This is a genomic window from Flavobacterium sp. WG21 (assembly GCF_000335775.1).
In the GTDB taxonomy this organism is placed as follows: domain Bacteria; phylum Bacteroidota; class Bacteroidia; order Flavobacteriales; family Flavobacteriaceae; genus Flavobacterium; species Flavobacterium tructae.
In genome coordinates this window covers 1-115,343 of sequence record NZ_AMYW01000002.1, presented here as the reverse complement: position 1 = coordinate 115,343, position 115,343 = coordinate 1, and the positions used below count along the sequence as shown (strand labels likewise).

At 36.2% G+C, this 115,343-nt stretch carries 95 protein-coding genes and 3 tRNA genes (1 of these 98 running past the window's edge); 53 read left to right on the top strand and 45 right to left on the bottom strand.

Features of this window, described 5'->3' with window-relative positions; all coding sequences use genetic code 11:
• Positions 1-790 carry the 5' portion of a DUF4105 domain-containing protein gene (locus tag C245_RS0102045; RefSeq protein ID WP_017494923.1) on the bottom strand. 347 nt of this gene lie to the left of the window's left edge, so only the first 790 of its 1,137 coding nucleotides appear in the window; the start codon lies at positions 788-790; its stop codon lies beyond the left edge, outside the window.
• Positions 791-827: 37 nt separating this feature from the next.
• On the bottom strand, positions 828-1,811 hold the full coding sequence (locus C245_RS0102040) for a PorV/PorQ family protein (RefSeq protein ID WP_017494922.1): 984 nt from the start codon (positions 1,809-1,811) through the stop codon (positions 828-830).
• Positions 1,812-2,107: 296 nt separating this feature from the next.
• Here C245_RS0102040 and C245_RS0102035 point away from each other — a divergent pair, with 296 nt between their 5' ends.
• Both C245_RS0102035 and C245_RS0102030 read left to right on the top strand, forming a co-directional pair.
• Entirely contained in the window at positions 2,108-2,824 is a 717-nt protein-coding gene (locus C245_RS0102035) for a phosphatidylcholine/phosphatidylserine synthase (RefSeq protein ID WP_017494921.1), read from the top strand.
• An 11-nt stretch (positions 2,825-2,835) separates the two neighbouring features.
• Complete coding sequence (locus C245_RS0102030) at positions 2,836-3,696, top strand: glycoside hydrolase family 25 protein (protein WP_017494920.1); 861 nt, start codon at positions 2,836-2,838, stop codon at positions 3,694-3,696.
• A 56-nt stretch (positions 3,697-3,752) separates the two neighbouring features.
• Here C245_RS0102030 and lptB read toward each other — a convergent pair whose 3' ends face one another.
• From lptB to C245_RS0102010, 4 genes are all read right to left on the bottom strand, one after another.
• Positions 3,753-4,493 (bottom strand): LPS export ABC transporter ATP-binding protein, encoded by a 741-nt coding sequence (gene lptB, locus C245_RS0102025; protein ID WP_017494919.1) that lies wholly within the window; start codon positions 4,491-4,493, stop codon positions 3,753-3,755.
• Between the two features lie 87 nt (positions 4,494-4,580).
• Positions 4,581-4,934: a carboxymuconolactone decarboxylase family protein gene (locus tag C245_RS0102020; protein WP_017494918.1), complete on the bottom strand. Its 354-nt coding sequence runs from the start codon at positions 4,932-4,934 to the stop codon at positions 4,581-4,583.
• On the bottom strand, positions 4,927-5,742 hold the full coding sequence (tatC, locus tag C245_RS0102015) for a twin-arginine translocase subunit TatC (protein WP_017494917.1): 816 nt from the start codon (positions 5,740-5,742) through the stop codon (positions 4,927-4,929). Before tatC ends, C245_RS0102020 begins: the two co-directional genes overlap by 8 nt.
• Entirely contained in the window at positions 5,742-6,707 is a 966-nt protein-coding gene (locus C245_RS0102010) for an SIS domain-containing protein (protein ID WP_017494916.1), read from the bottom strand. Before C245_RS0102010 ends, tatC begins: the two co-directional genes overlap by 1 nt.
• An 87-nt stretch (positions 6,708-6,794) precedes the next feature.
• Between C245_RS0102010 and recQ the strand changes: the two genes are divergently transcribed.
• Complete coding sequence (gene recQ / locus C245_RS0102005) at positions 6,795-8,990, top strand: DNA helicase RecQ (RefSeq protein WP_017494915.1); 2,196 nt, start codon at positions 6,795-6,797, stop codon at positions 8,988-8,990.
• A gap of 115 nt (positions 8,991-9,105) precedes the next feature.
• Here recQ and C245_RS0102000 read toward each other — a convergent pair whose 3' ends face one another.
• On the bottom strand, positions 9,106-9,345 hold the full coding sequence (locus tag C245_RS0102000; protein WP_017494914.1) for a hypothetical protein: 240 nt from the start codon (positions 9,343-9,345) through the stop codon (positions 9,106-9,108).
• 333 nt (positions 9,346-9,678) lie between these two features.
• Here C245_RS0102000 and C245_RS0101995 point away from each other — a divergent pair, with 333 nt between their 5' ends.
• The gene (locus C245_RS0101995) at positions 9,679-11,238 is read left to right on the top strand and encodes an NAD(P)/FAD-dependent oxidoreductase (protein WP_017494913.1); all 1,560 of its coding nucleotides are present in this window, start codon (positions 9,679-9,681) and stop codon (positions 11,236-11,238) included.
• A 68-nt stretch (positions 11,239-11,306) separates the two neighbouring features.
• A complete protein-coding gene (locus C245_RS0101990; RefSeq protein WP_017494912.1) occupies positions 11,307-12,389 on the top strand; it encodes a hypothetical protein in 1,083 nt (360 codons plus the stop codon).
• Between the two features lie 91 nt (positions 12,390-12,480).
• Here the strand turns inward: C245_RS0101990 and C245_RS0101985 are convergent, their stop codons facing one another.
• From C245_RS0101985 to msrB, 3 genes are all read right to left on the bottom strand, one after another.
• Positions 12,481-13,440, bottom strand: a complete 960-nt coding sequence (locus C245_RS0101985) for a quinone oxidoreductase (protein WP_017494911.1) — start codon at positions 13,438-13,440, stop codon at positions 12,481-12,483.
• 148 nt (positions 13,441-13,588) lie between these two features.
• On the bottom strand, positions 13,589-14,206 hold the full coding sequence (gene msrA, locus C245_RS0101980) for a peptide-methionine (S)-S-oxide reductase MsrA (RefSeq protein ID WP_026109810.1): 618 nt from the start codon (positions 14,204-14,206) through the stop codon (positions 13,589-13,591).
• A gap of 8 nt (positions 14,207-14,214) precedes the next feature.
• Complete coding sequence (gene msrB / locus C245_RS0101975; RefSeq protein WP_017494909.1) at positions 14,215-14,769, bottom strand: peptide-methionine (R)-S-oxide reductase MsrB; 555 nt, start codon at positions 14,767-14,769, stop codon at positions 14,215-14,217.
• A gap of 292 nt (positions 14,770-15,061) precedes the next feature.
• On the opposite strand from msrB, the gene idi reads away from it, so the two are divergent.
• The 7 genes from idi (at position 15,062) to C245_RS0101940 (ending at position 18,006) form a co-directional block, all read left to right on the top strand.
• Positions 15,062-15,589: an isopentenyl-diphosphate Delta-isomerase gene (gene idi, locus C245_RS0101970; RefSeq protein WP_017494908.1), complete on the top strand. Its 528-nt coding sequence runs from the start codon at positions 15,062-15,064 to the stop codon at positions 15,587-15,589.
• A 22-nt stretch (positions 15,590-15,611) separates the two neighbouring features.
• The gene (locus C245_RS0101965) at positions 15,612-16,025 is read left to right on the top strand and encodes a 6-carboxytetrahydropterin synthase (RefSeq protein WP_017494907.1); all 414 of its coding nucleotides are present in this window, start codon (positions 15,612-15,614) and stop codon (positions 16,023-16,025) included.
• Positions 16,026-16,484 carry a peroxiredoxin gene (locus C245_RS0101960; protein WP_017494906.1) on the top strand — a complete coding sequence of 153 codons (459 nt, stop codon included), beginning with the start codon at positions 16,026-16,028 and terminating at the stop codon, positions 16,482-16,484. It abuts the gene before it with no gap.
• 143 nt (positions 16,485-16,627) lie between these two features.
• Positions 16,628-16,894, top strand: coding sequence for a hypothetical protein (locus tag C245_RS0101955; RefSeq protein WP_017494905.1), 267 nt, complete (start codon positions 16,628-16,630; stop codon positions 16,892-16,894).
• A gap of 76 nt (positions 16,895-16,970) precedes the next feature.
• A tRNA-Thr gene (locus C245_RS0101950) sits at positions 16,971-17,044 on the top strand.
• Positions 17,045-17,146: 102 nt separating this feature from the next.
• Positions 17,147-17,220: transfer RNA gene (locus C245_RS0101945), tRNA-Thr, on the top strand.
• A 327-nt stretch (positions 17,221-17,547) separates the two neighbouring features.
• Entirely contained in the window at positions 17,548-18,006 is a 459-nt protein-coding gene (locus tag C245_RS0101940; protein WP_017494904.1) for a hypothetical protein, read from the top strand.
• 66 nt (positions 18,007-18,072) lie between these two features.
• Here the strand turns inward: C245_RS0101940 and C245_RS0101935 are convergent, their stop codons facing one another.
• The 3 genes from C245_RS0101935 to htpG form a co-directional block, all read right to left on the bottom strand.
• Positions 18,073-18,789, bottom strand: a complete 717-nt coding sequence (locus C245_RS0101935; protein WP_017494903.1) for a DUF4369 domain-containing protein — start codon at positions 18,787-18,789, stop codon at positions 18,073-18,075.
• A gap of 130 nt (positions 18,790-18,919) precedes the next feature.
• Positions 18,920-19,750 (bottom strand): hypothetical protein, encoded by an 831-nt coding sequence (locus C245_RS0101930; RefSeq protein WP_017494902.1) that lies wholly within the window; start codon positions 19,748-19,750, stop codon positions 18,920-18,922.
• 185 nt (positions 19,751-19,935) lie between these two features.
• A complete protein-coding gene (gene htpG / locus C245_RS0101925; RefSeq protein WP_017494901.1) occupies positions 19,936-21,819 on the bottom strand; it encodes a molecular chaperone HtpG in 1,884 nt (627 codons plus the stop codon).
• Positions 21,820-22,023: 204 nt separating this feature from the next.
• On the opposite strand from htpG, the gene C245_RS0101920 reads away from it, so the two are divergent.
• From C245_RS0101920 to C245_RS0101910, 3 genes are all read left to right on the top strand, one after another.
• Positions 22,024-22,527: a lipocalin family protein gene (locus C245_RS0101920; RefSeq protein WP_026109809.1), complete on the top strand. Its 504-nt coding sequence runs from the start codon at positions 22,024-22,026 to the stop codon at positions 22,525-22,527.
• 18 nt (positions 22,528-22,545) lie between these two features.
• A complete protein-coding gene (locus C245_RS0101915; protein WP_017494899.1) occupies positions 22,546-23,241 on the top strand; it encodes an OmpA family protein in 696 nt (231 codons plus the stop codon).
• Positions 23,242-23,346: 105 nt separating this feature from the next.
• Entirely contained in the window at positions 23,347-24,297 is a 951-nt protein-coding gene (locus tag C245_RS0101910; RefSeq protein ID WP_017494898.1) for an ABC transporter ATP-binding protein, read from the top strand.
• Between the two features lie 97 nt (positions 24,298-24,394).
• Here the strand turns inward: C245_RS0101910 and C245_RS0101905 are convergent, their stop codons facing one another.
• Positions 24,395-26,806: a prolyl oligopeptidase family serine peptidase gene (locus tag C245_RS0101905; RefSeq protein WP_017494897.1), complete on the bottom strand. Its 2,412-nt coding sequence runs from the start codon at positions 26,804-26,806 to the stop codon at positions 24,395-24,397.
• A gap of 264 nt (positions 26,807-27,070) precedes the next feature.
• Between C245_RS0101905 and C245_RS0101900 the strand changes: the two genes are divergently transcribed.
• From C245_RS0101900 to C245_RS22590, 3 genes are all read left to right on the top strand, one after another.
• A complete protein-coding gene (locus C245_RS0101900; RefSeq protein ID WP_017494896.1) occupies positions 27,071-28,078 on the top strand; it encodes a 3-oxoacyl-ACP synthase III family protein in 1,008 nt (335 codons plus the stop codon).
• Positions 28,079-28,371: 293 nt separating this feature from the next.
• Positions 28,372-29,043, top strand: a complete 672-nt coding sequence (locus C245_RS0101895) for a copper homeostasis protein CutC (protein ID WP_017494895.1) — start codon at positions 28,372-28,374, stop codon at positions 29,041-29,043.
• A gap of 296 nt (positions 29,044-29,339) precedes the next feature.
• The gene (locus tag C245_RS22590) at positions 29,340-29,552 is read left to right on the top strand and encodes a SymE family type I addiction module toxin (RefSeq protein WP_017494894.1); all 213 of its coding nucleotides are present in this window, start codon (positions 29,340-29,342) and stop codon (positions 29,550-29,552) included.
• A 120-nt stretch (positions 29,553-29,672) separates the two neighbouring features.
• On the opposite strand, the gene C245_RS0101885 is transcribed toward C245_RS22590, so the two are convergent.
• Together C245_RS0101885 and C245_RS0101880 are read right to left on the bottom strand one after the other, a co-directional pair.
• Entirely contained in the window at positions 29,673-32,087 is a 2,415-nt protein-coding gene (locus C245_RS0101885; protein ID WP_026109808.1) for a TonB-dependent receptor domain-containing protein, read from the bottom strand.
• Positions 32,088-32,474: 387 nt separating this feature from the next.
• Positions 32,475-34,889, bottom strand: coding sequence for an outer membrane beta-barrel family protein (locus tag C245_RS0101880; RefSeq protein ID WP_017494892.1), 2,415 nt, complete (start codon positions 34,887-34,889; stop codon positions 32,475-32,477).
• Positions 34,890-35,201: 312 nt separating this feature from the next.
• Here C245_RS0101880 and argS point away from each other — a divergent pair, with 312 nt between their 5' ends.
• Entirely contained in the window at positions 35,202-36,980 is a 1,779-nt protein-coding gene (gene argS, locus C245_RS0101870; RefSeq protein WP_017494890.1) for an arginine--tRNA ligase, read from the top strand.
• 401 nt (positions 36,981-37,381) lie between these two features.
• A complete protein-coding gene (locus C245_RS0101865; RefSeq protein WP_123923463.1) occupies positions 37,382-38,092 on the top strand; it encodes a hypothetical protein in 711 nt (236 codons plus the stop codon).
• 509 nt (positions 38,093-38,601) lie between these two features.
• On the opposite strand, the gene C245_RS0101860 is transcribed toward C245_RS0101865, so the two are convergent.
• On the bottom strand, positions 38,602-39,504 hold the full coding sequence (locus C245_RS0101860) for a DUF6607 family protein (RefSeq protein WP_017494888.1): 903 nt from the start codon (positions 39,502-39,504) through the stop codon (positions 38,602-38,604).
• Positions 39,505-39,608: 104 nt separating this feature from the next.
• On the opposite strand from C245_RS0101860, the gene C245_RS0101855 reads away from it, so the two are divergent.
• The 11 genes from C245_RS0101855 to C245_RS0101805 all read left to right on the top strand — a co-directional run bounded on the left by C245_RS0101855 (position 39,609) and on the right by C245_RS0101805 (position 54,611).
• On the top strand, positions 39,609-41,720 hold the full coding sequence (locus C245_RS0101855; RefSeq protein ID WP_017494887.1) for a TonB-dependent siderophore receptor: 2,112 nt from the start codon (positions 39,609-39,611) through the stop codon (positions 41,718-41,720).
• 20 nt (positions 41,721-41,740) lie between these two features.
• The gene (locus C245_RS0101850; protein ID WP_017494886.1) at positions 41,741-42,823 is read left to right on the top strand and encodes an HmuY family protein; all 1,083 of its coding nucleotides are present in this window, start codon (positions 41,741-41,743) and stop codon (positions 42,821-42,823) included.
• Positions 42,824-43,115: 292 nt separating this feature from the next.
• Complete coding sequence (locus C245_RS0101845; RefSeq protein ID WP_017494885.1) at positions 43,116-44,600, top strand: SGNH/GDSL hydrolase family protein; 1,485 nt, start codon at positions 43,116-43,118, stop codon at positions 44,598-44,600.
• 82 nt (positions 44,601-44,682) lie between these two features.
• Positions 44,683-46,014 (top strand): GDSL-type esterase/lipase family protein, encoded by a 1,332-nt coding sequence (locus C245_RS0101840; RefSeq protein WP_232424316.1) that lies wholly within the window; start codon positions 44,683-44,685, stop codon positions 46,012-46,014.
• 1 nt (position 46,015) lies between these two features.
• Positions 46,016-47,701, top strand: coding sequence for an MBOAT family protein (locus C245_RS0101835; protein WP_017494883.1), 1,686 nt, complete (start codon positions 46,016-46,018; stop codon positions 47,699-47,701).
• A gap of 322 nt (positions 47,702-48,023) precedes the next feature.
• Positions 48,024-49,376, top strand: a complete 1,353-nt coding sequence (gene ffh, locus C245_RS0101830) for a signal recognition particle protein (protein ID WP_017494882.1) — start codon at positions 48,024-48,026, stop codon at positions 49,374-49,376.
• Positions 49,377-49,506: 130 nt separating this feature from the next.
• On the top strand, positions 49,507-50,391 hold the full coding sequence (locus C245_RS0101825) for a bifunctional 5,10-methylenetetrahydrofolate dehydrogenase/5,10-methenyltetrahydrofolate cyclohydrolase (protein WP_017494881.1): 885 nt from the start codon (positions 49,507-49,509) through the stop codon (positions 50,389-50,391).
• Between the two features lie 638 nt (positions 50,392-51,029).
• On the top strand, positions 51,030-51,647 hold the full coding sequence (locus tag C245_RS0101820) for a hypothetical protein (protein WP_017494880.1): 618 nt from the start codon (positions 51,030-51,032) through the stop codon (positions 51,645-51,647).
• Positions 51,648-51,655: 8 nt separating this feature from the next.
• Entirely contained in the window at positions 51,656-51,946 is a 291-nt protein-coding gene (locus C245_RS0101815) for a transcriptional regulator (protein ID WP_017494879.1), read from the top strand.
• A 142-nt stretch (positions 51,947-52,088) separates the two neighbouring features.
• Positions 52,089-53,474, top strand: a complete 1,386-nt coding sequence (locus tag C245_RS0101810) for a DUF4173 domain-containing protein (RefSeq protein ID WP_017494878.1) — start codon at positions 52,089-52,091, stop codon at positions 53,472-53,474.
• Between the two features lie 210 nt (positions 53,475-53,684).
• Positions 53,685-54,611, top strand: coding sequence for a magnesium transporter CorA family protein (locus tag C245_RS0101805; protein WP_017494877.1), 927 nt, complete (start codon positions 53,685-53,687; stop codon positions 54,609-54,611).
• 73 nt (positions 54,612-54,684) lie between these two features.
• Here the strand turns inward: C245_RS0101805 and rluF are convergent, their stop codons facing one another.
• The 5 genes from rluF to C245_RS0101780 form a co-directional block, all read right to left on the bottom strand.
• Positions 54,685-55,497: a 23S rRNA pseudouridine(2604) synthase RluF gene (gene rluF / locus C245_RS0101800; protein WP_017494876.1), complete on the bottom strand. Its 813-nt coding sequence runs from the start codon at positions 55,495-55,497 to the stop codon at positions 54,685-54,687.
• Between the two features lie 133 nt (positions 55,498-55,630).
• On the bottom strand, positions 55,631-55,978 hold the full coding sequence (locus C245_RS0101795; protein WP_017494875.1) for an antibiotic biosynthesis monooxygenase: 348 nt from the start codon (positions 55,976-55,978) through the stop codon (positions 55,631-55,633).
• A 457-nt stretch (positions 55,979-56,435) separates the two neighbouring features.
• Positions 56,436-57,287, bottom strand: coding sequence for an alpha/beta fold hydrolase (locus C245_RS0101790; protein ID WP_017494874.1), 852 nt, complete (start codon positions 57,285-57,287; stop codon positions 56,436-56,438).
• A gap of 192 nt (positions 57,288-57,479) precedes the next feature.
• Positions 57,480-58,259: a zinc ribbon domain-containing protein gene (locus tag C245_RS0101785; RefSeq protein ID WP_026109806.1), complete on the bottom strand. Its 780-nt coding sequence runs from the start codon at positions 58,257-58,259 to the stop codon at positions 57,480-57,482.
• Between the two features lie 4 nt (positions 58,260-58,263).
• A complete protein-coding gene (locus C245_RS0101780; protein WP_017494872.1) occupies positions 58,264-59,358 on the bottom strand; it encodes a Nif3-like dinuclear metal center hexameric protein in 1,095 nt (364 codons plus the stop codon).
• 84 nt (positions 59,359-59,442) lie between these two features.
• On the opposite strand from C245_RS0101780, the gene lpxK reads away from it, so the two are divergent.
• Positions 59,443-60,465 carry a tetraacyldisaccharide 4'-kinase gene (gene lpxK, locus C245_RS0101775; RefSeq protein WP_017494871.1) on the top strand — a complete coding sequence of 341 codons (1,023 nt, stop codon included), beginning with the start codon at positions 59,443-59,445 and terminating at the stop codon, positions 60,463-60,465.
• Positions 60,466-60,487: 22 nt separating this feature from the next.
• On the opposite strand, the gene C245_RS0101770 is transcribed toward lpxK, so the two are convergent.
• The 3 genes from C245_RS0101770 to lipA all read right to left on the bottom strand — a co-directional run bounded on the left by C245_RS0101770 (position 60,488) and on the right by lipA (position 64,639).
• Positions 60,488-62,656, bottom strand: coding sequence for an ATP-binding protein (locus C245_RS0101770; RefSeq protein ID WP_017494870.1), 2,169 nt, complete (start codon positions 62,654-62,656; stop codon positions 60,488-60,490).
• A gap of 26 nt (positions 62,657-62,682) precedes the next feature.
• On the bottom strand, positions 62,683-63,681 hold the full coding sequence (gene gap / locus C245_RS0101765) for a type I glyceraldehyde-3-phosphate dehydrogenase (protein ID WP_017494869.1): 999 nt from the start codon (positions 63,679-63,681) through the stop codon (positions 62,683-62,685).
• 91 nt (positions 63,682-63,772) lie between these two features.
• Positions 63,773-64,639 carry a lipoyl synthase gene (gene lipA, locus C245_RS0101760; protein WP_017494868.1) on the bottom strand — a complete coding sequence of 289 codons (867 nt, stop codon included), beginning with the start codon at positions 64,637-64,639 and terminating at the stop codon, positions 63,773-63,775.
• Between the two features lie 331 nt (positions 64,640-64,970).
• Here lipA and C245_RS0101755 point away from each other — a divergent pair, with 331 nt between their 5' ends.
• Positions 64,971-65,834: a M48 family metalloprotease gene (locus tag C245_RS0101755; protein ID WP_017494867.1), complete on the top strand. Its 864-nt coding sequence runs from the start codon at positions 64,971-64,973 to the stop codon at positions 65,832-65,834.
• Between the two features lie 68 nt (positions 65,835-65,902).
• Here C245_RS0101755 and C245_RS0101750 read toward each other — a convergent pair whose 3' ends face one another.
• From C245_RS0101750 to C245_RS0101700, 11 genes are all read right to left on the bottom strand, one after another.
• Positions 65,903-66,283 (bottom strand): PH domain-containing protein, encoded by a 381-nt coding sequence (locus tag C245_RS0101750; protein WP_017494866.1) that lies wholly within the window; start codon positions 66,281-66,283, stop codon positions 65,903-65,905.
• A gap of 169 nt (positions 66,284-66,452) precedes the next feature.
• On the bottom strand, positions 66,453-67,277 hold the full coding sequence (locus tag C245_RS0101745; protein ID WP_017494865.1) for an energy transducer TonB: 825 nt from the start codon (positions 67,275-67,277) through the stop codon (positions 66,453-66,455).
• A gap of 155 nt (positions 67,278-67,432) precedes the next feature.
• On the bottom strand, positions 67,433-67,984 hold the full coding sequence (locus tag C245_RS0101740) for an RNA polymerase sigma factor (RefSeq protein ID WP_017494864.1): 552 nt from the start codon (positions 67,982-67,984) through the stop codon (positions 67,433-67,435).
• Positions 67,975-69,081: a glycosyltransferase gene (locus C245_RS0101735; protein WP_017494863.1), complete on the bottom strand. Its 1,107-nt coding sequence runs from the start codon at positions 69,079-69,081 to the stop codon at positions 67,975-67,977. The genes C245_RS0101740 and C245_RS0101735 overlap by 10 nt, the downstream gene beginning before the upstream one ends.
• A gap of 83 nt (positions 69,082-69,164) precedes the next feature.
• Positions 69,165-69,779 carry an FMN-binding negative transcriptional regulator gene (locus tag C245_RS0101730; RefSeq protein WP_017494862.1) on the bottom strand — a complete coding sequence of 205 codons (615 nt, stop codon included), beginning with the start codon at positions 69,777-69,779 and terminating at the stop codon, positions 69,165-69,167.
• 146 nt (positions 69,780-69,925) lie between these two features.
• On the bottom strand, positions 69,926-70,939 hold the full coding sequence (gene murB, locus C245_RS0101725) for a UDP-N-acetylmuramate dehydrogenase (RefSeq protein WP_017494861.1): 1,014 nt from the start codon (positions 70,937-70,939) through the stop codon (positions 69,926-69,928).
• A gap of 129 nt (positions 70,940-71,068) precedes the next feature.
• On the bottom strand, positions 71,069-72,169 hold the full coding sequence (gene hisC, locus C245_RS0101720; RefSeq protein ID WP_017494860.1) for a histidinol-phosphate transaminase: 1,101 nt from the start codon (positions 72,167-72,169) through the stop codon (positions 71,069-71,071).
• A gap of 107 nt (positions 72,170-72,276) precedes the next feature.
• A complete protein-coding gene (locus C245_RS0101715; protein WP_017494859.1) occupies positions 72,277-73,338 on the bottom strand; it encodes a glycosyltransferase in 1,062 nt (353 codons plus the stop codon).
• A 191-nt stretch (positions 73,339-73,529) separates the two neighbouring features.
• On the bottom strand, positions 73,530-74,207 hold the full coding sequence (locus C245_RS0101710) for a DUF2461 domain-containing protein (RefSeq protein ID WP_017494858.1): 678 nt from the start codon (positions 74,205-74,207) through the stop codon (positions 73,530-73,532).
• Positions 74,208-74,217: 10 nt separating this feature from the next.
• Positions 74,218-74,916: a thioredoxin domain-containing protein gene (locus C245_RS0101705; protein ID WP_017494857.1), complete on the bottom strand. Its 699-nt coding sequence runs from the start codon at positions 74,914-74,916 to the stop codon at positions 74,218-74,220.
• A gap of 107 nt (positions 74,917-75,023) precedes the next feature.
• Complete coding sequence (locus C245_RS0101700) at positions 75,024-76,118, bottom strand: DNA replication/repair protein RecF (protein ID WP_017494856.1); 1,095 nt, start codon at positions 76,116-76,118, stop codon at positions 75,024-75,026.
• A gap of 399 nt (positions 76,119-76,517) precedes the next feature.
• Between C245_RS0101700 and C245_RS0101690 the strand changes: the two genes are divergently transcribed.
• The 6 genes from C245_RS0101690 (at position 76,518) to C245_RS0101665 (ending at position 82,907) form a co-directional block, all read left to right on the top strand.
• Positions 76,518-77,297: a tetratricopeptide repeat protein gene (locus C245_RS0101690; RefSeq protein WP_017494854.1), complete on the top strand. Its 780-nt coding sequence runs from the start codon at positions 76,518-76,520 to the stop codon at positions 77,295-77,297.
• Between the two features lie 76 nt (positions 77,298-77,373).
• Positions 77,374-77,946, top strand: a complete 573-nt coding sequence (gene ribH / locus C245_RS0101685) for a 6,7-dimethyl-8-ribityllumazine synthase (protein WP_017494853.1) — start codon at positions 77,374-77,376, stop codon at positions 77,944-77,946.
• 218 nt (positions 77,947-78,164) lie between these two features.
• Complete coding sequence (gene mutL / locus C245_RS0101680) at positions 78,165-80,123, top strand: DNA mismatch repair endonuclease MutL (protein ID WP_017494852.1); 1,959 nt, start codon at positions 78,165-78,167, stop codon at positions 80,121-80,123.
• Complete coding sequence (locus C245_RS0101675; protein WP_026109805.1) at positions 80,123-80,935, top strand: rhomboid family intramembrane serine protease; 813 nt, start codon at positions 80,123-80,125, stop codon at positions 80,933-80,935. The genes mutL and C245_RS0101675 overlap by 1 nt, the downstream gene beginning before the upstream one ends.
• 43 nt (positions 80,936-80,978) lie before the next feature.
• Positions 80,979-81,842, top strand: coding sequence for a rhomboid family intramembrane serine protease (locus C245_RS0101670; protein ID WP_017494850.1), 864 nt, complete (start codon positions 80,979-80,981; stop codon positions 81,840-81,842).
• 48 nt (positions 81,843-81,890) lie between these two features.
• On the top strand, positions 81,891-82,907 hold the full coding sequence (locus C245_RS0101665; RefSeq protein WP_085950927.1) for an endonuclease/exonuclease/phosphatase family protein: 1,017 nt from the start codon (positions 81,891-81,893) through the stop codon (positions 82,905-82,907).
• A 190-nt stretch (positions 82,908-83,097) separates the two neighbouring features.
• On the opposite strand, the gene C245_RS0101660 is transcribed toward C245_RS0101665, so the two are convergent.
• Positions 83,098-83,943 (bottom strand): AraC family transcriptional regulator, encoded by an 846-nt coding sequence (locus C245_RS0101660; protein WP_017494848.1) that lies wholly within the window; start codon positions 83,941-83,943, stop codon positions 83,098-83,100.
• Positions 83,944-84,121: 178 nt separating this feature from the next.
• Between C245_RS0101660 and C245_RS0101655 the strand changes: the two genes are divergently transcribed.
• The 10 genes from C245_RS0101655 (at position 84,122) to C245_RS0101605 (ending at position 101,726) form a co-directional block, all read left to right on the top strand.
• Positions 84,122-85,036, top strand: coding sequence for a dihydrodipicolinate synthase family protein (locus C245_RS0101655; RefSeq protein ID WP_026109803.1), 915 nt, complete (start codon positions 84,122-84,124; stop codon positions 85,034-85,036).
• A gap of 85 nt (positions 85,037-85,121) precedes the next feature.
• Positions 85,122-86,708, top strand: a complete 1,587-nt coding sequence (locus C245_RS0101650) for an aldehyde dehydrogenase (NADP(+)) (RefSeq protein ID WP_017494846.1) — start codon at positions 85,122-85,124, stop codon at positions 86,706-86,708.
• Positions 86,709-87,719, top strand: a complete 1,011-nt coding sequence (locus C245_RS0101645) for a 4-hydroxyproline epimerase (RefSeq protein WP_017494845.1) — start codon at positions 86,709-86,711, stop codon at positions 87,717-87,719.
• 72 nt (positions 87,720-87,791) lie between these two features.
• The gene (locus C245_RS0101640) at positions 87,792-89,027 is read left to right on the top strand and encodes an FAD-binding oxidoreductase (RefSeq protein WP_017494844.1); all 1,236 of its coding nucleotides are present in this window, start codon (positions 87,792-87,794) and stop codon (positions 89,025-89,027) included.
• A gap of 3 nt (positions 89,028-89,030) precedes the next feature.
• Complete coding sequence (locus C245_RS0101635) at positions 89,031-90,326, top strand: aminopeptidase P family protein (RefSeq protein WP_017494843.1); 1,296 nt, start codon at positions 89,031-89,033, stop codon at positions 90,324-90,326.
• 3 nt (positions 90,327-90,329) lie between these two features.
• Positions 90,330-92,492, top strand: coding sequence for a DPP IV N-terminal domain-containing protein (locus C245_RS0101630; protein ID WP_017494842.1), 2,163 nt, complete (start codon positions 90,330-90,332; stop codon positions 92,490-92,492).
• A gap of 262 nt (positions 92,493-92,754) precedes the next feature.
• Positions 92,755-95,961 (top strand): SusC/RagA family TonB-linked outer membrane protein, encoded by a 3,207-nt coding sequence (locus C245_RS0101620; protein ID WP_017494840.1) that lies wholly within the window; start codon positions 92,755-92,757, stop codon positions 95,959-95,961.
• An 11-nt stretch (positions 95,962-95,972) separates the two neighbouring features.
• Positions 95,973-97,430 carry a SusD/RagB family nutrient-binding outer membrane lipoprotein gene (locus C245_RS0101615; RefSeq protein WP_017494839.1) on the top strand — a complete coding sequence of 486 codons (1,458 nt, stop codon included), beginning with the start codon at positions 95,973-95,975 and terminating at the stop codon, positions 97,428-97,430.
• A gap of 448 nt (positions 97,431-97,878) precedes the next feature.
• The gene (locus tag C245_RS22585; RefSeq protein ID WP_017494838.1) at positions 97,879-99,207 is read left to right on the top strand and encodes a M43 family zinc metalloprotease; all 1,329 of its coding nucleotides are present in this window, start codon (positions 97,879-97,881) and stop codon (positions 99,205-99,207) included.
• Positions 99,177-101,726, top strand: a complete 2,550-nt coding sequence (locus C245_RS0101605; RefSeq protein ID WP_198288035.1) for a GEVED domain-containing protein — start codon at positions 99,177-99,179, stop codon at positions 101,724-101,726. The genes C245_RS22585 and C245_RS0101605 overlap by 31 nt, the downstream gene beginning before the upstream one ends.
• Before the next feature lie 76 nt (positions 101,727-101,802).
• On the opposite strand, the gene C245_RS0101600 is transcribed toward C245_RS0101605, so the two are convergent.
• Positions 101,803-103,023 (bottom strand): Xaa-Pro peptidase family protein, encoded by a 1,221-nt coding sequence (locus tag C245_RS0101600; protein WP_017494836.1) that lies wholly within the window; start codon positions 103,021-103,023, stop codon positions 101,803-101,805.
• A 178-nt stretch (positions 103,024-103,201) separates the two neighbouring features.
• Here C245_RS0101600 and C245_RS0101595 point away from each other — a divergent pair, with 178 nt between their 5' ends.
• Positions 103,202-104,512, top strand: a complete 1,311-nt coding sequence (locus tag C245_RS0101595; RefSeq protein ID WP_017494835.1) for a S28 family serine protease — start codon at positions 103,202-103,204, stop codon at positions 104,510-104,512.
• Between the two features lie 154 nt (positions 104,513-104,666).
• Here the strand turns inward: C245_RS0101595 and C245_RS0101590 are convergent, their stop codons facing one another.
• The 6 genes from C245_RS0101590 to C245_RS0101565 all read right to left on the bottom strand — a co-directional run bounded on the left by C245_RS0101590 (position 104,667) and on the right by C245_RS0101565 (position 109,971).
• Positions 104,667-105,284, bottom strand: a complete 618-nt coding sequence (locus tag C245_RS0101590) for a WbqC family protein (protein WP_026109802.1) — start codon at positions 105,282-105,284, stop codon at positions 104,667-104,669.
• A gap of 90 nt (positions 105,285-105,374) precedes the next feature.
• Positions 105,375-106,928, bottom strand: a complete 1,554-nt coding sequence (gene lepB / locus C245_RS0101585; protein WP_017494833.1) for a signal peptidase I — start codon at positions 106,926-106,928, stop codon at positions 105,375-105,377.
• 66 nt (positions 106,929-106,994) lie between these two features.
• A complete protein-coding gene (dapB, locus tag C245_RS0101580; RefSeq protein WP_017494832.1) occupies positions 106,995-107,696 on the bottom strand; it encodes a 4-hydroxy-tetrahydrodipicolinate reductase in 702 nt (233 codons plus the stop codon).
• 39 nt (positions 107,697-107,735) lie between these two features.
• Complete coding sequence (locus tag C245_RS0101575) at positions 107,736-108,296, bottom strand: DUF5683 domain-containing protein (RefSeq protein ID WP_051041425.1); 561 nt, start codon at positions 108,294-108,296, stop codon at positions 107,736-107,738.
• On the bottom strand, positions 108,296-109,198 hold the full coding sequence (locus C245_RS0101570; RefSeq protein WP_017494830.1) for a ParB/RepB/Spo0J family partition protein: 903 nt from the start codon (positions 109,196-109,198) through the stop codon (positions 108,296-108,298). The genes C245_RS0101575 and C245_RS0101570 overlap by 1 nt, the downstream gene beginning before the upstream one ends.
• 5 nt (positions 109,199-109,203) lie before the next feature.
• A complete protein-coding gene (locus tag C245_RS0101565) occupies positions 109,204-109,971 on the bottom strand; it encodes a ParA family protein (RefSeq protein WP_017494829.1) in 768 nt (255 codons plus the stop codon).
• 609 nt (positions 109,972-110,580) lie between these two features.
• Here C245_RS0101565 and C245_RS0101560 point away from each other — a divergent pair.
• Positions 110,581-110,655 (top strand) — tRNA-Pro (locus C245_RS0101560).
• A 422-nt stretch (positions 110,656-111,077) separates the two neighbouring features.
• A complete protein-coding gene (locus tag C245_RS0101555; RefSeq protein ID WP_017494828.1) occupies positions 111,078-112,019 on the top strand; it encodes a pentapeptide repeat-containing protein in 942 nt (313 codons plus the stop codon).
• A 64-nt stretch (positions 112,020-112,083) separates the two neighbouring features.
• On the opposite strand, the gene C245_RS0101550 is transcribed toward C245_RS0101555, so the two are convergent.
• On the bottom strand, positions 112,084-113,973 hold the full coding sequence (locus C245_RS0101550; RefSeq protein ID WP_081603499.1) for a prolyl oligopeptidase family serine peptidase: 1,890 nt from the start codon (positions 113,971-113,973) through the stop codon (positions 112,084-112,086).
• A gap of 326 nt (positions 113,974-114,299) precedes the next feature.
• On the opposite strand from C245_RS0101550, the gene trxB reads away from it, so the two are divergent.
• Positions 114,300-115,247, top strand: a complete 948-nt coding sequence (trxB, locus tag C245_RS0101545; RefSeq protein WP_017494826.1) for a thioredoxin-disulfide reductase — start codon at positions 114,300-114,302, stop codon at positions 115,245-115,247.
• The last annotated feature ends 96 nt before the right edge of the window (positions 115,248-115,343 follow it).

Sequence of the window (115,343 nt, the reverse complement as noted above, 5' to 3'; positions counted from 1 at the left end):
AAACTACAAAGCCCAATAGCAGGAGGTAAGTGTAAATATTATTCCACCATGAACTTGGAATCTCTTTTTCAAAATTTAGGAGCGTTTTGCTTTTACTTACTAAAGGCTGATTCTGAAAAGTAGTCTTTTCTAAACTGTTTTTTAATTCGAAGGGTAAAAAGATCTTCGTACCTGCCTGGTCTACTTTTGTTCCGAAAATAATACTGGTTCCCAGCTGCTCATAAAAATGATCTTTGAAGTAAGGAAACAAAATAGATCGATAGGTTTCAGTTGTATCTCCTTTTTTAGTTACAATATTTGCCTTTAAAGATTTATTGATGACATCTACAACCATCGAAGTACAGTTTTTGTCGATAAATTTATAGGTGTAATATCGTTCCTCAGAGAATGCGGCCGCATTTAAATTGTCAAAAAGTTTTTGTTTTAAATCTGGAGAGATCAAAAGTTCCTGCTCGAAAACACTTCTTTTTTCGTTAGTATAATCGTTTATAAACTCAGGAAATGATCGTACACTGACAAAATACTGTAAATCCCCCTTCGCGAACTTAGCGACAAAATTAGGTGTTCTAAAATCAAAATTACCGTAATTGTAGACAACATCGATATTGTTCGCCAGATCAGTAACACGAATGGCGGTGTGGCCAAAATAACTATAACTTTCGTTACCCAATCCGCAGGTAATAACGCTTATTTTAGCCTCTTTTGATAAGGGTACATTTTGGCTATAACCTAAAAAACCTAGTAATAATAGTAAACTAAAAAGTGTTTTTTTGAAAAGGACATTTTTCATAATTTAAAATTTTAAGAAGTTTAACGGTTAACAAATATTATCTAAAGATACCTAAATCTACTTTTAATGAAAAAATATTAGAGTATAAAGCGGTGCTTTGATTTCCTAAATCAGTCAGAGCATAATCCACCTGAATGCCTTTGTATTTAAAACCAAGGCCAATGTTGGGTTGAAAATTTAACTTTTCAGTATTATCCAGCTGAGTTACGTTTTGAAAATTTCCTGCTCCTGCTCTTAAAAATACAAGATTAGTATAGCCAAATTCAAATCCCAAAGCAGGATCTATACTAACCACTTTTGAGGAAATAATATCATTGGTTTGCTCGAAACGCATGTTTAAATTGGTAGCGACCAAAAGACTATAATCGCCGTGAAACTCAATTTTTTTAGAAACTCCCAGTTGAGCTTTTGGTAAAGTAATCTCAGTACTTTCTGGTAATTCGTTGTTTTCTCCCGGAATGGCATTGGCAATTTTCTTGTATTCCTCTTCATTAATATTCCATACATTATAAGTAGTGGTAATATCTCGAAGCATCAAACCAAAATTCCATCCATTTCTTTCAAATTGAAGGCCAAAGTCAAAGCCAAAGCCCCAGGAATTGGCAAATTTTCCAATAACCCTTCTGATTACTTTTGCATTTACACCATACTGAAAACCATCTACAGGTAATTTTCTCGCGTAAGAAAAAGTAAAACCATAATCGGCAGTAGAGAACAATCTGATTCGATTGTAGTCTATATTTCCCTGATTGTCGATCAATTGAGTGGTGTCCATGATATCATCAACTCCAAAACGAATCATCGAAATTCCCCAGGCACTTCTGTCATCAATCGGGCTGGCATATCCAATGTAGTCGTATTGTGCAATATTGGCAAAGTAATTGGCGTGCATCAATGAAATTTGATGATCCTCAAGATGAGTAAGACCAGCCGGATTCCAATAAACAGAATTGACATCATTGGTAGAAGCGACAACAGCACCCGACATTCCTAAGGCGGCTGCATCAACACCAATATTCATAAACTCATTCGAATATTTTCGAACGGTTTGTGCATACTGTAAGGTGCAACTCCACAATAATAAAAATACAAAGATTTTCTTCAACGGATATATTTTAGCAAACCGGAGTCTGTTTTAATTTTCATCAAAAATATAATATTTTACTCATCTAATTGAAATTATTGTAAAACTTAAATTTTTCAGGAGAAAATGTTTATAAAGCTTTTGAAAGAAGAGAATTTTAATAGAAATTTTTGCTACTAATGTCGCTTATTTATACGAAATTTGCCCTTCACCATTTGTTAAAAATATAAATCATGAACATTAAAAAACACATTCCTAATTTAATCACATTAATCAACTTGTTCTGCGGCTGTATTGCTGTTGTTTTTGTTTCTCAAGAGAACTTTTTAATGGCTTTTTGCATGGTTTCCTTAGGGATCTTTTTTGATTTTTTTGATGGTTTTTTTGCCCGATTGTTCAAAGTTTCAAGTCCGCTTGGATTACAGTTGGATTCGTTAGCAGATATGGTAACCAGTGGTGTTGTTCCGGGTTATGTAATGTACAGTTTGTTCTTAAAAAGTGCTGACCCGAACAATGAAGTTGCTTTAACAATCGTTCCTTTTCTTGGATTTATTGTAACATTAGGTTCTTGTTACCGATTGGCTAATTTCAATATTGATACACGTCAGACTGATTCGTTTATAGGTTTGCCAACTCCGGCGAATGCGCTTTTTATTTTAAGCCTTCCATTAGTTATCGATTTCTCGGATTCATTATTTATATTTGAAATGTTAACCAATCATTGGGTTCTTTTGGGAATTACTTTATGCAGTGCTTATATTTTAAATGCCGAAATTCCATTGTTCGCTTTAAAGATTAAAAAGTTTACTGTAAAAGATAATGTCCTGCAAATTGTATTTTTATTGATTTGTTTGGTTTTGGTGGTGTTATTGCAGTATATGGCAATTCCGTTAATTATTATCATTTATGTATTGCTTTCAGTAGTGAATAATATCTTTTTGAAAAAGTAGTTTTATTTGGAATGGCAAGAAAAACGACCACCCGAAGAGCTTCTTACTCCCGAAAATCGAAACCTCAGAGGTCAATTTTAGCGAGCGGACTTCGTTTTATTATTTACTCTTTTTTAGTATTACTTTTTTTTGCGACAGTTTATCATTATCGTGATGGACTGGCTTATTATCTAGGCTTTAAATCAAATAAAGTTCTGGAAGAGGATGCTGTAGAGAAACATCTTTCTGATGTTAGAAATGTCCAGGTTCTGGAAAATCACAAAGGAAAAGTAATCGGTATTGACGTTTCTGAATTTCAGGGAACCGTACATTGGAGTGATGTTGAGGTTTTGGAAGAAAAATATCCGGTCCAGTTTGTTTTTATCCGGGCTACGGCAGGAAATAATAAAGTCGACAGGCAGTTTATGCACAATTGGTTAGGCGCGAAAAAGCATAAAATTATTCGTGGGGCTTATCACTATTATCGTCCCAACGAAAATTCGATAGAACAGGCAGATTTGTTTATTAAAACAGTAAAATTACAAAAAGGGGATCTGCCTCCGGTTTTAGATATCGAAAGATTGCCTAAAAATCAGTCATTAGACAGTTTGAAGAAAGGATTAAAACGCTGGTTGAATAAGGTTGAGGCGCATTATCAGGTACGTCCGATTATTTATACCGGAGAGCGTTATTATGGTGATTTTCTTAAAGAAGAATTTGGAGAATATTTATTCTGGATTGCTAATTATAATTTCTACAGAGAGAAGATTGAAGAAGATTGGTTATTCTGGCAATTTACTGAAAAAGCAACTTTACCGGGAATCAAGCGTACCGTAGATGTGAATATTTACAACGGAGATTTAGAACAATTGCAGTTTATTACTGTGGAATAGTTTTCAGTCGCAGTTTTCAGTTTTCCTGAGACTGAAAACTGCGACCGTATACTTTCTTAAAATTCAAGTTTCTTTTTACGAAGTTCAAAATTTTGCCCCAGGTAAACACGACGAACCATTTCATCTTCCACTAATTCTTCAGGTACTCCCGCTTTTAAAATTCCACCCTCAAACATTAAGTATGTTTTATCGGTGATGGCTAAAGTTTCCTGAACGTTGTGGTCGGTAATTAAAATTCCGATGTTCTTATTTTTCAACTGTGCTACAATTCTCTGAATGTCTTCAACCGCAACCGGGTCAACTCCTGCAAAAGGTTCATCTAGTAAAATGAATTTTGGATCTGTTGCCAGAGCACGTGCAATCTCAGTACGACGACGTTCTCCACCCGAAAGCAAATCTCCACGGTTGGTACGAATGTGTTCTAAGCTGAATTCTTCAATTAAACTTTCCATTTTGGCGATCTGAGCTTCTTTCGATAGTTTAGTCAATTGTAAAACACTCAGAATATTGTCTTCGATGCTTAATTTTCTAAAAACAGAAGCTTCCTGTGCTAAATAGCCAATTCCTTGTTGAGCACGTTTGTACATAGGATAATCGGTAATATTCAGATCGTCCAGATAAATATTTCCTGAGTTAGGTTTAACCAATCCTACAATCATGTAAAACGAAGTCGTTTTTCCGGCACCGTTAGGTCCCAAAAGACCTACAATTTCCCCTTGATTAACTTCAACGGAAATTCCTTTTACAACACTGCGTCCTTTATAGGTTTTTATTAAATTATCGGCTCTTAATTTCATTTTTTAAGTTTAATCGTTTAAACGTGTGAATCGTTTATTCGCTACAAATTAACAAATAAACGATTCAACAAATAAACGTATTAACAATTATTTAGTTTCAGCTTCTTCTAAAGCTTCCCAAAATTCGTATGCTCTTCTCAAATGTGGAATTACGATGGTTCCGCCAACTAAAGTTGCAATCCCCATAGCTTCCATCATTTCTTCTTTCGTAACACCTTCTTTATGGCTGGTTTCAAGATGGTATTTTACACAATCATCACAACGCAAAACAGCTGAGGCTACTAATCCTAAAAGCTCTTTTGTTTTAACATCAAGAGCTCCGGGAGCATAAGCATTGGTGTCAAGATTGAAAATTCTTTTTACAATTTTATTATTGTCAGCCAACAATTTTTCGTTCATTTTAGAACGGTAATCATTAAATTCTTTTATGATATCAGACATTTTCTTTCATTTTATTTCGATAAACAATCTTAGAAATCAGGATACTCACTTCGTAGATAAGCAACATTGGTATCGCTACAATAGTTTGGCTCACTACATCAGGAGGTGTTACAATCGCTGCGATAATCAAGATGATAATGACGGCGTATTTCCAATATTTTCTTAAGAATTCAGGAGTTACTAATCCTAATTTAGTTAAAAAGTAGATGGCAATTGGCAGTTCAAAAAAGATGGCACTTCCCAGTATACTTGTTTTCACCATTCCCATATAAGAGTCTAATGTGAATTGATTTTTTACAACATCACTCACAGAAAAAGTGGCAACGAAATTTACCGACATTGGGATCACGACGAAATATCCGAACAGTACCCCTAAAAAGAAAAGTAAAGAAGAGGTGAAAATAAATACTCTGGCATTTTTTCGCTCTTTTTCATATAAAGCAGGGCTGATAAATTTCCAGATTTCCCATAAAATATATGGAAAACTCAGAATAAAACCAGCTAAAAGACACATCCATACAAAGATATTTACCTGACCTTCCATTTCTGTATTTTGGATAATGAAATTCAGCTGTGTGATACAGATGCTGTCAGCAAAGCCTAGTTGGTGTGATAAATCGCAGAACCAAACATAAGTAAAAAAAGTAGGTCGGGTTGGGCCAAGAATAATTTCGTCAAATAAATAGTCACTTATAAAATAGGTTACAAATGCCATTATCATAGTTGCAATTGTACTTCTAACCAGCAACCATCTTAATTCTTCAAGATGATCCAGAAATGACATCTCGCCAAGGTTTTTTTTTGCCATTATACGATTCCTTCTTTTAAAATGTCATGTAAATGTAATACTCCTTTGTACTCTCCATTATCTGCAACAATAAGCTGCGTTATCGAAAAATCTTCTAAGATATTCAAAGCGTCAACCGCCATTGTTTCTGAAGATACGAATTTAGGATTTTTAGACATAATATCTTTTGCAGTTAAATCAGCAATAGTATCTACGTCATTTAGCATTCTTCGGATGTCTCCGTCGGTAATGATTCCGATAATTTTGTCGTTTTCGATTACCGCAGTTACACCCAGTCTTTTTTCAGAGATCTCAAAAATTGCTTTTTTGATAGAGGTATCAGGAGTAACCATTGGTTTTAACGAATGTTCAATCATGTCTTTAACACGAAGTAATAGTTTTTTTCCTAAAGCTCCGCCAGGATGATAAACTGCAAAATCTTCGGGTTTAAAATCGCGCATTTCCATCAGACAAACCGCTAAGGCATCTCCCATAACAAGTTGAGCAGTGGTACTGTTGGTTGGTGCCAGATTGATCGGGCAGGCTTCTGTTTCGACAGTGGTGTCTAATACATAGTCAGAGCCTTTAGCTAAAAATGAAGTTACATTCCCGGTCATCCCAATCAGGATGTTTCCGAAACGTTTTAACAAAGGAACCAATACTTTTATTTCAGGACTGTTTCCGCTTTTTGAAATGCAGATTATGATGTCTTCGTTTTGTATCATACCCAAATCACCGTGTATGGCTTCTGAGGCATGAAGGAACATAGAAGGTGTACCGGTTGAGTTAAAAGTAGCGACCATTTTTTGAGCAATAATGGCGCTTTTTCCGATGCCTGTAACGATCAATCGGCCTTTAGTTTCGTAAATACGTTGGACAGCTTCGTAGAAATTTTCGTCTAAAAAATCAATTAGCTTTGTAATTGCTTCGCTTTCAGATAGTATGGTTTTTTTGGCGATAGCCAATATATTTTCTTTTGTGATCAAAACAGAATATTTAAAATTTGTATGTATAAAAGAAAGTTGTATCTTTATGTGTTGCAAATTTATACAAAATATCCATTAATATAAAGAATGAATTCAAACGAAATTGAAATACACAAGGAATTAAAGAAGTATTTCGGCTTTAGCCAATTTAAGGGCTTGCAGGAGCAAGTCATTACGAGTATTTTAGAGAAGAAGAATACTTTTGTAATTATGCCAACTGGCGGTGGAAAGTCTCTTTGTTATCAATTACCCGCTTTAATTCAGGACGGAACGGCCATAGTTGTTTCTCCTTTGATAGCTTTGATGAAAAATCAGGTTGATGCTATTCGAAGCCTTTCCTCAGAAAACGGAATTGCCCATGTGTTAAATTCCTCTCTCACCAAAACAGAAATTGCCCAGGTTAAAAAAGACATCACTTCAGGTTTGACTAAGCTTTTGTATGTAGCGCCTGAATCGTTAACAAAAGAAGAGTATGTGGCTTTTTTACAAAGTGTATCCATTTCCTTTGTAGCGATTGACGAAGCGCATTGTATTTCAGAGTGGGGTCATGATTTCAGACCGGAATACCGTAATCTGAAAAATATAATCAAACAATTAGGGAAAGTACCTATTATTGGACTTACCGCCACTGCAACCCCAAAAGTTCAGGAGGATATATTGAAAAATCTTGAAATGGCCGATGCGAATACTTTCAAAGCATCGTTCAACAGGCCGAACTTGTACTACGAAGTTCGAACAAAAACAAAAAATATAGAGTCGGATATTATTCGATTTATCAAGCAACATAAAGGCAAATCCGGAATTATTTACTGCCTAAGCCGTAAAAAAGTAGAGTCTATTGCCGAAGTTTTACAAGTTAACGGGATCAGTGCTGTGCCGTATCATGCAGGTTTAGATGCTAAAACCCGTGCCAAACATCAGGATATGTTCCTGATGGAAGACGTTGATGTGGTAGTGGCAACTATTGCATTTGGAATGGGAATTGACAAACCGGACGTTCGTTTTGTAATTCATCATGATATTCCAAAATCACTGGAGAGTTATTATCAGGAAACAGGTCGTGCCGGTCGTGATGGAGGAGAAGGACATTGTCTGGCTTACTACTCCTATAAAGATGTAGAGAAGTTGGAGAAATTCATGTCCGGGAAGCCAGTAGCGGAACAAGAGATTGGATTTGCTCTTTTGCAGGAAGTAGTAGCGTATGCCGAAACTTCAATGTCACGCAGAAAGTTTCTATTGCATTATTTTGGTGAAGAATTCGACAGCGAGACTGGTGAAGGTGCAGATATGGACGACAACGTTCGTAATCCTAAAACAAGAATTGAAGCCAAAGATCAGGTGGTTAAATTGTTGGAAATCGTTCGCGATACCAAGCATATTTATAAGTCAAAAGAAATTGTGTTTACCTTAATTGGCCGGATAAATGCCGTAATTAAGGCACACAAAACAGATACCCAGTCGTTTTTTGGATCGGGCTCTGACCACGATGAGAAATATTGGATGGCCTTGCTCCGACAAGTTTTGGTAGCAGGTTATTTGTCAAAAGATATTGAAACTTATGGTGTAGTGAAAATCACAAAAGAAGGTTTGAGCTTCATTAAAAAACCGGTTTCATTTATGATGTCTGAAGATCATGAGTACAGTGAATCTGAAGATGAAGCAATTGTAACCGCAGGAAAATCGTCAGGAACAGCCGATGAGGTTTTAATGGGCATGCTGCGTGAATTGCGTAAAAAAGTAGCTAAAAAATTAGGAGTTCCTCCGTTTGTGGTTTTTCAGGATCCTTCACTTGAGGATATGGCTCTGAAATACCCAATTACTTTAACGGAACTATTTAATATTCATGGTGTAGGTGAGGGGAAAGCTAAAAAATATGGTGGTGATTTCGTTTCTTTAATCAGCAGATATGTTGAGGATAATGATATCATTCGTCCGGATGATTTAGTAGTCAAATCTACAGGAGTCAACTCCGCTAATAAATTATATATCATTCAAAACATCGACAGAAAATTGCCATTAAGTGATATCGCTTCTGCAAAAGGACTTTCGATGGACGCTTTGATCAAAGAAATGGAACAAATCGTTTATTCGGGTACCAAGCTAAATATCAAATACTGGGTTGATGACATGCTGGATGACGATCAGCAAGAAGAAATTCATGATTATTTCATGGAATCGGAATCTGATAAAATCGAAGACGCATTAAAAGAATTCGATGGAGATTATGATATTGATGAACTACGTTTGATGAGAATTAAGTTTATCAGCGAAGTCGCAAACTAAAGTTAAATTCCAAAATAAAGAAAATATAAAAACCAAATTCCAAGCTAGTTAAGCAATTGGAATTTGGTTTTTTTTTATTGAAATTTGAAATTTGAAATTTGAAAAAATTAGAATTTTATCCTTCAAATACTTCCCCCCGATGCGGCTTCAAAGCATCTCTTACGGGAATCATATTTTCATCGGTAACTACCATAAAAGCAATCGCGTGCATATCGTTTATTATTGAAAACCCCGTAATGTTCAACGGTAGTTTTTCTATGGCGATATATTCTTTTAAATGAATTTCATGATGCTCGGCTGTTTTAGCAGAAGCTGGCCCACGGAAATCCCAAATTAGTTTTATTTTTCTGGACATTATTTATAGGTGCAAAGGTTTAGAGTGGCAAAGGTACAAAGGTTAGTTTGAAGTTTCACTTTGAAATTGTCTTATTGTCCGTTCGAGCGGAGTCGAGACCCTATGTCCGTTCGGACGAAGTCGAGACCCTATGTCAGTTCGAGCGAAGTCGTGAACCTTTGTCCGTTCGAGCGGAGTCGAGAACCTTTGCTATATTTTGACTTCACTCAATGTGAAAGAACGTTATCATCCTAGTTCAGATAAAATTTTCAATTGATGTATTTTCATTTCAAAATAGTACTTTTGCATGTTCTTTTCATAGAAAGAAAAGCTAATTTGAATAAATAAAATACAATGCCAAGAGAACTTTTACTTCAGGTAACACCGGAAATAGCAGCAAACGAATTGTTGCTGAAAGACCATTTGTCTAAACAAATAAAAGTTTCTCCCAAAGAAATTCAGCACGTTTCGATCTTGAAACGATCCATTGATGCGCGTCAAAAAGCGATCAAAATCAATTTAAAAGTTATTATCTATTTGCAGGGCGAACCTTTTCAGGAAACAAAAATAGAGTTGCCAGTATATAAGGATGTTTCGTCTGCGCAGGAAGTAATTGTGGTTGGAGCAGGTCCGGCAGGGCTTTTTGCGGCGCTTCAATTAATAGAGTTAGGTTTAAAACCAATTGTACTGGAGCGCGGAAAGGATGTACGCGGACGTCGTCGTGATTTAAAAGCAATAAATCGTGAACATATCGTTAACGAAGATTCTAATTATTGTTTTGGTGAAGGCGGAGCAGGAACCTATTCAGATGGAAAATTATACACACGTTCTAAAAAACGTGGAGATGTAACCCGAATTTTAGAATTGCTTGTTGCTTTTGGAGCTTCTGAAGATATTCTCATAGAAGCACATCCACACATTGGAACCAATAAATTGCCAAAAATTATTGAAGATATTCGAAATAAAATCATAGAGTTTGGTGGTCAGGTTTTGTTTGATACACGCGTTACCGATATTCTGGTAAAGAATAATGAAGTTGAGGGTGTCGTTATTCAAAACGGCGACAAGATTCTGGCCAATAAATTAATCCTGGCAACAGGACATTCAGCACGTGATATTTTTGAGTTATTAGACAAAAAGAAAATTTTTATAGAAGCAAAACCTTTTGCTTTAGGAGTTCGTGCAGAACATTCTCAGCAATTAATTGATAGTATTCAGTACAGTTGTGATTATCGAGGGGAGCATCTGCCTCCTGCGCCATATTCTATTGTAAAACAGGTCAACGGTCGCGGAATGTATTCGTTTTGTATGTGCCCGGGTGGTGTAATTGCACCTTGCGCAACGAGCCCGGGTGAGGTGGTTACTAATGGTTGGTCGCCTTCGAAACGAGATCAGGTTACGGCAAATTCAGGAATTGTAATCGAATTAAAGTTGGAAGATTTTAAGCCTTTTGCAAAGTTTGGAGCTTTGGCCGGAATGGAATTTCAAAAAAGTATTGAACAAAAAGCATGGCATTTGGCTGGAGAAACTCAAAAGGTTCCTGCTCAGCGAATGATCGACTTTACACAGAATAAAGTTTCAGCTGATATTCCGAAAACTTCTTATGTTCCCGGAACAACATCGGTTGAGATGGGGCAGGTTTTTCCGGGATTTTTGTCGCAAATTCTACGTGAAGGGTTTAAAGAATTTGGGAAATCAATGCGCGGTTATTTAACCAATGAAGCTATTTTACATGCTCCGGAAAGTCGTACGTCATCACCAGTTCGAATCCCTAGAGATCCTATGACTTATGAGCATTTGCAAATTAAAGGCTTGTATCCGTGTGGAGAAGGTGCCGGATATGCCGGAGGTATTATTTCTGCAGCCATTGATGGAGAAAAATGTGCTTTAATGATTGCCGAGGCCTTGAAATAGAGTGTTTTTTATAGTAAAAGTAGTATGTTTGTAAAGTGTATTCTTGACTTTATACTTTAGTGTTTTTTATGAAAAACTTCTTTTCTAACTTCTTTGGAAGAAATAACAATCCGGAATCAATTGTTTCTTTTGATGTTTTGGATTCTATCTATGCTTATCTGCAAAATGAGTCAAGTCGCATAGATTTTAAAATGAAAGGAATTCACGACACAGTTTCTGCGACGATGTATTCTTTTCCGGGTTCATTTGATCATGAAGAAGGCAGGACTGAGATAAAAAAGAGCGGATTTAAAAATTCGTATGAAGTTTTAAACGAATTGTACAAAAAGGTGAATATTACCCCGCTTTCTGATGAAGAAATGTTGGAGGGGCCAATATACAATTACCTTCATATTGAATTTTATTCAGAGCCTTCATTAGAGATGAAAAAACATCTGAAGCACGTTTTACAAAACTTTATTGTTGTCTTTTGTTGTACCAATAGCATAGAGTCAAATGATTTTAAGCTGCTGTATTCAAGTAGTTATTTCTTTGATTATACAAAGGGGCTTTTGGAAGTTGAGCCAATTGATATCGAAGCGCCAAAGAATAAACTTGAAGAAATAGGGTTTAATGATTTCAAAATAGTACTTCAGGGAATTTGCGAATACATGGGGATTGAATTGTCATCGACAATTATTCGGCCTTCTGCCGAAAGTTTAATGCCAGATGAGGTTTCAGTAGAACATTTTAGAGAATTCCTGCAATTGCTTTCACGAGGAGATATTGAAGAAGGTCTACTGGAAGATCAATCTCAAGTGCTTTTTGATAATTTTGGATTAGAGGAAGGGGATGAAGAATATGATTACGAATTTGACTTTTTTGAAGGAATAAACTCTTGGCACAGCGACTGGAAATTTGATCCCGAAGATATAGAATATTTCATCTCAGAAATGATTGGTGAAACTTTTACTTTTGAATATCCTGAAGAAACGTACAGTCATGATTTGTTTCCGTATATTCAAAAAGAACTGACAAAACAAGATTTAGAATTAATGAGCTACGACACCCAAGGAGATAGCTATTTGTTTTTTGTAGCTAATAAAAAGGATGTAACCCGAATACTAGAATTGTCTGAAATAACCGAAATGGGAATTGACAGGTTGATTTAAGAGGAATCTTTAGGGTTTTTCGTTTAAAAAAAAATGCTACGAATTCACGAATTTTATTTTATATGATTCGTGAATTCGTGGCAAAAAAAAATCAAGGAATCAGAATGATTTTACCGGTGCTTTTTCGGCTTTCCAGATAGTCATGTGCTAGTTTTCCTTCTGATAATTTGAAAGAAGTTGGTTCGGAAAGTTTGATTTTTCCGTCAGAAATCCAGCGGAATAATTGCGTTGCTCTTTTGATTCTCTCCTCTTTGGAATTCAGGTAGCTCCATAAATCTCCTCCTGTGAGCGTTTTAGAACCGTCCATTAACATTCGCGGATCTACCGGTTCCGGATCACCGCCAGCCATTCCGAAGAAAACTACTTGTCCGCATTCTTTTGTAACTTCAAAGCTTTCGTTTAAAGTGCTTCCTATACTGTCGTAAACAACATCGACGCCTTTTGGGGTCATTTTGAAGACTTGTGATTTCCAGTCTTCGTTATAAAGAAAAACATGATCAGCTCCTTGCTCAAATGCTACTTTTGATTTCTCTGAAGATGAGGTCAGACCAATCACTTTTGCACCTAAAAGTTTGCTGATTTGTGTTAGAATCTGTCCAACTCCACCAGCTACAGCATGAATTAATACCGTTTCATCTTTTTGAGTTTTATGGCTGTCAGTCGCTAAGTAATGCGCTGTTAAACCCTGTAGTAAAACTGAGGCAGCGGTTTCAAAAGAAATCGTATCGGGTAAAGGTAAAACGTGGTTTGTGTTTACTGCGACTAATTCTGCATTTGCAAAAGGGACATCGGCGAAAGCTACACGATCGCCAACTTTATATTCGGGATGATTGTTGGCGTCGACTATAATTCCGGCGCCTTCGTAACCGGCAATAAAAGGAGGGTTTCCTTTTAAATGATAGTTCCCTTTTCGTCTGTAAACATCGGCAAAGTTTAATCCGATGGCTTTCGTTTCGACTAAAATCTCATCGCTTTTTAATTGTGGATTCGGAATTTCAATATATTCCAAAACATCAGAATTTCCGAAAGAAGAAAAGGTAAGTGCTTTCATTTTTACATTATTTTGAGAATACAAATTACGGTAAAATTAGTTTGTAGTTTTAAAAGAGTTCTTAAAGATGTGTTTTGGGGAGAAAAGATAATAAAAAAACCGTCCACGATAGTGAACGGCAACTTGTGTTAACCTTTATAAACAAGTACTATTTCTTTTTTAGTTTGTCTTTAAAAACTTTTTCAAATTTTTCAATTTTAGGCAGGATCACCATTTTACAATACGGTTGGTTTTTGTTGTTGGCATAATAATTTTGGTGATAATCTTCGGCTTTGTAAAAAGCTCTAAAAGGCTCTATTTTTGTTACAATCGGATTGCTGTAGACTTTTGCTTTGTTCAGTTCGGCAATAATACTTTCTGCGGCCTTTTTTTGTTCGTCATTTTTGTAAAAAATAACAGATCGATATTGTGTGCCAACATCAGCGCCTTGTCTGTTTAAGGTTGTTGGGTCATGAACGGTAAAGAAAACTTTGAAAATTTCATTGATATCCGTTATGTTTTTGTCGTAAGTAATCTGGACTACTTCGGCATGACCCGTTGTTCCTGTACAAACCTCTTCATAGGTTGGATTAGCTACTTTTCCTCCTGAAAAACCGGAGACTACAGATTTTACCCCTGCCAGATTTTCGTAAACGGCTTCAACGCACCAATAACAGCCTCCGCCAAGTGTAATTGTTTCCAGATTTGAGGAGCTTTTTGTTTTGCTGTTTTGTGCAAATCCATTTAAGGACAATGCAAATAGGCTAATTAAGAATAAGTTCTTCATTTTTAGTTTTATTTAGTATCGGGAATAAAGTCAAGTGCAATCGAATTCATACAGTAGCGTTTTCCGGTTGGTGGAGGTCCGTCATCAAATAAATGACCTAAGTGTCCGCCGCAACGTCCGCATAGTGCTTCAATTCTTTCCATGCCAAGGGAGTTGTCATTTTTGTAAACAACACTTTTCTTGTTGTCTTGTTCGAAGAAACTGGGCCATCCGCAACTGCTGGCAAATTTAGCTCCCGAGCGAAAAAGTTTATTGCCACATGAAGCGCAATAATAAGTTCCTTTTTCATCTGTTTTCCAGTATTTTCCGGTGAAAGGCCTTTCAGTATCCGCTTCACGCATTACAGCATAGACATCTTCAGGGAGTACTTTTTTCCATTCGGCATTACTAACATTGAGTTTAGTTGTATCGGTATTGGAATAATAAGGATTTCCGGGCTTGCTGATTTTGTTTTCCATGGCCGTCGTTGTTGTATTTTGTTTTTTTGCATTTTGTCCGCATGCTTGTAGAATAAAGAGCGGAATTAAAAAGCAAAGGCTGAGAAATTGAGTTTTTGTTTTCATTGTTAGGAGTGCTTTAATTCTGTATTTCAAAGATACGGCTAGATTTCGCCTAGAAATGTCGCGTAGTTTACAATTCAGATTTTTTTAAGTATGTTTTAACTTTTATTATTTACGTAAAACAAAGGAATTCAGTTTTAAGGCTTGTATTTAAAGAGTTTTGAAGATTAATTGGTTTGTATTTTATTGATAGCTAGTTTTTTGTGTGATTGTAAGCTCGTTAAACTTTTCACAATCTCTTTCAGGATTTTCAAGCCATTTCTTTTTTCGTATTTTTGTTTGATCAATAAGCCCTATGACAGAAGAAAACGTAATACTAGTAAACCAACAGGATGAACAAATTGGCTTAATGCCAAAATTGGAAGCACATGAAAAAGCGATGTTGCATCGTGCTTTTTCGGTTTTTGTCTTAAATGATAAGAATGAAATAATGTTACAGCAACGTGCTCATCAAAAATATCACTCACCTTTACTCTGGACAAATACATGCTGCAGTCATCAGCGTGAAGGAGAGACAAATGTCCAGGCCGGAAGCAGGAGACTTTTTGAGGAAATGGGGTTTAAGACAGACTTAAAGGAACTCTTTCATTTTATTTATAAAGCTCCTTTTGATAATGGCTTGACAGAACATGAGCTCGATCACGTTATGATTGGGTATTTTAATGATGATCCGGCTATCAATACAGACGAAGTGGAGGATTGGAAATGGATGAAAATAGAAGATATAAAAGAAGATATTCAACAACAGCCCGAAATTTATACCGTATGGTTTAAAATAATATTTGATGAATTTTATCATTATTTAGAAGACCACAAACTTTAAACTAAACCAACCACCAACCAAAATGAAAGTAACCATATCAAGAAAAGCACATTTTAATGCTGCACATCGATTGTACAGGAAAGATTGGACATTTGAAAAAAACGATGCCGTTTTTGGAAAATGCAATAACCCCAATTTTCATGGTCATAATTATGGTTTAACAGTAAGTGTTACAGGAAAAATTGACCCCGAAACCGGTTTTGTTCTGGATGTGAAAGTATTAGCGGATATCATACGTGAAGAAGTAGAGATTCCGTTCGATCACAAAAACCTGAATCTGGATGTTCCGGAATTTCAGGATTTGAATCCAACAGCGGAGCATATTGCTGTTGTGATATGGAATAAAATTAAAAAGAGAATTCAACCCGATTTTGATTTAGAAATTGTTTTGAATGAAACCGACCGCAATTTTGTAACTTATAAAGGAGAAGAATAAATGTCATTAAAAATAGGAGATATAGTTCCGAATTTTACTGCTAAAGATAATCATGGAGAAGTTTTTGAAAGCCAAAGTGTTTTGGGACGAAAGCCGCTCGTGATTTATTTTTACCCAAAAGACAATACACCAGGATGTACGACAGAAGCTTGTAGTTTTAGAGATCAATACGAAGATTTCAAGGACTTGGGTGCTGAAGTTATTGGTATAAGCAGCGATACTGTAAAATCGCATCATAAATTTGCCAATAAACATCAATTGCCTTTTATATTGTTGTCTGATCAGGATAAAAAATTGCGACATCTTTTTGGGGTGCGTAATACACTATTTGGTCTTTTGCCGGGAAGAGTTACTTATATTATCGATAAGAATGGAGTAGTTATTCTGATTTTTGATAGTATGAATGCAGAAAAACACATTCAGAAAGCAATGGAAACGATTAAAGAGCTGGTATTGTAGAGTAGAAAAGGTATTAGTTTCGAACTGAGACAAATGCATTTCTTTTAAATGGAAATGCTTCAATTTTAGAAATTTACATTTCATAGCGCGTAATAAAAAGATTATATGTACTTTTGCAGTCGCAAATTTAAATTAAAATAAAAATGGCAAACGTTAAAAACTTAAAGAAAGATATCAATTTCGTATTAGGAGATATTATTGAGGCAATTTACTTATTTGAAATGTCAACAACAGGAAATCCTACCCCTGAAACGAATGCTTTGGTTGATCAGGCTATCGCTGCATTTGATACTTTGATCACAAAAGTAAACGCTAAGAATGTTGAAAACAAAAAAGCGCACTTCAAACAAATCAATGTTGAGTTGGAAGAAACTGCTAATCAATTGATTGCTAAAATCAACGAATTGTAAGCAAAAAAAGTATAAAAAAAGTGCAAATTTATTTTGGGAAAACGAAAAACCGCTCTATATTTGCACCCGTATTGAGGCCGATGTAGCTCAGCTGGCTAGAGCAGCTGATTTGTAATCAGCAGGTCGTGGGTTCGAGTCCCTCTATCGGCTCAACATAAAACCACCTACTTTGTGGGTGGTTTTTTACCAAAAAAGTTGTAAAATTATTTTGGAAAATATAAAAAACTATTGTAGTTTTGCACGCGTTAAAAGGCCGATGTAGCTCAGCTGGCTAGAGCAGCTGATTTGTAATCAGCAGGTCGTGGGTTCGAGTCCCTCTATCGGCTCAAAAACCATTCACATTTTGTGAGTGGTTTTTTTTTGCTCCAAAGTGAAATCTGTCCGGATATATGTTTTCGAGAAATAGAATCTCTATGATCTGTGTGTGTTTTTTAACCGCGAAGAGCGCAAGGCTTTACGCAAAGCGCGCGGATGTATTAATGGAGGTATCTGTAGAAAATCTGTGCGATCTGCGAAATCTGTGTGAAACAAGCTTGGGGTCAAATGAAATGTAATTGAAGTTGTCTTTTTTTTGTATCTGACTTATTTTTCATGGATGTATTTGTAATGCTATTTTTCTTATGTTTGTTGCTTAACTAAAAAACATATTAATAATGGAAGAAACATCAGTTTTTGAAAAATTTGAGTTACAGCTTGACCAAACTGCTAAAGACTTTTTAAAGGAAACCGCCAAATGGGCTTATTTCCTGTCTATTTTAGGATTCGTAGGAATTGGGTTGATGGTTTTAATTGCCGTTTTTGCAGGAACTATCTTTTCGGCTATGGGAAATAGCATGGCGGGAATGGGAGGTCTTGGAGGTTCTTTTGGAGCGTTAATGGGGTTCTTTTATGTTTTTATTGCTGCGATCTATTTCTTTCCGGTTTATTATCTGTACAAGTTTGCGGTAAATACAAAGAGAGCTTTTAGAGAGAACGATTCAGAGTTGTTGACCAGTTCTCTGGGGTATCTTAAATCACATTATAAATTCATAGGCATTTTCATGCTGGCTATTCTTGCTTTATACGGACTTATATTTGTATTTGGAATTTTGGGTGCTCTGCTTGGAAGATAGGAGGTAAAAAGATGAAATTTTATATAAAAAAAATGTCCTGATTATTCAGGACATTTTTGTTGGATTCTATTTTTGTTGCTCTTTCTTGATGTCGGCAACGTATTTTGTTAGTTTCTTACCGTATAGTGAATTGGCTACTTTTGGCGTCATTGATTTCTGAATCGTGTCTAAAAATTTAACGTTGATATCGTAAATCTCAGCTAAAGCAATATAAGGTGCTATTTCGTGATCTTTATTGTTTAGAGCAAAGTTAGTAGCGTATAAATACTTTCTTTTGATGTTAGATTCCTGTTTGATGTTAATACTGTCAATGGCTTTCTGATCTTTTCTTTTTACAGCCTTAAATCTCGATTCTACCATAGCAAGGCTTTCTTCATTGAAACGAGAATTTATCTTTTTATACTCATCGTATAATTCCTGATTTTTAGATCCTGTAATTTTTGCACCATAAATAAAGTTATCCAGGTTCGTGTCGATGTTGATGTTTCCGGGTTCTGCGAAAAACATAACATTGTTGTCCAGTGAGTTGGTTACTCCGCGATCCAGGAATAAATATAACATTTCAGGAGATTCTAGTTTTATATTTGTTTCAAATGCAGAATTTCCGTCTATTTTAATGCTGTCAATAGCAACAAGTGATGTGTCAACGATTTTCTGAATATATAAAGTTCCGTTTTTTAATCCTTTTATATTTCCTGTAAGGTGCAAACCGTCAGTTGATTCTTTTTTGCTGCATGATGCCAATAGGGCAAGAGTAACAAAAGCAATAATTGATTTTTTCATTGGTTTTTTAGATTTTGCTGCAAAATAAAGAAAATAGTTTGAATGTACGTAGTGGCATTTAAATTTTGCGAAAAAATAAATCCCAATCTATTTCTAAATTGGGATTTGATATTTTTGGGAATAAAGAGTATTACATGGAGAGATTAAATGTAGTTCCGTTTTGGTTTGTGAACGTAAATTTTTTGTCGCAATCATTGTTGCCATAATCAACTACTCCGTTTAGTAAATTACTCTGAACTTTCAGTTTTCCTTTGGAAATAAAATCACATGAATATTTTTTAATCAATGATTCCTGAACGGTTAAGGTCAATACAGCTCCGTTTGAACTGGTAATGGTGTGGTTTCCTTCAGTCATTTCATATGTATTGTCTTCCAGAACATAAGGAGTGTCGACACCTGCAGTTTGTTTTACAGTCCAGCTTCCGGAGTTAAGATAAACTCTGCCTTCTAAATCAGTGAACTTTCCGTTGGTCACTTTTCGGCTCCATTGTGGTACAGTTGCCACAGTTGTTGTGTTGGTGTATTCTATTGTTCCTTCCAATTTTATGCCATTAAAAGAATAATCGATTCTTTCGATGGTTATTTTGCTTCCGGTAGTAATTATTGGTCCGGAAAGCGTGATTTTTAATTTTCCTTTTCTGTTGATCAGATTGTCGGTACATCCGGTTCCGTAATCAACTGTGAAAACTTTAGGATAAGAGGTTGGGCTTTGTTGTGTAATTGTAATTGCACCACAGATTCCTGGTGTTGTCTCGTCTGATTTTGCTGAGGAGGTGTTTTTTGTTGTAACAATTAACCCGGTTTTGATGTCCATATCATTTATGGCATCGATGGTAAGAGAAGCTCCAACTGAAGTGACGTCAGATTCAGATTGGTTTTTTGTGTCATCATTGCTCGAACAGGAAACTTGTGTTAGTGTTGTTGCGCAAATGGTTAGTAGTAAAAATACTGTCTTTTTCATAGTAGTTTTTGTTTTTTGATTAGATTAAAAGGCAATCAAATGTAACAAAAAAAATGAAATGCAATAAAAAAATCAATTGGATTCAAAGGGGCTTGATTGAGGGCTGTTTTTCTAAAAGTAAAAAGCCCTGCAAGTAAATTTGCAGGGCTTAATTGTAATATTGAAAACTTGTATTGCCAAAAAAATTATTTGATCATTTCAAAACTTCTTTTTACGAAAGCGGTTAAAGCTTCTCCTTTTAATAAGTTTTGTGACAATTTAGCTAAGTCTAAAGCTTGTTTAACCAAATGTTCCTGATGTGTTTTGTCTTCTGTGTTCAGGATGCTTGACGCTAAGTCCGAATTGGTGTTTACAATCAAATTGTACATTTCCGGCATATTACCCATTCCGAACATTCCGCCACCACCTGACTGACTCATTTCTTTCATTCTTCGCATGAATTCAGGTTGCGTGATGATAAACGGAGCCGCCTGACTGTCCATTGCTTCCAATTGTACAGAGTATGCTTTAGGGATGTAAGTTTCTAAAGAAGTTTTTAATGTTTCTTTTTCTTCATCCGATAATTTAGAAATAGTATTTTCTTCTTTCTTGATTAAATTATCAATGTGATCAGAGTCTACACGCACAAAAGTTAAACCGCTATTGTCGCCTTCAATTTTTTGAATTAAATGTGAGATAATAGGTGAGTCTAAAAGTAATACTTCATATCCTTTTTCTTTTGCTGTTTCAATATAAGAATGCTGTGCATCTTTGTTTCCGGCATAAAGAACGATTAGTTTTCCGTCTTTGTCGGTTTGATTTTCTTTTAATTTTTCTTTTAATTCTTCCAGCGTAAAGTAGGTATCGTCAACTGTTGGGTACAACACAAACGCACCGGCTTTTTCGTAGAATTTATCTTCAGAAAGCATTCCGTATTCTAAAACGATTTTAATGTCGTTCCATTTTTGTTCAAAATCAGCACGATTTTCATTGAACAAAGCTTTTAGTTTATCGGCTACTTTACGAGTGATATAGTTTGAGATCTTTTTAACCGCACCATCAGCTTGTAATCCTGAACGGGAAACGTTCAATGGAATATCCGGTGAATCAATAACACCTTTTAACATCGTTAAAAATTCAGGTACAATTCCTTCTACGTTATCTGTAACGTAAACCTGGTTTTGGTACAATTGAATTTTGTCTTTTTGAATCTGCATGTCCGAACCTAACTTAGGGAAATACAAGATTCCGGTTAAGTTAAAAGGATAGTCTACATTTAAGTGAATGTTGAACAACGGCTCCTCAAACTGCATTGGGTATAATTCTCTGTAGAAGTTTTTGTAGTCTTCGTCAGATAATTCAGTTGGTTGTTTCGTCCATGCCGGATTTGGATTGTTGATGATGTTGTCGATTTCAACAGTTTCATTTACATAATCTTCAGGAGCATCTTCCGGTTTTGGAAGTGTTTCTGTTCTGGTTCCAAATTTAATTGGCACAGGCATAAACTTGTTGTACTTATTCAATAATCCACTGATTTTTGAATCTTCTAAAAATTCAAGAGAATCTTCAGCAATGTGCAGGATGATTTCAGTACCACGTGAAGTTTTATCAGCTGGCTCTAAAGTAAATTCAGGGCTTCCGTCACATGTCCAGTGTGCTGCAGGTTCGTCTTTGTATGATTTTGTAATGATTTCTACTTTTTCTGCAACCATAAAGGCAGAATAAAAACCAAGACCAAAGTGACCAATAATTCCTGAATCTTTAGCAGAATCTTTGTATTTGTCAAGGAATTCTTCCGCTCCTGAAAAAGCAACCTGATTGATGTATTTTTCCACTTCGTCAGCAGTCATTCCAAGACCCTGATCGATAATGTGGATTTTTTTTCCTTCTTTGTCTACTTTGATTTCGATAACCGGATTTCCGTATTCTACTTTAGCTTCGCCAATACTAATAAGATGTTTTAGTTTTAAAGTAGCGTCAGTTCCGTTGGAAACAAGCTCACGTAAGAAAATTTCGTGATCGCTGTATAAGAATTTTTTGATTAAGGGAAAGATGTTTTCAACCGAAACATTAATTTTACCTGTTGTCATATTTTTTTATTTTTTAGTTTAATGTGATGATTTTCATTTCTTCAAATAGAATACCAATTGTTTTTTGGGTGACAAAATGGCGTAAGTGTTAATTTTGAAAGAAAATAATTAGATTCTGAAACCCGAGATATCCCTATGAATTGTATCTTTGTGGTATAATAATTGTTAAACGTGTCAGTATTAACTCTAAAAAAAATGTACAAAATGAAGAAAATTATTTTCATTTGCATGATGGCCGCGATGTTTTTTGCGTGTAAATCAGCTTCGTCTACAACAGCTTCAAATGGAGCACCCACACTATCGACTAAACTTGACAGACCTACTCAGGTAGCTATTAAAGGAAATTGGGTTTTAACCAATGTTTCTTATCCCGGTTCTGAATATATCAAGGTAAATTCTTTTGATCTTGCAGATTCTAAATGCTTCATCGGAAGTACGTGGAATTTCATTTCAAATAACAACAAAGGGTCAATGGCTTTGACAGCAGCAAGCTGCACCGGATTTAATTCACCAATTGTTTGGAGTGTTAATAATCAGGGAATGTTTGTTCTTAAAATTTTGGATGCTGGGATAAAAGCTAAAAAGGTAAGAGATGGATACCTATTAAAAGTTGCAGGTTTGACTGATAATTCATTTCAGTTGATTGATAACATTAACGTAGGTGGACAAACAAAAGATGTAGTGTACCAATTTCAAAGAGCCAATTAAAAATAAAAATATAGAAAGATGAGAAAGATAACCGTTTTAAGTTTGAGTTGTTTGCTAGTATTAGCAAGTTTTTTTACAAGCTGCGATTCAGTAAAAAATGCAAATAACACACAAAAAGGTGCCGGAATTGGAGTAGTTGCGGGTGGTATCATAGGTGCTGTTTTAGGTAATAACCTAGGAAAAGGCGGAAATGCTGCTTTGGGAGCTGCAATTGGAGCTGCTGTAGGTGGAGGAACCGGTGCTCTTATTGGAAACAAAATGGATAAACAAGCCCGTGAAATTGATCAGGCTTTACCAGGTGCAAACGTAGAAAGAGTAGGAGAAGGAATTCACTTAACTTTAAATGAAAATGCAGTGCGTTTTGATACTAATAAATCTACTTTGACACCTCAGGCTAAAGCAAATTTAGATAAATTGGTACCAGTATTTAACGAGTATGGAGATACTGATATTCAAATTTTTGGATATACTGATAATACAGGAAGACCGGAATACAATTTGACACTTTCAGGACAAAGAGCTGCTTCGGTACAGGCTTATTTAGTTTCAAAAGGATTAAAATCAAGCCGTTTCAAAACTTCAGGTTTAGGTATTGTTGATCCAATTGCGACAAACGACACACCGGAAGGAAGAGCACAAAACCGTCGTGTAGAGTTTTCTATCACTGCAAACGACAAAATGGTAAATGATGCTAAAGCTCAGGCTGGAAAATAATTTCAAACTACAATAAAATTTCTTAAAAGCTGTTTCATAATTGAAGCAGCTTTTTTTTGACTTTAGAAATTAAACATTGTAAATTTGGACTTTCAAATATAACCCATGCTCGACATTCAAAATATTTCTTTTTCGTACACCGAAAACCCTGTTATAAAAAACGTTTCTTTTACCATAAATAAAGGTGAGAATATTGCCATTATTGGTGAAAGCGGCTGCGGGAAAAGTACACTTTTAAAACTTATGTACGGCTTGTACAACCTGGATGAAGGCAAGATTTTTTATAATGAGAAGCCTATTTTAGGACCAAAGTACAATTTGATTCCCGGAATGCCATTTATGAAATATCTGGCTCAGGATTTTGATTTGTCTCCTTATGAAACAGTTGCGGAGAATGTTGGGAAGTTTCTTTCGAATGGTTTTGCAAATATGAAAAAACTGCGTGTCCAGGAATTATTGGAGATGGTCGAAATGGAGCAGTTTTCGAACGTGAAAGCTAAATTTTTGAGTGGTGGTCAGCAGCAGAGAGTGGCGCTGGTGAGAGTTTTAGCTTTAGAGCCTGAGGTGATTTTACTGGATGAACCCTTCAGTCAAATTGATGCTTTTAGAAAAAATGCATTACGCCGAAACTTATTTCGCTATTTGAAACAAAAAGGAATTACCTGTATTATTGCTACACACGATAGTACAGATGCTTTGTCATTTGCCGATGAAGCCATTGTGATGCGTAACGGAGAAGTTATTATTAAGGACAATCCAACAAAAATTTATGAAGATCCTGAAACGAAATATGTAGCCTCACTTTTTGGAGAGGTCAACGAAGTTCCTACACATTTGTTGGTTCCGTATGAAGATCAAATGCATAAAACTTTGGTGTATCCGCATCAGTTTAAAATGGTTACCGAGTCTAATTTGCCGGTAAAAATCAGAAGAACTTATTTTAGAGGGAATCACTATCTCATCGAAACGGTTTATAAAAGACAATTAATCTTTTTTGAAAGTGAAATTGACCTTCCGCTTGAACAGGAAATATTTTTAGGTTTGAACTATCTATAAAATAAAAGCCATAAACTAATCGATTAAGTTTATGGCTTTTTTTATTATTAAACCGGACAGGTTTTTAAAATCTGTCCGGTTTGCTTTTTGTAGTGATTTAGTTTTTCAGATATTTTTCTAAAAACTGATCTTGTTCCCAAAGCAAGTGTAAAATGTTTTCTTTGGCAACATAACTATGTGCTTCTTTCGGCAGGATAACCATTCTTGCAGTCGCTCCTAAGCCTTTCAAAGCCTGGTAGTAACGCTCTGTTTGTAAAGTAAAAGTTCCCGGATTATTGTCGGCCTCACCATGAACTAACAAAAGAGGTGTTTTCATTTTGTCGGCATTCATAAAAGGAGACATTTTAGTATACACTTCCGGAACCTCCCAGTAATTACGTTGTTCTGTCTGGAATCCAAAAGGAGTCAGCGTTCTGTTATAAGCACCGCTTCGGGCGATTCCACAAGCAAAAAGGTTGGAGTGAGTCAGTAAGTTGGCAGTCATAAAAGCACCATACGAGTGACCTCCAATTGCTACTTTTTTACGGTTAATATATCCCAAAGCATCAACAGCATCAATTGCAGCTTCTGCATTGGCTACCAATTGTGGCATAAAATTATCATTAGGCTCAGTCGTTCCTTCACCAATGATAGGGAAAGCGGCATCATCAAGAACAACATATCCTTTAGTTACCCAATACACAAACGATCCGTAATAAGGAGTTGTGAATTCATTTGAATTTTGAGTCGATTGTCCGGCACTGTTTCTGTCTTTGTATTCAGCTGGATAAGCCCAGATTAATAAAGGTAACTTTTCTTTTTTTGCTTTGTCGTAACCGGCTGGTAAATATAAAGTTCCTGAAAGTTCAAGACCATCTTTACGCTTGTATTTGATAACTTCCTTACTCACATTTTTAATGCTTTCAAACGGATTTTTGAAAGAAGTAATTGGTGTTAAGCTGTTTTGTTTTTTGATATTTCTAAAGTAATAATTCGGATATTCACTCTTAGACTGAATTTGTACCAAAACTTTCCCCGATTTAAAATCTTCAATTTCAAGTAAATCTTCTTTTTTGTCTTTGTATGGAGAAGTATAAATACGTTTAGATTGTAATGTTTTTAGATTGAATTCATCAATAAAAGGAAATTGTCCTTCTTTGGTGTATCCATCTCCAATACGGTAAGCGTTGTCTTTTTCAATCGCCAGAACATACTTGTTGTATTCGTTCTTTCTGGTTTCGAAAACTCCCGGATCTGAGTAAACATCCTGTTGATTTCTGTCTGTAATTACTTTTGGCTGTTGAGCCGGGTTCGCAGGATTGATCAGGTAGGTTTTGGTGTTACGAGTGTCGTACCATTGATCTGTTAGAAAAGCCACATTGTCATTACCCCAGGTAATATCGGCGTAACGCTGCGGTACTTTTACTAAAGAAGTCGCGTCACTTGTAAAAGGAGCGTTCCAAAGAAAAACTTCGTCTCTAAAATCAACCTTATTGGCAGGATCACCTTCATCTAAAGCTACAACATAAGATAAGGTTGCAGGTTTATCATTTCTCCATGCCATTTCTCTTTTTCCTTTTCGAACAGCCATAAAACCTTTTGGCATTATTTCGCTTAACGGAACTTCATTAACTATTTTGATCTCTTTTCCTCTCGCATCATAAACAATCGTTCTGGATGGGAATCGGTATAAAGGAACTACGTAAGAAAATGGTTTTTGAATCGTGGTCAGCATGATAAAATTACCGTCTGGCGAAATTCTTTCTCCGTAATACATTGCAGCTTCTTTAAACAATGTAGCATTTCCGTTAAGATTAACTTTGTACAGTTCAGAAGTGGTGATGTTTTCAAAATTAATTTCGTCACTTTGATTTTTCAACATATCAGGAAACGTTCTGTTTTGAGATTTTGTTCCTGCTGTATTAGAGATAATTGGACCAGTTGGTAAATCATTTTTAGGATCCAATAATGGTTTTCTGTTTTTTGGAAGCATTTTTACCAAAATAGTCTCATTGTCTAAGAACCAGCTAAACGGATTTCCTAAATTGGCATTAACAGTTGCCTCGGTAAGTTTCGTTGCTTTTGCAGTTTCAACATCCAGAAACCAAAGTTCTACACCAGAACTTGTGGTGTGAGAGAATAATATTTTTTTATCATTCGGAGACCAAAGGATGTTACTTATTTTTGGATTTTGAGGTAATCCTGAAACCTGAACCTCTTCTTTACCGCTAATTTTTCTTAGCTTTAAATTCGTGGTATAAGTTATAGAGCTGGAAATATTTGTTACCGGATTAATTCTTAAACCTCCTAAGCGAAGTTCATCCTGGTTTAAATCATCGAGTGTTTTATATGTACTTCTGTACATTAATAGCATATTCTCCTTTTTTGTATCCATTGATACTGTAGGAGCTTTTTCGTAATCGGCTAAATCTAAGATAGATTTTGATGGTTTTTGGTAAGTGAGATTTTCTTGTGCAAAGGCAAAAAAGCCAATGTTAAGAAATAACAGTAATGTAACCTTTAATTTCATAATGTGAATTTTAGGAGTTTAGAGTTTGGTATTCCTATATGTTTGACTAAAATACTTCAAACTTGTTACATTTTAGGTGTTATTTTTGATACTTTTCACATTTTTCAGGCAAAAAATGTTTTTTCAGAATATAAACTGTCAGAATCCTATTTATAATTAAAGTATATTGAATTGCCAATTACGAAAAAAACACTAATTTGGACGTTAATGTTTTAAAGTATACTTAAATTTGCATTACAATTTTTTAACAAATAATAAAACAATATGTATCATTCAAAAATAGCGGGCTTAGGATATTATGTCCCTTCAAATGTTGTGACCAACGATGATTTGTCTAAGATAATTGATACCAATGACGAATGGATTCAGGAGAGAACTGGAATTCAGGAGCGTAGACATATTATTCGTGGGGAAGATACCACAACTACAATGGGTGTAAAAGCAGCTAAAATTGCTATAGAACGTTCTGGCGTCGCCAAAGAAGATATTGATTTTGTAGTTTTTGCTACCTTAAGTCCGGATTATTATTTTCCAGGACCTGGAGTTTTGGTACAGCGTGATTTAGGATTACGTACCGTAGGAGCACTGGATGTTAGAAATCAATGTTCTGGTTTTGTTTATGCATTGTCGGTTGCCGATCAGTACATCAAAACCGGAATGTATAAAAATATTCTGGTAATTGGGTCAGAAGTACATTCGACAGGATTGGATATGACTACTCGTGGCCGTGGAGTTTCGGTAATTTTTGGAGATGGAGCAGGAGCGGCAGTTGTAAGCCGTGAAGAAGATTTGACAAAAGGAATCTTATCAACGCATTTGCATTCTGAAGGACAACATGCCGAAGAATTAGCTCTGCAGGCACCAGGAATGGGAGCACGCTGGGTAACCGATATTATAGCAGATAATGACCCTAACGATGAGAGTTATTATCCGTACATGAATGGACAGTTTGTATTTAAAAATGCTGTGGTTCGTTTTGCTGAAGTAATCAATGAAGGATTAGAAGCAAATGGTTTACAGGTTTCAGATATTGATATGTTGATTCCTCATCAGGCGAATTTAAGAATTTCACAATTCATTCAAAACAAATTCAAATTGAGTGACGATCAGGTACACAATAATATTCAGAAATACGGAAACACTACTGCAGCCTCTATTCCGATTGCTTTGACTGAAGCTTGGGAACAAGGAAAAATCAAATCAGGAGATACAGTTGTTTTGGCTGCTTTTGGTAGTGGTTTTACCTGGGCAAGTGCGATCATTAAGTGGTAAATTAATTCATCTTGCATTATATTTCATAGCCTGCTCCTTTTTAGAGCAGGTTTTTTTGTGCCTTGTATTGTCCGGCTGAGCGGATGAAGGTTTTGCAGTTTGTGAGCCTTCGACTTCGCTCAGGATGACACCCGGATCTATTTATAGCCTTTTACCTTCTACAATTACTGTCCGGCTGAGCGAAGCCGAAGCCTTTATCGTTGCTCTAACCTTTGATTTGCTTTGATCGTTCAGTTTTTAATTTATATTTTTGTTTGGCGTCATCAAGCTGGTGCCACTTTTAAATCAATCTAATGAAAAAAAATCAACTGGAGATAGCCTGTTTCAATTACGAATCGGCGATAATTGCGCAAGACAATGGAGCAGACAGAATCGAATTATGCGATGATATGCGACTTGGCGGGACAACGCCAAATCTGATAACAGCAGAAAGAGTTCGGGAAAAACTAACCATCAAAATGCACGTTATTATCCGGCCTCGTGGTGGTGATTTTGTTTATACGGAAGAAGAGTTTCTGGAGATGAAACAAGACATTAAACAATTGAAAGAACTTGGAGTTGATGGTTTTGTTTTCGGGATTTTAAATCAGGATGGCAGTATAAACAAAGAACAGAATCTGGAACTGGTGCAATTAGCCAGTCCGCTTTCCTGTACTTTCCATCGTGCTTTTGATGTTGTAAATTCGATAGAACAAGGATTGGAAAAGGTGATTGCATGTGGTTTTCAAACGATACTGACTTCAGGACGTGGAAAGAATGTTGAAGAAGGAATTTTTGATTTAGAAGTGATTCAGAAATTAGCGAATGACCGAATTGAAATTATGCCCGGAGGAGGTTTGCGCTCTTCAAACATTAAATTACTTCAGGAAAAATTGCAGCCTACTTCTTATCATTCGTCTGCGATTACAGATCAGACAGAAACGGCAAATCCTGAAGAAATAAAAGAATTGAAAAACTTCCTGTAAACGGAAGCTATAAAATAAAGGTCGGGTTTTAAAGGCAGGGTTACGTTCGGACAAATGTTATGTTTTTTAAAGCCACAGATTAGATAGATTAAAATGATTTTTTAAATAGTGTTTTTTTTGAAAGAAATATCTTATATTTGAAACGCGAATCAATATAAGAGAAATTTCATGATTAATTTATCAATTTTAAAAATCAAAGATAAAGCCTGGTGGAGAGCGGGTGCAAGTCCCGTGCTATACAAGTTCTCTTGTTGGTTCGCAGCATCGTCAGGCCTCTTTTTAAAAAACTCAATGTTATGCGAACCAACAAGAGACAAACAATCAGACGCCCGGATGTGCGTAGTCTGAAAATTCAACCCAAAATGAGATTTAATGAATACAGTCAGAAAAAAGTTCCTGAGATCAAACTCTGCGGAAACTGGATGCAGAAACTTGGCTTCGAATTTGGAGAAAGAGTAATTGTGACTTGTATGCCTAATCTGCTGATTATTCGACCGATCGAACAGTAAAATCGAAAGGGATCAATTAAGTTAATAGAAAATAGAATTCAACAAAAAAAGTCCGGAGTTTAAAAATTCCGGACTTTTTATTTTTAAATAAATAATTAAACTTTAGTGATGAATGCGGTATTAAAGAACTCCACCACTACTGCCAATATTGTTCTCTTCTCTATTTTTACGGTTCATACCGTTGATTTTTGCTCCTCCAAAATTGTAGGTCAGGCCTAAATAAACCGTTTGACTTTCCCAAGTGCTGAGCCCTGAGTGCGGGTAAGGATATTGTGTGTCAAAAGAATATTTCATCGTATCGAAAACATCATTAAAACGAAGGCTTATATTCATTTTATCGTTCAATAAAGTATAACGCGTGCCTATGTCCATTTTGTACATTTGGTGGCTGTTGCCCTGAAGACCGTCACTTGGCCCATTGTAAAGACCAAATAGTAAAAAGCTCATGCGTTTGTTGACTTTAAAATTAGAGCTTATTCTACTGGTTAAAGCAGAAACTGTAATTTTTCGATCGATTGGCGTTCCTGTGTTTGTGATTGGGTTTAATGAAAAAACAATTCCTCGCTGATTGATACTTGAGTAGTCAATCGATGGCGAGATATCCCACCATTTTGTGATTTTATAATTAAAAGAAGCTTCAAATCCATAAGCCGTATTATGATCAAAATTGGTATAAGATACGATTAGTTTATTGCCCACTGCCTCATTATAATCCGTATCTATGACTCTGCTGATCTGATCGTTGATACCTCTGGCATAAATTCCCAAATTTAAACTCCCTTTTTCTAAGGTCTTCGTGTAATTTATCTCTACAGAATTCGTGAACTGAGGTCTTAATTCAGGATTCCCCAATGTCGTTACCATTGGTGTCGAAAATTCACGAATAGGTCTTGTTTGTTCTAAACTCGGGCGATCTACGCGACGGCTGTAGCTCAATTGCAGGGTATTTTTTTCATTTAGATTATAAGTAAAATGAGCAGATGGATATAATGTGATATAATCGTCATTAAACTTATCCTGACCATGATTAAAACTGGCAGCTGCTTTGTAGCTTTCAAAACGCGCACCTAATTGATAACTGAATTTTTTGAATTTCTGACCGAATGTTACATAAGCCGAGTAGATATCTGTATCGTAAGTGTAATAGAGCAGCTGATCCTCGGTTGGGTTAGCTGGGTTTATACTGGTATAATCATTTGCTGATTTTGTGATTCTGGCTTCGGCACCTAGTTCGAGAGTTGTTTTTTCGTCCAACGGATTAACATAGTCCAGATTGACTGTATTTAGTTTACGATGACTTTTGTTTAAATCTGTATAATTTACATTTTTGACAGTGTTGTCAGGAGCGTTGTTTTGGGTGTCAAAATGGGCTTGTTGCGAGGCATTGTATTTGCTGAAGTTTCCTTCAATATCTAAGGTGTGGCCTTCTTTTTTAAAGAGATGTTTGTAAGCCAGATTGTAAGTTTCCATTTTTTGAGGGCCGAAGTATCTGGAATTTTGCAAGATGTTGCTGATTTCAGGATTATTGTTGTAGTTGATATTAGCGTCAACAAATACATCCTGATTGGATTTACTTTGATTCGTGTAAAAAGAAATAGTATTCTGCGCGTCAATGAAATAATCCATTCCGATTTTATACAGATGAGAGTCGGCAATCGATTTAAAGTCTATTTTTTGATAAAGATCCTGATCGAATCTTTGAAGAGAACTGTCGAAAAAATAGGTTCCTAAATTTTGACCGGCATTTCCATAAAAATTTACTTTTCCGTTTTTATAATTCAAATTCAGGGATTGATTGTGTTTGGTAGCTTCCCCAAAAGTGATTCCTCCGCTGTAACTTCCGTTAAAACCTATATTGGTATTTTTAAGTAAAACGATGTTGATGATTCCGGACATTCCTTCCGGATTGTATTTGGCACTTGGATTGGTGATCAGCTCAATTTTTTTAATAGAGGTTGACGGGATTTGTTTTAGCAATTGAGCCGGATCAATATTACTGGGTCTTCCGTCAATCAATACTCGGACATTATCATTTCCGCGAAGCGAAATCTTTCCGTTTTGATCTACATTGACAGATGGAATATTATTCATAATCTCAGAAGCTGTAGCTCCGGCAGTAGTCAGGTCTTTACCGACTGTGATTACTTTTCGATCCAGTTTTTGTTCAATGGTTGAGCGTTCGCTAATAACATTAACCCCTTTAAGTTGTGTTGCTTCTTCTTCAAGAGCAATTTTAATACTAGTCTCTTTTTGATTTTCACTTAAAACAACAGATCCCGTGTATTTCTTAAATCCGATATATTGAATTTCGATCGTGTAATTTTTTAAAGCCAGATTTTTAATGGTAAAATCTCCATTATCATCAGTGTTAACTCCTGAGACAATTTTTCCATTGTCTTTAAGTGAAACCATAGCATAAGAAATAGGGGCATGGTTTGATTTTTCGGTAACTTTTCCGGAAACAGTTCCGGAAGTTTGTGCCTGAAGAGTTGTCATTGTAGTCAGTAAGACTAGTAAGAGTAATTTTAATTTCATGAACATGTGATTGATTTGATTGATGATTGTTTCATTTTGAAATACTTCAAAATGTATCACTAGAGACCGTCTTTCCAATCCGATGTTACAGTAAAAATTAAAATCAAAATTGTCTTTTTTGTGATGTGCTGTTTTAGAGTAAATTAGTTTTTGAATTTTTGATAATTTTAACAATTTGTAGAGTTGAATTCCGGAAAGATTTTCATTTTCTTCAATAGAATTAGGAGGTAACACAGAATGCGTGTCTTATTATTATGGTAAGTATGGCAGGAATAAAAACAGCGATTCAATTTTAACTAAAGTTGCCAAATATCCATAAAAAAAGCCCGAAGTTGGCAAACTCCGGGCTTTTTAAAAAACTATTAAAATCGATTAGCAAAAGTTGGATTAGAACAATCCGCCTCCACCTTTATTGGTATTGTCTTCTCTTTGTTTACGTTGCAGGTTTTTGATTTTAGCACCTCCAAAGTTGTAAGTTAAACCTAGGTAAACCGTTTGGCTCTCCCATGTAAATTGCCCTGAGTGTGAATAAGGATACTGAGAATCAAAAGCGTATTTCATTGTATTGAACACATCGTTAAAACGTAAACTGATGTTCATTTTATTGTTTAACAAAGTATAACGGGATCCCATATCCATTTTATACATGGCATGGCTGTTATTTTGAAGACCTTCAACTTCACCTCTGTAAAATCCGAATAATAAAAAGCTTAAACGTTTGTTTACTTTGAAGTTAGAATTCATACGTCCGTTGAAAGCACCAACAGTAATTTTTCTTTCCAGAGGACTACTTTTTTGAGTTAGAGGATCGTATACAAACACAATACCTTGTTGGTTAATGCTTGAAAAGTCAATAGATGGTGAAATGTCCCACCATTTTGCAATTTTATAAGTGAACGAAGCTTCGAAACCATAAGAAGTATTACGGTCAAAGTTAGCATAGGTCAGGATTTGTTTGTTACCACTTGGATCTGTATCGTCCGGAAGTAAAACTCTGCTGATTTGGTCGTTGATGCTTCTCACAAAAACACCTGTAGTAAAGCTTCCTTTTTCGAAAGTTTTAGTATAATTTACTTCAACAGAATTCGTAAACTGAGGTCTTAATTCAGGATTTCCTAATGCTGTAATTAAAGGAGTAGAAAACTCACGAATAGGTTTTGTTTGTTCTAAACTCGGACGGTCTACACGACGGCTATAGCTAAACTGTAACGTGTTTTTCTCATTCAGATTGTAAGTCAAATATGCCGATGGGTATAACGTAATGTAATCGTCATTGAATTTGTCAAGACCATGATTTAAATTCGCAACCACTTTATAACTTTCGAAACGAGCTCCTAATTGATAACTGAATTTTTTGAACTTCTGTCCGAATGTTACATAAGCAGAATAAATATCAGTATCATAAGTATAATTAGAAACTGGAAGTGCTGCTAACGGATTTCCAGTGATATAATCGTTATCTGTTTTTGTAATTCTGGCTTCGGCACCTGCTTCAAGAGTCGTTTTGTCGTTTAATGGATTTACGTAATCAATGTTTAAAGTACTTAGTTTACGTGTACCGGCAATATAATCGTTATAAGACTGATTGTTTAAAGTATTGTCTTTCTTTCTTATTTGAGTATCAAAACCAGCATTTTGGGTTTCTTTATTGTCACTATAGTTTCCTTCAATATCTAAGGTATGACCTTCTTTTTTAAAGATGTGTTTGTAAGCTAAATTATAAGTTCCTACGTTATCCGGACCAGTATATTTTGATTTCTGTAGCATATTGTTAATATCAGAACTGCTTACATTGCTGTAATCAATATTGGTGTCTACAAAAAACTTACCGTTTGATTTATTCTGGTTGGTATAAAAAGAGATCGTATTGTGATCATTGATGAAATAATCCATCCCGATTTTATACAAGTAAGAATCATTTTCGTTCACAACATCAATTTTCTGACGAATGTCCTGATCGTATCTGTTGATGAAACCATCATTGTAATAAGTCCCAAAATTTTGTCCTACGTTTCCAAAGAAATTTACTTTTCCTGTCTTGTAGTTCAAATCTAAAGACTGATTGTACTTCGCTACTTCTCCAAAAGTAATTCCGCCACTGTAACTTCCGTTGAAACCGGTATTGGTGTTTTTGTGTAAGATGATGTTGATGATACCAGACATTCCTTCCGGATTGTACTTGGCACTTGGGTTGGTAATCAACTCAATTTTTTTGATTGACGTTGATGGAATTTGTTTCAACAACTGAGCAGGATCAATGTTTGAAGGTCTTCCGTCGATCAATACACGAACGTTATCATTTCCGCGAAGCGAAAGTTTTCCGTCCTGATCTACGTTTACAGATGGAATGTTGTTCATGATGTCAGAGGCAGAAGCACCGGCAGTAGTCAAATCTTTTCCGACAGTAATTACTTTTCGGTCAATTTTTTGCTCGATTGTCGAACGCTCACTTACAATGTTCACTCCTTTAAGCTGGGTAGCTTCTTCTTCAAGCGATACATTAATGGTCGCTGTTTTTTTGTTATCACTTAAAAGTAAAGAGCCTACATATTTTCGGAATCCAATATATTGAATTTCGATAGTATAACTTTTTAAAGCCAGATTTTTGATAGAGAAATCTCCGTGATCATCAGAATTAACTCCTGCGACTACTTTTCCGTTCTCTTTAACCGAGATGGTCGCGTAAGAAATAGGAGCGCTGTTTGATTTTTCAGTAATTTTTCCGGAAACACTTCCTGAATTCTGTGCATTTGCTGTTGTTATTACACCCAGTAATACGAACAGAAAGAATTTTAGTTTCATAATGTAATAATGATTTTTTGATGGATTGATGATGATTGTTTCTTGTTTTTGTTTTTTGTCTCCAAACTATTTTGAAGTCTCTATTAAGACTCGTTTGCTAAGGATATGTTACAGAAAAAAGTGAAAAAAAATATTTCTTTGGTGAGAACGTCTGTTTTATAACAGGTTAGCATTTTGGTTTTTGCATAATTTTAACACTTGAAGACATAATTTTTTTAAGAAATGAGAACTGTTTTATTCGATTTAATATGTTTTTGATTTTCTGTAATTGATGAATAAGCAGTATATTTGCACACTTTAAAATAAGTTTACATGTCATTATCACAAATTCTTACACCTTCTATACAAAAAGCAATACAAGCATTATTTGATGTTACTGTTGAGAAAATCGAATTTCAAACCACCCGAAAGGAATTTGAAGGCGATATCACAATGGTGATTTTTCCTTTATTGAAAGTGATCAAAAGTAATCCTGTCGAATTGGGAAATAAAATTGGAAATTATCTGGTAGAGAACGTTTCTGAAGTAGCGCGCTTTAATGTGGTTTCGGGATTTTTGAATATTGTCATTGCAGACAGTTATTATTTGAATTTCTTCAATGAAATAAAAGACAATACCAAGTTCGGATATGTAACACCAAATCCGGAAGATAAAGCAATCATGGTTGAATATTCTTCGCCAAACACCAATAAACCTTTACACTTAGGTCACGTACGTAACAATTTGTTAGGATATTCTGTAGCTGAAATTATCAAAGCATCAGGGAAAAAAGTATACAAAACACAGATTATCAACGATCGTGGAATTCATATTTGCAAATCGATGCTGGCCTGGCAGAAGTTTGGAAATGGTGAAACTCCCGAAAGTTCAAATTTAAAAGGAGATAAATTAGTAGGGAAGTACTATGTTGAGTTTGATAAAGCTTACAAGGCAGAGATCTCTCAGCTAATGGAAGCCGGAAAAACAGAGGAAGAAGCAAAAAAACAGTCTCCAATTATTATTGAAGCACAAGAGATGCTTAAAAAATGGGAGTCAGGAGATGAAGCGGTAATTTCGCTTTGGAAAATGATGAACCAATGGGTTTACGATGGTTTTGCTATCACTTATAAAAATCTGGGTGTTAATTTTGATAAATACTATTACGAGAGCAATACCTATTTATTAGGAAAAGATGTCGTTCAGGTAGGTTTGGACAAAGGGGTTTTTGAAAAAGATCCAGACGGTTCCGTTTGGATTGATCTTACTGATGAAGGTTTAGATCGTAAAATTGTTTTGCGTTCAGATGGAACTGCTGTATATATGACACAGGATATCGGAACAGCAATTCAACGTGTAAAAGACATGCCGGATGTGGGCGGAATGGTATATACAGTAGGTAACGAACAGGATTACCATTTTAAAGTACTGTTTCTTATTCTGAAAAAACTAGGTTTTGATTGGGCTTCAAGCTTGTATCATTTATCATACGGAATGGTTGATTTGCCTTCAGGAAAAATGAAAAGCCGTGAAGGAACCGTTGTAGATGCCGATGATTTGATGCAGGATATGACCGATACAGCGAAACAAATTTCTGAAGATTTAGGAAAACTGGACAGTTATTCAACCGAAGAAAAAGCCAAATTGTACCAAATCATTGGTCTTGGGGCATTGAAATATTATATCTTAAAAGTAGATCCAAAAAAACGTATTTTGTTTAATCCTGAAGAATCTGTTGATTTTGCCGGAAATACAGGGCCGTTTATTCAATACACTTATGCTAGAATCCAATCGATAATCCGTAAAGCTGATTTTGATTTTTCTGTAAAGACAAATACTGAAGAATTACACGAAAAAGAAAAAGAGTTGGTAAAACAAATTGAGCTTTTCCCGGAAGTAATTCAAAATGCGGCACACAATCATAGTCCGGCTTTGATTGCTAATTATACTTACGATTTGGTAAAAGAATATAATTCTTTTTATCAGTCGGTACACATATTAGGAGAAGTAGATTTAACTAAAAAAGTATTCAGAGTGCAGCTTTCGCAAAAAGTAGCTGAGGTTATCAAAGCCGCTTTTAGTTTGCTGGGAATCGAAGTTCCGGAGCGCATGTAATTGCTGTACAAAAGATAAAATACAAAGGGTCGATAATTATGAATGTAATTATCGACCCTTTTTTTTTGTCCACCAGAAATCAAAAAATCTATTGTTTTTCGAGAGTAGAAAGGGAAAGTTTCTAAAGAGTTACGATCGAAGAGAATTGTATTTTATTAGAAAATATAAGGTAATTAATACGAAAAACAGGTAAAGGTTTTTGGGGCGAATTTTCGTGTAAAAAACACAATTTAACATTTGTAAATCTCGTTTTTATAACTATGTTTACGGTAAGAAAATAATTTATAAAAAAAGTTGGTGAAATCAATAAATACAGGCTGTTAGCTAAAAATTTCCTGTTAAAATAATAATCGAGGAAGCCGAAAATCGCAAGAGTAGGCAAAAAATTAACCAAAAAACAAATGATTAAAAATTCCTTTTTACTACTAGTGTTTCTAGTAGTGTGTTGTTCTGCAAATGCGCAAGATTTGATTTCTCCTTCTTATGGATTTTCTCACAGTAAAACTGCTTACATTACTTTAGCTGATGGTACCGAAATAAATGGTACTATTAAAGATATCGACAGAGACAAAGGTTTAATTGAGTTCATCAAATTACAAGATGGAACGGGTAAAAAACACAAACTAAAACCGGAAGATATTAAATTCATGTACTTGCCACCAAGTGGATTGGATAATTTAGGGAAAAGATTAAATTTTCTTGAAGACTTTAAAAAATGGAATGACGATAAGTTAAACCAGGATTTCTTAAACCAAGGATACGCTTATTTTGAAACTGCTGATGTAAAAATCAAAAAAAGAAACAGTAAATTGTTAATGCAATTACTTAATCCATCATTCAGTAAAGAATTTAAAGTGTATTGTGATCCTTATGCAAAAGAAACAACTTCATTAGGAGTTGGAGGAGTTAAATTTATCGGAGGTGATGCAAAATCTTATTATGTTGCTAAAAAAGATTCTCCTGCATTTTTATTGAAGAAGAAAGATTATAAAAAAGAATTTGTGCCATTATGGGGAAGCTGTGAAAAAGTAATTGCTGCAAATCCGGAGCCTAAATGGACAGATTTAACAAAACATATTGTTTCTTATTCTGAGTGTACAGAAGCTAAATAATAGTTCATGTAAAACGTATTTTTTATACATAGCATAAATCAAAGGGCTGATAGTTATAAAACTATCAGCCCTTTTTGTTTTTTCTCGATTCTTATTATACGGTCTTGTATGATATAGTCAAAATACTGGATTTTAGTCTTCTAGAAAAAAGTAAAAAAATAGTCTGTTATTTGCTTGTGTGTTATAAAATAATATATTAATTTTCCTACTTTAATAAAGGAAGTACGACAGGGTACTAATATCCTTATTTACAGACTCTAATATCACTTCAAGAGTTTTTTTTAGCATTTCCGCGAGGAATATTCCAAAATATCTATCATAGAGATTAAAAATACCAACCTTTTATTAATTTTAATTTTATGCTGTTTTGAATTAGTAAGCTAATAGCCTAATTAAACATAGAAGGTAGTAGACCGTTTGAATTCATTTTCAGACGGTTTTTTTTATGCATAAAAAAGCCGATAGTGACAAACTATCGGCTTTTAGAATATAAGTAGAAAAAGAATTTCTTATTTTACGAACTTGTTGATTATTGCATCAGTTTCTGCTTTTGTAGCAGTTGGTTTCAAATCAAACAGAAGTGAGTAAAGTGCTTTTCTGTCTACTTTAGCTTCTAAGTTTAAGTCCTGGTGTCTGTCAAAAAGAGTTTGCCATTTGTCACGAACATTCTTCCAAAGGGCGTTGTTTTCTTTCCACCATTTTTGAGCAGCGATACATTTAATATCCGGAACTTTAGTGTAAACGTCCAGGCCTTTTTCTTGCGCTAATAAAACATCTTTTCCGCTGTCGTCACGTACCAATTTGTCATTGTCTTGCTCATGATTCCATCCTGTAGCTGTAATTTCGTGAATGTTTCTTCTTTTTAAAACATTATAGTCATTACGTTTGGTTTGTTCTCTTCTTGGAAGTGGTGCATCAGCAATGTTTGCCCAGTAGTTTTGTCCGTCTACGTGTACCCATGTCGAAGATCCTTCGTAACGTGGGCTATCGTCTACCTGAAATACTTTTTGTGTCCATTGGCCTTTTACTGCTTTTTTGTCCAGTTGTTTGTATTTCCATGAAGTTCCTTTATTAAAGGTATATAAATCAGTGTTTTCATACAACCAGTCTTGTCTCCAGTGTTTGATGATCATGTCGTCACTCACTATTAATAAGTGTTGCATTACAATTTTGTTAGGAGTGTCTTCTAATAATTCCACCCATTCTAATGCAGATTCGTGTTTTGTTTCTGATGGTTTATAAGTCGCCGAATCTTTAGCGTATTGAAAAGTTTCTGCGAAATTAAACTTCACTTCGTAGCAACCACACATAGATTTGATGGATTTGATGTCTTGTTGCTTTTTATCCTGACTGAAACCAAGGCTACAAGTCAAAGCCATAACAGCTGAAAAATAGAGGCTTTTTGAAATCATAATGTAATATTTTGTTTTTAAATTTTCGCAAATATATGTATTTAATTTAGAACAAATAAAAATAATTTATACATTTGCGCCATTATTAAGATTGAATAAAAATAATGAAAATCAAATTTATCTTTTTTGCAGCTTTTCTTTTTTGTCAAATATCTTTTGCACAAAAGAAAGATACCACGGCTGTAAATAAACTTTCTGAAGTGGTAGTTACCGGGCAGTTTGAACCACAGTCTATAAAAAAATCAGTGTTTAATGTTCGTGTGATTTCTAATCAGGACATACAAAATTTAGCAGCAAATAATTTAGCTGACGTTTTAAATCAATACTTAAATATAACTGTTAGACCTAGTGGAACAACCGGGCGCTCAACCGTTTCCTTGTTTGGATTAGATGCGCAATACTTTAAAATTTTAGTTGATAATATACCATTAGTCAATGAAGCGGGTTTAGGAAATAATACCGATTTGTCTCAGATTAACCTAAATGATGTGGATCATATTGAAATTGTAGAAGGTTCTATGGGAGTTAGCTACGGAGCCAATGCTGTAAGCGGAGTTCTTAATATTATAACTAAAAAATCATCTAAATATAAGTGGGATATTAATGCCGCAGTGCAAGAGGAGACCGTTGGAAAAGAATACGCTCTTTTTGATAAAGGACGCCATATTCAATCTTTACGTGTAGCGCATACTTTTAATGAGAACTGGTTTGTAAGTGTAGGAGCAAATAGAAATGATTTTCAAGGTTTTTTAAATGGTAAAAAGGGTAAGGATTACTTTCAAACTGATTTTATGCGAGGTTACAGTTGGTTGCCAAAAGATCAGTTAAACGGAAACGCAATGCTATCGTATCGAAAAGACGATTTTCGATTCTTCTATAAATTTGAGTACTTAGATGAAGATGTAGATTTTTATAATAGTACAGTGCAGTCTCTTTTTAATCCTACTTTGGGATCCTATCGTGCTGCTGATGATAAAAGATATTTTACCAACAGGTACTTTCATAATTTAAATGCAACCGGATCGCTGTTCTCACAATTAACGTATAATGTTTCTGTTACACATCAGAAGCAACAGCGAGAAATAGAGAATTTCACGTATTATTTGTTTACTAAAACTGAAGGGGCGAACGAGAAGAAGAAAGATCAGTCGATGGAAGTTCTTTCCTCTACAGGGACATTAAATAATTTTTTCTCAGACAAAAGTATTGATTTGCAGGTGGGATATGAATTTGTAAACAATAAAGGATTCGCACTTGTTCAAAAAAAGAATAATGTGATTGAATCGGTTTATAAAACGATAGAGAACTATGATTTTTTTGTTTCCTCAGAAATTATGGCTACCGATCGGTTTTCTATAAAACCGGGATTGAGATTTTCGGCACAGTCTAAATTTAAAAATCAATATGCTTCTTCAGTTGCATTAAGATATTTGTTTGATAAAGGAGTTGAGTTGAGGGGATCGTATGGTAACGGTTTTAGAACTCCAAATTTTGAGGAATTGTATGTGAATCAAATTTTCGATGGGCACTTTTTTGCGGGAAATGAAAACTTGATTCCGGAAACAAGTACTTCTTATGAAACAAGTGTTAAAAAGTTTACTTCTTTTCCTTCAGGACTACAAATATCAAATACAATTGGGGGAAGCTACCTGGATGTTAATGATAGAATTGACATGGTATTTATAGGAAACAATCCAAATACCGGTACGCCTGAAAATCAATACATCAATATTAGTAAATACAGAATGTGGAATTTTTCTACAACGAATCAGTTCAGATTAAATAGCTTGACGATTAATGTTGGAGCTGCATTGGTAGGAGTTTCGCAGCGATTAGACAATCAAAAAATTGTTTCAAACGATGATTTTCTCTATTCGTTTAATTTAAATGCAAGTGTGTCTTATAATATTCCAAAGTGGAAAACAATTATTTCGGGTTATTACAAGTACAACGGAAAAACGCAACAGTTTGAGGAAGGTGCGTCAGAATACGTGCTGTCTACTATCGCTGCCAGTAATTGGTTTGATGCATCAATCAGAAAGAATTTCTTCAAAGACAGATTTGAAGTAACGGTCGGAGCAAGAAACATTTTTAATGTAACCGATGTAAACCGAAGTAAAACAAGTGGAGGATCGGCACATGCAACATCTTCGAATTTAATGCTCGCATACGGACGTTCTTACTTTTTTAAATTAGCATATAATCTTAATCTTTAAATACTTAATACATAAATACAATGAAAAAACTTTTATTATTATCATTCGCTTTCTTATCACTTGCATCTTGCTCAAGTGACGACGATACTAAGGTCGAGATCCCGACCGTTGGAGCAACTTTACAACCGACAGTTGGAGGTCCTAATCAGCCAAATCAGGTTTACCTTGATTTAAGTGCTGCAGAATTTAAAGCAGTAAACAGAGAATCATGGGATTTCGGATTCTCATCAGGAGATGATTTTAGAGTTGTTTTGAACGGATCTGTTAAAATGGCTGTTAAAAAATTAGCTACATCAGATATTACAGTATCTCAAACAATCGACACCAATGTTTCAGTTGGAGCTGGTGAGAACCCTTCATCAAACGGATATGTTGATAATCCAACTGGTGTTTTAGCTGGTGCAGGAGCAGGAGTAGGAACTGCTATTGCTGAAGTTTCTGCAACAGATGCAGACAATAAAGTATATTTAGTGAATCTTGGATTTAAAGTTTCAACAGCAGTACCGGCAAAAGGTTCCGTTAGTGTTGATGGTGATTCAAGAGGATGGAAAAAAGTTAGAATTTTAAGAAGCGGTAATGGATACAAAATTCAATACGCTGATTTAACTTCTACTACATTTACAGAAAAAGTAATTTCTAAAGATGCTGATTTTAATTTTACATTTTTCAGTTTAGCGACAGGAAATACAGTTGCAGTTGAACCGCAAAAAGCAAAATGGGATTTAAACTTTACCGTATTTACCAACTATTTTAATATGGGTAGTGGTGATGTGACTTACGGTTTTTCTGACTTTATCACAACAAATGCAAAATCTGGAACTCAGGTTTATCAGGTTTTAGTTACGGCTGATGTAACTTATGCTGCTTTTGCTAAAGCAAATGTAGTAGAGTCAAATTTCACGCTTTCAAAAACAGACCAGAGAGTTATTGGTTCTAACTGGAGAAGTGGTGGTGGACCAACTACTCTACCAAGCATAAGAGCAGATCGTTTTTATGTGGTTAAAGATGCAGCCGGAAATTATTATAAAGTTAAATTCCTGGCGATGACCAATGAAGCAGGAATTAGAGGTTATGTTACTTTAGAGTACGCAATCCTTAAATAAGAAGAAGATAGAAAACCCGAAATAATTAATTTGTTCGGGTTTTTTTACATCTGTAGTCTATCACATTCAATTTATTTCAAATTTTAGTTAATCATTAACTTTATTTTTTTATTTTTTTTTGATCAAGAGGCTGGATTCGTTCAGCCTCTTTTTTTTGTATTATTTTAATGTTAAAAAGAACCTAGAAATTAATTGTTTAATTCTATCTTTGCCCGTACTTTTTTATAAGGAATTAGTAGGAATTTTGAAATGAAATTTTTAGTGAATCCTTTCTTCAAATTTATTATTACGAGTGAATACAAAATCTTATTTCTTTCAGTCTTTTGCCATTGTGGCACTGGCATTTATAGCTTTCATCGGGTTTAAGCAAATCTTGCCGGACAAGATCTTTTCGGATAGTAAAGTAGATTCTAAAAACGTACTAATCGATAATCTGCTTTTAGAGTCAGTCGCAAATGATTCTCTGGAACAGGGTGGAGACAGTCTGACCGAAGATGAGAAAAATGAAATGAGGGAAAAGATTGTTTTCGATGCTTCGGAAGGAATCGAATTTCCATCTGAAACTTTCGATAACTACAAAGGATACCAATACCTGATTTCTTTTTACGAAAAATTATACCAGCTGGAGAATAATCCGCAAGCCAAAGTCAGAATTGCCTATTATGGAGATTCCATGACCGATGGTGATTTAATTGTGCAGGATGTTCGCGCCAATTACCAGGAACGTTTTGGCGGAAGCGGAGTTGGTTTTGTGTCCATCAATTCAGAATCTGCGGCATCACGTGGTTCTGTAAAATCTTCGGCTTCCAAAAACTGGAAAATGCAATCGTATTTGAACGTAAAACATCCAACGAGTCCATTTGGAGTAAACGGGCATGTGTTTTTTGCTAATGATAAATCAAATACGACCTGGGTTCAGTACGAAGCAGGTTTAAACAAACACGCAACAACTTTAGATAGTCCGACTTTGTATTACGGCAGAGGGTCTAAAAAAGGTAATGTAAATTTCATTATCGGCAAAGATACCTTGCGAAAAAGCCTTGTACCAAACAATCTGATCAACACTCTAAAAGTAACTTCGGGAAGCATAAAAGGATTTAAAGCCAATTTTATTCATGCCGATTCTATTCCAATCTATGGTTTTAATTTTGATAGCGGAAACGGGGTTCATGTAGACAACTTCTCGCAAAGAGGGAACTCAGGTTTGCCAATTTCTACCTTTAATTCGAATGTTATGCAGGGGTTCAATAACAGTTTAAAGTACGACTTGGTTATTCTACATTACGGAACCAACGTTCTAAATTATGGGACCAAGAATTACAATTGGTACCAAAGAGGTATGACCAAAGCGGTGAATAAAATTAAAGAATCTTTTCCGGGAGTTTCGATCCTGATCATTTCGACAGCCGATAAATCTACCAAGTACGATTTAGAGATGAAAACCGATTCAGCAGTTGTTCCATTAATGAGAGCGCAAAAAAGATACGCTCTTGAAACCGAATCCGGATTTGTGAATTTGTACACCTTAATGGGAGGTGACGGATCAATGGTGAAATGGGTAGACGAATCTCCGGCCAGAGCCAATAAAGATTATACACACTTTAATCAGCGAGGGGCAAAAGCTATTGGTAAATTAGTATACGATCAATTGAACAAAGGTTACGAGCAATATAAAGTATTACGGGTAAACAGAGAGGCTGATACCAACAAACGGAAAGCAGCCAGGAAGACCAATACAGATTCCGTAGCGGTAAAAACAGATAGCGTAAATGAATAGATTAATTATCTTCTTTTGTTGTCTTTTTTTCTCAACAAACGATAAAATACCAAAGACAGATTCAATTCCAATTACAAAAAATATGATGCATAAAGCCGATACAGCCGCTGTTGATTCTTTTTCGGGAGACAGGATTTATAATGCAGAAGTCTTAGTGCCGTTTTTTTTGAAATTGAAGTCGAACGAAAGTCAAAATAGTCAAAAAATCAATATGGTCCATGTGGGAGATTCGCACATTCAGAGTGATTTAATGACCAATGAGATTAGGAAAAAACTACAGCAAAAGTTTGGTAATGGCGGCCGTGGGTTAGTTTTTCCGTATCAACTGGCTAAAACAAACGGCTCTTATAACGAGCGGTTTCGTTCCAACAGAGGCTGGGAAAGTTATCGAAACATTCATCCTGTCAAAAATGTTCCCGTTGGTTTAAGCGGAATTGCACTTTGGAGAGACAATGGCGGTTTTGCTGTTGAATTGAACGTTAAAGATGCTGCGTATAATTTCAATACTATTAAAATTATTACGCCTCAAAATCAGAACATGTTTGATTTAGCGATATCCTCTCAAACCAAAACGATTCAGTCTACAGAGCGAAAAGTAATTGCGCACAAAATTAAAAAAGGAGAAGCGATCTCGACAATTGCTGATAAATACAATGTTTCGGTAGCCGATATTAGAAGAGACAATCATCTGAAATCGAATAACATTCGTGCGGGAAGAACGCTTAAAATCCGAACAAACGAGACTAAGCCGAGAAATATTACGAGTTCAGAATTTGTTCCCCTAAATTTAGAATCGGATTCGTTTACTCATTATTACAACTCTGAAAAAACGTTGAGTCGTATTTTCCTGCTTCCCAATAAAGAAGCTTCAAAGTACGAATTGAGCGGAATCGTTTTAGAAAAAGATACACCCGGTTTAATTTATAGCAGCATTGGTGTAAATGGAGCCAAATTTTCAGATTATAATAAGTACCCGTTATTTTTTGAACAGCTAAAAGCATTACATAGCGATCTTATAGTTCTTTCGTTAGGAACAAACGAAAGCTACGATCATATGGAAGCTTCGGCGTATATAAAGGAATTGCGTGATTTTATAAAAAATGTGAAAGAACACAATAGTAAGGTTTCTATCATCGTGATGACTCCGCCTCCTTCATTACTCAAAGCAAGAAAACCTAATGTTTATATTCGCGATTACGCAAAAAGTATTATTGAAATAGCAAAGACAGATGGTTTTGCAGTTTGGGATTTATACGATGAATTGGGAGCGATGGAAGGAATTAGAGGTTTAAAGTCCTCTGGATTAATTGGCCCGGATTGGGTTCATTATTCTAAAAAAGGATATGAAAAACAAGGAAACTTGTTTGCAGAAGCATTTTTAAAAGCATACGATAATTTTAAATTAAAGAATTAAGTTGATTACAATAGATAGCATAAATAATTGGTTCATTCAGAATTTTGGAGCGATTACTCCAGAGCAGGTTCAAAGCTGGTTTATATATAATCCTGAAGAAAAATTACTGTTTAATACCGGTTTGTTCCTGGGGTTATTTCTGGTTTTTTATTTTGTGTATGCCTTTTTACGCAAAACATTTTATTTGAGATTAACATACGTTATCCTCTTTTCGCTTTTCTTTTATTATAAGTCAAGTGGAATTTACTTTTTACTCTTGTTGCTTTCGTCTGTTGTTGATTACGGACTGAGTCAGATCATTTACAGAGAAGCAAAAGACAGTACAAAGAAAATTTACCTGGTGATCAGTGTAATCCTGAACCTTGGATTGTTAGGGTATTTCAAATACATGAACTTCATGATTGTTACCTTCAATGATATGTTTCATGGAAATTATGAACTGCACGATATTTTTCTGCCGGTTGGAATTTCATTCTATACCTTTCAGTCGATGAGTTATATTATTGAAATCTACCGTGAAGAAATTAAACCAACCAAAAATTACATCGAATATTTGTTCTTCGTTTCGTTCTTCCCACAGTTGGTGGCAGGACCAATCGTTAGAGCAAAAGATTTTTTACCTCAGATTTATCAGAAATTAAACCTGACCAGAGAAGATGTAAACAACGCTTTGTTTTTGATTATTGGCGGATTGATTAAGAAAACGGTAATTTCAAATTACATCTCTATAAACTTCGTCGATCGTGTTTTTGATACCCCGATGAATTATACTTCGTTCGAAAATTTAATGGCATCTTATGGGTATGCCATTCAAATTTACTGCGATTTTTCAGGATATTCAGATATGGCAATCGGAATCGCTTTGCTGTTAGGATTCAAACTTCCGGCCAACTTTAGAACGCCTTATAAGTCAACTTCTATTACCGATTTCTGGAGAAGATGGCATATTTCACTATCGACCTGGCTGAAAGACTTTTTGTATATCTCGATCGGTGGAAATCGCGAAGGAACATTCGCAGGGTTTTTATTCCCAAGTTTATTTTTCTTCGGATTATTGCTTTGGGGAATTTCAAACATAAACGAAAGTTTCATTCCACTAGGGATTGCAATTGGGGCATTAGTGCTTTTCTGTCTGACCTTTTTACTTTCGAAAAAGAAAAACCAAACATTGGTGACCAATTTCAATTTGTTTACCACGATGCTTTTAGGAGGATTGTGGCACGGAGCCGGAGCACAGTTTATTGTTTGGGGAGCATTACACGGATTGGCATTAGCCGTTCATAAAATTTTCATGGAATTCTTCCCTCCCAAAAAAGAGGGCAAAGGTTCTGGATTTTTATGGAAATTCTTTTCGATCGTCATTACCTTCCACTTTGTTGTTTTCTGTTGGATATTTTTCCGTGCCAGAGATTTTGAAACAGCACTTCAGGTCATTAATAATATTGGTCAGTTAACTTTTGAGCCGGAACATTGGCAGGCAATCATAATAGGTTACAAAAATGTATTTTTATTGATGCTTTTCGGATACGTTTGGCACGTCTTGCCGGAAGCTATTACCTCTAAAATGAAATTAGTTTTTGATAAAACACCTCTGATTGGAAAAGCAATTATTCTGGGATTTACGTATTGGATAGTCTATGCAACAGCAGTTGCCGGTTCGCAGCCGTTTATTTACTTCCAGTTTTAATTAAGAAGGGGCAAAGGGACAGAGTTACAAAGGCGCAAAGGTTTATTCCTTGCGTCTTTTTTGTTTTCGCAGATTTAACAGATTAGGCAGATTCCTTTTTTAGATTATGTATGTAAAAAAATCGGCGATATCTGCTAAATCAGCAGGAAAAAATATTGGGACTTCGCATCTTTACAAGCAAAAAAAACCTAGCGAGCTTTGCGTAAAACTTTGCGCTCCTTGCGGTAAAATTAGCGTACACTTCAAGTTTAAATGTGATTAAATAAAAATTGCCTGAAATGCCTAATTAGATTATCTTTGCACTTCAAATAAAGAAAAAAGTATGTTTGATAATTTAAGTGATAAGTTAGATAAAGCCTTCCATATATTAAAAGGACACGGTAAAATTACAGAAGTAAACGTTGCCGATACTTTAAAAGAAGTTCGTCGTGCCTTACTTGATGCCGATGTTAACTTTAAAATTGCTAAAGATTTTACCACTAAAGTAAAAGAAAAAGCAATTGGTCAGGACGTTTTAACAACGCTTCAGCCGGGACAATTACTGGTGAAGTTAGTTAAAGACGAACTAACCGAATTGATGGGTGGTGATGTTGCCGGTGTTAATCTTTCCGGAAATCCTTCTGTTATTTTAATGTCAGGACTTCAGGGATCGGGAAAAACAACCTTCTCAGGGAAACTGGCCAATTTCTTAAAGACAAAGAAAAATAAAAAACCACTTTTAGTAGCGTGTGATATCTACCGTCCTGCGGCGATTAATCAGTTACATGTTGTGGGAGATCAAATAGGCGTTGAGGTTTATTCAGAGCCGGAAAATAAAAACCCTGTTGAAATTGCTCAAAACGCAATCAAACATGCAAAAGCTAACGGTTTTAACGTAGTGATTGTCGATACAGCCGGTCGTTTAGCAGTAGATCAGGAAATGATGGACGAAATTGCTCGTGTTCATAAAGCAATTCAGCCTCAGGAAACCTTGTTTGTTGTAGATTCTATGACAGGACAGGATGCTGTAAATACTGCAAAAGCCTTCAATGACATCCTGAATTTTGATGGAGTTATTTTAACAAAATTAGATGGTGATACACGTGGTGGAGCTGCAATTTCGATTAAATCGGTTGTAAACAAACCGATCAAATTTGTAGGTACGGGTGAGAAGATGGAAGCAATTGATGTTTTCTATCCGGATCGTATGGCTGAGCGTATCTTAGGTATGGGTGACGTTGTGTCGCTTGTAGAGAGAGCACAGGAGCAATTTGATGAAGAAGAAGCCAGAAAACTTCAAAAGAAAATTGCTAAAAACGAATTTGGTTTTGATGATTTCCTTACGCAAATTCAGCAAGTAAAGAAAATGGGTAACATGAAAGACTTGGTCGGAATGATACCGGGTGCTTCAAAAGCCATGAAAGACGTAGAGATAGAAGATGATGCTTTTAAACATATTGAGGCGATCATCCACTCGATGACCCCGATAGAAAGAAGTAAACCTTCGATAATCGACGTGAAAAGAAAAGCCAGAATCGCTAAAGGTTCCGGAACCAAAGTCGAGCAGGTAAATCAGTTAATGAAGCAGTTTGACCAAATGAGCAAGATGATGAAGATGATGCAGGGTCCGGGCGGAAAAAATCTGATGAAGATGATGGGCGGAATGAAAGGAATGCCAGGCGGAATGCCGAGATAAAATAAAAAAGTTTCAAGTTTAAGGTTTCAGGTTATGAAACTACAACTTGAAACTTTTTTGATTAATATAAATAGGTGTTTCGCTTTTAACGTGAAACCGGAAATTTTAAATCAGAAACTAAAATAAAACAATGCAACTACTAGACGGTAAAAAAACAGCTGAAGACATTAAAAACGAAATTGCAGCCGAAGTTCAATCGATAAAAGATGCCGGAGGGAAAGTACCTCATTTGGCAGCAGTAATCGTTGGAACTGACGGAGCAAGTTTAACTTACGTAGGAAGTAAAGTGAGATCTTGCCAGCAAATAGGCTTTGATTCGACTTTGGTGAGTTTACCCGAAACAATTACAGAAACAGAACTACTGGCAAAAATTAAAGAACTGAATGAAGACGATAATCTGGACGGATTTATTGTTCAGTTGCCTTTGCCAAAACACATCAGCGAACAAAAAATTCTAATGGCTATTGATCCCGACAAAGATGTTGACGGCTTTCATCCTGCGAATTTTGGAAAAATGGCTTTAGAGATGGACAGCTTTATTCCTGCAACACCATTTGGAATTATGCAGTTGTTAGAGCGTTACAATATTGAAACTGCAGGAAAACATACTGTTGTTATTGGCAGAAGTCATATCGTGGGCCGACCAATGAGTCTTTTAATGAGCCGTAAAGGAAATCCGGGAGATTCTACAGTTACGCTAACGCACAGCAGAACCCAAAACATTGAGGAGTATACCAGAAGTGCTGATATTATTATCACGGCATTAGGAGTGCCAAATTACTTAAAAGCCGACATGGTAAAAGATGGGGTGGTCGTAATTGACGTTGGAATTACAAGAGTTGAAGATGCTTCGCATCCAAAAGGTTATGTGATTACAGGAGACGTTGATTTCGACGGAGTAAGTAAAAAGTCATCATTTATTACGCCGGTCCCTGGTGGAGTGGGGCCAATGACCATTGCAATGTTGTTGAAAAATACACTTTTAGCAAGAAAGATGCGAAGCGCTAAGAATTAATAGTGTAGAAATAAATTTTAGATTAAAGCCTGTTCGAGAGAACGGGCTTTTTTTTGGATGGGGTGAAGTTAATGTTGGAATCTCAAGGTGTAGTCCCTACGGGACAAGACGAATCAGGTTAGTTGTTGTGTTACCTTTATTTGATTCCTATGGGATAAGCTCTTTCAAGAGTTTAATGTTAGTGTAGAAAAATGCTGTAATGGCTATTATGTTGTAATTACCTATTGTCTGCGATATAGACTCCGCTAGGAGTCACATATCTGCAGAAAAAAGTAAGTTATCTGTTGTTGTTAGCGTTTATTTATTCGCTACAATATAAACTCCGTTAGGAGTCACATTTTGGTAGAAAAAATAAGAAAAAATGTCCTATAGGGACTATCCATGTTTTATAAAGTTGGGATTTGGATTTTTTTTTAGAAAAGAACGAAAAAAAGACTCTGTGCATCTCTGTGCCAGCTTTGTGAGTCTTCGTGGGATTTTTTGGGTTCCGCAGAGGCTCACAGAGATTACACAAAGTAATACGATAAAAATCTTTATGAATCTTTGTGGGATCTCCGCGCATCTTTGCGAAATTTTTCCAAAAATTAGCTTGTCAATTCAAAATAAAACATAACTTTGTATCTCAAAGTACTTTATTTATGAATCAGAAGCACCAAGAAGATTTAGCCCATATTCGTTCCATGATGGAGCGCTCTTCAAGATTTATATCATTAAGCGGCCTTTCAGGAGTATTTGCGGGACTTTCGGCTTTAATTGGAGGACTATATGTTTACCAATTGTTTAAAGCAAACGGTCTCGAGTATTTTGGTGGAGATTATGGACAACAATATTCTGCTAATTTAGTTTCAGAGTTAGTGTTGACTGGTTTAATTATTTTGGCGGTAGCTTTTACGTTTGGTTTGCTTTTTACTGTTAGAAAAAGCAAAAAGTATGATTTGCCTATTTGGACATCGGCAACCAAAAACATGCTTTTTAATTTAACCATTCCATTATTGGCTGGAGGTATATTTTGTCTGGCACTAATTTATCATGAAGTTTATGGTTTAATTGCGCCGGCTACTTTAATTTTTTATGGACTGGCTTTGATAAACGCTGAAAAGTATACCTATTCTGATATTAAGTATTTGGGCTTTTGCGAATTAGTTTTAGGATTTATTTCTCTTTTTTTAATTGGATACGGTTTGATTTTTTGGATCATTGGATTTGGTATTTTGCATATCTTGTACGGATTAATAATGTTCAAAAAATATAAATAATCCATTCGATGGGAATTATTGATAAATTAAATAAAGATTTTGAAAGTCGTGTCAGATTGGGTATTATGTCCATTTTGATGGTCAACGAGTGGGTAGATTTTACTGAAATGAAAAATCTGCTGAATATTACGGACGGAAATCTGGCAAGTCATTCCTCAGCTCTTGAAAAGGCTGAATATATTGAAGTCAAGAAAGAGTTTGTTGGCAAGAAACCTAAAACATCTTACCAGGTAACTCCCAGAGGGCGTGCGGCTTTCAAAGAGCACCTTTCTTTTCTCGAAAAATTAATGAAATCGTAAGAGCTATATTTTTTTGTCTAATAACTTTGAAACACAAAGTACTTTTAAATTGTAATAATAAAATCGTCACGAAAATATTGCATAGAAAACCAATAAAAGGGACGATAAACTACTTGACTTCTAATACATAAATTCAACAACAATGAAAAAACACCAAGTTATCCCAGCCTGCAGTTTGATTTTTACGCTGCTTTTTTACCATGAATCAATGGGAGTAAACCTCGCCATTTTTGGACTATTGTTAATCGGCCTGATTTGTTATTTTTTTCAGGATAAGTTTACTGACCGATCTCATTTGATTTTGGTGGTTACGTCGGTCTTGTCGTGTATAGCTTTTGCCTGGTACGGAGATTTTCCTTCTTTTTTGGCACTTTCCATGTCTGTTTTGTTCCTGCATTTTAGAATACAGGATCCGGAACTGAAGATACTTCAGATTTTTCCGCTTGTATTTTTAAACGCTTTCGCCACGTTAGGACGTGTTTTTATGTTCAGCCAATGGCTTCCGGAAAGACAAATTCACAACAATTTTGCAAAGAAATTAGTCGCATACGTTATTATCCCATTCATTTTTCTGGTGGTATTTTTTACAGCCTATTCTTTTGGAAGTGAGCATTTCTCCTCCTTATTAACGGACTATACTTTAGATCTTGATATTTTCGAAGTACTTCTGATAGCGACTGTAGGATTTTACATTTCATTTAGTTTTTGGAATTATTGGGTTCCTGAAGTGTGCTACGAGAAAAATAAACTTTTAGACAATGAGTTTGATAATGTAATTGATATAAAGAATCAGCAAACATTTTCGTTTTTAGATCTGGATTTTGAAAGAAAAAGTGGGGAGATTACATTAATCTTATTAAATTTTATGCTTTTGGTTTTTATCATCACCTACAATTATGAGCAATTTTTCGAGGCTGTCGAGACTTCTAAACTTAGTTCAGCTACTCACGAAAGAGTAAATGCTGTAATTTTTTCAATAATTATGGCGGTTGGAGTGATACTGTTTTATTTTAAAGGAGGATTTAATTTTGATAAAAAAGCAGCTCGTCTAAAAAAGCTGGCTAAAGTATGGATTGTTTTAAATGGTGTGCTGATAGTGAGCACTATTATTAAAAACTCAGAATATGTCGCATTCTTTGGATTAACTTATAAAAGACTGGGGGTTTATGCTTTTCTAATTTTATCGGTAATTGGGCTGATTTTTACTTTCATAAAAATTACTAAACAAAAAACAAATGCTTATCTTTTTAACCAAATGGTCTGGTATTTTTACGGGACGATACTTTTATGCAGTTTTGTAAACTGGGGAAATCTAATTACAAACTACAATGTCTCGGTAAATAAAGGAATTGAGCCGTGGTTTTTAAGAAGCTTGCATTTTAATGATGAAAGTCGGAATGCTTACTTTTCAACAATAAATATTGTTGGGGAAGGGCAAGGTTATCTGGAAGAGAATCGTGTAGAAGACCACAAGGACGATCCTTTTCTTTCAAAAGCACTTTATTACGAATTTGTAGAAAAAAAGTAGTAAATATTTGCAAAAACCGTCCTATAGAATTTATATAGGGCGGTTTTTTAATAATTAATTAGTACTTTAAAGTTTTTCGTTTTAAAAATAAAGGATACTTTTGCAGCACTAAAAAAACTTCTCCAATGGACGATTATTATTCGTTAGTATTTAATTAAAGTAGCTTTTGAATTTCTTCAAAATGCTACGCTAAACACCTGCAATTTTGAAATGAAAGCCTTTTACAAAAACAACAACGGACTAATCGAGATACAAGAATGGACTCCAAACTGCTGGATCAGCATTGAATCTCCTTCAGAAACAGAAAAAAAGTACTTACTGGAAGAACTTCAGATTCCTGAAGCTTTTTATAACGATATTGAGGATATCGACGAAAGACCCCGTATGGAGTCTGAAGACGGCTGGACTTTGTTTATCATGAGGGTTCCTATAAAAAGTAATGATGTTAAGCTTCCTTTTCAAACCATACCTTTGGGTTTGATTTTTAAAGATGATGTTTGCGTTACGATTAGTTTTTATGAAACCGAGATAGTTTCTGATTTTCTTCAATATACAAGACGAAAAAATATAGTAATCAAAGACAATTTCGATTTAGTGATGAGGTTACTGCTGTCGTCAAGTGTCTGGTATTTGAAATATTTAAAGCAGATCAATCAAAAGATAAAACTGGCCGAAGACAACCTGGAGAAATCGATCAAGAACGAGGAATTACAGGCGCTTTTACAGATTGAAAAATGTCTGGTGTTTTTTATTACTTCCTTAAAAGGGAATGATGTTTTATTTCACAGAATCAAAAATTTAAAAGCTCAAAGAGAGCATTTTGATCCGGATTTGCTGGAAGATGTTGATATTGAATTAAGTCAGGCTCAGGACACTGCAAATATTTACAGCAATATCTTGACAGGTATGATGGATGCCTATGCTTCAGTAATTTCCAATAACATGAATAATATTATGAAGCAAATGACTTCGATTTCTATTATTCTGATGATTCCTACTTTAATAGCGAGCTTGTATGGAATGAATGTGCCGAATGGTCTGGAAGAAAGTAAGTACGGTATTTGGATTCTTCTCTTAGTGTCTGTTATCTTATCATCAGTCGGAGTGTTTTTATTCAAAAGAAGAAGGTGGTTCTGATAAAAAAAACAATTTCTAATATTAAAGAAAATCCCTTTCGTTTTATCGAAAGGGATTTTTTTATGCGAATATTTTAATAGTCTCCTCTTTTCTTAAATCGGGGATCGTGTTTCGATATAAATTCGGTTCTTCGTTTTGGAGCTTCCTCTTTTGGGAGACTGGCTTCCTCTGTTTTACTGGACGGTGCGATCAAATGATTCAGTTCTTTAATTTCAGCATCGGTTAAATCACGATAACGACCCACCGGAACATCCAATGAGATGTTGATGATTCGGATACGTTTTAAAGCAGTTACATCGTATCCTAAATATTCACACATTCTACGAATCTGACGGTTCAGACCTTGTGTCAGAATAATTTTGAAGGTGTATTTACTAATTTGTTCTACTTTGCATTTTCGGGTAACCGTGTCCAAAATTGGAACACCATTTCCCATTCGCTGTATAAAACGATCTGTAATAGGTTTGTTAACCGTAACGGTATATTCTTTTTCGTGATTGTTTCGTGCGCGTAGAATTTTGTTGACAATATCACCGTCATTAGTCATGAAAATCAATCCTTCACTCGCTTTGTCCAAACGTCCAATCGGGAAAATACGTTTAGGGTAATTGATATAATCTACAATATTATTTCGAACCTCGAGATTGGTCGTGCATTCAATTCCAACAGGTTTGTTGAATGCTAAATAAACCATTTTTTCGTTTTTCTCGACAATCAGCTTTCCATCAATACGTACTTCATCATCCGGTGAAACTTTCGTTCCCATTTCCGGTACAGCACCATTTATTGTTACGCGTCCTTCTTCAATAAGTTTATCGGCTTCACGACGAGAACAATATCCTGTTTCTCCTATAAATTTATTCAGACGTTTTAAATTCTCTTCCATAGTGCAAAAGTAGTCAAAATTTGGACTTCTTAGATTGTTAGACTTCTTAGATTTTTAGATTGTTGGATGGTTAGATTTCTTAGATTCTTAGATTTTAATCTTAGAACCTCAGTGCCTCAGAACCTCAGAACCTTTACTTCGCATGAAAATCTGAACTGTCTGCAGGGGTTTCATTGCGGTCAAACATTCCGTAATCCCGAACTACGGCGGCAATTCGTAAGTGATAATCTTTAAAAATTTCTTTACGTCCTCTGGCTTGTGCGTGGCGATGCATTTCTAAATTTCTCCATTGTTGAACACTTTCTTCATCCTTCCAGAATGACAATGACAAAACTTTCTCAGGATCATTTAAACTCTGAAAGCGTTCGATTGATATAAAACCTTCTATCTTGTCTAATTCTGGTCGTAAACTTGCGGCAATAGACAGATACTCTTCTTTTTTTCCTTCGTTTGGAATTACTTCAAAAATTACAGCGATCATTTTTTTTAGATTTTTAGATGGTTAGACTTCTTAGATCCTTAGATTGTTAGATGGTTGGATTTTTAGATTGTTTGGCTTTGATTTAAAGTTGTCAACAACTTCGTGTCTTAGATAAGCCTTTGCACCTCTGTACCTTTGCATCTTTGAACCTTTTTAAGAAGCAAACAAAATTTTTTAGATTTTTAGATGGTTAGACTTCTTAGATCCTTAGATTGTTAGATGGTTGGATTTTTAGATTGTTTGGCTTTGATTTAAAGTTGTCAACAACTTCGTGTCTTAGATAAGCCTTTGCACCTCTATACCTTTGCATCTTTGAACCTTTTTAAGAGGCAAACAAAATTTTTAGATTTTTAGATGGTTGGATTTTTAGATTGTTTGGCTTTGATTTAAAGTTATCAACGACTTCGTGTCTTAGATAAGCCTTTGCATCTCTGCACCTCTGCATCTTTGAACCTTTTTAAGAAGCAAACAAAAACTCAATAACCTTTTGATACAATTCATCGTCATGCATTCCGTGCCCCAAGCCTTTAGTTTCGATAAACTGACTGTTTTTCCAATTACTGGCGATTTTTTTGCCCTCCTCAAAAGCAACAATCTTGTCTGAAGTGTCGTGTGCAATTAACCCCGAAACATTAAATTCTGAGGCAAATCGCTGTCCTGAAAAATCCTCCAGTTTAAAATTAAAACGATTCATGAATTTACTTTCCAAAAGCGAAAACATTTTGGTGTTCAGGCTTAACATTGAGATGTAATTGTCAATCAGTGTTTTTAGATCAGACGGTGCTCCCAAAATGACCATTTTGTTGATGCTGGTGTTAGGGAACAAATACTGATGATAGACACATGCTGCGCCACCGATGGAATGACCAATAATAATGGCAGGCTGGTATTTTTCGACCGCTTTATTGATAAATTCAGCATATAGCGGAACGTTAAACTCTTTACCGCTGCTTTGCCCGTGTGCCGGAGCATCAATCGCGATAATGGTACTGCCTGATTTTTGAAGGTGCGGTAAGGTTTTTTTCCAACGCGAAGCATTACTTTCCCAACCGTGAACAAGCAATATCTTGGTTTCGTTACCTTTCCAGATATACGTTTGAAAATGATGTTCATTATGATGAAACGTCTCTGTTTCTGTATTTCTTAATACTTTGGGCAGTGCTTCTTTCTTTAGTCTTCCAATTCTGGGTTGGCTAAAAAGGGCATAAGAAAGTTCCATCGCTTTTTGCGGACGAACATAGCTCAAAAAGTTAATATAAGACCCAACCGATTTTAAAGTGATAAAACGGATTCCTTTTTTAATTCCCAAAACAAATAATTTAGTGATAAAAATAATATTCGGGAATCAACCTAAAAAAGTTTCGCCACGAATTACACAAATTTAGCGCGAATTTTTATTCTTTAATGTATCAAAATAGAAATTGGCAAAATTTGTGTAGTTCGTGGCAAAGAAATAGTACTTAGGTACAAAAAAAAGTCCCGATCAGATCGGGACAGTTATTTAGATTTTAGAGAACAATTGTTCCATTTTTTCTTTTTCTTCTTCAGCTAATGCGCTGTCAACCAGAATTCTTCCAGAGTGCTCATCAGTGATGATTTTTTTTCTTGAAGCAATTTCCACCTGAGTTTGTGGAGGAATTGTAAAGAATGATCCCGCTGAAGCTCCTCTTTCGATAGATACTACCGCTAAACCATTACGAACACTGCTTCTGATTCTGTTGTAAGCAGCTAATAAACGCTCTTCGATTTGTGAAGCAAACTCTGCTGATTTCTCAGTTAAGAAGATTTCTTCTTTTTGAGTTTCAGCCATAATTGCATCCAGTTCAGATTTTTTATGTTTTAAATGCGAACTTTTTGCGTCAAGTTTTTCTTTTAAATTAGAAATAACTTCTTTTTTATGTTCGATAGAAGCTTTCATTTCTTTGATTTGCTTTTCAGCCAATTGAATTTCTAATTCCTGAAATTCAACCTCTTTAGTCAAAGAATTAAATTCTCTGTTATTACGAACTGATTCTTGTTGTTTCGTGTATTTTTTGATCACCTCTTTGTGCTCATCAATGGCAATTTTCTTCCCTTTGATTTGCTCTTCAATCACTTCAAGTTCTCCTTTCAGTTTCTCTGAACGCGTGCTTAAACCAGCAACTTCATCTTCTAAATCTTCTACTTCTAAAGGAAGTTCTCCTCTTACGTTTCTGATTTCGTCAATTCGGGAGTCAATAAGCTGTAAATCGTATATTGCTCTTAACTTGTCCTCAACACTTAATTCTTTCGTATTCGCCATATTCTTATAAGTACTTAACTGGATTTGTATTTTCTTCTGATAAAATGATGGCAAAATTAAGGATTTTTTTTCGAAGATAATCAACAATATAGTTTTTTGTATACCGTTCGCTCTCAAAATGACCAATATCGGCTAAAAGAAGTCGGTTTTCTGCTTCGTAAAATTGATGGTATTTTAAATCGGCAGTTAAAAAAGCATCTGCCCCCGCCTGAATAGCATTTTTTATGGCAAAACTTCCTGAGCCTCCTAAAACAGCGACTTTCTTTATTTTTTTTCCTAAAAAAGCAGAATGACGAATTCCGTCTGCAATCATTTTGTCTTTTACGGAATATAAAAAGTCTTTTTCATCCATTTCAGTTTCAAATTCACCAACCATTCCCAATCCAATATTTTGATGGGAATTTTTCAGATCATATATTTCATAAGCTACTTCCTCGTAAATATGGCTGGCAAATAAAGCTTTTAAAATTTTAGACTGTAAGTGTTTTTCAAATATGACTTCGATTTTTATTTCAGTTCCCGTGTGTAGTTTTCCTCTCTCTCCAATTACAGGATTGCTGTTTTCATTTCCCTGAAAAGTAAAAAAGCCTTCGGTATTAAAACTACAGTTGTCATAATTTCCAATTGTACCCGCGCCGGCCTGAAACATAGCATTGCGAACTTTTTCTGAATTATCAGGGGTGGTGTAGGTAACCAACTTTTGAATGAAACTTTGTTTAGGGATTAAAACTTTAGTGTTGATCAGGCCTAAGGCATCACAAAATATTTTATTAACTCCCTGAGAATGGTTGTCTAATGCCGTATGAACGGCATAAATAGCGATGTCGTTTTTGATAGCCTTTAAAATGGCACGCTCCACATAGTTTTTACCTGTTATTTTTTTAATTCCCGAAAATAAAATAGGATGAAAGCAAACTACCAGATTACAGTTTTTGGCTATTGCTTCTTCAATTACAGTTTCTAAAGCATCATGGCAAACTAAAACTCCGGTACTTTCCGTTTCGGTATCACCGACTAAGAGTCCAACATTGTCAAAATCTTCGGCATAAGCCAAAGGAGCCATTTCTTCCAGAACAGCTAATATTTCTTTGATTTTCATTTTTTAGTTTTATTTCAGGTTTTAAGTCCTGTCTTGTGGTGTAAACTTGAAACAAATTAACGAAAAATATTATACTTTCGTAGAATGAATGTACTTAGAAAAATACTTTTTCCGTTTGCGATTTTATACGGATGTGTCACTGCAGTGAGAAATTTTCTTTTCGACAAAGGAATTTTAAAATCGACTTCATTTGATATTCCGGTTATTGCGGTTGGAAATCTTAGTGTTGGCGGTACAGGTAAAACACCACAAATAGAATATCTGATCCGATTGTTGTCTCAGAAATATAAAGTTGCCACTTTAAGCAGGGGTTACAAAAGAAAATCAGAAGGTTATGTATTGGCGAGTGAAAGTTCTAATGCCGAAATTTTAGGCGATGAACCGTTTCAGTTTTATCAAAAGTTTCCCAATATTCAGGTGGCCGTTGATGCGAACAGAAGAAACGGAATTACACAATTGCTTTCGCAAAAAGAAAAACCCGAAGTGATTTTGTTAGACGATGCCTACCAGCACCGAAAAGTGAAAGCCGGGTTTTATATTCTGTTAAGTTCATATGACGATTTGTATGCAGATGATTTTATGCTGCCAACCGGAAATTTGCGTGAGAGTAGAAGCGGAGCGGATCGTGCCAATATTGTAATTATAACAAAATGTCCAAAAGAACTGTCTGAAGGAAAGCAGGAAGAAATCAGGTCGAAATTGAAGTTAAGGAGCTCCCAGCAGCTGTATTTTACTTTTATTAACTATGATGATTTTGTTTATAATGAAGAAGAGCAACTTGCTGTAAAAGATATTAAATCAGAATCAAAATTGCTTTTAGCCGGAATTGCAAAACCTACACCATTTTTTGATTATTTGAAAAATGAAAAAGAGGACTGTTTGACTTTTCCTGATCATCATCATTTTTCTGATGTAGATGTGGCAAATATTCTGGAAAAAGCCAATCATAGAAAAATCATTACAACAGAAAAAGACTATGTTCGGCTGAAAGATTCCAAATTGATTTCACAATTGTACTATCTGCCGATAAAAAGTACCTTTATCAATAACAGTCAGAATTTTGATACTGCGATTCTGGAGTATGTGCAAAAAAACTTAATAGCGTAGAGTCTTAGCTCCTAGCACCTTTCTAAAAAAATCGGGCTATAATACTGTAGAATTCGTCCGGAACAAATGGTTTTGTAATCACATCGTTCATTCCGTAAGACAACAGCATGTCTCTGTTTTCATCTAGTGAAATAGCGGTAAGAGCAATAATCGGAGTGGTTTTGTCAAACTCTCTGATAAGTTTTGTAGCTGTTGTTCCGTTGATTCCCGGTAAGTGAACGTCCATGAGGATCATGTCAAAACGTTTTACTTTTAAAAGCTCAACTGCATCTTCACCATTGTCGATGATTTCGCAGCTGATGTTTTTATTTTCAAGCATTTTTCGAGTAATCATTTGATTGATTTTGTTGTCCTCGATCAATAGAATTGATTTGTTGTTTAATTGTACGTCGTTGTATGGTTTTATTTCTTCAATCGTTTTCAATTGTTCTTTATTGATCTTAAAATTTAGTTTGAATGTAAAAGTTGAACCTTTGCCAACTTCGCTTTTTAGTTTGATTTCTCCTCCTAAGAGCTCAATTAGTTTTTTGACAATCGTAAGTCCAAGGCCGGTTCCGCCATATTTTCTGTTTACTTCTATCGATCCTTGTGAAAAACTTTCAAAAACAGTCTGAAGCTTATCTTCCGGGATGCCAATTCCGGTGTCCACAATCTCGAAGTAAATAGTTGTGTTGTCTTCTTCCAATTCATATAATTTTGCAATTACATTGACATGTCCGTTTTGAGTAAATTTTAAAGCATTATTGATTAAATTCAGGATGATTTGGGACAGCTTTGTAGGGTCCCCAATTATATTATCCGGAATTGCCTCGTCTATTTCAAGGTTAAAGTAGTTTTTGTTGGCGGTAGCCAGTTCCTTTAATGAACTCTGAATGTTAAAAAGAAGCTCTTTCAGATTAAAGCTTATGTTTTCTATTTCGACCTTTGTCGAATCAATTTTATTAATTTCCAGAATCTCATTGATAAAAGTAGTCAGGTAATTTCCTGAGAACTTCAAAGACTCTAAATATTTTAGTTGTTTTTTCTTCGGGTTATCTTCCAGTAATAAATGAGTGATTCCGTTAATGGCATTTAAAGGAGTTCGCAGTTCATGACTTACTGTCGATAAAAATTCAGATCGGGCTTTAGATGCCTTTTCAGCTTTATTTTTGGCCAAAATGAGTTCTTTGTTTTTCTCTCTTAACAGTAAATTATTCTGATTTCTAATAATATTGTTTTTGTACAATGCTAAACTCAAAAGAGATAAGATCGAAATAAGAGCAATGGCCAGAATACTTACCAGTTTAGAATATCGGTAGGTTTTTAACTGAATTTTCTCTTCACTTTCCTTTTTAATACTGGCTTTTAAGGACTCGTTTTTCTTGAATTTTTCAAATTCATCGTGATCCGTTTGAGTGTTTTTTAGCTTTAAGACGTAATTCTCTAACTGATAATGTTCTTCCAGGTACGAGTAAGCAAGATCAAATTTTTTGTTTTGTCGGTAATACTGACTGATGGCCAGAACAATTTTTGATTTTTGGGCCAGATTATTTGTTTTGGCATTATAATTTAAAGCATTTTCAAAATAAACGATAGCCGAATCATTTCGTTTCAGTTGTGTTTCAATTAAGCCTAGTTGATAATACGAATCGGTTTTGGTTTTTAGGATCTCAGTATTGTCCGGCCGTTGTGTTATTTTTTGAAAAGTTTCAGCTGCTAAAGGCAGGTTTTTAGCAGTTTTTAAAGCTATTGCTTTTTGATAGCTTAGTATTTCAGCATGATCCTTAATCTTTAGCTGGTTTAAAAGCTCTTCGGCTTTTCGGTAGTAGATTGCCGCAGTTTCGTAATTGCTTTTTGTGGTATTGGTTAAGCCAATATAGTGCAATGCCAAAACTTTTGTGCAGGTTGGCTTTGTGTTTTCAAACAGAGCAACGCTTTTGTGAAAGTTTTTTAGAGCTTCTGCATAATTTTTTTGCTGGTAATAAATTTTTCCAAGCTTAAAAGTCTGATTGGCCAGGTTTTCTAATTTATTGTTGGCCTCACAAAAGTCAATTGATTTCTCGGTGTAATAAATTGCCTTTTCGTATTTTTTATTGCTGAGATTGGTGTCCGTTAGTTTGTTATAATAGGAAACGCTATCCGTACTCTTTTTAGATTGAGAGTACAAAAACGAATTTAATAGACAAACAACAATAAAAAGATAGTGTTTCATGTATGGCAATGCTTTTACAATGAATCTTAGGTTTTTCTTATTAGTAAAATTAAATCGATCAATCTTGATGAGTATCCAATTTCGTTATCGTACCAACCCACAACCTTTACCATTTTGTCAATAACCGAAGTTAATTGAGCATCAAACAAACACGAATGTGTGTTGCCAATTACATCAACAGAAACGATTGGATCTTCTGTGTAATCCAGTATTCCTTTTAAATTTGTTTTTGAGGCTTCTTCAAATGCTTTATTTATTTCTTCAATCGTAACAGCACGTTTTACGTTAAACGTTATGTCTGTTAAGGAACCATCGGGAACAGGAACACGAATTCCGCATCCTCCGATTTTATGATGCAAGTTAGGGAAAATTTTTGTTAATGCCTTAGCTGCACCTGTAGTTGTTGGAACAATCGACTGGCTTGCACCTCTTGCACGACGTAAGTCTTTATGTGGTTGGTCATGAAGACTTTGGTCTGTGGTGTAAGAGTGTATCGTTGTGATATAAGCCTGCTCAATTCCACACAATTCATCGATGATTTTTATCATTGGAGCCGCATTGTTTGTCGTACAGCTTGCATTGGAAACAATGTTTTCGCTTCCGTCAAGAATGGCTTCGTTAACTCCTAATACTACTGTTTTGATGGTATCAACTTCTGATGGAGCCGAAAGGATTACCTTTTTTGCTCCGGCTTCGATATGGGCGTTTAGTTCTTCGTGCGTTTTAAATTTTCCTGTTGATTCAATTACAAAATCTATCTGGTGACTTTTCCAATCCAGATTAGCGATACTTTTTTCATGGAAAAAGAAAAAATGTTTTCCATCAACAATAATTCCTTCCTCGTCATGACTGACTTTAAAAGGTAAGACTCCATGAATACTGTCGTATTTTATCAAATGCGACATGGTTTTGTTGTCAGCAATGTCGTTAATGGCAATTACTTCAATTTCAGGATGGTTTAAAAGTAAGCGAAATAAATTTCGGCCTATTCTTCCAAAACCGTTTATAGCAATTCTTGTTTTCAAGCTTTTCGATTGTTTGTTACATCGTTTAATCGTCGACTGGTTTAACCGTACTTACGATTAAACGATTGAACAAATAAACGGTTAGACTTTTTTATAAAATGTGTTTTTGTGCTTTGTAAGAAGAACGAACCAGTGGTCCGCTTTCTACGTGACGGAAACCTAATTCAAGACCAAATTTTTCATAACGGGCAAATTGATCAGGTGTTATAAATTCTTTTACAGGCAAATGTTTTTTACTTGGTTGAAGGTATTGCCCAATAGTAACCACATCAACATTTGCATTTCGTAAATCAGTCATCGTTTGAAAAACCTCTTCTTCAGTTTCTCCAAGTCCAAGCATAATTCCGGATTTGGTTCTGTTGATTCCTTTTTCTTTCAGGTAACGTAAGACTTCCAGACTACGATCGTATTTTGCCTGAATACGTACTTCACGAGTCAAACGACGAACAGTCTCAACATTGTGCGAAACCACTTCAGGATTGGCCTCAACAATACGATCTATATTTCTTTCGATTCCCTGAAAATCAGGAATCAGGGTTTCAAGAGTCGTACTCGGATTCATTCTTCGGATTGCTTTTACCGTTTCAATCCAGATAATTGAGCCACCGTCTTTTAAATCATCCCTGTCTACGCTTGTAATTACGGCATGTTTAATGTTCATAATTTTTATAGAACGGGCTACTTTTTCAGGTTCATCCCAATCTACCGTTTCAGGGCGTCCGGTTTTTACACCGCAGAAACCACAGGAACGGGTACATACATTTCCCAATATCATAAAAGTAGCGGTACCTTCACCCCAGCATTCTCCCATATTTGGGCAGCTTCCGGAAGTACAAATAGTGTTTAGACTATACTTATCTACCAAACCACGAAGTTCAGTGTATTTTTGTCCAATAGGAAGTTTAACCTTTAACCATTTAGGTTTTCCTGTTGGTATATTTTCAGTGACTGTTTCCATATATCAAAATTCAAAGTACAAAGATAAGCAATGTAGTTTATTTGGAGATTCGTTTAAGATTTAATTTGGTACTGACAGACTTGGAGTTTCTATAACGCACTTTTGGTAATAATCGTGCAAGTGTGTTAAAATTTTATTTTTAAAGCATTGATGCGGAATAAAATGCCTCTTTTTTGTTTGCCAATTCGAGTAAGAGTGACGATTTTGTTTGACTGCTCATTTTTACTCATTTAAAATTTATATCTTTATTTGTTAAAAAATTAGTCGAAATGCAATTCAAATGGAATTGGCTTTGTACTACATTTGTTGTTAAATTGTAATCATATAAAACATGAAAAAGAAATTTATAGTATTGGGAGTTTTGTTTGCCGCTTTTGGTTTTACAAAAATAAATGCGCAGATTAATTTTGGTGAAAAAGCATTGGGTGCTGTTCAAAAAGGAGTTAGCGGTTTTACTTTTAGCAATGCTGATGCCGCTGCTTTATCAAAAGCTGCTGTTGATAAAATGGATGCTGAAAATCAGGTTGCAGCTGCGACTGATCCGTATACTCTAAGATTGAACAGAGTTTTTGGAAAACATACTGCGGGTGACGGTTACACTTTAAATTATAAAGTTTATAAAGTAAAAGAGGTTAATGCTTTTGCAACTGCTGATGGAAGCGTACGCGTATATTCAGGATTGATGGATATTATGGATGACAATGAATTACTGGCAGTAATTGGTCACGAAATTGGTCACGTAGCGAATCAGGATTCCAGAGACGCAATTAAAGCGGCTTATAGAAAAGAAGCTTTGTTAGAAGGAGCTGCTTCTCAATCAGCTACGATTGCAAGTGTTACCGACAGTCAGTTGGGTAAAATAGGTAGTGCTATTATCGATAGTAAGTTTAGCCGTAAGCAAGAAGCAGAAGCCGATTTGTTTTCTTATGAATTTTTAAAGAAAAACGGTTACAATGTAAATGCTGAAGAATCGGCCTTTAGAATTCTAGCTAAGATGAGTGAAGGTAATGAAGCTTCCTTTATCGATCAGATGATGAGTTCACATCCGGATTCAAAACAAAGAGCTGAAGATGCTAAGAAAAGAGCGGAGAAAGATGGTTTGTATAAACCGTATGTACAGCAGAAAATTGTAAATACAGCTCCGGCTAAAAAAGGAACTCCTGCGAAGAAAGCTCCTGCTAAAAAGAAAAAATAATTTTATCTTGAGTCGCGTAAACTAAACCCGACAGGTTTTTAAAATCTGTCGGGTTTGTTGTATAAGGTTTAACCTAAAACGTGAAATGCCAGTACTTTTTGTACATCGTACACATTTACCGATTTGTTGAATTGTTTTACAATGCTTGGTTGTAATTCACTTGCCACCCAGATTTTTAGTTCGGCATCCAAATCAAAAGTTCCTGCTGTTTCTACACTAAAACGTGTAATGCTTTTGTAAGCGATAGATTTGTATTCTGTTTTGCTTCCTGTTAATCCTTGTACATCAACCAGAATTAATCTTTTGTTCGTGAAGATAAAAGTATCACGAAGCAGTTTAAAACCCATTTCGATTTCTTCTCTGTCTGTTAAAAGCTGCCCGTATTTTTTTACTAACTCCTCCTGGCTAACAGAGCCGGCATTACCTAGAATAGCTGAAAATATTCCCATTTTTTAGTTTTTAATTTTAATAGATTTGATTTTTCTCCTAAGGAGCAGTAAAAGTAACTTATTTTGTTAATTTTTTTTACTGCATCGGGATTTAATTAAGAATGGGCTGGTGCTTAATGAAATAAAAAAGCAGAACCTAAGTTCTGCTTTTTCGTTTTTTATTGTTTTGTTATTCTGTTTTTATTGTGATTGGAAGGTTATAAGCAGTTCGAACAGGTTTTCCGTTTAAAATACCCGGGCTCCATTTTGTTTTTAATGATTTTAATACCCTGATGGCCTCTTTTCCGATTCCGTATCCCGGATCGTTTTTTACCATGATGTCTGTAATGGAACCGTCTTTTTCAATTACAAAAGATACATACACTCTTAAGGTTTTTTCAGCATCCAGTTCCGGTCTGTTGAAATTGTTTCCTACATAAGTATAGAACTTAGTCATTCCTCCCGGAAATTCAGGTAGTTTGTCTAAGATGGATACATTAACAGGATCTTTACTTTCTCCGGTTAAAGCTGTAGTTTCTACGCCACCGCCACTTGCTGGTAATGCATTTACGGCATTTCCTGTTCCGGTATTTGCATTGTCAACAACAGGATGATTGTCTGTGTTTACTGCAATAACATCGGGTGTGGCCTGAGTTGCGGCTGTTACAACCGGATTTACCAATTGTGTACTGGTAACGGGTGACGCAGCTGCAGTCTGCTGAGGCGCTACAGGTGGTGCCGGTGGTTCAGGTTTTACCTGAATCGGAGTTAGATCTACAGGTGTTATGGGGTCAGTAAGAACGGTTGGTCCTGTTTCTACGGGGCCATGTGTTCCAAATTTGTTAATCAACACCGACGCACTTCCCAGACCTGCCAATAATAGCAATCCCATAAATAAAGCTGTAACTGTGTTTTTTGAACTCTCCTGGCGTAATTGATAAGCGCCGTACTCTTTGTTCTTGTTTTCGAAAACAAGATCGGTCCAATTGGTTTCGTAGATGTTTGATTTAGTCATGATTTTTGGATTTTAAGGTTAGGTAACGTTAAATCATAGGCAGTACGGTTTTGGTTTTAGCTAACAACGGAGATGTTGTTGTTTTAGTATGTGGATAAATAGGTTTTTTAAGAAAAAATACGTGGATATTTTATTCTTTACCTAAAGATAATAAATTATCTGTTGCGTTCGATGATTTCTGCTAGTAATTTTTTAGCGCGAAGTAATTTTACTTTGACATTGCTCAAAGGTTCGTTGATTTTCAGCGCTATTTCCTGATAAGTCATTTCCTGGAAATAACGAAGCTGGATGACTTCCTGGTAGTGAGGTTTTAATTCTTTAATGCATTGAAGCAGGCGCGAAAGATTTTGTTCTTTAATTAAAGCATCTTCGGCAGAAGGAGTAGGGTCGGCAATATTGTAGGCCTGTTGGTCTTCGTTGTCTGTGATTTCTATAAAAAGACTGGTTTTCTTTTTACGTAACAAATCAATATAAACGTTTTTTGCTATAGCAATTAACCAGGTGTTGAATTGAAATTCGGAATTGTAACTGGCTATTTTGTCGAAAGCTTTAGAGAAGGTTTCGATGGTGATATCTTCGGCGATGGTTTCGTTTTCGGTACGCTTCAGCATAAAGCTGTAAACTTCATTCCAGAAATAATCTAATAAAAAAGTAAAGGCGATCTGATCGCCTTTTTTAGCTTTTTCTATTTTAGAATTTATTTCCAATATACCGGTTTTGAAAAGATATTAGTTATAAAGATATTAATTTGCGTGAATATAAGAATGATTTCAACAACAGGAAACCAAACTTTCAGGTCATTTTCTTTTAATTTGCCCGCAGAAAATCCTATAACAATCCATGCTACAGTGTAACGTGTTGCTAAAATAGCCAATACAGCGATCCATTGAAACTGAAATGCTAGCAATACAATTGCTGATAAAAAGAAAAATAATTGTGAGGTAAAAAACAGCCCCAATTGCATTTTATCAAAAAATTTGTAATGCTCGGCGGTAGAAACATGTCTTCTTTTTTGAGTAAACCATTCTCTGTAAGTTTCCTTTGGTTTAGAATAAGTGAAACTTTCAGGGTTGTAAGCAATGGTAGTGTTGTTTTTAGTTGCGGCCTGATTGATAAACAAATCATCATCACCTGAACGAATCTGGATGTGCTCGATAAAACCGTTTACATTAAAAAATTCTTCCTTTTTATAGGCTAAATTTCGACCAACACCCATGTAAGGAAGTCCCAGTTTGGCCCATGAAAAATATTGAACAGCCGTTAAAACGGTTTCATAACGTATGATTTTGTTTAATAAAGAACGTTCTACTTTTTCATATCCGCCATAGCCCAAAACAATCGTTTTGTTCATGGTGAATCTTGAAGTCATTGCAGTGATCCATTCTGTTGAGGTTGGATAACAATCGGCATCGGTAAAAAGTAAGTAGTCTTTTTTTGAAGCTTTGATTCCTAAAGTTAATGCATACTTTTTGTTTCCCCAGAAAGCCTCATTGTTTTGCACTTTTACCAGACGAATATTGCTGTATTGTTGTTCGAATTCTTCAAAAACCTCCAGAGTTTCATCACTTGAGGCATCATCAATTAAAACAATTTCAAAATCAGGGTAGTTTTGTTCCGCAAGAAGGGGGATGAACTTTTTTACATTTTCTTCTTCATTTTTTGCGCAAACGATAACAGATACCGGAATTTTCTTTGGAGTTATTTCCTGAGGTTTGCCGAAAGCGAACTTTCCAAAAATCCCTAAGTAATAGAAAATCTGAATGAAAACGATAGCAATAAAGAAGTAAAATAAAGTTATAAGCATCTGATTTTAATGTCTTTTAATTTCTGAATCTTGCGAGTGCAAATGTACTCATGAAATCCTAATTTTCAATACTGAAAACGGATTTACTTTCGGCATTTTGCCATTTCTTTTGCAACAGCAATAGCCTGAGGGTTTTCGGTTTTTTCTAACTCCGAAATTATGTTTTTATAATTGTGATCGTCCCTGTTTTGGGAGAGTTTTTTAGTAGCCTGAATTTCGTCAATTTCAATTTCGAAGCCAAAAATACCTCTGGCTTCCCGCATGGTTTTGGCAGATAAATTTTCAACCCGAACCGGATTCACAGAATTCGCTTCGTATTTGTCGACTAATTTTTTTAGCTGTTCTATAGAAGTGGCTTCGTCGACAATTTTGATTCGACCATAAACATGTACCGCTATATAATTCCATGTTGGAACATTTTCATGATCGTACCAGGACGATGAAATGTAGCTGTGCGGACCTGTAAAAACAGCTAATACCTGATCGTTTTCGGCAAAACCTTCTGCTTGCGGATTGAGTTTGGAAAGATGGCCTTGTAAAATTTCTTTTCCGTCCGAATTCACTTCAAGTTCTATCGGAATATGTGTGGCACATAATTTTCCGTGTGTCTGATTGATCAGAATGCCAAAACTGTTTTCTTTTAGAAAAGCTCGGATCGATTCCGGATCTTCGTTTTTGTATAAGTCAGGTGTGTACATTTTTTTCTTTTTTAGGTTCAAGGAGGCAAAGAAGTAAAGGTTCAGAGGTTCGTCAAAGATACTGAGATACTGAGATTCTAATATTAAAATCTAATAATCTAAATATCTTAGAAGTCTAACCATCCAACAATCTAAAGATCCAATTTTTAAATCACATTTACTTCGGCTTCAATCTGAATTCCAAAGGTATCAAAAACAGTTTTTTGAACATCTTTGGAAACCGCCAGAATTTCTTGTCCAGTGGCATTGCCATAATTGACTAAAACCAGGGCTTGATTTTTGTGAATTCCGGCATCACCAAAACGTTTTCCTTTAAAACCAGCTTGCTCAATCAGCCAGCCAGCCGGAACTTTTACTTCGGTTTCCGAAACCTCGTAATATTTCATTTGAGGAAACTTCTGGTGTATTTTTTCGAAATCAGATTTTAATAAAATCGGATTTTTAAAGAAGCTTCCACTATTTCCTAATTCTTTTGGATCCGGTAATTTGCTCTGTCTAATCGCAATTACAGCATTGCTCACGTCTTTTAAGGTAGGAACAGTGATGTTATTTTTAGCCAGTTCAGCGGTAATATCTCCGTATGAGATGTTGATTTTATGATTGCGTTTCGTTAGTTTATAAATGACTGAGGTAATGATATATTGGTCTTTTACCTCATTTTTGAAGACACTTTCTCTGTAGCCAAACTTACAGTCGGCATTGGTGAACGTTTTTATTTCCTGAGTGGCAATATTGATCGCTTCGCACGAAACAAAAGTGTCTTTGATTTCCGTTCCGTAAGCACCGATATTCTGTACCGGTGTGGTTCCCACATTTCCGGGAATAAGTGACATGTTTTCTAAACCTCCGAAATTATTGTCGATGGTCCAAAGAACAAAGTCGTGCCAGGTTTCACCGGCCTGACTTTCAACCCAGACAAAATCATCGTCTTCTTTGAGGATCGATTTTCCTTTTAAATCAATATGAATGACCAAAGCGTCGATGTCTTTGGTTAAAAGCATATTGCTTCCTCCGCCTAAAATAAATTTCTGTTCGTCTTTGTTTTCTTCTAAAATAGTTTTCAGTTCAGCAACCGTATGTACGGCAACAAATTGTCTAGCTTTGGCTTCGATGCCAAAAGTATTGTAGTTTTTTAAAGAAAAATTGGATTGGATTTCCATAAATAAAAGGCTTTTTTGAAGAATTAATTCTGACTCCAAAAGTAAGGATTATAATTTATTTGAATTGGATTTCTAAAAAATAACCAACATTAATTAGGATACAAAACAGCGGGGATCTTTTCTCTGATGTCATTTTAGGGCTTGAATAAATCGTTGCATTTCTTTCATGGTGCCTATGGTAATTCGGGTCCATTTGCCGTTTTCTTCGTAAATTCTTGTTCCTGATATGTTGTGGTCTTTCAATTGCTGGAAATAGTCCTTTTTGTAATTTTCTAATGAGAAGTAAATAAAATTAGAATACGAAGGGATGCAGGTTAAATTGAGTTGTGTAAGTTGTGCTATGGTATATTTTTTTACTTCTTCATTAGAGGTGCGTACCTGACGAATGAAACTTTCATCGTTTAGAGAGGCAATCGCCGCGGCAATAGAGACAACACTGAGGGATAAGTTGGGAGACGATTTCAAAATGCTCAATTCCTCAATCGTGGCAGCATGTGCGAGAGCATAGCCAATACGGGCGCCTGCCAGGCCATACATTTTAGAGAAAGTTTTGGTAATAATCAGATTTTTATTGGAGACCACTAAATCACTTAGCGATGGCTCGTCTGTAAAATCGATATAAGCTTCATCTACAAAAACAAGTGTTTTTTGAGTGGCTTCTTTGATGAAAGAAATCAGTTCTTCTCTTTGACATAGCGTTCCCGTCGGGTTGTTTGGGTTGCAGATGTAAACCATTTTGGTGTCATTATCAATGGCTTTTAGCATCGCAGGTAAATCATGTTTTTTATCTTTGGTTAAGGGAACAGTGATTTTTTTTATGCCTAATTTTTCAGCAGGAGCTGTCCAGTAATCAAAGGTCGTTTCGGCGATTATAAAATTGCCTTTTTGCAATGCGGTATATTGAAGTACTAAATCTAAAATTTCGGTGGAACCGGCACCCAAAAGAATATTGTTTTCTGTAACCGTATTCTTTTTTGCCAGCAGCGTAATGAGTTCCGGTGAAAGATTCCATCCGTATCGATTGCTGATGTTGATACTTTTGGCCATTGCTTCCCGTGCCTTTGGTGACGGACCATAAGGGTTTTCGTTGGAACGCAGCAATATGGGTGAATTATCGATATAGGGTATTATAGGCTCAGTAGTGCCGTTGGCAAAGGTTTCAAAAGGGTAAAGTCCTAGGCCAATAGTTCCTAGTCCAATTTGTTTTAACCAAATTCTTCTGTTACTCATCTTTTTATCAGATTAAATTAAACAATTCAATGAAATAAGTAGGTCGTTGCGACGGAAGAAAAGTTACGTTTTTTTGTTGAGGGATTTACAGATTTTTCTGAGAAAGCTTAATTTCTTTGTAAATCCAGAAGCTGATGATACCTATTAGAAATAATCTTCATGTTGGTGCTGTAATTTGCATTTTCTTCCACAAATTTTCTATTTCGGATGATAGCCTGATTTCGTAATTCCGAATTTTCAAAAGACCAGATTAGTTCTTCGGATAACATTTCGATATTGTCAATTTCAATCAATTGTCCGTTTTCACGATGTTTGATCCAGCTTTGGTTTCCGGGAATGTTCGAAACTACCGGGTAACAGTTGCAGGCCATGGCTTCAAATAAGGATGCCGATACTCCTTCGGTAATGGGCATGCTGATGTAAATGTTGGATCGCTGTAATAATTTAGGGAGTTCAGTGTTTGGAGTTCTTCCGGTGAAAATTACTTTATTTTCAATTTGCAATGCTGCGGCTAAGTCCTTCAAAGATTGTAGTCGGGTTCCGTCACCCACAATGGTTAATGAAAAGTCAATTCCTTTTTGATGTAAAATGCCAAAAGCTTTTAAAATGGAATCATGACGGTATTCGGGTTGCAAAGAACGTGTAACAATCGCTTCGATTTTTGTTGAGTTACTGATTGATGGTGTGAAAAGAGATAAATCAATTCCTTTTGGGAGCACTAAAACTTTGCTCATGTCTACGCCAATTGCTTTCATCGAAATGGTCATAACAGGTCCCCAGGCGTGTATTAAATCTGCTTTTTTGAAAGCGTGTTTCTGAATGAATTTTTTAAAGGGAAGTAGTATTGATCCTTCCGGCCACAAATCAGTTCGGCCTTGTTGTGCAATTGCAATAGGATGCATTCCTGAAATTGCTGCCAGAAAACCATAACTGGTGGTTCTTTCGGCAATAATCATGTCCGGTTTTTCCCGTTTGATTTTTTTCCGAATCGAAAGAGGAGAGAAAAGATATTCTAAAATACGTCTGAATCGGCTGAGTTTGGAATGGTTGGGTGTTTGAAGTTCCCAGGTGCAAATTTCAAAACCGCCAAATTCTTCAAGGCCTTTCATCCATGTAATGGCGTCAGCACGATAGGACTCTCCCAGAAAAAGTATTTTTCTTTTTTTCATTCGGCAAACTTAATTTTTTTGCCACAGATTAAAAGATTTTTAATGGATTTTTTGATGTATAGCAATCGGTGAAATTTGTCGCCAAACTTTATCTCACATTTCTGGGGCGCAGTATATCCTTTTTGAAGTTTTTTCCGCCACGAATTCACGAATTATTTAAATAAATTGTGAATTCGTGGCGGTGTTTTTCTCTAAAATTCCTCAGTGTCTAAAGCGCGATTAAAGAATTCGTTTAAAGGTTTTAAAGCGATGAGTTTTTGGCTCATTTTCGAGACGAAGTCTTTTTGAGTCACTTCGTCGATGTTGTATTTTTGGGTAGCTGTAAAGCTTTTTAATTTTAAAAACGCAATGGCAGGATGGTCTTTTTCATACCCTCTTGGCGGGTTTTTGAGAGCGTTGTTTTCATTGACATCCAGACTGCTAAATTCCTTTTTGAATTTTTTATCTGCCAGTATCGCTTCCAAATCTTCATGGAAAAAAGCAATTTCTTTGCGTATTTTTTTCAGATCTTCGGCTTCAGGCGAATAAAACCCTCCCGCAATAAAACTGGCTCCTTTTTCAATATGTACATAATATCCGGCTCGGTTGAGGCCTTTGACGGCTGAAGACATCCAGATTCCTAAATGTGCTTTGTATGGCGATTTGTCTTTAGAAAACCGAATATCACGATTGATCCTGAAAGTACAGTTTTTGACTTCTAATAGTTCCAGTGCTGGATCCAAGGGTTTCATTGCATCCAGTAAATCACTAACTAATTGGTGATAATCTTTTTTGAAAACTTCATATCGTTTCTTGTTGTCCAGAAACCAATCCCGATTATTGTTCTTCTTTAAATCGTCTAAAAATTGCAATGATTCTTTCGTTAACATATCTTCTCTGTTATTGCAGTTGTTTTTTTAAGTCTTCTTCTTTGATGAAGCCGATGTTTTTCCATTTTTCGGCTTTGTTTTCGTATAAAATCATAGTAGGAAGCTGTTCGATTTTCATCTGAGTCGCTAAAGTTTCGTTTTTGTCCACATCAATACGAATGATAACTACTTTGTCTGCCATTTCTTTTTGCATTTTCAAAAGGTACGGTTCCATTTGTTTGCAGGGACCACACCATTCTGCATAAAAATCTACCAGAACTTTTTTGTCTGTCTTTAGTAAATTGTTAAAATCATCGATTGTCATTCCTGCGTTAGCTGTTGAAGGTTTGGAAAATCCTTCTGCATTCCATTTCATGATACCGCCTTCTAATTCATAGATGGTGGTAAAGCCCAATTCGTTAAGTTTTGCAGCTGCTTTTTTACTTCTTCCGCCGCTTAAACAATATACAAAAACGGGTTTCGATTTATCGTAAGCCGCGACTTTGGTTTCAAAATCTTCACTGTTCCAGTTTACATTCACCGCATTCTCAATATGATTGGATTCAAATTCTTCCGGAGTTCGAACATCCAGTATTTGAGCATTTTCGGTTGTTTTAATTTTTTCAGCAAAATCCTTCGGAGTAATTTCTTCAATGATACCGGATTTTTTTTCGTTGCAGGAAATGAATACGACCGAAAGTATAAGGAATAGAATTTTAGTGAACTTCATAAGGTTGTGTTTAAAAAATAGAACTGCTAAAATAATGATTTTTAATTAGTCAATTAGTTAATGAGATAATTCAAAATCATTATTTAATTATCTCATTGACACATTATCTAATTGGCGTAATTGTCTAATTTAAATATTTTGTAACTCTGATGTGTTGATTTTACAATAGCTTCGGTTCGTTCAGGATGTGTGTCTGAGATAAAAAGTTGTCCGAAAGTTTCGCTGTTAACCATTTCGATAATTTTAGCCACACGGTTTTCATCTAATTTATCAAAAATATCATCAAACAACAGCAGAGGTTTTACGCCGCTTTGTTTTTTTAAAAATTCAAATTGAGCTAGTTTCAAAGCAATCAGGAAAGATTTTTGCTGCCCTTGAGATCCGAATTTTTTAATGGGATGTGAATCAATTTCAAAGGAGAGGTCATCTTTGTGGATGCCTACGCTTGTGTATTGTAATGCCCGGTCTTTGTTGATGTTCTCCTTAAGCAGATTCAATAAGTCTTTTTCGAACAAATTACTTTCGTAAACCAACTGTACGGTTTCTTCCGATCCGGTTATGGCCTGATGATGTACATTAAATATAGGTATAAATTGTTCCAGGAAATCTTTTCGTTTCTCGAATATCGATTGACCAAAAGTATTTAGCTGTTCGTTGTATATGGATAAAGTATCATTATCAAAAGTATGGTTCAATGCAAAATATTTCAGCAGTGCGTTACGCTGTACAATTACTTTCTGATATTGAATGAGCTGATGCAAGTAAGTGGAGTCCAATTGCGAAATCACACTGTCCATAAACTTACGGCGCGTTTCGCTTCCTTCCACAATTAAATCACGGTCGGCAGGGGAAATAATAACGAGCGGAATAAATCCGATATGATCAGAGAATTTATCGTAAGCTTTGCCATTTCTTTTTAAAACCTTTTTCTGCCCTTTTTTTAAACTGCAGACAATCTGTTCAGTCCTGTCGTTTTTTTCTAATTCGGCATCGATTACAAAAAACTCTTCTCCGTGTTTGATATTTTGAACGGCCAAAGGATTGAAGTAACTTTTTCCGTAGGCCAGATGGTAAATGGCATCAAGTACATTGGTCTTTCCAATTCCGTTTTTGCCGACAAAACAATTGATCTTACGGTCGAAATCAAAATTGATTTCGGAGAAGTTTTTATAATTGAATAAAGAAATTTTGTTTAAATACATTTTTTTGGAAACTCTAAGGGAAAAATAGGATGTTTATTAATTAGACCTCGCGTTACTGGTTTCTTTTGCCGCAGATTAAATGATTTTTAAAAGATTTCTTTGTTAAATCCAGCATGATAATTTTGTAATCTGTGAGAATCTGTGAAATCTGTGGCAAAAAAATCTAGCTAATAGCTAAGGAAAATCCTGTTTTGAATAGCAAAAATTTGAGGGTGCAAATTATCGAAAATTATCGATATAAAAGGCTTTTGATCGGTTTGAAGCGGAATTATTTTCAGCTTGAGGAGGAAGGACTTGTTGTTGATGAAATTATTTTTTCTAAAATAGTGATAAAATTGATTTTTTTTACGTCGGTTTCAATAAAAATTTTATTTTTGCCGTTCACTAAATTAATTTTAAATGGCAACTTACAATAAAAGAGGATATAAAGCACCAAAAGAGAAAGAAGTTAAAGAAGTAAATGAGGAAACACAGGTAGTTATTGACGAGAAAGACAGTACAACAGCAGGTGTTTTTTCAAAGTTAGATGAAACTGCTTCAAAAACTGAGGATTGGGTAGCTAAAAATCAAAAAATCATTATTGGTTTAGTTGCTGGTATCGCAATTGCTACTATAGGATATTTAGCGTATCAGAAGTTTGTTGAAAATCCTAAGCAGGATGAGGCTGCAAGCGAAATGTTTGTTGCTCAGCAAAACTTCGAAAAAGCGACTAATGGTGTAGCAAGTGATTCTCTGTACAAATTGGCTTTAAATGGTTCTGAAGGTAAATTCGGTTTCGTTAAAATCGCTGATGAATATTCAGGAACTGACGCCGGAAATTTAGCGAACTATTACGCAGGTATTGCTTCTTTGAACATTGGTAAATACGATGATGCAATTAAATATTTAGGAGAATTTAAATCAAAAGAAGCTATTGTAGGAGCTTTGGCAATTGGCGCTATTGGAGATGCTTATTCTCAAAAGAACCAACAAAAAGAAGCTTTAGACTATTACGTGAAAGCAGCTGAATCTAATAAAAATGATTTCACTACTCCTCGTTTCTTACTAAAAGCAGGTAAAACAGCTTTGGCTTTAGGTCAAAAAGAAGATGCTTTGAAGTACTTAACAGATATCAAAGACAACTACGACGCAACTCCGGAAGCTGCTGCTGTTGATGTATTGATCGGATTAGCACAATAATTTTAATTGCAGAGTTCAGATTTAGATTTTAGATTCGTATTTTAGCAATCTAAAATTTATACTCTAAAATATACAGATGGCTACTCAAAATAAAAATTTATCAGAATACGATAAAAACACAATCCCAAATGCGAAAGATTTTCGATTTGGGATTGTTGTTTCTGAATGGAATGAAACGGTTACCGAAGGACTTTATAATGGCGCTTTTGACGCTCTAACAGATTGTGAAGTTCCGGCTCATCAAATTATCCGCTGGAATGTTCCGGGGAGTTTTGAGCTTGTTTATGGTGCCAAGAAAATGCTGCAAACGCAAAACGTTGATGCGGTAATTGTAATTGGATGTGTGATTCAGGGAGAAACAAAACACTTTGATTTTGTATGTGAAGGTGTTACTCAGGGCATAAAAGATTTGAATGTTCAGACTGATATTCCGGTTATTTTTTGTGTTTTAACAGACAATAACATGCAGCAGTCCATTGACAGAAGTGGAGGAATTCACGGAAACAAAGGGACTGAGGCGGCAATCGCTGCAATCAAAATGGCTTATATTCGCCAACAGGCTTCTATGTCACACCCGTTCAATCAACCATTGTTGTCTTCAGGAGCACTTCAGATCGAAGATAAGCCAAGAAAAATTGAGAACGAATAAAACACAATTGTTTTAATAATACTAAAACCTATACTGTGTAAAATAGTATAGGTTTTTTGTTTTTTTTATGATAGCTGTTGTTTAAAAAGCCAACAGAAATTCATTAAATTTGTACACCTTGGTTTCAAAAACCAGAATTGAAATAATAATATTACCCTGAGATTTTACCGATTATTTTCGATAAAAATCGATGGACAACCTTTAACCCAAATTTTTTAATGTCGAGTATCATTCAATTACTTCCTGATCACGTTGCGAATCAAATTGCTGCCGGAGAGGTGGTTCAAAGACCTGCTTCGGTTGTAAAAGAGCTGTTAGAAAATGCTGTTGATGCGAAAGCAACTGACATTAAATTGATTATTAAAGATGCCGGAAAATCATTAGTTCAGGTTATCGATAATGGAATGGGGATGAGTGTAACTGATGCACGTTTGTGTTTTGCACGTCACGCTACTTCAAAAATACGCCAGGCCGAAGATCTTTTTTCGCTTCATACTAAAGGGTTTCGTGGAGAAGCATTGGCTTCTATTGCGGCGATTGCGCACATGGAAATGAAAACGAAACAGGATCAGGAAGAACTGGGGACGCATATTGTAATTGAAGGAAGTAAATTTGTGTCGCAGGAAGAAGCTGTTTTGCCTAAAGGAACTTCTTTTGCGGTTAAAAATTTATTTTTTAATATTCCTGCACGTCGTAATTTCTTAAAATCGGATACGGTGGAATTTCGTCATGTTATGGACGAGTTTCAGCGTGTGGCAATGGCGCATCCTAATATTCATTTTACCTTTTACCACAATGGAAGCGAATTGTATAATTTGCCAGCGGCAGGTTATCGTCAGCGAATTGTGGGAATCATGTCCGGTAAAACCAATGAGAAATTGGTTCCGGTAAGTGAAGATACAGAGATCATTAACGTTCAGGGATTTGTTTGCAAACCAGAGTTTGCAAAGAAAAGCAGAGGAGAGCAATTCTTTTTTGTAAACGATCGTTTCATTAAAAGCGGTTATCTGCATCATGCAGTAATGGCGGCTTATGATGGACTTTTGAAAGACGGTTCGCAGCCAAGTTACTTTCTATATTTGAAAGTTCCGCCCAATACGATTGATATCAATATTCATCCTACCAAAACAGAAATTAAGTTTGATGATGAGCAGGCCTTGTACGCTATTTTAAGAGCCTCTATAAAACACAGTTTGGGGCAGTTTAATGTCGCGCCGGTTTTAGATTTTGAACGTGACGCCAATTTAGATACTCCGTACCATTATAAAGATTTAGAAGCTGAAACGCCAACGATTCAGGTTGACGGGACTTTTAACCCGTTTACAGATGATAAAACCAATCAGCATTATGCGAAATCGGGCTCAGGTTCCGGTTTTAGTTCGGGTTCTGGTTTTAGCTCAGGATCTGGCTCGGGTTCCAATTCAGGTTCAGGTTCAAGTTATAGCTCAGGAGCAAATTCTTATTCCGGTTATTCTAAAAGAGTCGAGCCAACGGCAAGCTGGGAAAGTTTGTATACCGGTTTAGAGACAGAAAGTATCGAAAGTTCACCGTTTACCTTCGAAAACGAAGAAGTGACCTCCTCCTTATTTAACGATAATGAAATTGAACAAGCGAGTCAGGGAACCTATCAGATTCATAAAAAATATATCGTATCGCCAATTAAATCCGGAATGGTGATTGTCGATCAGCAAAGAGCACATCAGCGTATTTTGTACGAGCAGTTTTTGTTGAATATGACCGTTAATCAGGCCTCTAGTCAGCAATTATTGTTCCCGTTGAATTTATTTTATTCTTCGGCCGAAATGAAACTGATCGAAGAACTGAAACCTTCTTTAGAAACAACCGGTTTCGTTTTTGATGAAGCGCAAACCGATCATATTGTGATTTCCGGAATTCCGGTAAACATTACCGAAAGCGAAGTCTCTCTGGTTATCGAACAGTTATTAAGTGATTTGCAGGACGGAATTCCGGCCAACAGTTACAGTCAGAATGATACCATTGCCAAGTCGATGGCTAAAAGTTTAGCGGTTAAAACCGGATCGTATTTAACCGAAAAAGAACAGGACAATCTGGTTAACGGATTATTTGCCTGCAAAGATCCAAACATTTCACCTTTTCAAAAACCTACCTTCATCACGATGCGTGTAGAAGATATAGATAAAAAGTTTGCCTTATGATGAACAACATGACTCCTGTCGTAAAACAACTGCTTATAATTAATATCATATTTTTTATTGGTGCGCAGTTAGTGCCTGTTTCCGAGCAGTTTTTTGCACTATTTTTTCCGGAAAGCGATTTTTTTAAACTTTGGCAGCCCATAACACACATGTTTATGCATGGCGGTATTTTGCATATTGCCTTTAATATGTTTGCGATGGTTTCTTTCGGATCGGCCTTGGAACATTTTTGGGGAGGAAAGAAGTTTATTTTCTTTTACATCTCCTGTGGATTAGGTGCCGCTTTATTGCAAATAGGGGTAAATTATTTGCAATTCCAGGCAGCTTTAGAGCCGGTAAGAAGCTTAGGGTTATCAGATGCAACATTACATCAGATCTTAAATGTAAATTTTAGTGACGGGTCGGGTTTTAGATCCGATTTGTTTTTTGATCAAATTAAGCCAATATTGGAAGGGGTTGGAAAGACCAATCTTACTGAAGAAGGATTTAAAGGATTATTTAATGCTTCTGTAATTACTCAGGTGCCAATGGTAGGAGCTTCGGGTGCTATTTACGGACTTTTGGTGGCTTTTGCTTTTATGTTTCCAAATGCTGAGCTTGCTCTGATGTTTATACCAATTCCGATTAAGGCGAAATATTTTGTACCAGGAATTTTAGCCATTGATTTGTTTTTAGGTTTCAAAGGAGATTCTATATTTGGAGGAGGAGGTACAGGGGTTGCTCACTTCGCTCATATTGGAGGTGCGGTCATTGGGTACTTCATGATGTGGTACTGGAAAAAAAATCAGTTTAATAACAATCGTTGGAATTAATTTTTAACTTTAATATTGCAAATAAAAACTAAAGAAAGCTTTTATGAACATTCTGGATGATTTAAAATTACAATATCGATTAGGCGGAATAGCCATGCGTGTTATTTTTTGGAACATTGGTTGTTTCCTGATTTCATTAGTGTTATTCTATAACTTTTCTACAGCTCAGTTTGCTTTTCCGAACTGGCTGGCATTGTCATCAGATCCTGCCGTTTTTATGTTCAAGCCCTGGACGTTTTTGACGTATGCTTTCTTTCATTATGGCTTTCTGCATTTATTGTTTAATATGATGGTGTTGAATTTTGCGAGTCAGCTATTCCTGACTTTCTTTACCCAAAAACAATATCTCGGATTGTATATTTTAGGAGCCATTTTTTCAGGGATTGTTTTTGCACTGAGTTTTTATTTTTTAAATATTTCAGCGCCTATAGTTGGAGCTTCAGCTGCAATCATGGCAATCCTGATGGGTGTTACCACTTATCAGCCTTTGATGAATGTGCGTTTATTGCTTATAGGCAATGTAAAGCTTTGGCACATTACAGCTGTGATTCTGGTTCTTGATTTAATGCAGTTTCGTTTAGACAATACCGGAGGACATATCTCGCATTTGGCAGGAGCTTTCTTTGGATTTCTTTTTATCAAGCTGCTTCAAAACGGTACAGATCTTAGTAAAATTGTTTCCAGAACATTAGATTTCTTTGCCAATCTGTTTAAAAAATCCCCGTCGACCCCATTCACAAAAGTTCATAAAAATTACAAAAAACCTACTGAAAAAGTGACGTCAAGAATTGTTACGAAAGATAAAACGCAACAACAAATTGATGAAATTTTAGACAAAATCAGCCAGTCCGGTTATGATTGTCTGACAAAAGAAGAAAAAGAGTTTTTATTTAAAGCTGGAAAATAATCGTTTTAGGCCCGCAATATGAAAAACCTTTCATGGTTTAATAAAATAATGTTCTTTTTGAATATAGTGCTAACTGTACTGACCTTTAGTATTTATATTTTACCATTTCTGGCACCAAAGAGTTTTCCGCTTCTATCGGTCTTAACGCTCTTTATGCCGGCTTTCTTCGTTCTCAATGGTTTGTTCTTTGTCTATTGGGGAATTCAGTTTAAAAAACGTCTTATTTTATCCGGTTTGGTATTGTTAACAGGAATTACTTTTATCAGTAAATTTTATAAATTCTCGACAAAAGAATATGTTAGGGACGAGAGAGATTTCTCTGTAATGAGTTATAACGTGCGTCTTTTTAATGTCTTTAAATGGCTCGACCGCGACGATATTCCTTCCAATATAAAAGCTTTTATCGACGAAAAAGACCCGGATATTCTGTGTATTCAGGAGTATTCCAACTCGGCTCATCTGGATTTGAAAGTGTATCCGCATCGTTACATTTTCATCGAGGGAAATAAAATTAAAACCGGTCAGGCGATCTTTTCAAAATTTCCTATTATTAATCAGGGAAATATCATCTTTCCAAACTCAGATAATAACGTAATCTATGCCGATATTAAAAGAGGTAAAGAGGTTATTCGGGTGTACAACATGCACCTGCAGTCTATAAAAATTTCGCCGGATGTAAGTGATATTTCAGATAATATTGATCATGTCAATCAGGAAAAATCGCAGTTAATTTATACCCGAATCAGTAAAGGATTTAGACAGCAGCAAGAACAAGCCGAGATCTTTAAAGAAAATATCAAACAATGCGAAAACCCGATTATTATTTGTGGAGACATGAACAATAGTCCGTTTTCGTATGTGTACCGAAATATCAAAGGAAAACTCAAAGACGCCTTTGAAGAAGCTGGAGAAGGATTTGGAGCCACCTATAAGTTTCGTTATTATCCGGCACGTATTGATTATATTTTTACGGATAGTAAGATGAAAGTCAAACAATTTGAAAGTTTTTCCGACTTCGAAAACTCAGATCATTATCCTATTATGACAAGGCTTTCTATTGAGTAGCGTTTTTAGGATCGCGTAAGGAGTGAGAATATTTAACCGCAAAGGACGCAAGGAGTTTTTACTTATTAGATTTTATATAAACGCGAGGTTCGCAAAGCTTTATCTTATTGCTTTGCGTCCCTTGCGTTTATATGTGTAAACTTAGACAAAAAAACTTTGCGTCCCTTGCGGTTAAGCCACAGTAAACTACTTATAGATTCAGTTTTCGGTATTGCAATGGAGAGGTCTGTTTGAGTTCTTTAAACTTTCTGTTGAAATTGGAAATGTTGTTAAAGCCACATAATTCGGCAATTTCGAGAACCGAAAGTTCACTGTTGTTGGCCAGCAGCTTGGAAGCGTGTTCGATTCTCACTTCGATTAAAAACTGGAAAAAGGACTTGTTGGTCCGGACTTTAAAATACCGGCAGAACGCATTTTTAGTCATATTGGCAATCGAGGCAATCTCATCCAGGTTAATGTTTTTTTGGTAGTTGGTCATTACATGTTCAAATACCGTCTGCATTCGTTTCCCTTCATTATCTGTGATTTTTTTATCGTACAAATGGTTGGAGAGCTGTTCTCTCTCGCTGTTAGAAAGCCACTTTATGATTTCCAGAAACAAAATGAAGCGTTCGTAGTTGTCTGATTTGTTTAGTTTTTTAAAAGATTTGACGATTTTTTTAGGAGGATTGTGGGTGATAAATCCATTTTTGCTGTTTTCTAAAAAAGGCTGGATGTTTTTGAAAGTGGTTAGCGAAAAAAAATCTTTTCCAAATGAGTTCGTGGTAAAGAATAAGGTACGCATAATGGAAGATTCATTATCATATACTTCACTTCTGAAAACATGAGGTAAATTGCTTCCAATCATTAAGATATCGCCTTCGCGGTAATGCGAGATGGTATCTCCGGCAAATATGGCACCCTGTCCTTTTTCGATAAAACTAATTTGTATTTCTTCGTGCTGATGGAGTTTGTCGTAAAAAACGATCTCTCTATCCTCTTGATATATAAGAGGATCTTCTCCCGATTTAGGGATTTTAAATGGAAAAACTTTCATGGTTGGTCAAGGTTAGTTCATTCAAATATATTTTATTTTGTCAAAAAAATAGCAATATATTAATTGGTTTTTTGTGTAATCAGTTTATATAGGGTAATATAGTATTGTTTTGAGGTAATTTTTAAGCCTCTTGCTTTGTTCAATATAAATAATTTTGGTTTTAATTAAAATCGATATTATGAGTATTCAATGGAAAGGCGTTATGCCGGCAGTAACAACCAAATTTACTGCAGATGATAAATTAGACTTCGGAATGTTTGAAGTTAACTTACAAGCACAATTAGAAGCAGGTGTTGAAGGAATAATTCTGGGCGGAACATTAGGAGAAGCCAGTACTCTTTTGGAAGAGGAAAGAAGAGAATTGGTGAAAAATACGGTTAGCCTGGTAAACAATCAGGTACCGGTGATTATGAATATTGCAGAGCAAACTACACGTGCCGCAATTTTAGCAGCCAATAAAGCCGAACAAGATGGAGCAAAAGGATTGATGATGCTGCCTCCAATGCGTTATAAAGCTTCTGATTTTGAAACGGTAACGTATTTTTCTGAAGTCGCAAAAAACACATCACTTCCAATAATGATATACAATAATCCGGTAGATTATAAAATTGAAGTTACACTGGATATGTTTGAAGAACTTTTAAAATTTGATAACATTCAGGCCGTAAAAGAATCAACAAGAGATATTTCAAATGTAACGAGAATGATTAACCGTTTCGGTGACCGATTAAAGATTTTATCAGGAGTAGACACTCTGGCTTTAGAGAGTTTGCTGATGGGGTCTGACGGATGGGTTTCTGGTCTGGTATGTGCTTTTCCAAAAGAAACTGTTGCGATATACAAATTAGCCAAAGCCGGAAGAATTGATGAGGCTTTGAAAATATACAGATGGTTTCTTCCTTTATTAGAATTAGACATTAATTCATTTTTAGTACAAAATATTAAGCTTGCAGAAGTAGCAACAGGTATCGGGACAGAATATGTTCGCGCACCAAGATTACCGCTTCAGGGAGCTGAAAGAGAAAAAGTTTTAGATATTATTGCCAAATCCTTAGCATCAAGACCAACTTTGCCTGATTATAAAAACTTGTAACAGTAAGTAAGCTGATACAATTGGTTTTACAAATTTCTTCTTTTAAGAATTGTAAAGTATTTATTCAAACAACAAAAAAAGAAATATGATTACAGGAAAAAATTACGTGGGAAGTACACTAAAAGCTGGGGGCAATAAAACATTTAAAACATTTAATCCGCAGCAGAATGTCGAAAATCCCTGGGTTTTTACAGAAGCAACTCATGAAGAAATTGAAGAAGCAGTTGCTTTGGCTCATCAGGCATTTGGAACGTATAAAAAATGTTCCGGTTTAGAAAGAGCCGGTTTTTTAAATGCTATCGCTGACGAAATCGTAGCTTTAGGAAATGATTTGTTAGTTCAGTATTGCAGTGAATCCGGCTTTCCAATGGGCAGAGCGGAGGGGGAGCGCGGAAGAATGGTTGGTCAACTACGCGCGTTTGCCCAAATGCTCATTGAAGGGAGCTGGGTTCAGGCTGCAATTGATACGGCAATAACAGACAGGGTTCCTGCACCAAAAGAAGATTTGCGTAAAATTTTGGTACCCCTTGGCCCGGTGGTGGTTTTTGGGTCCAGTAATTTTCCGTTTGCATTTTCAACAGCTGGTGGAGATACCGCTTCAGCATTAGCGGCGGGTTGTCCTGTGATTGTAAAAAGTCATTCGATGCATGTGGGAACAGGGGAAATGGTTGCTTCGGCTATTATAAAAGCAGCACAAAAAACAAATATGCCAGAGGGTGTTTTCTCCAATCTTATTGGTGGGGGAACAACTCTTGGAACTGCATTGGTGAAACATCCGTTGGTAAAAGCAGTTGGTTTTACCGGAAGTATCCGTGCCGGAAGAGCCTTGTTTGATTTGGCAGCACAGCGACCGGAGCCAATTCCGGTTTTTGCCGAGATGGGAAGTGTAAATCCTGTGGTGCTTTTGCCAAATGCTGTAAAGGTAAACAGTCAAAAATGGGCTACGGCTTATGCAGGATCTATCACGCTTGGAGCAGGTCAGTTTTGTACCAATCCAGGATTACTGTTTGGAATTAAAGGAGCTGAGTTGAATAAATTCTCAGAAGAATTAACTCAGGCCATTGAAAAAATAGAACCATTTTGTATGTTGCATCCTTCAATGAAAGAAGGTTTTGAAGAAGGATCAGCAACTATGCTGGCACAGAAAGGTGTTGCAAAAATTGCAGAATACAAAGGTGACGCGGCACCAAATTACGGAGTACAGAAAGTTTTAACCGTAGACGGGAAAACTTTTTTAGAGAATAAAATCTTAAGTCATGAGGTTTTCGGACCTGTTTCGGTACTGGTGCAATGCGATGATGAACAACAATTGCTGACGATTATCAATCAATTAGACGGGCAGTTGACAGGTACTATTATTGGAGAGCCTGAGGAATTGAAAAATCAGGACGAATTAATTGCAGCGATGCAGAGTAGAGTGGGACGATTGATTTTTAACGGTGTTCCTACAGGAGTTGAAGTTTGTCCTTCAATGATTCACGGAGGGCCTTATCCAGCTTCTTCTGATTCGAGATTTACTGCCGTTGGAATTCATGCCGTTTATCGCTGGGTTCGACCGTTTAGTTATCAGAATTGGCCCAATGAATTATTACCTGCAGAATTGCAAAACGAGAATCCATTACAGATTTTAAGAACCTTAAATAATATTCAAACAAAATCCCAGATAGTATAAATGGTAAAGAAGACTTTTTTTTGTGTAGATGCACACACTTGCGGGAATCCTGTAAGAGTGGTGGCAGGCGGTGGGCCGAATTTGACTGGCGCTAACATGAGCGAAAAACGTCAGCATTTTTTAAAAGAATTTGACTGGATCCGTAAAGGCTTAATGTTTGAACCCCGCGGACATGATATGATGAGCGGAAGTATTTTATATCCGCCAAGCGATCCTGCAAATGATTTCGGAATTTTGTTTATCGAAACTTCCGGTTGTCTGCCAATGTGTGGTCACGGAACTATTGGTACCATTACCATTGCCATTGAAGAAGGTTTGATTACCCCAAAAATACCGGGAAAAATAAGAATGGAAGCTCCTGCCGGTCTCGTGAATATCGAGTACCAGCAAACCGGAAACAAAGTCGACTGGGTACGTCTGACCAATGTAAAGTCCTATTTAGCAGCAGAAGGATTGACTATTGATTGTCCTGAACTGGGAGAAATTACTTTTGATGTGGCATATGGAGGAAATTATTATGCGATTGTGGATCCACAAGAGAATTTCTCCGGAATTCAAAATTTTTCGGCAGGTAAAATTATCCAGCTGAGTCAGGAAGTTCGTAAGAGAATTAATGCGAAATATCCGGACTATTTTATCCATCCGGAAAATGATACCATTCGTGATGTGAGTCATATGCTTTGGACGGGAGAGCCTTTAGATCCAACATCGTCAGGTCGAAATGCTGTTTTCTACGGAGACAAAGCCATCGATCGTTCTCCTTGCGGTACCGGAACATCAGCGAGAATTGCGCAGCTGCATGCCAAAGGGAAACTTAAAGTAGGAGAAGATTTTATTCACGAAAGTTATATTGGCAGTAAGTTCATTGGAAAAGTGGTGGAGGAAACTTCAATTGGAGAAATTCCCGCTATTGTACCAAGTATTCAGGGCTGGGCAAAAGTATACGGTTACAACACCATCATCATCGATGAAGCAAATGATCCGTATGCTCATGGTTTTCAGGTAATTTAAAAAATATTAAAAATTTAGATTCATTGAAGGAGGATAAGATTCTTCTTCAATGAATTTTTTAATTTCGTACAAATGAAAAGAATAAGTATAGTTGGAGGAGGTATAATAGGCTTGTGTACCGCTTATTATCTGGCTAAAGAAGGATATGAGGTAACTATTTTTGATCAGTCTCCTATGGATGACGGTTGTTCTTATGGAAATGCCGGAATGATCGTTCCGTCGCATATTATTCCGTTGGCACAGCCCGGTATGATTGCTCAGGGAATCAAATGGATGTTCGACAGTCAGAGTCCGTTTTATGTAAAACCGAGATTAGATGCCAATTTGATGAAATGGGGGCTGCAGTTTTACAAACATGCCAATGAGAAACACGTCGCAAATGCAATGCCTGCACTACGTGATTTGTCACTGTTGAGTAAAGAATTGTATCAGGATTTTGCCAGAGAAAACAATTCGTTTTTCTACGAAGAAAAAGGACTTCTGATGTTGTATAAAACGGATAAAGTAGCACATGAAATGTTTCATGAAGGACGAGAAGCCGAAAAACTGGGTTTAAAAGTAGATTATCTTTCTGCGGCAGCAGTTGCAAAATTAGAGAACGGTACTAAAACCGATATTTTAGGAGGGATACACTATAAAGGCGATGCCCATTTGTACCCACAGAAATTCATGCAGTTTATCAAAGAAGAATTAAAGCATTTAAAAGTAGAAATTCACTCCGGTACAACAGTACAGGATTTTACTTTCGATCATCATAAAATTACAAAGGTCGTAACAGATAAAGGCACATTTAGCGCAGATGAAGTTGTGTTGGCGGCCGGTTCCTGGAGTCCTTCATTGGCTAAAAAACTCGGGATTTCAGTTTCTATTTTACCGGGAAAAGGATACAGTTTCACACTGAAGGATCAAGATCATAAACCTTCGATTCCTTCGATTCTATGTGAAGGAAAGGTAGCTGTAACCCCTATGAACAATGATATTCGTTTTGGGGGAACTATGGAGATTACCCATACCGGAGATACCAAAATCAATAAGAACAGATTACAGGGAATCATAAACAGTATCAATGAGTTTTATCCCGATATGCAGGTAGGAATGCCTGAAAATAAGGATACCTGGTTTGGTTTCAGACCTTGTACACCTTCGGGAATGCCAATCATCACCCGTGCCAAAAAAGTTGTAAATTTGACTTTCGCCACCGGACATGCGATGATGGGTTTAAGCCTTGCACCGGCAACCGGAAAAATAATCACAGAGATTATTTCAGGCAAAAAAACTTCGGTTGATACTAAAATGTTTCAATTATAAATTATGAGATACGATTCAATTCCGGCTTCTTTATTCGAAAATAACCGTAAGAGGTTTATCGAAAAAATGCAGACTAATAGTTTGGCTATTCTTACTTCAAACGATGTGATGCCCAATAATACAGATGATGTCATGGGGTTTGCGCAAAATAATGATTTGTTTTATCTGTCCGGAATTGAGCAGGACGAAACCATTTTGGTACTTTATCCCGATGCTTTTAAAGAAGAAAACAGAGCTGTTTTATTTGTAAAAGAAGTCACTGAACATACATTAATATGGGATGGAGATTTCTTGACCAAAGAAAAAGTTACGGCGCTTTCCGGAATTAAAAATGTAAAATGGATACACGAATTTGAAAAAGCCCTACAGCTGTTTGCCTTTGAGGCCGATGCCATTTATCTGGGACACAACGAGCACATTAAAAGAATAACTTCGGAAATGAATACCCGCCAGGATCGAATGATTCAGTGGTGCAAACAAAAATATCCGTTGCATCACTACGAACGTGTAGCCAAAATAACAAGAGAGCTGCGTCCTGTAAAATCAGATGAAGAGATCGCTTTGATTCAAAAAGCAGTGGCCATAAGTATCGAAGGATTCAAAGCATTGTTAAAAGCAGTAAAACCTAATGTGAAAGAATACGAACTGGAAGCTGAGCTGGCGTACCATTACATCAAAAACGGAGGAAATCGTCATGCCTTCAAACCTATTATCGCTTCGGGCAGGAATGCCTGTGCTTTACATTACAATACCAATGATTCAGTTTGTCAGGACGGCGATATGCTTTTGGTCGATTTTGGGGTTTGTTATGGCAATTACAATTCTGATACTACGCGCTGTCTTCCGGTAAACGGAAAATTTTCTCCTCGTCAGAAAGAAGTTTACCAATCGGTTTTATACTGTCTGAAAGAAGGATCAAAATTTTTAAAACCGGGTGTTTTATCGAAAGAGTACGAATTGCAGATGGCAAGTCTGGTGGAAGCCGAACTGGTAAAACTAGGTTTGATTACTTTGGAAGAAATTGAAGCGCAAGACCCCGAAAATCCTGTGTACAAAAAATACTTCATGCACGGAACGGCTCATTTTGTGGGACTGGATGTTCATGATGTGGGATTGTATTCCAAACCTTTTGAAAAAGGAATGGTGCTTACCTGCGAGCCCGGAATTTATATTCGGGAAGAAGGAATCGGCTGCCGACTGGAAAATGATTATTTGTTAACCGAAGACGGAAACATTAATTTATCTGAAGGATTGCCTATTGAAATTGAAGAAATAGAACAGCTATTAAATACTAAATAAACCATGATTAAAAAACACTTCTTACTGCTTCTTTTGGTTTGCTCGAGCATTTTGGCTCAAAAAGATATTAATATTAACGAATTAAAGTGGCTGCCCAATTCACATTCATTTTGGGTAAATTCAGGAAAGGATATTTTGGTGTATGATGTGGATAAACTCAATCAGAATACCACTGTTTTAACCCAACAACAGCTCACAACAGCAGGGTTTAACGGAGAAGTAGAAGAATTAGTCTGGAACCAGAATAAAAGTAAAGTTCTGGTGTATACCAACTCAAAAAAAGTCTGGAGAGCCAATACCAGAGGTGACTATTGGTTTTTTGATTTGACGACCGGAAAAGGAAGAAAATTGGGAGCCAGTTTAGAAGAGTCTTCTTTAATGTTTGCCAAATTTTCTGCGGATAACGAAAATGTGGCTTACGTTTCAAAACACAATATTTACCTTGAAAATCTGGCGTCAGGAAAGATTACCGCTTTAACGACAGATGGAACTGATAAAGTAATCAATGGAACTTTTGACTGGGTTTATGAAGAAGAATTGGCTGCGCGTGACGGATTTCGCTGGAGTCCTGATGGTAAAAGTATTGCTTTTTGGCGTGTAGATGCTTCGGAGACAAAGTTTCACTTAATGATTAACAATACAGCTGCTTTATATCCATTTGTAATTCCGGTAGAATATCCTAAAGCTGGAGAAAAACCTTCTGCTGTAAAAATTGGAGTTATTGATATCACTTCTTTAAAAACCAACTGGCTTGATATTCCGGGAGAACCGGATAATAATTATTTGGTTCGTATGGAATGGGTGGCAAAAGATGAGGTAATGGCCATACAATTGAATCGAAATCAAAATCAGGTTTCGATTTACAATTGCAATACACAATCCGGAAAGGCAACTTTGGTATATCAGGAAAAGTCAGCAGAATGGATTGATGTTTTTGATATTTCCTCTGGCGTGTACGATGGTTTCCCTTGTCAGTTTGTAGACAATGGTAAATCTTTTTTATGGAGTTCAGATGCCGATGGCTGGATGCATGTGTACAAAATAAGCCGTGACGGAAAAAAGAAAGAACTGATCACAACCGGAAATTTCGATGCTTATTTTAAAGCTTATAATGACAAGACAAAATCAATTTATTATATCGCAAGTCCAAAAGATGCTACGCAGCGTTATCTGTATGAGACGAATGTTAATTCTCTTAAAACCAAAAGAATAACTCCGGAAGTATTTGAAGGAACCAATGAATATGAGTTTTCGACAGACGGATCGTACGCCAAACACACCAATTCTAATATCAATCGTGATTTTAATGTACGCTTAGTTTCACTTTCCGATCATAAAAAAATACTGCCAAAAGAAGCTGATGTTTTTGTAAAACCAACACGTGACTTTTCATTAGAGAAATTCAAAGTAGCCACTGTCGACGGAGTTGAAATCGATGGAATCATGGCAAAACCTCTTGATTTTGATCCGACAAAAAAATACCCGGTGTTCTTTTATGTTTATGGAGAGCCAATGGCTTCGGTAGCGAATGACATGCCTTATTTTAATGGATTTATTGATTTGTTGATTCCGAAAGGATACATTGGGATTGCCATGGACAACAGAGGAACTCCGGTTTTGAAAGGAAGAAAATGGAGAAAATCAATCTATAAAAATATTGGAATCATCAACACCCGTGATCAGGCTATGGCGGCCAAAGAAGTACTGAAATGGAACTTTATTGATACGAACAGAGTGGCCATACACGGATGGAGCGGAGGTGGAGCCGTAACTTTGAACCTGATGTTTCAGTACCCTGAAATATACAAAACCGGTGTAGCGATCGCCGCAGTTACCGATCAGCATTTTTACGATAATATTTACACCGAACGTTATATGGGATTGCCGGACGAGAATGAAGCCGCCTACATTCAGGCTTCACCCGTAACACACGCAAAGAACTTAAAAGGAAATTTGCTTTACATTCACGGAACCGGCGACGATAATGTGCACTATAAAAATGCAGAAGTTTTGATTGATGAACTGATAAAATACGACAAAGTTTTTAATTTAATGATCTATCCAAATCGTACGCACAGCATTCATGAAGGCGAAGGAACCCGAAAACATTTAGTCGATACTTTTATAAAATTTATTGAAGAAAAGTGTCCTCCGGGAGCGAAATAAAATCATTTTAAAAGCATAAAAAAAGGGAGAATTTCTGTAAAAAGGATTTCTCCCTTTTTTTGTGGTCTAAAATCAATTAAAAAAACATAAAAAGTAAGAAAATAAGCACGTATGTTGCGCGAATTTGAAAGGGTAAGATAATACATGTAAAATATTAAATATGTAACAAAAGGGTAATATAATAGGTTTTTGCGATAATATATTATCATAAAAATTATCAAAAAAGCAAAACATTTGCCAATACTAATTATAAAACCATTTTATGAAATTCAAGTTTTTTCAAAGAAAAACGGTAGTACTTTTTTTTGTACTGCTAGCACAATTTGCGCTCGCACAGGAGCGGGTTGTATCGGGAATTGTTTCAGATAATGCAGGCTTACCTTTACCGGGTGCGAGTGTATTGATCAAAGGAACAAAAACAGGAGCTCAAACTGATTTTGACGGTAAATATTCTATAAAGACAAGTCAAAATGCTGTTTTAATCTTTAATTATATTGGCATGAAGGCTGTAGAGGTAACCGTTACGGGGAACACTGCCAATGTTTCTTTATCCCCTGCTTCAGAGCAGCTGCAGGAAATTGTCGTTACCGCTCTGGGGTTGAAGAGAGAAAAGAAATCTTTGGGATATGCCACTCAGGAAATTAAAGGAGAAGACCTGACCAAAGTAAACAATGGTAACGTTGCCAATGCGATTTCAGGTAAAATTGCCGGTGTACAAATCAGACGTAACAATAATATTGGAGGTTCAACGAATGTGGTGATTCGTGGTACTACTTCCTTAACTGGAAATAATCAGGCGTTATGGATTGTAGACGGTATTCCGTTGAATAATGACAATACCAATAGTGCCGATCAGAAAAGCGGAGGTAACACAGGAGGATACGATTACGGAAATGCCGCTTCGGATATCAATCCTGACGATATCGAAACGATGAACGTGCTGAAAGGAGCTGCAGCTTCTGCTTTGTATGGTTCAAGAGCTTCAAACGGGGTGATCCTTGTAACGCTAAAAAAAGGAAGTAAATCTAAAGGAGGTTTAGGCGTAAGTTTTAGCTCCGGAGTAACTGTTGGTGTAGTCGATAAAAAAACATTACCGGAGTATCAAAATCAGTACGGTGGTGGATATGGTGACTTCTATGGCACAGTAGATTTAGGAAGTGGAGTACATCCGTATGCTGCAACCGATGATGCTTCATGGGGACCTAAATTTGATCCTAATTTGTTAGTGTACAACTGGAGTTCTTTTTACCCTGAATTACCGGGTTACGGAAAAGCTACTCCCTGGACAGCAGTAAAGAAAAATCCAAATGATTTTTATCAAAAGAGCTTAACGTTTATTAATAATATCGCTTTTACCGGATCAGGTGAAAAAGGAGATTTCAGATTTGGTTATACGAACTATAACATGAATCAGGGGATTTTGCCAAACAGCAACAATCGTAAAGACAATTTTAACTTCTCAGGAAGCTATAACATTCTGCCAAAAACTAAAATTTCAGCATCGGCCAATTATTTAAAAGCAAATGCGAAAGGAATGAATGAGACTGGTTATGGTGACGGTGGAAATAACTATCTGAGCAGTATCAGACAATGGTACTCTACAAGTGTAGATTTTCAGGATTTAAAAGATGCTTATGACCTTACAGGAAAAAATACAACCTGGAGTGTTGGAGGACCAAATGATTTAACATTGCAGTTTCATGACAATCCATATTTTCAAAGATACAACAACTACAATACTTTAGATCGTGATCGTTTTTTCGGAAACTTTGCTTTGAGTACACAAATCACCGATTGGTTTGATGTTACAGGTAAGGGTGCTATAGATACCTATAGTCAGTTACAGGAAGAGCGTATTGCTGTGGGATCAAAAAGAACACCAAATGCACTTGGACAGTATACCAGATTTGATAAAACGTTCAGAGAGATCAACTTCGATTTGATCATGAATTTTAAAACCAATATTACAGACGGAATTAAGTTCAACGGAATGCTTGGAGCTAATTCAAGACGTTCAGTGAGTAAGTCAATTTTTGCAGCCACAAATGGCGGACTGGTAGTGCCTGGAATTTACGCTTTGAGTAATTCTATTGATAAAATCAACAGCCCTGGTGAGTCAGAAGTAGCCATCGGTACCAACAGTGTTTATGCTAATGCGAGTTTCAATTTTATGGAAACTTATTTCTTAGAGGGAAGTTATCGTGTAGATAAGTCTTCAACGTTACCATCAAGTAATAGTACTTATACGTACCCTTCGATTACAGGAACTTATATCTTTAGTAACCACATTAAAACAAATTGGTTGTCTTTTGGAAAACTTCGTTTGAATTATGCAGAAACAGGTAATGATGCTCCGTTTGCTGTGATTGCAGCAACTTATCCAAAAGGTGATAATTTTGGACCTGACGGAATTCGTTTCTCTACAGAAAACAATAAAAGTAACTCTAATTTAAAAAGTGAGTTGACAAAAGGTGTTGAAGCCGGTATAGAACTTAAATTGTTCAATAATCGTGTAGGTCTTGATTTCTCTTACTACAAAAGCAATACAACCAACCAGATTCTTTCAGTGGAAACACCTACGCAAACCGGATACACCAGAGCCTGGATAAACGGAGGAGATGTTCAGAATAAAGGATATGAGGTGACCTTGTCTGTAATTCCGGTAAAAACAGCCAATTTTAGTTGGGAAGCAAAAGTAAACTGGTCTACCAATAAAAATGAAGTAATTTCATTAGGAGGAGCTGACAGAATTTCGTTAGGATCTTTCCAGGGAGTAGGATATGTTGCTGAGGTTGGAAAACCAATCGGACAGTTGATCGGTTCCGGATTTACTTATTTAAACGGAGAAAAAGTAATTCGTTCAAACGGAAGATATTTGCAAACGGCCGGAGCAACAATTGGGGATATAAACCCGGATTGGATTGGTGGTTTGAACAACGTAATTACGTATAAAAATTTCTCATTGAACTTTTTGATTGATGTGAAAAAAGGAGGAGACGTTTATTCATTAGACCAACGTTTCGGACATACTACAGGTATTTATGAAAGTACGGTTTCGAACAACCATTTAGGAAATCCACAAAGAAATCCGATTGCAAGCGGCGGAGGGATTCTGTTGTCTGGGGTTAAAGAAGACGGAACTCCAAATGATAAAGTGGTAAGTGTAGAAGGAGCAAATGGATATTCATTTTACAATTCCATGCCGGAACAGCAATATGTTTACGATGCTTCTTATGTGAAATTACGTGAATTAGGATTAAGCTACAGATTGCCATCAAAATTCCTTGCAAAGACTTTTATCACTAATATGATTTTGTCAGTTAATGGAAGTAACTTATGGATCATTCATAAAAATTTACCTTATGCTGATCCGGAAGCGGGACTTTCTTCAGGAAATCTTCAGGGCTTTCAAACCGGAGTTTTGCCTACCTCAAAAGAGTATAACTTTAATATGAAAGTTCAATTCTAAAAACAAAAAAAATGAAAATAGTAAAAACGATATTTTTTGCAGGAGCCATTTTACTTTCGGTAGCCTCTTGTGATAACTTAGAAGATTTAAATCAGGATAAAAAAGCATATACCACCGTTTTGCCGGGGGCGCTCATGACCAATGCGCAGGTAAATTATGCGTTCTTCCTGACCAATGCTTCAGTAAACAGCAATAATTTTAGAGGTTATGCTCAATATTGGTCTACCACAACCTATACCGATGAGGTGAACTACAATATGGAAAGAAGAAATTTAGGAAGCTCTCTTTCAACGTTGTTATACAGAGACGTTTTGCAGGATTTGGTAAACGCGCAAAAAGACATAAAGAGCAAAGAAGCTTTAGGAGCTGTTGATACTGCTATTAAGAAAAACAAAATAGCAGTACTTGACGTTCAGATTGTGATGGCGTATCAGGCGCTTGTAGATTTATTTGGAAACGTGCCTTACAGTGAAGCTTTGGATATTAACCTATATCCTTATCCAAAATACGATGATGCCAAAACCATTTATTTAGATCTGGCTGCCAGATTAGATGCTGCTATTGCTGCTATGGACGGCAGTAAAGAGAGCTTTGGTAAAGCCGATTTAATTTACAAAGGCGATGTGGCAAAATGGAAAACATTAGCGAATAGTGTGAAATTAAAATTGGGATTACACCTTGCAGACATTGAGCCTGCTAAAGCAAAAGCAATAGTAGAAAGTGCTTACAATTCAGGCGTAATGACCAGTGAAGATCAAACAGCATTGTTCCAGTATTTTTCATCACTTGTAGACATGAATCCGTTGTATGATACTCTGGTAAACGAAAGTCAAACTATCCCGACTGAATATTTTGTGAATCAGTTAAATGGAAAAAATGACCCAAGACGTGATATATTCTTTAATCCAAATTCTAAAAAGCAAGGAAATTATAAAGGAGCTCCTTATGCCAAACAAGTAAGTTATGGTGATTTCTCAAACATGGGATCAAGATTGAAAGAAAAAACAAACCCGGGAGTAATTTTTGACTACACCGAAACCTGTTTCCTTTTGGCAGATGCTGCAAACAGAGGATTTAGCGTAGGAGGAACTTCGGAAGAATATTATAAAAAAGGAATTTTGGCCAGTATGAATTTCTGGGGAGTTGCGAGTGCTGATGCGCAAACTTATTTGAGCAGAACCGATGTTGACTTTGCAACTGCTGCCGGAACGACAAAAGAAAAAATCGCTTACCAGCTTTGGATTGCTTATTACAATAGAGGATTTGAAGCCTGGACAGAATACAGAAGATTAGATTTTCCTGTATTGTTAGCCCCTTCAACTGCTGTTGATGCGGCAAAAGGAAAAGTACCGGTTCGTACTATTTACTCTCTTTTTGATAAAACCTTAAATAAAGAAAATTATGAAGCTGCCTCTGCTGCAATAGGAGGAGATTTAATGACTACAAAAATTTTCTGGGATAAATTTTAATTTGAATTAGTTTTCCTGTTTTTAACCGGGGCCTTTAATTAGGTTCCGGTTTTTTTGTTTAATCCCATTGTCCGACTGAGCGAAGCCGAAGTGTTTATTGAATCCCATTGTCGGACTGAGTGAAGTTCAGGTCTTATTTATTGAATTACATTGTCCGACTGAGCGAAGTCGAAGTGTTTATTGAATTACATTGTCCGACTGAACGAAGTTCAAGTTTTACTTATTGAATACCATTGTCCGACTGAGCGAAGTCGAAGTCTCGGTTTTGTTTTGTTTAAAAAACAATCCATTTTGTTCGTGAATACTTGATTTATTTGGTTTATTTTTTAATTATGTGTTTTTTTAAAGTTAAAAAGTTGTTAATTATATATTGTTTTTAAATAACATAGTATCAGTAAAATAGAAGCTATGCTGGTAAATTTGGTGGCAACAAATTAACCCAAAAAAAATGAAAACAAAACTACTAGTATTAATGCTTGTTTTTTCGATAGGGAAAATGAGCGCGCAGGGACTTCCTTGCCGGACGACAGAAGAAAACGCTAAAGTGTATCGGAATAGCCCCAAATCACTTCAGGAAAAAAAAGATTTTGAAGCCTTTACCAAAACATTTACCCTCCAGCGTAAAAGCAAAACTTCAAAAACAGCAGCAACACCTACTTATGTTATCCCCGTGGTTTTCCATATTTATGGAGACGTTCAAAGCGGAAAAACCATTACCTATGAAAAAATTGTCAATCATTTGGCTCAACTAAATGACGATTTCAATGGCAGGAATGCCGACTACCAAACAGTTGAGCCCTTTTTTCAAGCAAGAAGAGGAACATTAAACATCGAATTTAAACTGGCAAAAAAAGATCCTAATGGCGGATGTACGACAGGAGTTGTTTTCCATGCGGCTAAAAACGGTTACGGAAATGGCGGTGGCTACGATGATCAGATTGCTGCCGATGCCTGGGACAATAAAAAATATATGAACGTTTACATTCAGAACGATTTGTATAACGAAGGAGTTTTTAACAATTCAGGAGTTGCATGGTATCCTGATTCTGGTATGACGGCCAATAATACAGCACGTGTCGTTTTTAATGGAGCTTACCTTTACGACAACTCCTACAGCAAAGAATTTTCAGCAACCCTTACACATGAATTCGGACATTTCTTAAACCTTATTCATACTTTCGAAGGAGGCTGCTCCGGCACAGATGAAGTTGCCGACACCCCTGCAGAAGACGGTCAGCACACCTTGGCTTGTACACCGGGAACCAATTGTACAGGAGATAAAGTAAATATAGAAAACTACATGGGGTACAATGGAGCACAAGGCTGTTACAAAATGTACACCCAAGGTCAGATTGACAGAATGCTGGCTGCATTGCAGCATCCGGCAAGGATCACACTCTGGCAGCCTCAAAACTTAATTGACACCGGAGTGAACACGACTGAAAGCAGTTTAGTGGCAACCGGAACTACTTTTAAAGAAGCCATTATCAATGATGGATCTTTTGATACAGCCTCAGTGGTAACTTTAAGCGGAGGAAAAACTTTTGCACTAAGTTCAGGAACTTTGTTAGCCGGAACTCATTTTACACATACTTTTCCAGCCGGAATCACACCAGTTGTTACTGTAAATTCAAATGGTCAGGTGACAGTAACACTTTCAGGAAAAGCGACAAATCACGCGGCAGCGCAAAATACAACTGCCGGAATAACATTTTACCTGCGGCATTTACAGGAGGAACCACAGGATTGTCTTGTACTGCTTTGTTTTACAATTTAAGATTTACGGATCCTTATGGAATCTTCTTTGTAGACATGCCGGATATTAACATTTCCTCAAATTTAGTCTGGAAGTTTTTTGATATTGCAAAAGGAGACGACACTTCATTCGGAGGTTGGCGTTATGCGGCCAATGCACTAAAAATTGAAACTTATGGCAAAAGATTAACTTGTGAGAGTGGCAGCCGAAACATTACCTTATTAGCACAAAACACCGCAGTTGGCCCGACAAGTAATATGACCGCTCCGGGAGCATACCCAAATCAATTAGATTTAAGAACAGCGAGTTATACCGCTTGGGATGGAAAATCCGGATATGTAGGTTTTGAATACAAAATCGATGGATTACCTTGCTATGGCTGGTTCAAAATAAGTGTTGCGGCAAATGGAGACGGTTACACCATTTCTGAATATGCCTATAATACACAACCCAATGCCTCTATTTATACCGGTGTGACTAACAAAACGGCCGTTGTTCTATCAGAAAGTATACTGTACGAGGCAGAGGCAAATGACGGTGGTGTTACCACGACCAGTACAATTTCGTTGTCTACTAACAATGGAACTTTTACAAAAAGCACAGGAACTTTAACAGCCGGAACTGATTATACGATTACAGGAGTTCCTTCAGGATTAACCGCTGTACTGACGCTTCAGGGAAATAATAAAGTTGTGGTTTCCTTTACCGGAAAAGCAACCGCACATCTACCTGCAAATGATGCTGCTGTGACGATTACCTTTAAAGATGCTGCAATCACTGGCGGAATTGCAACTCTTGATATGTCATCAAAAACAATCAATTTGAAATTTGATGCGCCTTACGGAGTTTTCTATGTAAACAATCCTGATTATGTTGCTTCGGCAGCCCAAACCTGGCAGTATTTTGATTTAGGAATTGGAGATAATACGGAGTATGGAGCATGGCAGTTTGCCGCTGCCGCTTTAAAAGTAGAAACTTATGGTAAAAGACTGGTAGGACCTGCAGGTACACGTAACATTAGTTTAATTACAGAGGGAACTACAATTGGTGCTTCAAGTAATTTTGTAACCCCTGGAGCGGCATATCCGGATCAGTTAGATTTAAGAACGGCAAGTTATACAGCCTGGGACAATCAAACAGGTTATATCGGTTTTGAATATAAAAGCAGAGGGCGTACATGCTATGGCTGGATGCATGTTAAAGTAGAAGCGGGTGGAGTTGGTTATTCCGTTTTGGACTATGCTTACAATACGAAACCAAACGAATCCATTCAGGCCGGAACTCAGGCACCAGTAACCGTTTTGGCACCTTCAAGTCTGACAGCTACAGTGAACAATACCAGTTTACAAGCACAATTGACATGGGTGAACAACGCAACTAATGCGACAAACATTGTGGTAGAAAGAGCAGGAGCAGATAATGTTTTTGCCGAGATCACAACATTAGCAAGTACAGCAGTTACTTATACCAACACAGGTTTGACAGCCGGAAGTACTTATAAATACAGAGTACGTGCAAAAGCAAACAGCATTTACTCCGCTTATTCTAATGAGGTTACAGCCACTCTTACGGCAGGCTCAGCGTATTGTACTGCTCAGGGGAATAATAATTACGAATACATCAATTCAGTAACTATTGGAAGTTTCACCAATACATCCGGTAAAGATGCAGGCGGCTATGCCAATCTTACTTCTAAAACCGTGACCGTAACTCCGGGAACAGCAACAAGTGTAAGTCTGGCAGCAGGTTTCTCCGGAGGATCTTATTTAGAATATTGGGGAGTGTGGATCGATTACAATAAAAACAATGTTTTTGATGCTTCTGAAAAAGTGATTGACGGAATTTCTTCTACCGGAACAGCTACAGGTAGTTTTACACCAATTGCGTTTACGGGAACGACCAGAATGCGTATTGTAATGAAATATTATTCGAACCCGTTAGCTTGTGGAAACATTGGAGATGGTGATGTCGAAGATTATACAGTCGTTGCAGGTACAGCACCTAATCCGACAACTTTGCCGACACCAACCAATATTGGGAATTCAGGAGTGTATTCATCCGGATTTTATGCTTCATGGAATACAGTGGCGAATGCTACAAGTTATGAAGTGCAGTTGAATAATGCTACTACAGGCTGGACCACTTTCGGAACTTCCACAACCTATTATTTATGGGTTCCGAAACAAGGTACACAAACCGTTTATCAGTTTAGAGTTAGAGCTAAAAATGCAACTGATGCAAGTAACTGGAGCGCTCCGTTGACCATCGATTTACAAAATGGAAGTGCAGGAGCAGATCAGACTGATTTTACAAAATCATTTACGATGTATCCTAATCCGGCTTCGGATGTGGTTAATTTCAACTTCGCTAATTTAAACCTGGCGGATACTAAAATTACCATCTACGACAGTACAGGAAATGTTATTGACATTGTAAAAAACACACTTTCTTATCCGGTAAACCGTCTTAGAAAAGGAGTTTATATAGTGGTAGCTACAGATGGAAGCTTCACAGATACTAAAAAGTTATTGGTTAAATAAATAATTTGGTTTGTAAAGAAGAAAAGGGAAACGATATTGTTTCCCTTTTTTTATGCTTTTTAAAATTAAATACAGCTTAATTGATACCAATCCCAAACGGATTATCAATACTGTGCATTGGAGTAGTGAACCATTTTGGACCTTCGGCGGTCATATAAAAATGATCTTCATGACGAATCCCGAATTGACCCGGGATGCAAAGCATAGGTTCGTTACTTACTACCATTCCTTCTTGCAAAACAGTAGTATTGCCTCTTACCAAATACGGATGTTCGTGAATATCTAATCCTGTTCCGTGACCCACGCGATGAGGTAATCCAGGCAATTCGTAATCGGCACTCAAACCGCCTGCTGCAATTACTTTACGTGCGGCATCATCGACCGAACCGCAGGTTGCTCCTAATTGTGCGGCATCAAAAGCAGCTTTTTGTGCAGCCTTTTCTAAATTCCAGATTTTGATGTGTGCTTCTGTTGGAGTTCCGTACACATAAGTTCTGGTGATATCAGACAGGTAACCTTCCAAACGACAGCCTGTATCAATAAGTACAACATCGTTATCTTTTAAATCCTGAGGAGTAGTAACCCCATGAGGATATTGAGAATCATCGGCAAACAACACAATACAAAAGTAAGAACCTGAAGCAATTCCCGCTTTGATATGTGCCTGATTGATAAAATCGACAACCATTTCGGCTTTTATACCCGGATACAAAATACGTGCAGCGGCACGTTGAACCACCATCGTAATTTCTTTAGCTTGTTGGATGATCGCAATTTCATTTGCTGATTTCTGAATACGACAGCCAGTTGTAACCGGTTGGGAATTTTCGAATTCGTAATTTGGATTGGCTTTTACGATAGCATCAACTAAAAAATATCCGGCAGATTCGTCCAGTGCAATTTTACCGTTGTTTATGCCTTTGGTCTCCAGGATCTTTCCAAATAAAACAGATGGCGATTCGTGTTCTTCCCAGCAATTTAAATGCCCTTCAATTTGCATGAATTTTCTAAAAGTACCTTCCTCAAATTTTGGAACAATATATTCCAGGCTGCCGTCTTCAAACAATAAGGCTCCAACCATTCTTTCAGAGGGATTCCATTTGGTTCCGGTAAAATAGTATAAATTGGTTCCTGCGTTCACGAATAACGATTTAAAACCTGCTGTTTTCATAAGCGACGCCGCTTTCTGAATGCGCATTTGGTATTCCTCCGGCTGAATGGGTTTTACATTCAGGGTCATGTTTTGTATTTTTTCTAATTCTGCAATTGCGTTAGATCCGCCAACTCCAATGGTCATATTTGTTGTTTTAAGGTTAATAGTTTTTTGTTGTTTTTCTGGATTAAAAATAAGCCAATATTTTGGGATAGTGGTATTTTAACTTAAAGTAGATAAAATAGAATAATTTAAGGGTAATATACTATTGGATTTTGGGTTGTAATGCCTGTATTTTTAAAGATCAATTAAAACTTAAAAAATGAAAAGTATACAGCGTTTAGTATTGCTACTGTGTGTTGTTCTGAGTTCGTATTTTGTGTCAGCGCAGAATAAATCAGATTTGTACCAGAAGCTCACGGTATTGTTTCCAAAAGCCGAAATCACAACCATAGAAAATTTGGAAGGTTATGCAGAGTCATACCAATTGATTTTAGACGAACCTTTAGATCACAAAAATCCGCAAAAAGGAACTTTCAAGCATTATGTTTACCTCTCACATTTGAATTTTAATAACCCAATGGTTATTGAAACTCATGGTTACAATACCAATAATATCAAAAGTGAGGTGAGTAAACTGTTAAACGCTAATCAGATTGCAGTCGAATACCGCTTTTATGGAAAGTCGCGACCGGAACCACTTCCATGGGAATATTTAACAAACGATCAGGCTATCGCCGATTACCACAATCTTGTAACAAAACTGAAGCAGTTGTATACGGGAAAATGGATTTCGACCGGAATAAGTAAAGGTGGTGAAACAGCTTTGATTTACAAATCAAAATATCCAGATGATGTTGATGTGGCAATGCCTTATGTGGCACCGTTAATTAATACTCAGGAAGATCCCCGAACGGTAGAGCATACTAAAACAGTGGGGACAGCAGAATGCAGGGCTAAAATTACAGCCTTTCAGAGAGCAGTTTTAGAAAATAGAGAAGCCGTTTTAAAGGAGTTTAAACAATATGCAGAAGAAAAGAAAATGACTTTTGCCGAAGTTCCTTTCGCTGAAGCATTAGAATATGCAGTTTTAGAATTTCCTTTTTCTTTTTGGCAATGGGGAGGAAAATGCGAGGCCATTCCGTCAGTAACAGCGAGCCCGAAAGAGCTGTTTGCCTATCTGGATGAGGTTTCAGGCGTAAGAACTTATAACGATAAGATGTATTTTCATTATTTGCCGTCCTATTATCAACATTTAAAAGAATTGGGGTACTATGGATTTGATTTTTCTCCGGTTGCCGATTTGCTTCAAGTGGTAAAAAGTACTTCCAATGATCGATTTGCACCTAAAGGAGTGGCTATAAAATACAATCCGAAATACATTAGAGACGTACGAAAATATGTAGAAAATAAAGGCAGCAAAATTTTGTACATCTATGGTGGTTACGACACCTGGTACTCGTGCGCTCCAACACCTGATTCCAAATTAGATGCATTAAAAATGGTTCTTCCCGGGGGGAGTCACACTACAAGAGTGAAGGATTTTCCGGAGAGTGATAAGAAGCGAATCATGGAAACATTATCAAGATGGCTTGACTTAAAAGCACTTAACGATAAGGCCGAAATAAATTAAAAAGAAAAGGGGATTCAGGTTCTCTGGATAGTTTAACCGCAAAGTGCGCTAGGATTTTTAATTGTCAGATTTTATATAAACGCAAAGTTCGCAAAGCTATGATAATAAACTCTGCGAACTTTGCGTAAAACCTTGCGTGCTTTGCGGTTAACCTTTAAACCAGTAGTTTTTGTGTTTTCAAATAATCCATAGCAAATTTACCCTCATTAAAAAGTAAATCCAAAACACTTAAATTGTTGATAAAACCATGTTTATCGTCAAAAACCTGAGTGTATTTTTCAAATGAATTAAGGTCTTTTTTTCCGTTAGCCAAAACCCTGAAATCGGAGATATTTTCTACCTCATGAAAATACTCGGTGGTTTTGCTGAATTCTAATTTCATGCGCAGACATTTAGTGGTGATGTCCAGAACTTCCAGATTTAAATCCATTAAAAAAGTGTGCTGTTTTTCAAAAACAGGACGAATATCATCTTCAAAGAACTCAAAAAAAGGAGAACTTCTGTAGGCAGCTTCCAATGATTTGAAATGCTGTTTTTGCCAGTCAAATTCATTCTCGATGATAACATCTTTTGTTTTCTGATGACCTGATTTCGAATGTTTAACCGGTATATTTAGTAACTGAATTCCGTTCGGGCTATAGATGTAGGTACGGTTTCTGTTAGTTTGTTTCTGAAAATTATCTTCCATTTCAAAAGTAATATTTTCAGATTGTGCCATAACTGCAAAGTGGCTGATCGATGGAAAATAAGTAGGAAGTAAAAGAGAGTTCATCTTTAATTGCTTTAAAAGTTTCAGGTTTCAAGTTTCAGGTTGTGAGTGAACCTGAAACTTGAAACCTGAAACAAAAATAACTTTTTTTATTTATGCTTTGTTTTGTTTTCTTTTTTTCCAGAAATATTCTCCAACGAAATAGGCTGCAAGAATAAACAAGAAATACTTAAAGTAAGATTGTGGTTGTCCTTCACCATCAACAGTTGTGAAAACTCTGCTCCAACGAATTTTGTTGATTCCTTTACCGTTAGTATCCCAGCTCATCCAGATGAAAACCGGTTTCCCTACAATGTGATTTTCCGGAACGTAACCCCAGTAGCGGCTATCTTCAGAGTTGTGACGGTTGTCTCCCATCATCCAATAGTAATTCTGCTTAAAAGTATAAGTTGTAGCAGGTTTACCGTTGATTAAGAATTTAGAGCCATCCAGCTGTAAAGTGTTTCCTTCATAAGTGGTGATGATGTCTTTGTAAAATGGTAATGATTCATTGGTTAAAGCAACTGTTTTCCCTGCTTCCGGAATATAAATCGGACCAAAATTATCCTGATTCCATTTGTTGATGTGCGGGAAAATAGCGTTGTCATTTCCGTGGTCAATTTCTCTTGTAACGGCAGTAATACCAGGCGTATTTTTCAGACGTTCTGCACTTGCCTCAGTCAAAGCTCTGAAATAAAGAGTATCTCTTTTTTCGCTTTTAAATCCTGCTCCGTCTGTAATATCAAGTTCTCTTACCAAAGATTCAAAATCAATAGGAATTTTTGGGTCTATGGCTACGGAATAAGAATATTGTGGTTTTGCTCTTTCCGGTAAAACTAATTTTTTTCCGTTAATGAAAACAAATCCGTCTTTAATCGATAAGCTGTCTCCCGGAATACCTACGCATCTTTTTACGTAATTTGATTTTTTATCAATTGGTTTGATAACCCCCGGTCTTCCTTTTGGTTCATAAAAATAATGAACCGTATCTACCGGCCAGTTGAAAACTACAATATCAGTTCGTTTTATTTTTTCTAAAGCAGGTAATCTGAAATAAGGCAATTGTGGCCATTTCAAATAGGATCTTTGTTTTACAAACGGAATAGAGTCATGTACCATTGGTAATGCAACCGTAGTCATAGGGACTCTTGGGCCATAATTTACTTTACTTACAAACAGAAAATCCCCAATCAATAAAGATTTTTCTAAAGAAGAAGTAGGAATTGTATAAGGCTGTACTAAATAAGTATGTACCAATGTTGCTACGATAACGGCAAAAAGTAAAGAACTCAGGGTGTCTCCTGCTTTATTTTCAGAAGTTAATTTTCGGTCAGCGTTGTATGCTAGTTTTTGAGTGTAGCTAACATAATAGATATAGAAACCTAAAGTGAAAATTCCTAAAAGAGTATCTAAAGTTGTTTTTTTGCCAAACGTTCTTAAAGTCTCCACCCAAACCACCGGAAACATAATCAGGTTAATAATAGGAATGAAAAGCAATAAAGTCCACCAGGTCGGACGACTGATTATTTTCATTAAAACGATTGAATTGTATACCGGAATCGCAGCTTCCCAGCTTTTTCTTCCGGCAGCCTGATATAATTTCCAGGTTCCGATAAAATGAATAACCTGAACGGCTAAGAAAAATACAAACCAAAGATATAGTGTCATAATATTTTATTTAAAGTTTTAGGTTCGGGACTTAATTTAAAATTTTACCTAAACCTTCCTAACTGTTTATTTTAAATTTAATACGTCTTTCATAGAATAGATTCCCGTTTTTCCGGCAAGCCACTCTGCTGCGATTACCGCTCCAAGAGCAAATCCTTCGCGGTTGTGTGCAGTGTGTTTTAATTCGATGCTGTCTACAGGGGAGTCGTAAGTTACAGTATGGGTTCCTGGTACTTCGCCTATTCTTTTAGCTTCAATATGAATTTCGTTGTTTTTTGCTTCGTCCAGAGTCCAATTGGTGTATTGGCTGTTTTCGATAACTCCTTTGGCTAAAGAAATTGCCGTACCGCTAGGGGCATCCAGTTTTTGTGTATGATGAATTTCTTCCATCGTAACTTTATACGAATCCAGTTGAGACATGATTTTAGCTAAGTATTCGTTCAGTTCGAAGAAAATATTAACCCCTAAACTAAAGTTAGAGCTCGAAATAAAAGCACCCTTCTTTTCGTTGCAAAGCGATATCATTTCGTCATAGTGTTCTAGCCATCCTGTAGTTCCTGAAACCACAGGTACATTAGCATGAAAGCAATTGGAGATATTGTCAACGGCAGCAGTAGGGACGCTGAAATCGATCGCGACATCGGCTGTTGAAAGTCCGTCGTAAGTACTGAATTCGTCTTTTTTCAAAACAATTTCATGACCTCTTTCCAAAGCAATTCGCTCGATTACTTTACCCATTTTTCCGTATCCTAAAAGCGCAATTTTCATTTCGTGTATTTTTTTTTAAATTCAAGTAACCGGAGTTATTTAAAAGTGGTAATTAAAAGTTAGTCCAACATTTGGTTTGAAAGTTACAGCGTCAGGGTAAATTTCCGGGCGCAATGATAATCTTTCGTTTACGTTAAACTGAATCAGTGCAGCGTCAACATTGGCGTCGATAATGTTTAAGGCATAAAAACCAACGACAAATAATAGTGATAAATCTCTGTTTCGCTGATAAAATTTCTGACCGGCAATAAGTCTGCTGTCGTCGAGGAATTTATATTTATCGTCATTGTAGCCTTCCAGTCTTCGTTTGTAAGCTTCGCGATAATCGTGGTATTTTTTGTTGTTGTCAAGATAGAAGTATAAACTCGTACCAATCGCTCCGTAGACCAAAGGGATTTTCCAGTACTTTTTATTGTATGCCTGACCTAAACCCGGTAAAATTGCCGAGTAGAATGCTGCTTTTGCAGGGGTAAGAGGATCGATTTCCTGCAATTTGCTAGTGTCTTTAACAACCAAAACCGTGTCTTTTTTTACCTGAGCAAAAAGAGAAACGGTTCCTATGAGAAAGAACAATAGACTTATGGGGACAATTTTATTCACTATCCGTTTATTAATTTTATTATTCTGTTAAAGTCGGCTTCAGAATCAAATGGAATGGTGATTTTTCCTTTACCCGTGCCGGCGACTTTTATATCAACTTTCGAACCAAAATAATCGTTGAAAGTGTTTTTTTGTGTTTCTCTAACCACAAAAGAAGATTCTGCTTTAGGTTTTCCTTCTACTTTTGGTTTTAAACTTTCGTGATAGTTTTTTACCAGAGTCTCAGTTTCACGAACAGATAAATTCTGACTTACTATTTTTTGGTAGATATCAGTCTGAATGTCTAAGTCTTCAATATTAATGATTGCTCTACCGTGTCCCATACTGATAAAACCGTCACGGATACCTGTTTGAATGATCGGATCCAGTTTTAAAAGACGTAAATAATTGGCAATTGTAGAGCGTTTTTTTCCAACGCGCTCACTCATTTGCTCCTGTGTCAGTTGAATTTCGTCAATCAGACGTTGATAGGAAAGTGCAATTTCAATCGGATCTAAGTCATGACGCTGGATGTTCTCAACCAAAGCCATAACCAATGATTCGTTGTCATTGGCAATACGAATATAGGCAGGAACATGTGTTAAGCCTACTATGGTCGAAGCACGTAAACGACGCTCTCCTGAGATTAGCTGATATTTGTTGAAATCTAATTTACGAACAGTAATAGGTTGAATTACACCAAGTTCTTTAATAGAGGTGGCTAATTCGCGTAACGATTCTTCATTAAAATTGCTTCGGGGCTGAAATGGATTTATTTCGATAGCACTTATTTCAAGCTCAATGATATTTCCAACAACCTTGTCAGCATTTTTGTCTTCTACTGATGTAATGTCGTTTTCCGGATCTTTTAATAACGCTGATAATCCTCTTCCTAAGGCTTGTTTTTTAATTGCTTTTGTCATAAAAACTATTTGCTGTTTTTCTTTATAATCTCCTGAGCTAAATTAATGTAATTAACGGCTCCTTTACTGGTTGCGTCATAATTAATGATGCTTTCTCCAAAACTTGGTGCCTCGCTCAGTTTAACATTTCGTTGAATTACGGTATCAAAAACCATATCATTAAAGTGTTTTTGAACTTCTTCTACAACCTGATTAGACAAACGTAATCTTGAATCGTACATGGTTAGTAACAATCCTTCTATGTCAAGATCCGGGTTGTGTATTTTTTGAATACTTTTTATGGTGTTCAATAATTTTCCTAATCCTTCAAGTGCAAAATATTCGCATTGGATTGGGATAACCACAGAATCAGCAGCTGTTAAAGCATTCAGGGTTAATAAACCTAGAGAAGGCGCACAGTCGATAATGATAAAGTCATATTCGTCTCTTACGCTTTCTAACGCTTTTTTAAGCATGTACTCTCTGTTTTCTTTGTCAACCAATTCGATTTCGATGGCAACAAGGTCAATGTGTGCAGGTATTACATCGACATTTGGAGATGTACATTTTAAAACAGCTTCTTTTGGTGTTATACTGTGTTCCAGGATTTGATAAGTTCCGGCTTCAACTGATTCTACGTCAATCCCAAGGCCAGATGTAGCATTGGCTTGTGGATCAGCATCGATCAACAATACTTTCTTTTCTAAAACACCTAATGAGGCTGCAAGATTTACAGATGTTGTAGTCTTTCCAACGCCTCCTTTTTGATTAGCAATCGCAATGATTTTGCCCATTTATTTTCTGAATTTTGAACCGTAAAAATACAATTATTTATGGTTTCTGAAAATCTATTTTGTTAACATTTGTGAATCTTCGGTTAATCGTTGTATGGTGCGTGTTTTCTGGAATTGATTTTAACGATAATGAAAAAACAGGAACGAAATTTCGTTCTATTTTTCGATTTCTTTTAGTCTAAAAAGAACAAAATCTTACTTTAGTCAGAAAAAGGGAATTAAAAGTGGGTGTAAATTTTACTGCTCATTTTTCTTTTTCAAATCTTTTACAAGGCGGGTTGTGAAAAATAAAAGGATAGCACCTCCAAACAAAATGCAATGCGAAAAAATTTCTTTCGCATTGGGGGGGAGATGTATTTAAATAAAGTGAAATCCCTTCATTAAATAAGTTCAGAACTTATGAGACTATGTGTTAAAATGAAGTATATGTAAAGGACTGAATCGTTGTAATATTTTAATCTGAGGGTATATTTATATTTTTTTTGTGCTAATTGAAAAGTGAAGTGTTTGATATTCTATATTTTGAAGTTATTTTGAAAATAAAAAAACGGATATTTTTAAAATTGTTGTTGGATAAGTAAAAAATAGTTCTATCTTTGCACCCGCTTACGGGGTGTAGCGTAGCCCGGTTATCGCGCCTGCTTTGGGAGCAGGAGGCCGCAGGTTCGAATCCTGCCACCCCGACAAAAGTCTTTTCATTTTTTGGAAAGACTTTTTTTTTGCTTTAAACTGAAATCCTATAGCTGAATTGTTATCGCGTCCCGATTGGAATCGGGAAGGCCGCAGGTTCGAATCGGGGCACCCCAACAAAAGTCTTTTCGGTCCTTTGAAAAGATTTTTTTGTTTTTACCCGTTTTGTTTTATTGTGGAAAATATTCAAACGGTTTAGTACTTTTTATCAGGACAAAAAATATTCTTTAATTACTTCTTACTTTTTTGCAACATTACAGTTTGTTTGGTGAGTATAGTCTTTAAATTTGTTACCGGCTACCTTCAGTTGCGAAATACAACTATAAGTAGCGTGATTACAACTATAAGGAGCGGTATTTTTAAGGCTTCAGAGAATAGGTCAAACTAATTTTGCGGTATCACAAAAGATAGTATTTATGAAAGCTAACAAAATCGGCAACAAGATTGCCAAAGCACGAAAAGAGCAAAACATGTCTCAGGCGCAACTTGCTCAACTTTTATTTATCAGTCCGCAGGCGGTAGGGAAATGGGAACGTGGAGAATCCTTTCCGGATATTGCTACTTTAGACCGACTTGCAGAAATTTTAAACGTAGATCTTAATTATTTTTCAGAAAATCTTCAATTTTCTGAAAGTACGTCAATTTCTAAGGTAATTAATGATACTAACGTAGAGGAACAAAAAGGATCTAAAGAAGTGGATGCTTCTGACAGACCGGAGCGGCCATTATTGATAAATTTTAGTGGCAGTGCTCTTGCAAAAACAGACTTAGCGGGAGTTAGTCTGATCAACAGAAAATTTGTTGGAAGTGATTTGCGTGACAGTGACTTTTCGAATGCCGATCTAACCGGCAGTGTATTTAAGGGTAGTGATGTGCGTGAAGCTAATTTTACCGGAGCGAATCTGACAGATTGTACTTTTTCTGCACTTGATCTTTCCAATGCCAGTTTCATCAAGGCGACTCTCGTGCGCACCGAATTCAGTGCTTCAGAGTTAAGCGGAGTAAAGTTTATGGATGCAGAATTGGTTGATGTAAAGCTAGCCAGATCTGATCTTCGAAAAATGACCTTTATAGATTGCATCTTTAATGGGGTTGATTTTAAATATTCAGATTTGTCGGGGCTTTGTCTTGACGGACATATTTTTATGGATGTGAACTTCTCTAATGCGGCCTTGAATAAAGTTTCGTTTAAAGGAGCGGTTTTTAGAAATGTTTCGTTCCGTCCGACATTTGCATTGACAAACCGATATTACAAGACACTTCAGACCATTTGTTTTGACGGAGCGGTGATGGACAAATTAACCTATGCAGCACTCAAAGGTGTTGGAGTCGATTTGTCGAAGGTAACAACGATCTAGTTTAAAAATTTTAAAATCCGTAAAGTTCATTGAAGCTTTACGGATTTTGTGTAAATTTCAGTAACTACTTTTCTGTGATTTTAGTCAGCCATTCAAAGTAGATTTTATTGGTTTCCGCGTCAGGGTATTCGTGGGTTTTGTCTTCAATTATTCTTCCGATGACAGGAATTCCATTCGATTTTAGTTTTTGTATTAATTCTTCTGCGACCGATACGGGTAAAGCTCCATCTTTTTTTCCATGATAAACAAATACGGGAGTTTTTGAAAAAGAAACCAGAAATTGATCCTCCAAAAAATTAGGATGTCCTGCACCCAGCCACTCGTTTGCCAAATCAGGATGGCCTGCAAATACGGCTACTCCTTTATAAAGTTCAGGATGCTGATAAAAGGTTCGTAAAGCACCGTAACCACCCATCGAAAATCCGGCAATAACGATTTTATTTTTATCACCTGAAAAATGTAGCAGTACATCTTCAATGGCTTCAATAATATCATTTTGCGAACTTTCAGAATCATAACAATTATACCTATCTCTGGCAAACGGAGCAATCTCAATAAAATTACCGTTGCTTCTTGCCTGGTTCAAGACGGTTTGTTCATCTTGTCCGCTGCCATGAAGAAAAACCAGTAGAGGATACTTTTTAGCAGGATTATAGTCTTGCGGTAATTTTAGGGTGTAGGGCTGAAAAGTAGCATCGTATTTTGATTGGAAGGCTCTTCGATAAGGTTTTACAATTCCTTTGTAAGGATCACTGCCTTTTAAAAAGGAATTCAATTCCGTTTCAAATTGGAGATATTCTTTCAATACATTTTTTCCGTTTTCGTAGGATTTCAAATTGTTGAAATGCTGTTGGACTTCGTTTGTTTTAAACAACAGGGTATTTACAGTACCTTGCTGTAAATGGTATGGATTTCTGGTAATTTGTGAACGAATGCTGTCGAAGTTAAACTTAGGGAAAATGACAAAATCGTATTGTGCAATTGTATCAGAGGCTGAACGAATGAGAAAATTATAATGACCCGATTTTAGATTATGAGAGTCAAAGGAGGCTAATTTATGCTGCAGTTTGTTCTTAAAACTGACCTTTATTTTTTTATCAGGAAATATTTTGGAAGAATCATTTTGGATAGTAATATCAATGGTTTTATTCAGAGCTGTTTTTGCTATTGTTATTAGGTTTAATTGCAGAGGTTCATCAGCCTGAATATTTCTTTTGGTCAGTTGAGCTGTTATAATGGATTGATTGACCTTTTTAGGTTTTTCAAAAGCGATTGGCATGAAATTCCTTTTTGGAATTTCTTCATCCCAGATTCCTTCATCCTTAACAACCGAGTAGCCATTTGCAGCGTTGTTTGGTATGGCTTTTGCGAAATACAGATTATATCCTAATGGTTTAGAAAACCAGGGATGATAAGGGTATACGTCTTTCCATGCCAATAATACCTCAAAACCGCATTTGCCATTATCGGAGATTTCTTCATATCGGGTTTCACGACTTAGTTTTTTACCATGGCTCTGGTTTCGGTTGTAGTCCCAAATTCGTTTTCGGGCCCAGTATTTTTTGTCTTTAGAAGGGGAGAAAGCAATGTCATAGTATTCGTCTGTAAGTGAATCATTTTGACGTTTTGCTAGAAGTAATTTAAAGCCGTCACCATTGATAAAACCTCTATCGCGATAAGTAATACTATCTGCTTTAGCTTCGATATACAAATAAAGATGTGTTGCGGTATATCCCAACAGATAATTTACTTTAGTGGGTGTGACCGCAGGATTGTCAAACTGAAAAAAATGGTTGAATTCCTTTTTCTGAAGACTTATCAGCTTGTCATCTAGCTTTCCGTCAATAATAGGAGTGAAATCCAGAAAGCGTATCTCTTCAGATTTCGAAGATTGTGCCTGCATCAGTTGAAAAATAAACAGCACTAGACATATTAGCTTTTCTTTTGTTGTCATATCCTGAAGGTATAATTTTGTATTAACGGTACATTTTATAAGAATTTAAGATAGAATAGATTGGTTTGATGTTTGTTAAGGTGTTGAAATAAAATGGTTAAGTTTTTGAAAATGAGCACTATTAAAGGTCAAATATAGTCAAAAGGAAAAAGCCTTCTGTAATTAGAAGCTGGCTTTTTAAAGCAGGAGTATTCTGTTTCCATTTTTAATTTCCCTTCGGAGGTTAAAGCCTCTATTGAGAAATAGTTAAAACTGATTTAATCTGTTCCGTTTTCCAACAATAAAAACTTATTTTTGTGACCATTAATTAATAATACAATCATATTATGTCAGATACAATCGAAAAAATTAAATGCCTTATTATTGGTTCAGGTCCGGCGGGTTACACTGCTGCTATTTATGCTGCCAGAGCAAATATGAATCCGGTTTTATATCAGGGAATGCAGCCAGGGGGTCAATTGACTACAACGAATGAAGTAGAAAATTTCCCGGGTTATGTGGATGGAGTTACCGGACCGGAAATGATGATTCAATTACAAGAACAAGCAAAACGTTTTGGTGCTGATATCCGTGATGGATGGGCTACAAAAGTTGATTTTTCGGGAGACATTCATAAAGTTTGGATTAACGATACGATCGAATTACACTGTGAGACTGTTATTATTTCTACAGGAGCTTCGGCTAAATATTTAGGACTGCCTTCAGAGCAGCATTATTTACAAATGGGTGGAGGAGTTTCTGCTTGTGCTGTTTGTGATGGATTCTTCTACCGTAATCAGGAAGTGGTTATTGTAGGGGCTGGAGATTCAGCTTGTGAAGAAGCACATTACCTTTCTAAACTTTGTAAAAAAGTAACGATGTTGGTAAGAAGTGAGAAATTCAGAGCTTCAAAAATTATGGAAGAGCGCGTTCGTAAAACTGAAAATATCGAAATTTTAATGAACCACGATACCGTTGAAGTCTTAGGGGATGATAATGTGGTACATGCTATAAAAGCAAAAAACAAAACGACTGGTGAAATTTTTGACATTCCGGCAACCGGATTTTTTGTTGCTATTGGTCACAAACCAAATACAGATATTTTTGCAGATTACATCACACTTGATGAAACCGGTTATATTGTAAATGTTCCGGGAACTTCTAAAACAAATGTAGAAGGTGTTTTCGTAGCCGGAGATGCTGCCGATCACGTATACCGTCAGGCTATTACTGCTGCAGGTACAGGATGTATGGCTGCTCTGGATGCTGAGAGATATCTTGCTGCGAAAGAGTAGTGAGAAGGTTCTAAGGAGCTAAGGCTCTGAGGATCTAAGTTGCAAAGTTGCAGAGGTACAAAGTTGCAAAGGTTATCCATAAAAAAATCCATTCGC

Bases quoted from the DNA above. Each gene is read 5' to 3' on its own strand.
- C245_RS0102040 (WP_017494922.1), bottom strand. From the start codon at position 1,811: ATGAATATTGGTGTTGATGCAGCCGCCTTAGGAATGTCGGGTGCTGTT.
- C245_RS0102035 (WP_017494921.1), top strand. From the start codon at position 2,108: ATGAACATTAAAAAACACATTCCTAATTTAATCACATTAATCAACTTG.
- C245_RS0102030 (WP_017494920.1), top strand. From the start codon at position 2,836: ATGGCAAGAAAAACGACCACCCGAAGAGCTTCTTACTCCCGAAAATCG.
- lptB (WP_017494919.1), bottom strand. From the start codon at position 4,493: ATGAAATTAAGAGCCGATAATTTAATAAAAACCTATAAAGGACGCAGT.
- C245_RS0102020 (WP_017494918.1), bottom strand. From the start codon at position 4,934: ATGTCTGATATCATAAAAGAATTTAATGATTACCGTTCTAAAATGAAC.
- tatC (WP_017494917.1), bottom strand. From the start codon at position 5,742: ATGGCAAAAAAAAACCTTGGCGAGATGTCATTTCTGGATCATCTTGAA.
- recQ (WP_017494915.1), top strand. From the start codon at position 6,795: ATGAATTCAAACGAAATTGAAATACACAAGGAATTAAAGAAGTATTTC.
- C245_RS0102000 (WP_017494914.1), bottom strand. From the start codon at position 9,345: ATGTCCAGAAAAATAAAACTAATTTGGGATTTCCGTGGGCCAGCTTCT.
- C245_RS0101995 (WP_017494913.1), top strand. From the start codon at position 9,679: ATGCCAAGAGAACTTTTACTTCAGGTAACACCGGAAATAGCAGCAAAC.
- C245_RS0101990 (WP_017494912.1), top strand. From the start codon at position 11,307: ATGAAAAACTTCTTTTCTAACTTCTTTGGAAGAAATAACAATCCGGAA.
- C245_RS0101985 (WP_017494911.1), bottom strand. From the start codon at position 13,440: ATGAAAGCACTTACCTTTTCTTCTTTCGGAAATTCTGATGTTTTGGAA.
- msrA (WP_026109810.1), bottom strand. From the start codon at position 14,206: ATGAAGAACTTATTCTTAATTAGCCTATTTGCATTGTCCTTAAATGGA.
- msrB (WP_017494909.1), bottom strand. From the start codon at position 14,769: ATGAAAACAAAAACTCAATTTCTCAGCCTTTGCTTTTTAATTCCGCTC.
- idi (WP_017494908.1), top strand. From the start codon at position 15,062: ATGACAGAAGAAAACGTAATACTAGTAAACCAACAGGATGAACAAATT.
- C245_RS0101965 (WP_017494907.1), top strand. From the start codon at position 15,612: ATGAAAGTAACCATATCAAGAAAAGCACATTTTAATGCTGCACATCGA.
- C245_RS0101960 (WP_017494906.1), top strand. From the start codon at position 16,026: ATGTCATTAAAAATAGGAGATATAGTTCCGAATTTTACTGCTAAAGAT.
- C245_RS0101955 (WP_017494905.1), top strand. From the start codon at position 16,628: ATGGCAAACGTTAAAAACTTAAAGAAAGATATCAATTTCGTATTAGGA.
- C245_RS0101940 (WP_017494904.1), top strand. From the start codon at position 17,548: ATGGAAGAAACATCAGTTTTTGAAAAATTTGAGTTACAGCTTGACCAA.
- C245_RS0101935 (WP_017494903.1), bottom strand. From the start codon at position 18,789: ATGAAAAAATCAATTATTGCTTTTGTTACTCTTGCCCTATTGGCATCA.
- C245_RS0101930 (WP_017494902.1), bottom strand. From the start codon at position 19,750: ATGAAAAAGACAGTATTTTTACTACTAACCATTTGCGCAACAACACTA.
- htpG (WP_017494901.1), bottom strand. From the start codon at position 21,819: ATGACAACAGGTAAAATTAATGTTTCGGTTGAAAACATCTTTCCCTTA.
- C245_RS0101920 (WP_026109809.1), top strand. From the start codon at position 22,024: ATGAAGAAAATTATTTTCATTTGCATGATGGCCGCGATGTTTTTTGCG.
- C245_RS0101915 (WP_017494899.1), top strand. From the start codon at position 22,546: ATGAGAAAGATAACCGTTTTAAGTTTGAGTTGTTTGCTAGTATTAGCA.
- C245_RS0101910 (WP_017494898.1), top strand. From the start codon at position 23,347: ATGCTCGACATTCAAAATATTTCTTTTTCGTACACCGAAAACCCTGTT.
- C245_RS0101905 (WP_017494897.1), bottom strand. From the start codon at position 26,806: ATGAAATTAAAGGTTACATTACTGTTATTTCTTAACATTGGCTTTTTT.
- C245_RS0101900 (WP_017494896.1), top strand. From the start codon at position 27,071: ATGTATCATTCAAAAATAGCGGGCTTAGGATATTATGTCCCTTCAAAT.
- C245_RS0101895 (WP_017494895.1), top strand. From the start codon at position 28,372: ATGAAAAAAAATCAACTGGAGATAGCCTGTTTCAATTACGAATCGGCG.
- C245_RS22590 (WP_017494894.1), top strand. From the start codon at position 29,340: ATGCGAACCAACAAGAGACAAACAATCAGACGCCCGGATGTGCGTAGT.
- C245_RS0101885 (WP_026109808.1), bottom strand. From the start codon at position 32,087: ATGAAATTAAAATTACTCTTACTAGTCTTACTGACTACAATGACAACT.
- C245_RS0101880 (WP_017494892.1), bottom strand. From the start codon at position 34,889: ATGAAACTAAAATTCTTTCTGTTCGTATTACTGGGTGTAATAACAACA.
- argS (WP_017494890.1), top strand. From the start codon at position 35,202: ATGTCATTATCACAAATTCTTACACCTTCTATACAAAAAGCAATACAA.
- C245_RS0101865 (WP_123923463.1), top strand. From the start codon at position 37,382: ATGATTAAAAATTCCTTTTTACTACTAGTGTTTCTAGTAGTGTGTTGT.
- C245_RS0101860 (WP_017494888.1), bottom strand. From the start codon at position 39,504: ATGATTTCAAAAAGCCTCTATTTTTCAGCTGTTATGGCTTTGACTTGT.
- C245_RS0101855 (WP_017494887.1), top strand. From the start codon at position 39,609: ATGAAAATCAAATTTATCTTTTTTGCAGCTTTTCTTTTTTGTCAAATA.
- C245_RS0101850 (WP_017494886.1), top strand. From the start codon at position 41,741: ATGAAAAAACTTTTATTATTATCATTCGCTTTCTTATCACTTGCATCT.
- C245_RS0101840 (WP_232424316.1), top strand. From the start codon at position 44,683: ATGATGCATAAAGCCGATACAGCCGCTGTTGATTCTTTTTCGGGAGAC.
- ffh (WP_017494882.1), top strand. From the start codon at position 48,024: ATGTTTGATAATTTAAGTGATAAGTTAGATAAAGCCTTCCATATATTA.
- C245_RS0101825 (WP_017494881.1), top strand. From the start codon at position 49,507: ATGCAACTACTAGACGGTAAAAAAACAGCTGAAGACATTAAAAACGAA.
- C245_RS0101820 (WP_017494880.1), top strand. From the start codon at position 51,030: ATGAATCAGAAGCACCAAGAAGATTTAGCCCATATTCGTTCCATGATG.
- C245_RS0101815 (WP_017494879.1), top strand. From the start codon at position 51,656: ATGGGAATTATTGATAAATTAAATAAAGATTTTGAAAGTCGTGTCAGA.
- C245_RS0101810 (WP_017494878.1), top strand. From the start codon at position 52,089: ATGAAAAAACACCAAGTTATCCCAGCCTGCAGTTTGATTTTTACGCTG.
- C245_RS0101805 (WP_017494877.1), top strand. From the start codon at position 53,685: ATGAAAGCCTTTTACAAAAACAACAACGGACTAATCGAGATACAAGAA.
- rluF (WP_017494876.1), bottom strand. From the start codon at position 55,497: ATGGAAGAGAATTTAAAACGTCTGAATAAATTTATAGGAGAAACAGGA.
- C245_RS0101795 (WP_017494875.1), bottom strand. From the start codon at position 55,978: ATGATCGCTGTAATTTTTGAAGTAATTCCAAACGAAGGAAAAAAAGAA.
- C245_RS0101785 (WP_026109806.1), bottom strand. From the start codon at position 58,259: ATGGCGAATACGAAAGAATTAAGTGTTGAGGACAAGTTAAGAGCAATA.
- C245_RS0101780 (WP_017494872.1), bottom strand. From the start codon at position 59,358: ATGAAAATCAAAGAAATATTAGCTGTTCTGGAAGAAATGGCTCCTTTG.
- lpxK (WP_017494871.1), top strand. From the start codon at position 59,443: ATGAATGTACTTAGAAAAATACTTTTTCCGTTTGCGATTTTATACGGA.
- C245_RS0101770 (WP_017494870.1), bottom strand. From the start codon at position 62,656: ATGAAACACTATCTTTTTATTGTTGTTTGTCTATTAAATTCGTTTTTG.
- lipA (WP_017494868.1), bottom strand. From the start codon at position 64,639: ATGGAAACAGTCACTGAAAATATACCAACAGGAAAACCTAAATGGTTA.
- C245_RS0101755 (WP_017494867.1), top strand. From the start codon at position 64,971: ATGAAAAAGAAATTTATAGTATTGGGAGTTTTGTTTGCCGCTTTTGGT.
- C245_RS0101750 (WP_017494866.1), bottom strand. From the start codon at position 66,283: ATGGGAATATTTTCAGCTATTCTAGGTAATGCCGGCTCTGTTAGCCAG.
- C245_RS0101745 (WP_017494865.1), bottom strand. From the start codon at position 67,277: ATGACTAAATCAAACATCTACGAAACCAATTGGACCGATCTTGTTTTC.
- C245_RS0101735 (WP_017494863.1), bottom strand. From the start codon at position 69,081: ATGCTTATAACTTTATTTTACTTCTTTATTGCTATCGTTTTCATTCAG.
- C245_RS0101730 (WP_017494862.1), bottom strand. From the start codon at position 69,779: ATGTACACACCTGACTTATACAAAAACGAAGATCCGGAATCGATCCGA.
- murB (WP_017494861.1), bottom strand. From the start codon at position 70,939: ATGGAAATCCAATCCAATTTTTCTTTAAAAAACTACAATACTTTTGGC.
- hisC (WP_017494860.1), bottom strand. From the start codon at position 72,169: ATGAGTAACAGAAGAATTTGGTTAAAACAAATTGGACTAGGAACTATT.
- C245_RS0101715 (WP_017494859.1), bottom strand. From the start codon at position 73,338: ATGAAAAAAAGAAAAATACTTTTTCTGGGAGAGTCCTATCGTGCTGAC.
- C245_RS0101710 (WP_017494858.1), bottom strand. From the start codon at position 74,207: ATGTTAACGAAAGAATCATTGCAATTTTTAGACGATTTAAAGAAGAAC.
- C245_RS0101705 (WP_017494857.1), bottom strand. From the start codon at position 74,916: ATGAAGTTCACTAAAATTCTATTCCTTATACTTTCGGTCGTATTCATT.
- C245_RS0101700 (WP_017494856.1), bottom strand. From the start codon at position 76,118: ATGTATTTAAACAAAATTTCTTTATTCAATTATAAAAACTTCTCCGAA.
- C245_RS0101690 (WP_017494854.1), top strand. From the start codon at position 76,518: ATGGCAACTTACAATAAAAGAGGATATAAAGCACCAAAAGAGAAAGAA.
- ribH (WP_017494853.1), top strand. From the start codon at position 77,374: ATGGCTACTCAAAATAAAAATTTATCAGAATACGATAAAAACACAATC.
- mutL (WP_017494852.1), top strand. From the start codon at position 78,165: ATGTCGAGTATCATTCAATTACTTCCTGATCACGTTGCGAATCAAATT.
- C245_RS0101675 (WP_026109805.1), top strand. From the start codon at position 80,123: ATGAACAACATGACTCCTGTCGTAAAACAACTGCTTATAATTAATATC.
- C245_RS0101670 (WP_017494850.1), top strand. From the start codon at position 80,979: ATGAACATTCTGGATGATTTAAAATTACAATATCGATTAGGCGGAATA.
- C245_RS0101665 (WP_085950927.1), top strand. From the start codon at position 81,891: ATGTTCTTTTTGAATATAGTGCTAACTGTACTGACCTTTAGTATTTAT.
- C245_RS0101660 (WP_017494848.1), bottom strand. From the start codon at position 83,943: ATGAAAGTTTTTCCATTTAAAATCCCTAAATCGGGAGAAGATCCTCTT.
- C245_RS0101655 (WP_026109803.1), top strand. From the start codon at position 84,122: ATGAGTATTCAATGGAAAGGCGTTATGCCGGCAGTAACAACCAAATTT.
- C245_RS0101650 (WP_017494846.1), top strand. From the start codon at position 85,122: ATGATTACAGGAAAAAATTACGTGGGAAGTACACTAAAAGCTGGGGGC.
- C245_RS0101645 (WP_017494845.1), top strand. From the start codon at position 86,709: ATGGTAAAGAAGACTTTTTTTTGTGTAGATGCACACACTTGCGGGAAT.
- C245_RS0101640 (WP_017494844.1), top strand. From the start codon at position 87,792: ATGAAAAGAATAAGTATAGTTGGAGGAGGTATAATAGGCTTGTGTACC.
- C245_RS0101635 (WP_017494843.1), top strand. From the start codon at position 89,031: ATGAGATACGATTCAATTCCGGCTTCTTTATTCGAAAATAACCGTAAG.
- C245_RS0101630 (WP_017494842.1), top strand. From the start codon at position 90,330: ATGATTAAAAAACACTTCTTACTGCTTCTTTTGGTTTGCTCGAGCATT.
- C245_RS0101620 (WP_017494840.1), top strand. From the start codon at position 92,755: ATGAAATTCAAGTTTTTTCAAAGAAAAACGGTAGTACTTTTTTTTGTA.
- C245_RS0101615 (WP_017494839.1), top strand. From the start codon at position 95,973: ATGAAAATAGTAAAAACGATATTTTTTGCAGGAGCCATTTTACTTTCG.
- C245_RS22585 (WP_017494838.1), top strand. From the start codon at position 97,879: ATGAAAACAAAACTACTAGTATTAATGCTTGTTTTTTCGATAGGGAAA.
- C245_RS0101600 (WP_017494836.1), bottom strand. From the start codon at position 103,023: ATGACCATTGGAGTTGGCGGATCTAACGCAATTGCAGAATTAGAAAAA.
- C245_RS0101595 (WP_017494835.1), top strand. From the start codon at position 103,202: ATGAAAAGTATACAGCGTTTAGTATTGCTACTGTGTGTTGTTCTGAGT.
- C245_RS0101590 (WP_026109802.1), bottom strand. From the start codon at position 105,284: ATGAACTCTCTTTTACTTCCTACTTATTTTCCATCGATCAGCCACTTT.
- lepB (WP_017494833.1), bottom strand. From the start codon at position 106,928: ATGACACTATATCTTTGGTTTGTATTTTTCTTAGCCGTTCAGGTTATT.
- dapB (WP_017494832.1), bottom strand. From the start codon at position 107,696: ATGAAAATTGCGCTTTTAGGATACGGAAAAATGGGTAAAGTAATCGAG.
- C245_RS0101570 (WP_017494830.1), bottom strand. From the start codon at position 109,198: ATGACAAAAGCAATTAAAAAACAAGCCTTAGGAAGAGGATTATCAGCG.
- C245_RS0101565 (WP_017494829.1), bottom strand. From the start codon at position 109,971: ATGGGCAAAATCATTGCGATTGCTAATCAAAAAGGAGGCGTTGGAAAG.
- C245_RS0101555 (WP_017494828.1), top strand. From the start codon at position 111,078: ATGAAAGCTAACAAAATCGGCAACAAGATTGCCAAAGCACGAAAAGAG.
- C245_RS0101550 (WP_081603499.1), bottom strand. From the start codon at position 113,973: ATGACAACAAAAGAAAAGCTAATATGTCTAGTGCTGTTTATTTTTCAA.
- trxB (WP_017494826.1), top strand. From the start codon at position 114,300: ATGTCAGATACAATCGAAAAAATTAAATGCCTTATTATTGGTTCAGGT.